The 115,343-nt window shown below is 59.3% G+C and carries 63 protein-coding genes and 2 tRNA genes (1 of these 65 running past the window's edge); 47 read left to right on the forward strand and 18 right to left on the reverse strand.

What is annotated here, in order from left to right; all coding sequences use genetic code 11:
• The first annotated feature begins 22 nt into the window (after positions 1–22).
• The 10 genes from KQI84_15280 (at position 23) to KQI84_15325 (ending at position 27,380) form a co-directional block, all read left to right on the forward strand.
• Positions 23–1,174 carry a hypothetical protein gene (locus KQI84_15280; GenBank protein MCB2156237.1) on the forward strand — a complete coding sequence of 384 codons (1,152 nt, stop codon included), beginning with the start codon at positions 23–25 and terminating at the stop codon, positions 1,172–1,174.
• 190 nt (positions 1,175–1,364) lie between these two features.
• Positions 1,365–6,761, forward strand: a complete 5,397-nt coding sequence (locus KQI84_15285; protein ID MCB2156238.1) for a hypothetical protein — start codon at positions 1,365–1,367, stop codon at positions 6,759–6,761.
• Positions 6,758–7,822: a tetratricopeptide repeat protein gene (locus KQI84_15290; protein MCB2156239.1), complete on the forward strand. Its 1,065-nt coding sequence runs from the start codon at positions 6,758–6,760 to the stop codon at positions 7,820–7,822. The genes KQI84_15285 and KQI84_15290 overlap by 4 nt, the downstream gene beginning before the upstream one ends.
• A 110-nt stretch (positions 7,823–7,932) precedes the next feature.
• Positions 7,933–9,852, forward strand: a complete 1,920-nt coding sequence (locus tag KQI84_15295) for a hypothetical protein (GenBank protein ID MCB2156240.1) — start codon at positions 7,933–7,935, stop codon at positions 9,850–9,852.
• Complete coding sequence (locus KQI84_15300) at positions 9,849–10,808, forward strand: GDP-mannose 4,6-dehydratase (protein ID MCB2156241.1); 960 nt, start codon at positions 9,849–9,851, stop codon at positions 10,806–10,808. The genes KQI84_15295 and KQI84_15300 overlap by 4 nt, the downstream gene beginning before the upstream one ends.
• Positions 10,805–12,751 carry an O-antigen ligase family protein gene (locus KQI84_15305; protein ID MCB2156242.1) on the forward strand — a complete coding sequence of 649 codons (1,947 nt, stop codon included), beginning with the start codon at positions 10,805–10,807 and terminating at the stop codon, positions 12,749–12,751. Before KQI84_15300 ends, KQI84_15305 begins: the two co-directional genes overlap by 4 nt.
• A gap of 56 nt (positions 12,752–12,807) precedes the next feature.
• Positions 12,808–14,202, forward strand: a complete 1,395-nt coding sequence (locus tag KQI84_15310) for a DUF1343 domain-containing protein (protein ID MCB2156243.1) — start codon at positions 12,808–12,810, stop codon at positions 14,200–14,202.
• Positions 14,199–16,169 carry a carboxypeptidase regulatory-like domain-containing protein gene (locus tag KQI84_15315; protein MCB2156244.1) on the forward strand — a complete coding sequence of 657 codons (1,971 nt, stop codon included), beginning with the start codon at positions 14,199–14,201 and terminating at the stop codon, positions 16,167–16,169. Before KQI84_15310 ends, KQI84_15315 begins: the two co-directional genes overlap by 4 nt.
• A gap of 244 nt (positions 16,170–16,413) precedes the next feature.
• Positions 16,414–25,704 (forward strand): tetratricopeptide repeat protein, encoded by a 9,291-nt coding sequence (locus KQI84_15320; protein ID MCB2156245.1) that lies wholly within the window; start codon positions 16,414–16,416, stop codon positions 25,702–25,704.
• A 29-nt stretch (positions 25,705–25,733) separates the two neighbouring features.
• Positions 25,734–27,380: a hypothetical protein gene (locus tag KQI84_15325; protein MCB2156246.1), complete on the forward strand. Its 1,647-nt coding sequence runs from the start codon at positions 25,734–25,736 to the stop codon at positions 27,378–27,380.
• Between the two features lie 37 nt (positions 27,381–27,417).
• On the opposite strand, the gene KQI84_15330 is transcribed toward KQI84_15325, so the two are convergent.
• Positions 27,418–28,515: a PilT/PilU family type 4a pilus ATPase gene (locus KQI84_15330; protein MCB2156247.1), complete on the reverse strand. Its 1,098-nt coding sequence runs from the start codon at positions 28,513–28,515 to the stop codon at positions 27,418–27,420.
• Between the two features lie 152 nt (positions 28,516–28,667).
• Between KQI84_15330 and KQI84_15335 the strand changes: the two genes are divergently transcribed.
• On the forward strand, positions 28,668–29,798 hold the full coding sequence (locus tag KQI84_15335) for a class I SAM-dependent methyltransferase (protein MCB2156248.1): 1,131 nt from the start codon (positions 28,668–28,670) through the stop codon (positions 29,796–29,798).
• Here the strand turns inward: KQI84_15335 and KQI84_15340 are convergent.
• Entirely contained in the window at positions 29,795–30,607 is an 813-nt protein-coding gene (locus tag KQI84_15340; GenBank protein MCB2156249.1) for a hypothetical protein, read from the reverse strand. The genes KQI84_15335 and KQI84_15340 overlap by 4 nt on opposite strands.
• A gap of 367 nt (positions 30,608–30,974) precedes the next feature.
• Between KQI84_15340 and mrdA the strand changes: the two genes are divergently transcribed.
• From mrdA to KQI84_15355, 3 genes are read left to right on the forward strand one after another with little or no spacing between them, the layout of a single operon-like run.
• The gene (mrdA, locus tag KQI84_15345) at positions 30,975–32,771 is read left to right on the forward strand and encodes a penicillin-binding protein 2 (GenBank protein MCB2156250.1); all 1,797 of its coding nucleotides are present in this window, start codon (positions 30,975–30,977) and stop codon (positions 32,769–32,771) included.
• 50 nt (positions 32,772–32,821) lie between these two features.
• Complete coding sequence (locus tag KQI84_15350) at positions 32,822–33,439, forward strand: tetratricopeptide repeat protein (GenBank protein ID MCB2156251.1); 618 nt, start codon at positions 32,822–32,824, stop codon at positions 33,437–33,439.
• Between the two features lie 10 nt (positions 33,440–33,449).
• On the forward strand, positions 33,450–34,718 hold the full coding sequence (locus KQI84_15355; protein ID MCB2156252.1) for a type II and III secretion system protein: 1,269 nt from the start codon (positions 33,450–33,452) through the stop codon (positions 34,716–34,718).
• A gap of 11 nt (positions 34,719–34,729) precedes the next feature.
• On the opposite strand, the gene KQI84_15360 is transcribed toward KQI84_15355, so the two are convergent.
• On the reverse strand, positions 34,730–35,710 hold the full coding sequence (locus tag KQI84_15360) for a hypothetical protein (protein ID MCB2156253.1): 981 nt from the start codon (positions 35,708–35,710) through the stop codon (positions 34,730–34,732).
• Between the two features lie 229 nt (positions 35,711–35,939).
• On the opposite strand from KQI84_15360, the gene typA reads away from it, so the two are divergent.
• Positions 35,940–37,835 (forward strand): translational GTPase TypA, encoded by a 1,896-nt coding sequence (gene typA / locus KQI84_15365; GenBank protein ID MCB2156254.1) that lies wholly within the window; start codon positions 35,940–35,942, stop codon positions 37,833–37,835.
• 111 nt (positions 37,836–37,946) lie between these two features.
• Here the strand turns inward: typA and KQI84_15370 are convergent, their stop codons facing one another.
• Genes KQI84_15370 through KQI84_15385 form a run of 4 tightly spaced genes read right to left on the reverse strand, consistent with a single transcriptional unit; the run spans position 37,947 to position 44,558 of the window.
• Positions 37,947–38,522, reverse strand: a complete 576-nt coding sequence (locus tag KQI84_15370) for a TetR/AcrR family transcriptional regulator (protein ID MCB2156255.1) — start codon at positions 38,520–38,522, stop codon at positions 37,947–37,949.
• 28 nt (positions 38,523–38,550) lie between these two features.
• Positions 38,551–39,993, reverse strand: coding sequence for an efflux transporter outer membrane subunit (locus KQI84_15375; protein MCB2156256.1), 1,443 nt, complete (start codon positions 39,991–39,993; stop codon positions 38,551–38,553).
• Complete coding sequence (locus KQI84_15380) at positions 39,990–43,181, reverse strand: efflux RND transporter permease subunit (GenBank protein MCB2156257.1); 3,192 nt, start codon at positions 43,179–43,181, stop codon at positions 39,990–39,992. The genes KQI84_15375 and KQI84_15380 overlap by 4 nt, the downstream gene beginning before the upstream one ends.
• Before the next feature lie 12 nt (positions 43,182–43,193).
• Entirely contained in the window at positions 43,194–44,558 is a 1,365-nt protein-coding gene (locus KQI84_15385; GenBank protein ID MCB2156258.1) for an efflux RND transporter periplasmic adaptor subunit, read from the reverse strand.
• 290 nt (positions 44,559–44,848) lie between these two features.
• Between KQI84_15385 and KQI84_15390 the strand changes: the two genes are divergently transcribed.
• Positions 44,849–47,569: a formylglycine-generating enzyme family protein gene (locus KQI84_15390; GenBank protein MCB2156259.1), complete on the forward strand. Its 2,721-nt coding sequence runs from the start codon at positions 44,849–44,851 to the stop codon at positions 47,567–47,569.
• Between the two features lie 810 nt (positions 47,570–48,379).
• Here KQI84_15390 and KQI84_15395 read toward each other — a convergent pair.
• Entirely contained in the window at positions 48,380–48,568 is a 189-nt protein-coding gene (locus KQI84_15395) for a hypothetical protein (GenBank protein ID MCB2156260.1), read from the reverse strand.
• Positions 48,569–49,452: 884 nt separating this feature from the next.
• Here KQI84_15395 and KQI84_15400 point away from each other — a divergent pair.
• The 5 genes from KQI84_15400 (at position 49,453) to KQI84_15420 (ending at position 59,868) form a co-directional block, all read left to right on the forward strand.
• A complete protein-coding gene (locus KQI84_15400) occupies positions 49,453–51,519 on the forward strand; it encodes an efflux RND transporter periplasmic adaptor subunit (protein MCB2156261.1) in 2,067 nt (688 codons plus the stop codon).
• 3 nt (positions 51,520–51,522) lie between these two features.
• On the forward strand, positions 51,523–54,999 hold the full coding sequence (locus tag KQI84_15405) for an efflux RND transporter permease subunit (GenBank protein ID MCB2156262.1): 3,477 nt from the start codon (positions 51,523–51,525) through the stop codon (positions 54,997–54,999).
• Positions 54,996–56,393 carry a TolC family protein gene (locus tag KQI84_15410; protein MCB2156263.1) on the forward strand — a complete coding sequence of 466 codons (1,398 nt, stop codon included), beginning with the start codon at positions 54,996–54,998 and terminating at the stop codon, positions 56,391–56,393. Before KQI84_15405 ends, KQI84_15410 begins: the two co-directional genes overlap by 4 nt.
• Complete coding sequence (locus tag KQI84_15415; GenBank protein MCB2156264.1) at positions 56,390–57,961, forward strand: TolC family protein; 1,572 nt, start codon at positions 56,390–56,392, stop codon at positions 57,959–57,961. The genes KQI84_15410 and KQI84_15415 overlap by 4 nt, the downstream gene beginning before the upstream one ends.
• 197 nt (positions 57,962–58,158) lie before the next feature.
• Positions 58,159–59,868 (forward strand): hypothetical protein, encoded by a 1,710-nt coding sequence (locus KQI84_15420; protein MCB2156265.1) that lies wholly within the window; start codon positions 58,159–58,161, stop codon positions 59,866–59,868.
• Between the two features lie 55 nt (positions 59,869–59,923).
• Here the strand turns inward: KQI84_15420 and KQI84_15425 are convergent, their stop codons facing one another.
• Positions 59,924–64,480 carry a hypothetical protein gene (locus KQI84_15425; protein ID MCB2156266.1) on the reverse strand — a complete coding sequence of 1,519 codons (4,557 nt, stop codon included), beginning with the start codon at positions 64,478–64,480 and terminating at the stop codon, positions 59,924–59,926.
• A gap of 597 nt (positions 64,481–65,077) precedes the next feature.
• Between KQI84_15425 and KQI84_15430 the strand changes: the two genes are divergently transcribed.
• The 4 genes from KQI84_15430 (at position 65,078) to KQI84_15445 (ending at position 75,025) form a co-directional block, all read left to right on the forward strand.
• Entirely contained in the window at positions 65,078–66,046 is a 969-nt protein-coding gene (locus KQI84_15430) for an NHL repeat-containing protein (GenBank protein ID MCB2156267.1), read from the forward strand.
• A gap of 81 nt (positions 66,047–66,127) precedes the next feature.
• On the forward strand, positions 66,128–69,637 hold the full coding sequence (locus KQI84_15435; protein ID MCB2156268.1) for a hypothetical protein: 3,510 nt from the start codon (positions 66,128–66,130) through the stop codon (positions 69,635–69,637).
• A gap of 25 nt (positions 69,638–69,662) precedes the next feature.
• Entirely contained in the window at positions 69,663–70,835 is a 1,173-nt protein-coding gene (locus tag KQI84_15440) for an NHL repeat-containing protein (protein ID MCB2156269.1), read from the forward strand.
• Positions 70,832–75,025, forward strand: a complete 4,194-nt coding sequence (locus KQI84_15445; GenBank protein MCB2156270.1) for a hypothetical protein — start codon at positions 70,832–70,834, stop codon at positions 75,023–75,025. The genes KQI84_15440 and KQI84_15445 overlap by 4 nt, the downstream gene beginning before the upstream one ends.
• Positions 75,026–75,160: 135 nt before the next feature.
• Here the strand turns inward: KQI84_15445 and KQI84_15450 are convergent.
• Positions 75,161–75,238: transfer RNA gene (locus tag KQI84_15450), tRNA-Arg, on the reverse strand.
• A gap of 387 nt (positions 75,239–75,625) precedes the next feature.
• Here KQI84_15450 and KQI84_15455 point away from each other — a divergent pair.
• From KQI84_15455 to KQI84_15475, 5 genes are all read left to right on the forward strand, one after another.
• The gene (locus tag KQI84_15455) at positions 75,626–77,023 is read left to right on the forward strand and encodes an ammonium transporter (GenBank protein ID MCB2156271.1); all 1,398 of its coding nucleotides are present in this window, start codon (positions 75,626–75,628) and stop codon (positions 77,021–77,023) included.
• Between the two features lie 172 nt (positions 77,024–77,195).
• Complete coding sequence (locus KQI84_15460) at positions 77,196–77,582, forward strand: VOC family protein (protein MCB2156272.1); 387 nt, start codon at positions 77,196–77,198, stop codon at positions 77,580–77,582.
• 430 nt (positions 77,583–78,012) lie between these two features.
• Positions 78,013–79,398, forward strand: coding sequence for a right-handed parallel beta-helix repeat-containing protein (locus KQI84_15465; GenBank protein MCB2156273.1), 1,386 nt, complete (start codon positions 78,013–78,015; stop codon positions 79,396–79,398).
• 62 nt (positions 79,399–79,460) lie between these two features.
• Positions 79,461–80,837 carry a right-handed parallel beta-helix repeat-containing protein gene (locus KQI84_15470; protein ID MCB2156274.1) on the forward strand — a complete coding sequence of 459 codons (1,377 nt, stop codon included), beginning with the start codon at positions 79,461–79,463 and terminating at the stop codon, positions 80,835–80,837.
• 200 nt (positions 80,838–81,037) lie between these two features.
• Entirely contained in the window at positions 81,038–82,549 is a 1,512-nt protein-coding gene (locus KQI84_15475; protein MCB2156275.1) for a S41 family peptidase, read from the forward strand.
• Positions 82,550–82,605: 56 nt separating this feature from the next.
• Here KQI84_15475 and KQI84_15480 read toward each other — a convergent pair whose 3' ends face one another.
• Positions 82,606–83,646 carry an aminoglycoside phosphotransferase family protein gene (locus tag KQI84_15480; GenBank protein MCB2156276.1) on the reverse strand — a complete coding sequence of 347 codons (1,041 nt, stop codon included), beginning with the start codon at positions 83,644–83,646 and terminating at the stop codon, positions 82,606–82,608.
• 287 nt (positions 83,647–83,933) lie between these two features.
• Here KQI84_15480 and KQI84_15485 point away from each other — a divergent pair, with 287 nt between their 5' ends.
• Together KQI84_15485 and KQI84_15490 are read left to right on the forward strand one after the other, a co-directional pair.
• Positions 83,934–87,089, forward strand: coding sequence for a hypothetical protein (locus KQI84_15485; protein ID MCB2156277.1), 3,156 nt, complete (start codon positions 83,934–83,936; stop codon positions 87,087–87,089).
• The gene (locus KQI84_15490) at positions 87,086–87,370 is read left to right on the forward strand and encodes a DUF503 domain-containing protein (GenBank protein ID MCB2156278.1); all 285 of its coding nucleotides are present in this window, start codon (positions 87,086–87,088) and stop codon (positions 87,368–87,370) included. The genes KQI84_15485 and KQI84_15490 overlap by 4 nt, the downstream gene beginning before the upstream one ends.
• Before the next feature lie 27 nt (positions 87,371–87,397).
• Here KQI84_15490 and KQI84_15495 read toward each other — a convergent pair whose 3' ends face one another.
• The 3 genes from KQI84_15495 to KQI84_15505 all read right to left on the reverse strand — a co-directional run bounded on the left by KQI84_15495 (position 87,398) and on the right by KQI84_15505 (position 93,307).
• Positions 87,398–90,778: an FG-GAP repeat protein gene (locus tag KQI84_15495; protein MCB2156279.1), complete on the reverse strand. Its 3,381-nt coding sequence runs from the start codon at positions 90,776–90,778 to the stop codon at positions 87,398–87,400.
• Positions 90,779–90,943: 165 nt separating this feature from the next.
• The gene (locus KQI84_15500; GenBank protein ID MCB2156280.1) at positions 90,944–92,380 is read right to left on the reverse strand and encodes an ammonium transporter; all 1,437 of its coding nucleotides are present in this window, start codon (positions 92,378–92,380) and stop codon (positions 90,944–90,946) included.
• 207 nt (positions 92,381–92,587) lie between these two features.
• Entirely contained in the window at positions 92,588–93,307 is a 720-nt protein-coding gene (locus tag KQI84_15505; GenBank protein MCB2156281.1) for an ATP-binding protein, read from the reverse strand.
• Positions 93,308–93,494: 187 nt separating this feature from the next.
• Between KQI84_15505 and pta the strand changes: the two genes are divergently transcribed.
• The 5 genes from pta (at position 93,495) to KQI84_15530 (ending at position 102,926) form a co-directional block, all read left to right on the forward strand.
• Positions 93,495–94,520: a phosphate acetyltransferase gene (gene pta, locus KQI84_15510; GenBank protein ID MCB2156282.1), complete on the forward strand. Its 1,026-nt coding sequence runs from the start codon at positions 93,495–93,497 to the stop codon at positions 94,518–94,520.
• Positions 94,521–94,892: 372 nt separating this feature from the next.
• Positions 94,893–97,538: an alpha amylase C-terminal domain-containing protein gene (locus KQI84_15515; protein ID MCB2156283.1), complete on the forward strand. Its 2,646-nt coding sequence runs from the start codon at positions 94,893–94,895 to the stop codon at positions 97,536–97,538.
• A gap of 253 nt (positions 97,539–97,791) precedes the next feature.
• Positions 97,792–98,703: a histone deacetylase gene (locus KQI84_15520; protein MCB2156284.1), complete on the forward strand. Its 912-nt coding sequence runs from the start codon at positions 97,792–97,794 to the stop codon at positions 98,701–98,703.
• Positions 98,704–98,736: 33 nt separating this feature from the next.
• Positions 98,737–101,436 carry a hypothetical protein gene (locus tag KQI84_15525; GenBank protein ID MCB2156285.1) on the forward strand — a complete coding sequence of 900 codons (2,700 nt, stop codon included), beginning with the start codon at positions 98,737–98,739 and terminating at the stop codon, positions 101,434–101,436.
• Positions 101,437–101,531: 95 nt separating this feature from the next.
• Positions 101,532–102,926 (forward strand): sigma-54 dependent transcriptional regulator, encoded by a 1,395-nt coding sequence (locus tag KQI84_15530; protein MCB2156286.1) that lies wholly within the window; start codon positions 101,532–101,534, stop codon positions 102,924–102,926.
• A 9-nt stretch (positions 102,927–102,935) separates the two neighbouring features.
• Here the strand turns inward: KQI84_15530 and KQI84_15535 are convergent, their stop codons facing one another.
• A complete protein-coding gene (locus KQI84_15535; GenBank protein ID MCB2156287.1) occupies positions 102,936–104,429 on the reverse strand; it encodes a DUF512 domain-containing protein in 1,494 nt (497 codons plus the stop codon).
• Positions 104,430–104,570: 141 nt separating this feature from the next.
• Between KQI84_15535 and miaA the strand changes: the two genes are divergently transcribed.
• Entirely contained in the window at positions 104,571–105,506 is a 936-nt protein-coding gene (miaA, locus tag KQI84_15540) for a tRNA (adenosine(37)-N6)-dimethylallyltransferase MiaA (GenBank protein MCB2156288.1), read from the forward strand.
• 21 nt (positions 105,507–105,527) lie between these two features.
• The gene (locus KQI84_15545) at positions 105,528–106,031 is read left to right on the forward strand and encodes a CIA30 family protein (GenBank protein ID MCB2156289.1); all 504 of its coding nucleotides are present in this window, start codon (positions 105,528–105,530) and stop codon (positions 106,029–106,031) included.
• Here KQI84_15545 and KQI84_15550 read toward each other — a convergent pair.
• Both KQI84_15550 and KQI84_15555 read right to left on the reverse strand, forming a co-directional pair.
• Complete coding sequence (locus tag KQI84_15550) at positions 106,015–106,662, reverse strand: HAD-IA family hydrolase (GenBank protein MCB2156290.1); 648 nt, start codon at positions 106,660–106,662, stop codon at positions 106,015–106,017. The genes KQI84_15545 and KQI84_15550 overlap by 17 nt on opposite strands.
• Before the next feature lie 10 nt (positions 106,663–106,672).
• Complete coding sequence (locus KQI84_15555) at positions 106,673–107,638, reverse strand: hypothetical protein (protein MCB2156291.1); 966 nt, start codon at positions 107,636–107,638, stop codon at positions 106,673–106,675.
• Positions 107,639–107,872: 234 nt separating this feature from the next.
• Here KQI84_15555 and KQI84_15560 point away from each other — a divergent pair.
• The 5 genes from KQI84_15560 to mdh all read left to right on the forward strand — a co-directional run bounded on the left by KQI84_15560 (position 107,873) and on the right by mdh (position 112,017).
• Positions 107,873–107,949: transfer RNA gene (locus KQI84_15560), tRNA-Val, on the forward strand.
• A 151-nt stretch (positions 107,950–108,100) separates the two neighbouring features.
• Entirely contained in the window at positions 108,101–108,910 is an 810-nt protein-coding gene (locus tag KQI84_15565) for a metallophosphoesterase (protein MCB2156292.1), read from the forward strand.
• 82 nt (positions 108,911–108,992) lie between these two features.
• Positions 108,993–109,331: a hypothetical protein gene (locus tag KQI84_15570; protein ID MCB2156293.1), complete on the forward strand. Its 339-nt coding sequence runs from the start codon at positions 108,993–108,995 to the stop codon at positions 109,329–109,331.
• Positions 109,332–109,352: 21 nt separating this feature from the next.
• Entirely contained in the window at positions 109,353–110,909 is a 1,557-nt protein-coding gene (locus KQI84_15575) for a HAMP domain-containing protein (protein ID MCB2156294.1), read from the forward strand.
• A 181-nt stretch (positions 110,910–111,090) separates the two neighbouring features.
• On the forward strand, positions 111,091–112,017 hold the full coding sequence (gene mdh / locus KQI84_15580) for a malate dehydrogenase (GenBank protein ID MCB2156295.1): 927 nt from the start codon (positions 111,091–111,093) through the stop codon (positions 112,015–112,017).
• Between the two features lie 61 nt (positions 112,018–112,078).
• On the opposite strand, the gene KQI84_15585 is transcribed toward mdh, so the two are convergent.
• Positions 112,079–112,528: a chalcone isomerase family protein gene (locus KQI84_15585; GenBank protein MCB2156296.1), complete on the reverse strand. Its 450-nt coding sequence runs from the start codon at positions 112,526–112,528 to the stop codon at positions 112,079–112,081.
• Between the two features lie 335 nt (positions 112,529–112,863).
• Between KQI84_15585 and KQI84_15590 the strand changes: the two genes are divergently transcribed.
• The 3 genes in view from KQI84_15590 to KQI84_15600 are tightly spaced (each overlapping or abutting the next) and all read left to right on the forward strand, a layout consistent with a single transcriptional unit that may run on beyond the window.
• Entirely contained in the window at positions 112,864–114,237 is a 1,374-nt protein-coding gene (locus KQI84_15590) for a ribonuclease H-like domain-containing protein (protein ID MCB2156297.1), read from the forward strand.
• Positions 114,234–114,986: a class I SAM-dependent methyltransferase gene (locus KQI84_15595; protein ID MCB2156298.1), complete on the forward strand. Its 753-nt coding sequence runs from the start codon at positions 114,234–114,236 to the stop codon at positions 114,984–114,986. Before KQI84_15590 ends, KQI84_15595 begins: the two co-directional genes overlap by 4 nt.
• On the forward strand, positions 114,986–115,343 hold the beginning of the coding sequence (locus KQI84_15600) for a hypothetical protein (GenBank protein ID MCB2156299.1). The gene runs 689 nt beyond the window's last position; only the first 358 of its 1,047 coding nucleotides appear in the window; its start codon is at positions 114,986–114,988; the stop codon falls past the right edge of the window. Before KQI84_15595 ends, KQI84_15600 begins: the two co-directional genes overlap by 1 nt.

The following is a 115,343-nucleotide window of genomic DNA, read 5'->3' on the forward strand; positions in this document are numbered from 1 at the left end:
TTGAGGAAGGGCAATCGACGACATGACTCGCCGCCGGAAGATCATCCTGGGACTCTCGATCGCCGCATTCGTGGCCGTGGTCGGCGGGCTGGGGGGATGGATCTACGCACGGTACTTCTATGTTCCGTCTGATCTTCGTACGAGATACGGCGCATTCATCGATGAAATGCCCCCTGGCCCCATCGGGGGGACTCCAGGGGGCGAACTGGCTGTCCGAGTCGCGCGCAAAATTGAAGGCACACACTGGGTAGAAGGAGGCCCGATCGAGGGCGCGATTGTGGAAATGCATCGAGACTACGACGAGTACACCCTCTTGATGCTCGAAAGAAACGAGCCATTCCAACCTCCCGTCTTTCGGGGGGTCACGGATGAACACGGACTCCTCTACCTCCCAGCGGCCTATTCAACTTGGGATGCTGCCGTATTGATGGTTACTGCCGATGGATACTCGAGTGCCTTCCCAAGGTACAACTTCGCGACCTTCGCAGTGCCTCCGATTGATGGGGTCCGTACAGAACGAATCCTCCTTCACAGGATCGAAAGCGCAGCATGCAAGGTCGTGGACCAACGGGGCAGGGCGGTCGCAGACGCTCGCGTTGGTGTCTTCGGGTTCTTCGAGCAGGACTACTTCTACGATCCAGATCCATCTGCCCGGATGTCCGCCTTGTGTCGGACAGATGAGAGAGGATGGTTCAAGTTCGGGGTAATCCTCCCGGAGGAGAAGGCCTGTCTTGTGGTGATTGCTCCTGGTTATGCCCGCAGAATGGCTGGGCCATTCCTGCTAAAGCATGCCCCTCGCCGGATCGTGTTGGAACCGGCAGTGGATGGCGAAGTTGCTGGGATCGTGACGAGTCCGGATGGCGAAGCACTAGAGAATGTGAAGATAGAACTGTGGCCCAGAGGATTGGCGAAACTGGAGAGTTGGCCCGAGCCCAGAGACGATGAGCGGGCCTGGCTGTACCGCGTCCACCACTACACACATATGTACGCGGCAGCATCCGATGCAAATGGCCTTGTTGCGTTTATGGACATCCCTCCCGGAACATGGGAATGGCAGGCACTTCACAAGAATGGATGGGCGGAACCGCCTTCGGGAGAGGTCGTGATCGATGCGGAGTCTCCGGGGGTCCTGAAGTTCCAGGTTCCCCCCGCACGTGACCCGCACCATTGGTGAACGGTTGATAATCGTCGTCTGAGGTACCCCCAAACTCTGCTTGAATCCTGCTGGTCGGATGCCTGGGGGACGGTGGCTTGGCTTGACGTCCGGTGCGGTGCCATCCTGTCATGGGCGGCGCTTGGCGCCTCGCTGCTGCGATTTGGCGCGATGTCGGGCAAACACTCTCCGCGAAGGCAACCCGCACACGATGGGCCTTAGAAAAGCACTCCTGTTCACATTCCTGCTCCTGGGGATTCTGCTCCCGCCGGGCCTGCACGCAGAAGATATCGGCGATATCGTCTATGCGAAGGGCTTCAGCATCAAGGTGCTGGATTTCGATGAGTCCTCGCTGCGCGTGGAGTTGACGAACAGCAGCAAGGAGCCTCCCACCAGCGCTCAGCGCCGTGTGACGGCGAATTTCTGGATTGCTGTCCCGCCGGGATCGCTTGCGCGGTACTCGCAGGAATCTGCCGAATACATTGCCTATCCTGAAGAGGGGGAGCCGTCGGATCCGTTCTCGTCGGATGAAGAGTGTCCCCTCGGCACGATCCCCACTGGATTGGCTCGCCCGACGGGCAGCGTAATCGATTCGTTCCGAACGATCGGCCTCACCCAGTTCAGCGTTCCGGTTACGGCCTGGGTCTCGAACGGTGGCGAGAATGGCGAGAGCGGAACCGTCGTTCTGAACAAGGGCGTGTTCAGCATCAAGTTCGAGGGCGGCAAGCTCGATGAGCCGCCCTCTCCAACAAACCTCGAAGAGCGCGACCCCTACCTGCTCGATTTCGGCGGTCGAATCGTCGCAAACCCCGAGCAGATCCCGCTGGTAACGCGCGCGCCGGATCCGATCAAGGACCTCGATAAGATCAAGGAGTGGGCTGATCTTCTGAAGAAGGCTTCGGAGAACGGACCCGTCGTGATGTTCAAGATCGGGCGGTCAGGCGTCTATAAGATCACGCCGTCGGAACTGAGTCGCCTGGGGTTAGATCCTGCGAACTTCAATCCGAATCGCATGCGAATGCTGGTTGGAAACAGAGAGATCCCGATCAACTTCGAGCAGCTCGTCGACGGGCCATTTGTCGGTGACACAAGCATTACGTTCTTTGTTCCGGAGCCCTCCGAGTATCGCACTCCGTACCAGCCTCTCTGGTTGTTTCAGGTTTCGGAAGACGATCCACAGTTTCGCGAGCCGAAGGCAATGGAGAGGCAGCCGGATCGAGGGATTAAGGCTGATGTCATTGAGGGTGAAGGCAGGACGACACTCCACTTGTTCCAGCCGAACGTCTTCGAGTTGCGGCATCCTTTCACCGATGAGACGGGCCGCTGGGCACTCGGGACATGCACACCAGGGACGTATTTCAAGCATGAGTTCGACGTCGAGGGCCTGAAGCCGGAAAGCGAGGCGGTGATCGAGCTTTCATACGGCGGCTATTACTCGCAGCGTTCTCGCCAGTCGCAGCTCTACATCAATGGTGAACGAGTCGGTCCGCAGGAGGAGTTCTTCGGTCAGGGACCGAACGTGAAACAATATACGCTGCCGCCTGGTCTCCTCCAGGAAGGACGCAATACTCTGGCAGTGTTCTTCCCGGACTCCGGCGACAGCACGCAGGATGAAGTCCTCGCTGTGAGTTACGCCAACGTCACGTACTCTGTCGACCTGAAGAACTTCCCCATTAATCAGAAGGTAGAAGTGTCCTCCCCCAAGGCAGGGAAATTCCAGATCGAGATTCCGCGCCCCTCAGAAAGCTACAAAACACAAACCTTCTTCCTCGATGTCACCGATCCCTACACGCCGTTTGCGCTGCCCTTGCGGTCGAGCGCCCCCCTTTCGGCGGGTCATCGTTTCATGGGTTGGATGGAGGCGACTGAAGAGCCCCGCACACTGATCTACTCGGATCAGAATTCTGTCATGTATCCGGGCGCGGCCCGCGTCTTCAAATACGATGAGTTGCTCTTCCCGAGTGAGGCGACCGACTATCTCGTCATCGCCAGTGAAGATACAATCACCGGCGTGGACGATTTGATGAAGATGCGCGAGGACGATGATTTTGCCGTCCGCAAGGTGGACGTCGATTCGATCTACGCGATCTTCTCATACGGATACATGAAGTACGAGCCGATCCATACGTTCCTGCGCCAGGCGTTCAATGACTGGCCGGGAGCTCGCCTGCAGAGAGTTCTGCTGGTCGGCGAGGCGAGCGAATTCTGGTGGCAGTACTCTTTCCCGACCGCTGGGATTTCGCCGAATCAGATTCCTATTTTCGGATGGGGCCAGCGCGGCGTCACAATTCGAGGCGACGATAGTTATGCACTGATCTGCGGAAATGGTCCATTGGCAGATATCGAAATCGGACGAATCCCCTCATCCGATTACGAGGAAACGGTGAAAGCCGGCAAGCGTATCCAGGAGTACGAGGATGCTCCTCCAGCCGGCCCATGGAGCACACGCCATCTCTTCATCACTGATGATGAGCCGGAGTTCGCACGGGTCTCGGAACGTGTTATCCGTTCTGAACTGACTGACGTGAATCGACCGGAACGCATTTACCTGCAGGACTTCCCTTACGAAGACTACTTCCGCATCATCTCTCGGAAGCGCAGTACGGCCATGACTGAGGCTATCATCGATGCGCTTTCGCGAGGCGGCTTGACAGCGACGTACTTCGGGCATGGAGGTCCGAACCTGTGGTCGGCAGAACGTATCTTCCATTACCGCGATATCGAGGATCTACATACAGAGGGCCGCCGTCCGGTGATGGCGGCAGCATCCTGCGATACGGCTTGGGTCGACTATCCGGTCGAGCCTGTCCGCCGCAGCCTGGCGGAACGATTCCTCCTCTCCGAAAACGGCGGTGCAATCGGCATCTTCGCGCCTGTCGCGGGCACGAGTTCCTTCGAGCACGATTACATTATTCGCCCGTTCTACAAAGCATTCGAGGACCCCGCATTCAAGACACTGGGCGAGATCACACTGTACGCAAAACTGGAGTACATGCTTGATCGCAACCAGTCCTATGTGCCGAATCAATTCATCCTGCTGGGCGATCCGGGATTGAAGATCTACCGCCCGTCGCGCCAGATCGGACTGGAGATTTCTCCCGCCGGTGTCTTTGCAAACGAGCAGGCCGAAATCGTGGTAAAGGGACGCGCTCCGCGCATAGCTTGGGGACTTGCAGAGGTCACTCTGCTGGACGAAGAGGGGCGACCCGTCGACGGCGTGGCACGCGCTCGTGTCGTCCAATCCCAGTTTGAAGCGAAGCTCCAACTGCCGCCTTTCGTCAAGCCAGGCAGCTATCGACTGATCGTTCAAGCTTACAACAAGAGCGAGGGCTACTTCGAGACGATCGAGCAGGATTTCCCGGTGCGCGAACCCGATGTCCGCCTGGAGTGGAGTTCCGATGCTCCGACGGACAAGGCCATTCCGTCCGGCGCCGTCGTGAACTTGAAGCTCGAAGCCGAGAATCGTTCCGAGGGTTTCATGCAGAATCTCGTGTTGGAACTGCGCGATGCGACTGCAGATGCCAGCCTGACATCCCATCCGCTCTCTCTCGCGCCCGGCCAGGAACTGGAGTGGGAATTCCCAGTCCCCGCTCCTCCCGGAGTTCGCATCTTCTCCGCGAAGGTGGACTACGAACGCACCGAGCCGGGTCAGGCGCCCTTAGCCGAATCTGCCATCGTTGTTCGCGCAGTTCCCGACAAGGATATCAGTGTCGCCGTTCCGGACAAGATTGTCGAGATCCAGCGCATTGCCGCGCCGCCGCAGACGTCCTTCGAGATTCCAGTTTACAACTTGAAAGACAAGCCGCTTGTCGAGGTGACGGCGGACTTCCTCCTCTTGGACACGGAAAAGGGAACGGCCGTCGGGAAAACGATCCGCGCAGGCAGAATCCCGCCGCTGGGCAAGGGGATTCTGAAGTTCAGTTCAAACTCGCGGTTCCCGGAAGGCACACTGCCCTTCCGCCTGACCATCAATGGTCGGGAAGGCGAGAATGGCAAGGCGATCACCCAGACCGTGGACATGGGGCTTCGAATGCCGGTGGGGTGCGACATCGAGGTCGTGCCCGGATCCGTTCGTCCTGAGCGTGATGCCTATGTTCGTGGCGAGACAGTCTTTATCCGGGCAGATGTTCGGAATCGAGGTGGCGATCCCGCGGAGAATCTGCTGACGACATTGTATGTGGGGGCTCCATGGTGGGAGCAGAACAAGGCACCGTCTGCCACCAATGAAGCGGAGGTGACATTCGAGAAGCCACTACTGCCGGGCGAGACGCGTGAGGTTCGCCTGCGCTGGGATCCGCCTTCGGGCTTTGGTCGCCAGGCCGCGTTGTTTGTAGTGACCAATTCGAGCCGCAAGATCGTCGAGAGCGATTACCGCAATAACGTCGGCGACACGATTGTCTCCATGGCCAGCCTTCCAAATCTTGCGATCGATGGAAAAGACATCATTGCCTCGCAGGACTACGTTGCCGACGGCGAAGTGATCAGCCTCACGATCCCGTACTGGAATACGTCTGCATTCGATTTCTCGCATCCGTTTGTCATCGAAGTTGATGCCGAAGGTCCCGAGACGGAACCGATGCTGGTCTATCGCGGCGTTCTGGATCGACTGGATGCCGGGGAACGGGGAATGATCCAAATTCCGTGGCATGTGACGGGGATGCGAGACCGTGTAACAGTCTCCGTCAATTCAGAGCGCGAGTACGGCGAATCTGTCCTGGCGGACAACACGGCCCTACTGGACTTCGAGTATGTACTGAACCAGAAGTATCTCGGTGGAGATCCGGACTTCTGGACATTCAATAACACCATGCCGTTCGGCTCGATGGACTCGTTGTTTGTTTCTCCCGACAACTCGCTGGAACTCATCGCATTCCCGGAAGCAGGCGAGCGAATCACATTCAAGAACGAGTACGTCGTCGGCGAACCGCTCCCCAAGCCGTCACTCCTTGCCGATTCTGACAACATGATGGCCCTGGACGACCAGGGAGCAATCAGTTGGACGCCGTATGAGACGCCCGCCCCCGTGCAACTTCGGATTCCCATGCCGAAAGACGATGGCACAACGCTCTACGATGTGTATGTCGAGCAGATGGGCGCGAACTCGCCGGACGATAAGCCTTCGAACTTCTACCGCTACCGCAGCGAGGACCAGGACGTCTGGAAAGATATCAAGGACCGCTTCTCCGCCATGGTCTATCTCGATCGAGTCGAGACGAAGGACGACTTCCTGGATATTTCTTTCACGTCGCACTCGATCGTGTCTTGGAACAAACTGCGTGCCCTGCAGATTCGACCGGTCAAGGGCCGCTACACTTCGCCTCTCTTCGAGGTCGATGGCCTGCGCGCGTTCACCTTCGAGCCCGATTACCGAGCCGGTGGAGAGGCCAAGGTGCTTTTCGACTTCCGTGTGGGGACGGGAAATCGGTACGATCCCCAATTTGGGGATTGGCAGCCGCTCCAGAGTGGTGAGAGGGTTGCTGCAAATCCGGATGCGACAGCCCTTCAGTGGCGTTGTACCATCTTCGGCGATCGAAAGACATTGCCGAAACTCAGAAACGTAATCTTCCGGTTCGCCGGAGAAAGCGAAATCGCGGAGGCGAATCCTTGAGCGAGCCCGCAGCACCCGCCGGCAAGTCGCTGGCAACTGATATCAAACGTATGGCCCCCGTGTGGGCAGTCGTCTTTCTGGCCGCGGCCGGATCGCTTCTGGCGATTCGCTACCAGGGAACATCCTATCTTCAGAAGGGACTCTACGAGTCCTCAGATTCCTGCCAGGTGGCCGAGATCCACTACGAGGCGGGTATGAAACTCTGGAGCCAATTGAACCGTCAGGCTGCGGAGAATCAACTTGAACGCATGGGTGGCAGCTCGCTCGGCTATCTTGCGGATAGCCAGATCGTCTCAGATGCCCAGGAACGCTTCTGGAAGGCCCTGGAATTGTGCCCGACGATCCATGGGGCGAATGACGCCCTGGCGGATCTGGCCTGGTGGTCGGGTGACGAGGCTCTCGCCCACTATCGGCTCGGCCTTGCGCACGCAGAGCGCAATGAACTCGATCAGGCGCAGGTGGAACTGCGGACGGCGCTTGAGATCGCTGACGACAAGTCCCGGCCCGCCGTGGCTCTCGCGGAGATTTCTGCCCTCCTGTCCGATTGGGATGCCGTCAAGGATGCAATGGCTGCGGCCGGCGATGCAGTGCGCAAGACGCCGAGTGGTCTGCTCGCGATCGCGCAGATGGCCTTCAACGATGGAGACAGCGAGGCGGGCGTCGAGGCGCTGAAGTCCGCTCTGGATCTCGATCCTGGCAATCCCGAAGCGATTCGACTTGTGATCAGCCACTTCGAGAGCATTGAGCAGCCCGAAGCAGGTGCCGACCTGGCAGCGAGCTATCTGGCGAAGGCCAAGGCCCCCACTGCGACCAGCTATCACCTCGTAGGCCTCGATTACATGTATGTCCAGCAGTGGGACAAAGCGTTAGCAGCGCTGGATAAGGCGCTGGAGATCGCCCCGGGTGCCGTCGTCCTGCACTATGATCGTGCCGTCATTCTGTTCAATCTGGGAAGGTACGATGCTGCCCGTGCCGCTGCGGAAACCGCGATGAATCAGGACTATCGCCAGTATCAGGCATTGGTCAGCCAGAATCGGCTGGATCCAACGAAGGGACCCTGATCGATCAGTGGCGACTCGTATCGCCGCCGGATTTCAAACCCATGGCCGAAACCCCCTCGCCAAGATCGCCGAGCAGTACCGCGCTCGCCGTCGCGGGGGATCGTTCGGAAATGAGCTTCCGAACGAAGCTCCTGCCATACATTCCGCTCCTGCCCATTCTGCTGCTGGCTTTCCTGATCGCCTCGCCCGGCCTGCGGGCGGGCTTCTATGCAGATGACTGGTTCCAGGTTCTCCCGCGCAGTCCATTGGAGATTCTGCGCACATTCACCGGCGATTGGAGCACCGGCACCCACACGCCGGGCGGGCTGTATCGTCCGCTGATTCGCGTGACGTTCGGAATCGATGAGTGGATATGGGGATCGAATCCCTTTGGGTATCATCTGACCAACATGGTCATGTGGCTGCTGTTGATTGCCGGTGTCTACACGGCTGGTATTGTGTTGACCGACGGAAAGAAGTCTCACGCTTCCTTCGCGGCGGTCTTTGTGACTCTGTTCCCCACGAATGCGGAAGCCGTTACCTGGTTGAGCGGCCGAACAGATCTGCAGGCAGGGTGCGCGCTGATCTGGGCATTTGTGGGACTACTGTGGTTCCTTCGGACTGAGAAGATACGGCATCTGCTCCTGTGCCTGGGGCTATTTATGGCGGCTCTCCTCACAAAGGAGATAGCCATTGCTGCCTCGGCGGTTCTTCCGCTGGCCATTCTGCTCCTCTCGCCCAAGACATTCAGCCGATGGTTGTGGCGTGTTGGCATTGTGGCTCCGATTATGATCGGCATCATCTACCTGATCGTTCGATTCGCATCTATCGGCGGCCTGGGAGGTTATCATGCGGAACGCGGTCGGGCGCTCACAATTTCCGAGCTTTGGCATGCCGCTGCTTCGCAGATTGCGGCGCTGGGATTTCCTCGCTGGGGCTTGTCCGAGGGCTTCTATTCGACAACTGCCGCTTGGGGCGCCTTGCTGTTTTTGGGACTGATTCTCGTGATGGGACGATTTCGCCGCCCGGTCGTGTTCTGCTTTGTGGCCGCTCTTCTCTTCCTTGCACCGATGGCCGGACTCGGAGTCGGAGGTGGAATGGGCGGACGAATGCTGCTGGTGCCGGAGATGTTCGTCGCGCTGGGGCTGGCCAGTTTCGCGGGGCTCAGCCTGGTCGGTCGAGTTGTCAAATGGCCGCTTCTGCTCGTATATCTTTACGTGTTTCTGGCTTGGGCAGCAGATTCTTTGGACGCGCACTTGGCCTGGAAACGAGCCTGGCCGGCAAACAGGGATCTTATGAATCAGATCGTTACCCAGATCGAATCGACGTCTGTCCCTCGCCAGTTCGCCTACGAGGAGCCCCCATTCGGCGAGGGCAATCGCCTTCTGGTGCCGGGTATGACAGGGGCACTCGCGGTCCGCACGATGTGGCAATGGAAGGGCCTGCAGGCGTATTTCGAGGATCCGAAGCCGGATGAGCCGTATGGAATCTTGATTTTGGAGTTGCCCGACGGCGGCTCACACCGTCTGATTCCGGCCTTGGCGCCTCCCGCGGGTGAAGGCACGTTAATCTTCAGGGGTTCACCAACTGGCGAGTTGGAGGTCTTTGAGGTTGCCGTGGAGAACGAAATCCGCTTGGTTGGACCAGAAGTGGAGAGTGCTGCCATCGAAGTCGATGGTTCGACCTCGTTCCAAGTGGGAGAAGGGGGCGAGTTGTCGGGATACAAACTGGGTCCGAGTGGGGGGATCCTGTTTGGGCTGGACACGACACTGTCGGATTTGGTTCTGACGGGGCGCGCTCGGGTGGACGCCGGCACAGGCGCTGTGCGGATTCAGCAGGCCCAGGGGGAATCGTTCACGATTCCATTCAGCTATCCTCCGGACTTCTGGGGGACGGACGTGTTTGCCGTGCGAATCCCGGGGATTTCAAGCGGCCCGGTGGGACTGACATGGATTCCAGCGCCTGAGTCTGTCCGCTTCGAGCTCGATGAGCTGACATTGCATGAGTATGAATTGACGAGACTATCCGATCAGGAGCACGCCCAGCAGTGAGAATCCTAGTAACAGGGATGGGGGGATTCGTTGCCTCGCACTTGGTGCGAGAGTTGGCATCGCATGGCCATGAGGTTTGGGGCACGGGCCTGGCACCTGAGAGTCATGATCTTCTGGCCGGCGGCGAAATCATGGCCGCCGATCTGCGCCATCCGGACGCCGTTCGCCGGGTGATGGAGAAGGCCCATCCCGAAGCGGTGATTCACCTGGCAGGGCAGAGCAGCCCTGCAAAGAGCTGGAAGATTCCGCAGACAACGTTCGAAGTAAACGTTCTGGCAACGATGGAAGTGGTCCGTTGGGCGACCGAGTTCAGTGACAATCCGCTCATCACCTACATCAGTTCCGCCGAGGTCTATGGGATTCCCGATCCGGAGGAACTTCCGCTGCGCGAGACGAGTCCGCTTCGTCCTGAAACCCCCTACGCAGTCAGCAAGATCGCTGCGGAAGAAATCACGAAGCTGTATGCCCGCCGTTATGGCGCGCGCTGGTTGATCCTGCGTTCCTTCAGCCACACTGGCCCGCATCAATCGACGGACTTTGTGGTGCCCGCGTTTGCCCGCCAGGTGGCGCTCTACGAAGAGGGCAAGGCCGACAGTCTGCAGCACGGCGACTTGCGCGCTTTCCGCGATTTCTCCGATGTTCGCGATGTGGCGCGCGCTTATCGGCTGGCGGTCGAGAACCAGTTGTGCGAGCAGACATTCAATGTGTGTTCCGGCGAGAGCGTTCGAATTCAGCGTCTGTTGGACATTCTGCTCAGCCTGAGTGAACGCGAAGTTCCATGCCGACGGGATGCCGCCCGCGTTCGCGCGGAAAAAGTCACGGAAGTTCGAGGCGACAGCACCGCACTCCGCGACGCAGTTGGGTGGGAACCTCGAATCTCGCTCGAGCAGATGGTCAAAGACGTTCTGGAGGAACAGAGGGAGTTGGTCGGACACCTTGCCGACAAGATCGGATGAGTTCGGCGTTTTTCAGTGCATTCCGCGATGAGCCTCGCTCTTCGGCACTGCCATTCTGGTGGTTGGCAGTGCTGGTTGCGGGGCTTCCTCTTTTTGTGTGGCCGTCGGCACAGGATGCCTTCGTGCTCCCGAAGGTCGGGGCCTTCGGCGCGGGCACGTGGATTCTCTTCGGGCTAATTCTGCTGGCGGCCTGCCTCGGTCGTTCGCTGCGAATCCTCCTGCATCCTGTCAATGGACTGCTGGTTCTCTTCCTGGGATGGCAGTTGCTGAGCGTTCTGTGGGCCGAAGCTCCGGCGATGGCTTGGGATCAGGTGCGATCGACGGGATTACTCGTTCTATTCGCGCTGCTGGCCCAAAGCACGCTCGCAGATGATCGGCGGAAGATCATCGCGCTCGGGTGGTTGTTGATCGTGTCCTCCACGGCCATAGCGATCTGGGCTCTGATCCTGGATTTCTCGTCTGTCTTTGCTCCGAACCTGATTCCTGTTCGCCAAACGCTGAACGATTGGCGCGACTTCGTTTCTGCAGCAAGTTTGGGGAACAGCGGTCACGTGGCGGACTTCATCGTCGCCGGCTTTCTGGTCACGTTGGGTTTCGCACTGATTGCCCGCAGCAAGAAGGCGCTTTGGCTGTTGGCGCCGTGCCTTTGGATTCAATCTGCTGCACTCATTGTGGCGTGGTCGGTGCATTCTAACCTGAGCCTTATCATCGCAGCTGGCTTGCTGGTTTTCCTGATGCGCGACCGCTGGGATCTGGCGTGGTGGCGGAGGCGCGTGCCGCGCCTCGGCGTACTGATGGCCGGCTGGATTGTGGTCACGCTCTTCTTTGTGGTTGGGAATCCGGCGAATCCGCATCGTTCGAGTGAAGGCGGCGGCATTGTCGCCCAGGCCTTCGACTCCTCGCGCTGGCACGAAGGCGGTTCGACACGATTAGCGATCTGGGCAACCACGCTGGCAATCATCCAGGACAACGCGTGGCTGGGGACCGGCGCGGGCACCTTCACGTGGGTCTACCCCGCCACCGAGGCGCCTCTACTTGAAGGCCACCCGGAATTGGAAATCTACGCCGGCACGTGGACAAACGCCGCGCACAATACGCTGCTGCAGACGTGGAGCGAAACCGGCTGCATTGGAGCGTTCCTGCTGATTTCTCTGATCGGAACGGCTTTCTACGCGATGAATCGTCGCCGCCAATCGGAAGCCCACGGAAATGCCGCCCTGCTCTCGATCGCGATGGCGATGCTGGCCGCGTGGTGCGTGCAGTCCATGATGAATTTCCCGCTGGAACTGCCACTCTCTTCGATGCTGCTGGTGCTGCTGATTTCGATTCCAGCCATTCTTCCGCAGCGTGGGGAGGATGCCGACTTGTTGCTGCCGGTCTCTCGCCAGTACCCAGGCATTCGTCTCGGAATCATCCTGAAGAACATGCAGATCCCGACGGAACTGCAGTTGGCACCGACCCCGCCTCGAGCGGCTGCGCCGATCGTTGGCCTTGTCCTGGCGGTCGCGATGCTCTTCCCCGCCTGGAAGTCCACTGCCGAGCTTCGCGCCAGCGTCCGCTATCGACCGGTCTACGAACAGAATCGGCAGCTCCGCGGGGGCTCGCTGACGGCCCCCGAGGCGGCCGGACTGGTCTCCGGCTGTCGCGCAGCTCTGGCCATCGATCCAACGTACACGGATTGCCGCTCGGCGCTGTCCGATTTGCTGGTGCGCAGCCAGCAGTACAGCGCGGCCCTGGCCGAACTGGAGCTGGTGCAGAAACGCCTGAACGCCATCGAGGTCCATTTGCGAGAGGCAATTTGCCTCGATGCACTCGGGCGGCCGGACGAGGCACTCCCGGCATGGAACCAGGTCTTCACCCGCCAGCCCCAACTCTCGGCGAGCTTCCCGGGTCCATTTAGACGGTGGGCATCGTGGATCGAGGCACAGCAAGGCACTCCCTGAAGCCTCGCACGAGGCTTTTCCTTGCCCTACCCCCCCCTCGGGGCCGTTGAATCGGAGTGCAAAATCTGACTGCGGAAGGAACTCTGCCGCTGAACATGCGAAACGACTGGTCGAAGCTGAGAAACGGATTCCTCGCCATTGCGGTCGGTTTGCTGCTGATCGCGGGATCGGCGCGCGCCGAGGATGAGGCGAGCGACGGCCCCTCACGCATGGCGCAGCAGGTTACGAAGCCGGAAGCACAGGCTCTGATTCCGCTGACCGAACCGATTTTGGACGAGTTGGATCCCGATCGCCGGTTCTCACTGGGAGTCGATCGCCTGATTCGCGATGAGTTTGTCCAACTCGATCACAAGCACATTCTGGTGGCGACAAGCCGTCTGGCACTGGACAGCGAAGGCAAGAACCTGCTGGAGACGCTGCTGGAGGCCAGGAAGCCGATCGTACAGCGCGTACTGATTTTCGATGATGAACTTCCTCAGCCCGCCCGCAGCCGGAAGCTGGATCGCGTGCTCGCCCGGCACCCGGATGTGCGGATTTTTCAACGCACCGCGCGCAATTTCCGTCCAACCAAGGGTATGCTGGAAGGCATCGATCGGATTGTGATCGACATTCCGATGCGCGGCGCCCGGTTCTATCCCGAAGTCGCTTTCATGGGCGCCGTGCTCGAAGAAGCCGGCCTGGAAGATATCCCCGTCCTTTTCCTCGATCGCCCTCTGCCAATGAGTGGACTTCTGATGGAAGGTCCCGTTGGCGATCCGAAACTGTACGATACGGCGAACTGCTTCCTGCCGGCCGTTCCGCTGCCTGGGCTAACCGGCGGTGAACTAGCAGACCTATTCAACACCTACTACGGGCTTGAAGCCGAGCTGGAAATCGTCGAGATGAAGAACTGGCGCCGGACCGCGGGCTACGGACCGCTGCTCGAAGCCTACGCCCGGTTGGACATTCATCCCGAAGAGGAACTGAGCGAGTGGCCGGTCTACGCACCCGCATCGACGGAAGTTGCGGCGTGGCAGGCCGGAGCCGCCCTGGGTCCCGAGAAATATGTAGCAGGAGTCCGGGAAGAAAACCCCGCACTGCTGGTTTCGCCCATCGGTTACGAGGCAGAGGATTTTGCCCGACAGTTCAATTCGTTTGGCATAACGAAGCACCATGCGGAAGCCACGACGACAACTCTCTCGAACGGCAGAGTCGGCGATGTGGTGGCCATTTCCAGCGACGACCTACCCGAGCCGGTAATGACCAGTGTCGTCATCTGGCACCTGGCCGCCCAGAAAGATGCGAAGATTCTGCCCCCGGAAGGTGAAGCTGGCCTTTACGGGACGACGTTTGTGTTCGATTCTCTGCGACAGGGCCGTGATCCGCGCGAGATTCAGCGGCTTTGGAAGATTCACCAACCTTATCGGGAGTTCGAAGCTCGACGCAACGACCTGCTTCGATACACACGATGAACCGTTTCTTCTGTCTTCTCTCCGTTCTGTGCCTGGCCCTGGTGGGTTCGGCCTGTAAGCAGGAGGCGCCTCCGACGCCACCGCCAGAGCGCATTATTGAATATCACCTGCAGCCCACAGCGGCCGTCGAAGGTACTATTGATGTGCCGGACGGCGTGGAGCCTTTCGGCATCATGGTATTTGCCGAAGGAACCTCGAACATGAGTTTCACGGACGCCAAGGGTGAGTTCCTGATCACGGATCTCGATCCGGGTGACTATGTGCTTCGTGCAATGCGCCACGACCTGCAGTCGCTGATGGTTGCTGAAATATCGATTCGAGATGCAGATCTGGAAAAGGATCAGCCGTTCCTGACTCTCAAGGGCGTCGAAATGAAGCCCCGCGAACTCGAGGGCAAGAGCGGCGCGGCGCCGGAGTTCGCGGCGCTTGGGAATCTGCGCGGGCTCGTACTCACAACGAACCCCACGGATTCAAAGGGGGTTCTGGTGGAAATCACCGGGACCGATATGCGGACGGTGACCGACGCCAGTGGATCGTTTGTTTTCTACAATCTTCCGAGCGGCGATTATGGTCTTAACGTATCGCGCAGCGGCTACGAGACGAAGACGGCGCGCGTTCATGTGTTCCCAGGATTGGATAATCCAGCCGGCGAGATTCGCCTGGATGTGGTGGATATTGCTGCCGGCCAGGGGCGAACGATCTTCGGGCGCGTCGAGATGTTCGATGCGCAGGAGAATCCGGTCGCCGAGTTCGACGCCGTGACGGTTTACCTGGAAGGAACCGAGTTCCAGGCGCGCCCCGACGCCGCTGGCCAGTACCAGTTCGGTGGAATTCCCGCAGGACGATACGTTGTCACAGCCTCAGCCCCCGGCTATGCGATCGCCCAGCGCTACGAGGTCGATCTGACCGAGATCGAAGCCGTAGAAGTGAACCCGATCCTGCGCCCGACGGAGGACCAGGTCACGGATATCGGCTCGGTCGTCGGACGCGTCATCCTCGAGGAATCCCCCACCGGCGGTAACGGTGGCGTTGCCGTATCGCTGGCGGGAACCAGTTCGATCGCGATCACGGATCAGCAGGGCACGTTCCGGCTGCTCGATATTCCGGAAGGGATGTACGATCTCGTGGCTACAATGACCGGCTATGAGACCGCCTACATCGAAGGGATCGAGGTGGTGGCGGCTCAGGAAACGCAGGTCGGCACGATCGAGATGAAGCTGGAGCGCCTCGCGCCGGAAGTCGTCGGCACGTTGCCGGAGCCGGGAGCGTTGGATGTCCCGATCGAGCAGCCGACAGAAGTCATTATCCAATTCAACATGAAGATGAATCAACGGTCGCTGGTGGACGCCATCAACGTCTCGCCGGATGTGGATTATCGCGTCGCGACGGCGGGACGCCACGCGCGCGCAAGCGAAGATCGCGTCGTCGTGCTGCTGTCCGGCTATTCGAGGGAAGGCAAAGTGCTGCGCTTCGATACGAAGTACACTGTCGAGGTTGGGACTGCAGTGACGAGCATCGACGGCGTTCCCATGAAGGAGCCGTACAGTTTTTCGTTCACCACGGGATCCGCCCGAGTGATCGCAACCCGGCCCGACGACGGTGCGGAAGGCGCCTACGTCTCCCCCACCGAGCCGATTCTGATTCACTTCAACGCGCCGATCAGTGTTTCAAAGTTCAACGCAGATGACATCCGCATCCGTCCAGATATTGGAACGGTTCCGAGCTTTGAGGTGCAACATGACTCGCGGACGGGCTGGGGCACGCTGCAAATCGTGGGGCGATTCGAATGGGAAACCGAGTATACGGTGCGAATCGGCAAGGGCATCGAGACCATCACCGGCGATCGGATCGAGAATCTTCCGTACACATTCAAGTTCACCACGCGTGAGGTGACCGAGAATTTCCCGTACAACTCGGATGACGTCGACACGATCGAGCGCCAGCGCAAAGAACGCGATCGGCATTAGCCTGCCAGTGCAGACATTTCTGCCAAGAGATTATCGGCCTGTCCTCATTCTGGACGGGCCGACTTCTTTTTACGCCTGTCCTTGGCAACGCAATCGTGATGGCATGTGAAGTGACTTCGCAACCTTTCGGGCTTGCGGTACGTTCCCCTGAATTCTAGAGTGCAGCGCGGTCAATCGCTCCGGCCTCGCGAGAGGCGGGCGGAGCTTGTATGTGCCGCAGTCTCCAGGGAGCCTGCCGCCGAACATGTCGAACGGCGAAAGTGATGCCATTCAAGCGCTTTGCGAGCGTGTGGACGCGCGTAAACTCCTGGAAGCCATCGGCTTTCATGTTGAGAAGCTGCGCGTGCTCGGCAACACGCTAAAGACGCCCTGTCCCATTCACAAAGACGAACGCTTGGCGACCCTGATCGTCTATCCGGATCGCGGAACCTACAAGTGCATGGTCTCGTCCTGCGATGCTTTCAAGGGCGGGACACTGCTGGACCTCTACTGCCTGTGGTCGGGCGAGAAGGGCCCCGCGGCGGCTCTCGGGATGGCGCGCTTGGCAGGAGTGGAGATCGATAAGGAGATTCTCCAAAGCGTCAGCCAAGCCTATCTGCGCGAAGCGGAGCAGGCAATCGAGGGCGGCGATCTGGCGGATGCGCATGAGTCTCTTGAGGAAGCACGCAAGATCGATTCGACATCGTTGCTGGTTCCGCTCGTCGGGGCGCGATTGGCAGAACACGAGGGCCGTCCGGAAGACGCTTGCGAGGACTACGCAATCGCTTCGCGACTGGCTCGCCGCCAGGGAGATCTGGAAGAGGCCGAACGCATCGTTCGCGAGAACCTTATTCGGCTGCGCCCGGATGATGAGCGCACTCTTCTTGAACTGGCCGATGTTCTTCACGCGCTCCAGCGCTTCGACGATCGCAACGAGTACCTTGTGCGGGTGTGCGATCTGAACGAGCGGGAAGGGCGGTTGGCGGAGTGCCTGCCGCACTACGAGCGCATGAAGGATCACGTGCAGGGCGATGCGCATCTGCGTTTGCGATATGGAAAGGCTCTGGCCGCTGCACACGAGACGCAACGTGCCGCTGAAGAATTGAGAGCTGCCGCGGATGTGTTGGCGAGCGGCGAAGACCAAGAAGCGCTGATCGAGGCACTGGCTGGTATTCGTGACTGCGAACCGGGAAACACAGAAGTCCGCGAGCGACTGGCTGAAGCCTACGACCGTGCCGGCCAGCACGTAGAGTACATCTCTGAGCTTTCTTCGTTGGGGACCGAAGCACTCGGGACCGGCGATATCGATCGTGCCGAAGGGCTCTTCCGCAGAATTCTGGAACGTGATGCCGAGTCCATCTCGGCGCGTGAAGGACTGGTCGAAGTCTACGCTACCCGTGGCGATAAGCAGGCCGAAGCGGGAGAACATCGTCACATCGCCAGGCTCTACGGAGATATGGGCTTGGAGGATCAAGTAGCGGATCACTTGATCGCCGCGCGCGACGCGGATCCAGACGATCCTGAGCTTCGCGTGCTGCTCGCTGAGCGCATGGTGAGCGACTCGAATCCGACAGCCGCGATGAAGGAGTTCTTCGACGCCGGCCGGCTCTTCTTCGAACGGGAGAATCCGGATGAAGGCGAGAAGATCTTCGCGCGATTGATCGAAGCCAATCCGACGGATCGAAACACGATCGATCGCATCGCCGGCTGCTATACAGAACACGATCGCCAGAATGCTGCACGGGATCTTTATCGCGATCTTGCCCGTCGTCAGTTGGATGCGGGGAACGCCGATCACGCCGAAGAGGCCTGCAACAAGGCGCTGGAATTCGATCCCGGCAGTCCGGAACTGATGCAGTTGCGCTTTGAGAGCCTGATGCAGTTGGAGGCCTATGTGCCTGCCTGCGATCTGGCGCTGGAGTTGCACGAGAAGCTGGCCGAGAATGAACAGATCGACCAGTCCCTGGAGAACCTGGAAAGCATGCATCAGACCGGGGAGGCGAGCCCGGCGTTGCTGATGGTTCTGGGGCGTATCCTGCGCGATGCCGGACGGCGCGACGAAGCGCTCGAAGTCTTCCACGGACTGCTTGAAGGCGCCACGGATGCATGTGCAGAAGAGCGGGCCGAAATCGCCGGTGAAGTCCTGGAACTGAAGCCGGCGGATGCCCCCGCTCGGCGCGGACTGGCACAGGCGCAGGAAGAACTGGGGCAAACCGAGGAGGCGACGAAGTCATTCCTCTGGGCGGCCTCGGACTTCCGACTGGATGATCAGTTGAAGTACGCCCTCGAGTGCTTCGAAGCGGCTGCGGCGCTGGCTCCGGAGCACGCCGAGGCACTTCGAGGAATCGCCGACCTGCAGTACGAGAACGGAAACGATGAGGAAGCGCTCGCAACGTTCCATAAGTTGCTCGATGCGCTGAAATCGCAGAATGATGAAGAAGCGATCCGCAAACTCTACGACCACATGCTCGAGCTCTTCGAGCCGGGAACGGAAATTCGGGTCGAGTTCGCAGAGTGGCTCGCGTCGATTGAAAAGAACGACGAGGCAATTACGCAGTTTGAGGCGATCGAAAAGGATCTTCTGAAGAACGAAGAGGAACTCGATCGAGTCGTCGATGTTCTTTTGCGAATTCTCGCAATCGATTCTTCGCGACGTGAAGTGCGTCTGCGCCTGGCCGACACCTGCGAGAAGATCGGCGATACGGAAGCTGCTGCGAAGCAATACGCCAAGGCAGCCGAGGAAGCAGCCGAGGCTGGCGAAGCGGCCAAGGCTATCGAGTTGTTCCGCACGGTGCTGCGCATCGACCCGCAGGATGAGAATGCATGCCTTCGCCTGGCTGAAATCTATGCCGAAGATGGCGAGACGGACCTCGCGGTCGGGGCCTTCCAACGAGTTTCACACATTCGTCGTGAAGAAGATCGAGAAGCAGAGAATATCGACATCTTCAGGCGCATTCTGGCTCTCGATCCGGCAACCCCCGGCGCACGAAAGCGCCTGGCAGAGGCGTATGAAGCTGCGGAAGATGTGGCGAGCGCGATCAAGGAATGGGAAAGGGTTGCGTCGGATCTGCTAGGCCAGTCGCCCCCCGGCGATCCTGTTCCAATTTACGCGCACCTGAAAGGTCTCGATCCAAAACGCCGCGAACCGCGGATGGCCCTGATCGAGTGGTTCGACGAAAACGATCAGCAGGCAGAGTTCCTGCGTGAGACAGTCGATTTCGTCCGTCTTTGCGAGGAGGACGACGACCTCGACACCGCCGCCGAGTACCTTGATCGCGTTCGCAAGGTCTTCCCGAACGACCTGACCGTGGCTGAGCGATTGGCCGAGTTGCAGATACGACGTGGCGAGAACAAGGCAGCCTGCACCGTCCTCGCCGACACGGCGCATGCATGGGAGCAGAAGGGCGATTCGGAGAATGCCACGCGCTTGCTGCGTCGCGTGCTGGAAATCGATCCCGACGACTTCGGTGCACGCCGCGAACTCGCCGAAATCTATGAGCACGCCGGCAATACCACCGAAGCGCTGAAGGCGCACTCCGAACTGATCCAGTGGCACCTGGATAAAGGAAATCGCGACAAGGCGTTGGAGGTTGCAAACAAGTACGAAGACTCAGCGGGGCTGGATTGGGAAGCGCGTCAGGCGTTGTATGCGCTGCTGTCTAGTCATGACGACATGTCGGATGAAATTGTCTCTCGCGTAACAATTCTCGCTGAAGAAGCAGAGAACGAGGGCGAGACGGAAGTTGCCCTGAATGCTGCGCTCTACGGAATCGGGCATGACGAGGGCATTCGTCGCCTGCGTGAAATCGCTGCGCATGCGTATAGAACTAAGGGGAATAATGACGAAGCGGCCCAGCAGTTCGAGCGACTAACGCAATTGGCAATGGAGGCAGGAAGTCGCGATCACGCGATTGAGTATTGCCGCGAGCATCTGGAACTCGAGCCGAAAGACGCGAGCATCCACCGGCGGCTGGTCGATCTTTATCGCGATACCGGCCAGACTGGGCCATATCTTTCCGCGCTGGAGACGCTCTCCCAACTGCAGTGGGAGCATGGGGCACACGACGCCGCAGTCGAAGCCTCCTTCGAGATTCTCACCAAGGATGAAAAGAGGGACGGAGTTCGCGAGCGGCTGGTCGAACAGCTTCTGGAAATGGGCGATCGCGAGCGCGCCATCGCGCAGCTCGACGTTCTGGCAACGCAAGCAGAGAAGGCCAAGGACTGGGCGGAGGAAGAGAAGTACCTGGCGCGGATCCACGAGATGGGTCTGGAAACACTGGCCATTCTGCGAAGGATCTCGACGGCACAGTGGAAGCAGGAAAAGAAGGAAGAGGCGCGCGCGACCGATGCGACGGTCCTGAAGATCGCAAGCGAATCGGCATCTCCCAAGGAAGTCATCGACGAATACAGCCGCATCATCGAAGCTGATGCCGACAACACTGCACTGGAACTGGAATTCGCCCGCTATCTGAAGGAACATGGTGACGAAGAGGAAGCCGTCGAGCGTTACAGGAGTGTCGCGGCGAAACATGTCGATGATGAATCGATGGAAGATGCAATTCTCATTCTGAGCGAGCTGGTGGAATGGCAGGATCAACGGTTCGACCTGCTGGAGCAGCTTGCCGAATGGTATGTCAAGGTCGGCGACGAATTCAGTGCGGCCGAGCTGTATCTGAATGCGGCGCGCGGATACGAGCACGCAGAAGATCTAGAAGCGTCTGCGCGTTGTGCCGAGCGTTCTCACGAGTTAGATGCCAGCAATGCCGTGACTCTGAGACTGCTGGCGCATGTGCAGGAAGGGCAGTCGAACTTCGACGAGGCGCTGAAGGCATGGCGCACCATCGCGGATCTGAATCGCGAAGCCGGCAAAGAAGAGCAGAACACGGAAGTCTTGCTCAAAATGCTGACGCTTGCGCCGGAAGACATCGAGACGCGCGAGCAATTGCTTGACTTGTACGAGAAGCTGGGACGCACGGAAGAGGCTGCGAATCAAGGTCTTGAACTCGCAACGATGTGTCAGTCTGCCGGAGACATGGATCGCGCGACTGAGATTCTGCGCCGCCTGAAGACCGCGGCGCCGGACAATCGCGAACCGCGCGAACGTCTCGTCGCACTCCTCGAGGAACTCGAAGATACTGCAGGTGCTAAGGACGAGCTGATCGAACTGGCGGACATGGCAGAAGTCGCCGGCGAGCTTGAAAAAGCGCTCGAATATTGGCAGAAGGCCTTCGAACTGGCGCCGGAAGACACAGCGGTTGGTCTATCCTACGCTGAAGGTCTCCGCCAGGCGAATCGCACGGAAGAGGCCGTTGAGCAGTTCCGCAAGATCGCCGCAGTCATTCTGGAAAGCGATGGGCCAGAAGCCGCAGATACCGTTTACCGCGAAGCATTGGAACTGGCGCCGGATGACCTGGATCTTCGCAAGGAGCAGTTCGAGTGCACGAAGCGCGGAGGCGATGATCTGCAGATCGCCGAGGATGCTCTTGAACTGGCGCGGCGCTGCTTCGGTGCAGACAAAGGCGACGAAGCCCTCTCATTCTGCCAGGAAGCCTCGACTCGCCAGCCACGGAATGCGGACTTGCGCAAGCGCGTTGCTTCCCTGCAGTCAGATAATGGAAAGACGGATGAGGCGTCGCGCGAATTGCTTGAAACGGCTTCCGAACAGCTGGAGCAGGCCGAGCCGGAGACTGCTATCCAGATTCTACTCGAAGCGCGCGAAGGGACCGAAGACGCCATCCCGATTCTCCAGTTGTTGGTGCGTGCCGAGCTCTCGCGCGAGAACACAGAAGTCGCTTTCGACTACATGGAAGAGCTGGCTTCTGCCCATGCCGCAAAGGACGACTTCGAGAGCGTCGAAGGCACATGGCAGGAAGCGCTGGAGCTCGATCCGGAGAGCATCCGTGCACACCGTGGCCTGGTCGATGCCCTGAAATCGCAGGGCGATGACCGCCTCGCCGAGGCATTGGACGCGCTGCATGACTTGAGTCAGTTGTACGTGAACGCCGAGTTGGATGAAGATGCCGCAGCCTGCTACCGCGAGATGCTCGAGATGGACGACGGGCAGTTTGAAGTTCGGGGCGCGCTCGCGGAGCTCTACGTCCGAATCGACGACAAGCCGGCGGCGACGGAAGAATTCCTCAAGCTGGCACGCGCCCACCGCGAGAAGGACGATGCGGAGGCCGCGATTGAGTTCTTCCAGAAGGCGCGCGAGCAGGATGGGGAGAACCTCGAGGCAGTAGAATCGCTGATCGAAGTCACACGCGAATGCGGCGACAAGATGGGCTTCACGCGCTACAGCCTGGAACTGGCAGAGATTCACGAAGGCCATTCGGACATCGACGCTGCAATCGAAGTCGTGAAGGGTCTGGTCGAATCGGAACCGGAGAATACGGAAGCCGGTCTGCGGCTGGCGGCTTATTACGAGAAAGCGAATCGGCTGGACGACGCGATTCAGGTGTACCTGAGCGTTGCGCATACCTGCCTGTCGCTTGGCGAGTACACGGAAGGCATCTATGCGCTGCATCACATCGAGCGCCATCAGCCCACTTCGGTCGAAGTCCTGATCCCGCTGGGAGAGGCCTTCCTCGATGCCGGCGAGACGAACAACGCACATCTCCACCTCGTTCAGTCGGCCCGGCTTCTACAGCGGCATGATGAGGTCGATCGCGCGATCGAGGTCACGGAGCGCATCGTCAAGCACGTACCCGATTCGTCTGAATTGCGCACTCTGCGCGCGGAGCTCTTCGAAGCGGCCGACAACAAAGAGAGCGCTTCGGATGAACTCTCGAAACTTGCCGACATGTCGTCCGGCGATCGGTCGCGACATGTTCAGATTCTCGAGCACTTGTTACAACTGACACCGGATCGAAGCGATGAGCGGCAGAAATACGCCGATTGTCTGGCGGATCTCGGGCGTGAAGAGGATGCGGTCGAGCAGTTCCTGCAGTTGGCTGCGGAGATGCAGAAAGACGGAAAGCTGGAGTCCGCTCTGGCGCATGCCGAGTCGGCCCTTGTCGTTGCGGAAGGACGCATCGATGTTCACCTGTGCCTGGCGAATCTTCATCGCGAAATGGGGAACGCTGACGGCGCGGTGAAGGAGTATCTCTGGCTGGCCGAGGCTGCCACGGCGAGAGAAGACTCCGAAACAGCTCTATCGTACTTCTACGAAGGTCTGGAACTCGCACCCGCCGATGTCGATCTGCACAAACGGCTGGCCGAGTTCCATCGCTCTCAGAACGAGCCCGAGGAAGCCGCCAGTTGCTATCTGAAGGTGGCGGAATTCGCCATCGGCGACGCGGATTTCTCGCGCGCGGTGGACGCGATGTGCGCAGCGCGCGATCTGCTGCCCGAAGATGCGACTATTCGTAAGAACCTGTCCGGGTTGCTTTTGAAGCTCGGTCGTTCTCAAGAAGCCCTGGAAGAGCAGGTCGAAATATTCCGCATTCATCTGTCGCAAGGCCTTGTCGATGAGGCGCGCGAACAACTGGATCGCATCTACGATACGGAAAGCGGAAACTTCGATCTTCGCGAACGGGCCGCTGCGATCTTCCAGGAGAACAGCATTCCGGAGCTCGCGGCGAACGAGTACACAGAGATCGCGCGGCTTTCAAAGCTGAAAGGCGATTTCCAGGGCGTACGAGATTTCTGTCTGCGTGCGCTCGAGTTGAAGAGCAGAGACATCGATGCGCGGGAACTCCTCGTCGCGGCGTACAAGCAGTTGGAGCAGATCCCCGAGGCCGTCGAGGTCCTCTCCGAACTGGCGCAGATCTATCGCGAGAACGACTCGATCGAGAAGTCGGCCGAAGCGCTGCAGGCGATGGCTCTCTTCCAGCCTCATGCGACGGAACCGCGCGAGCGGCTTGCCGAGTTGTTCGAGTACCTCGGGCGTCGCGATGAGTTGACGCTGGAACTGCGCGAGCTGGCGCAACTCTATCACGAGCGTAATGACATCGACAACGCGATCCGGACATGGCGGCGTCTGCTGGAGGTCAAGCCGGACGACACGCGTGCGCTGCACAAGGTAATCGAGGTCTATGCACAAGCGGGCGATGGGGGCGATGTTCTCGACGACTACCTGCGACTCGCGGACATCTACTTCGAGGCGGGCGAATACAAGCCGGCAATCGATACACTCGAAGAGGCGCTGAAGGCGGATGAATCGAACATCCCGCTGCGGACTCGGCTGGTGGATTGCCTGCTGAAGAGCGGCTCCACCGATCGCGCCCTGGAAGTCTCGCGCGAGATTGCAACGTTGATGATCAACGAAGGCGATGGCCGCGGTGCACTCGATGTGCTGCAGAAGGTGCGGAGTGAAAGCTCCGGCGATCCGGAGTTCCACCAACTGATGGCTCGCGCACACAGCGCACAGAATGCCCGAGGCATGGCCCTGCAGGAACTTCGCCGCGCGGCGAAGCTGTTTGAGGAGACCGACAACCTGGGCGGCAAGGCCAGCGCGCTGGAGGAAATCCTCGAACTCGACAATCAGGATATTCACGTCCACGAAGAGCTTGTCGCCCTGCTGCGCAAAATGGGCCGCCCGAACGAGGCCGCACGACAGCAACTCGCTCTGGCGGATGTGTATGTCGGACGCGGCCTTCTCGATCTGGCCGAGGCGGAGTATCGCTCGATCGTGTCGACGTCTCCGGACAATCGAAAGGCCTGGACGCTGCTGTTCTCGACGCACCTGCAGTTCGGCGAAGAGAAGGACCTTTTGCTGGACTACATGGCACTCGCGGATTACCTGCTGGAGCAGCAGAATGTTCACGAAGCGCTGCAGTACTACAGCAAGATTATCCAGATCTCACCGCGCAGCATCGAGGCTCGCCGCAAGTATATCGATGCCTACTTGCGCGTCGGCGGCGAAAGCGATCTGTGCGAGGAGTTCCTTGCGCTGGCCGATCTGCTGGTGGCCAGTGATCGTGTGGATGAAGGGATCGAGTTGTACGGCAAGGTGATGGCACTGGACCCGTCAAATCGCGAGGCGCGCGATCGACTCTCGGCTACGGAGGCGCGCGTGCGTGCCGGCCAATCGGTGACTCCCCCGCCGCAACCATCGGATGACTCGCCACGGCACAAGCCCTATCAAAGCCCAGAGGGTTCGGAAGCCGAAGAGGAGCCGCTTGAGTCGGAGGAATCCACGAAGAGTGCAGCCGACTTCCTGGCCGGCGCGGTGAACGAAATTGAGGACGATGAGCGCGCGGGGCTGGAACAGGTCGTCAGGAGTTACGAGGATATCCTGGCCATTAATCCGCAGAACGCAAACGTGCGCGTGAAGATTGCTAATCTGCTCGAACAACTGGAACGCCCGAAGCAGGCATTCGAGCATCTGCTGCTGGCAAGCGAGACGCTTTTCCAGAAGGGCGAAGTGAACCTCTGTATCGAGGTCTGTGAGCGGATTCTGAAGATCGATCCAACAAATCAGAAGATCCGAGTTCGCCTGAAGCAGGCCTACAACAAGCGCGATGCCTTCAAGGCGCTGGAGTCTGCGATTCTGTTCACGGACCAGGTTTCCGGCGAGACCGAAACGGGCGGTCCCAGACCCCGGCGTAACGACTGAGCCGATCGCCTCTTCCCGGGTTTCCGATCATGGCTGAAGCCAGTACCCGCGTGTTGCTCGACCGCACGACCATCCGGCTGGATGGCAGACCCTTCTTCGCGTTCGCTGCCCGGATCTTCCTGACTCCTCCAGAGAAGATAGACGAAGCCGTTTGCGATCTGGCGGAAGCCGGTTTCACCGCGGTGATGTCTCCCCCGGCCAGCCCCGGCAACCGCAAGACGGTAGAGACGCTGTTCGATGCTGCAGGAAACTATGGGCTGCTGGTAATTCTGGCGGCGGAACCGCGCATGCCCGAGCCGGCCGTCTTCCTGGCGGCTCAGTACAAGCATCGCCCCGAGCTTCATTCCTACTACCTGCCATTGCGCGAGGATTCCGAGAAGGCCTTTGCGGAATTCTGTTCCGAACGAGATCACCTGCGCGCGCAGGATCTGTTTCATCCAATCTGGACGCCGCGTCCTGCTTCGGTTCCGCTCAGCCGATGGCTCGATGCGGTCGAGGTTCACTCAGTGGCGCAGACACTTGGCGGTCCATTTCCGCGACGGGTGGAATCGGAAGGCCAGTTTCTTCTCACTCAAATCGTTGAAGAATGTGCGCGCCAGACGATCGGGCGGCCGCTGTTCTGTCACTCAATTCCAGTCGGAGTGCCGGACGCTGCCCGTGAGGCAGGCGTGTATGACTTTGATCCGTGGATCGAGCGACTGCCCTCCCGATCCAAGGACTGGCACCCGTATCTGACCGATCTGGGCAATCTTCCGCGCCGGGATTTCATGCCACCGGAACCGGATCTCCTGCGCCTGAGAACTTATGAGATCCTCGCGAACCGAGTGCGGGGAATTGTCGCAGACTTCTATGAGTTCATGCAGGGGCGCCCGCCGCTGACCGGTCGCGACCGCTTCTGCGAACTGGCGTGCATCGCCCAGGAAGTCGGCGCGTTGCATGATTTCTTCGCCGAAGGCCAACTGGTCCGCGCAGAGATTGAGACGGGACATCCCCGGTTGCGTGCCGCAATGCTGCATCATGGGGACGACATACTGATCATGCTGTGGCGAACAACCCAGGGCGATGAATACTGGGTCGACCCCAATGCCATGTCGCGCGTGGAGATCACGATTCGCCTGGAGTCGCACGTAGAGATGATGGCATGGCGGATGGATTTCCCTGCGGCACAGCCGATCGAGGTCGCGCGCGATCTAAAGGGGGCTGTTCGGCTTTATCTGCCGGAGGTCGACCTGACGGCTCTGATTCTGCTGACGCGGTCGAATCGCCGGCCGCGTGAACTGGCAGACGGCCTGCGAGATCGTCTGCCGCATGCCGCCTCGTACCGTGTGCAAGGTGCTGAGCTTCGTCTGCAGAAACACGAACTCATCGGGCAGGAGATGGCGTCCCAGGGTCGCGAGCTGCGGCAACCTCGCCTGCTTGAAGATGCTCGGGAGGCCGTCGCCCAGGCCCGAGAATTCCTTGACGAGGAAGACTACGTCCATGCCTGGGAATGTGCGAGTGCCGCGAATCGTCTGCTGCGTTTGATGGTCAATCGGGAGATGACGGAAACGCTCGGCATCAGGAAAGTGGAGCGCGACTCGCGTCTGGACTTGCTGCGCCGAAGTTTCTTCACGCTGCCCAGATTCTATCAGGAAGCTCAGCTACCCATAAAGAAAGAGCCGCTCGACTACACTTAGGTGCGAGCGGCTCGAAGAAGTCTCGTGCGATTGGGGATCAGCCCAGGTAGCCTTGGCCTTCCTTGCGTGTACCGGTCGTGATACCTTCAACCATCAGTCGAAGTTCTTCGGGGCTGGTCGCGTAGGCCAGTGCGTCCTCGTAGGAGACGAGATTCGCTTCGATGAGCTTATGAAGCGACTGGTTGAAGCTCTGCATCCCCCAGTGCGCGCCTTCCTCGATCGCGGGTAAGAGTTCAAGCGTCTTGCCCTCGTTGAGGAGTTTCTTGACGAGTGGCGTCGTGACGAGAAGTTCGACCGCCGGGACACGGCCCTGGCCCCGCTTCAGCGGAAGCAGACGCTGGCTGATGACGCCCTGCATGCCGAGGGCAAGCTCCATGCGAATCTGCTGGTGCAGGTACGCAGGGAAGAAGTTGATGATACGCTCGATCGTCTGCACCGCATCGATCGTGTGTAGCGTCGAAAGAACAAGGTGGCCGGTTTCCGCGGCCGCCACGGCGGTGTTCACGGTTTCCAGGTCGCGCATTTCGCCGATCAGGATCACATCTGGTGCCTGGCGCAAGACGTGGCGCAAGGCATCGCCGAATGTCTTCGTGTCGAAACCGACTTCGCGCTGGCTGATGATGGCGTGCTTGTCGCTGTGCAGGAATTCGATCGGATCCTCGATCGTCACGACGTGGCACTTCCGAACGTCGTTGATGTGGTTGATCATTGCGGCCAGGGTCGTTGACTTGCCAGAGCCGGTGGTTCCGGTGACCAGCACAAGGCCACGGTGTTTCTCCGAAAGCACGCGAACGGTATCGGGTAGGTGGAGGTCGGAGAACTTGAAGTTCGGCCGGGTGATGTGGCGGAAGACCATCGCCACGGAACCGCGCTGGCGGAACAGGTTAACGCGGAAACGCCCAACGCCGGTCACGCCGATGGCAAGATCCATCTCGGGAATCTTCTCAAAAGCAGTAATCTGCTCCTCGGTCATCATGCCGTAGGCGAGGTCCTGAACGTCCTCGATGGTCATCTCGGAATAGTCCATAGCGCGAATGATCCCGTCGACGCGCAGGTGAGGGGGAACGCCGGCTTTCAGGAAGAGGTCGGACGCGCCACGATCCACCATTTCTTGCAACAGATCTTCGAGACGAATGGCAGGCATGCACAGATCTCCTTAGTGCCCCGCGGGGCTGTTTCATTCCCTTCGATTCTGGCCTTCGCCCTCAGCGATGTCAGCAGAAAAAAGGCGGTTGTGCCTGGCAACGGGACAGGATTATCAAGACCTCCTGCCCAGGGAGAGAACACATGCCAATCATCGCGGATGCTCTGAAGGCCATCAAGGAAACTCGCTTCGACCGTGCAGAGGAGCTCTTCACGGAACTTGAGAAGGATCAGGCTAAGCGGTCTGAAGTTCTGGCACACAGGGCCTGGATGTACCGAGCTCTAGGGCGATATGAGGAAGCTCGACGGGACTACGAGGCGCTGGTTTCGATCCCATCCGATGACCTTTTGGTCCACGCTCTGCATGCGGATGCCGTGCGCCTGTGTGGCGAAGTGGACGAGGCTGCCAGGCTGGCTGTCGGGATTCTGGCGAAGGACCCTTTTCAAGCGCTCGCATGCACGGTCGTTCGCTCCTGCCAGGATGCAAAGGGCGTGACGACGCCCCTCCCGCCTATTGAACCGGGTCCGGAAAATGTCCCGCCTCATATTCCCTGGAACAAGGGCATCGCTGCCATCGAGTCCTCCCCTGACAGCTATCCGACATCGTCCTATCCGGAGGTCGGACGCTTTCTGTATGGGTTTGTGCGTGCCCTGCGGCCTTCGATTATCGTCGAGACGGGGACGTTCATTGCACTCTCCTCGCTCTGTATGGCACAGGGATTAGAGGAAAACGGCTTCGGCCACCTGCACTCCTTTGACCTCTTCATGAACCGCCCCGGCTGGGTCTCGCCGGTGATCGGAAGGTGCGATGATGCTCTCCAGGTCGCCAGGGCGCACATCGAACATGGGGGGCTTTCTCACCGAGTGACGTTCCACAAAGGCGATTCTTCCTCAACCATTCGTGAGGCATTTGCGGGGAAGACGGATTGCGTGGACCTGGCCTTCATCGATGGGGACCACACGATCAAAGGAGCCTTACGCGACTGGGAAGCCATCCATCCGCTGATCAAGGAAGGCGGATTCATTCTGCTGCACGACACGGTCCCGGAGAAGTGCAACTGGATGGGACCGGAGTACCTGATGGTTGAGCTCGGGAAGCGCTGGCCCAAGGCCTATCGTTGGGTCAATGTTCCGACGCCCGAGGGATTTGGTATCGGGATTATTCAGAAGATCGCCCATGTCGATGCCAAGGCATGGCGCCCGCCGCTCATGGAGCTGTTCTTCGAAGAACTCCATCGAAAACGTATGGATCGCAAGATGCAAAAAGAGACCTAGTCAGATCGGTCGGCCCCGGTTGTCGCGGTCTCACTGTACCGGTCGTGCTTCGCGGCCTCTCTTCGCCATAAGTAGACAAAGCCGCGAATTGGATAACCACGCGGATCCAAAGCCTCGGACTGGTAGGTGTGACGCTTCACAAGTCCCTGATAGAGGGCATTAATCTGGGCATCGTGGCCGTGAAGGATCTGCTTCGCGAACAGCTTCGGAAAGACATACTCATGATAGCGGCGCGCCACGGTCGCGACGAAGTCGGCCACCTGAAGGCCGCAGGCATCCTGCGGGCGCTGGATCAAGGGATAGCCAACCAGGCCACATCGGCCTGCATCGGGATTCCCGAGAAGCTCCGTCTGAATGTCACACAGAATGTCCAGTTCCTCTGGCCGCCCGGGCGGGATCACGATGGTACCAGTAGTCTCTCGTTCGGCCAGGAGTTGAGTGATTGGCGCGAGAAGGTACTGATAGGAGAGCGGCAGGAGCCAGCGGCTGTGCGCAGGGCGATCGGTCGTGGCCTTGTCGACCACGACGAGGAAGAACCGCGCATCGAGCCCCGATACGATCCGCAGGAATCCTTTGCAGAGTCCCAGCGTCCAGCCCTTCTCTGCATTGCGAGGATGGAGCAGTGTATTCGCATCGAGCATGGGCGCGTGCGTTGTGGCGTCTCGATTGAAGGACCTGAGAAGGCCATTCAATCGGATCTGGAGCGATCTCCACTTGATGTCCGGGATTGCGACACCTGCAAGCGTCCAAAACCTCCCGGCCGCCCCATCAACGGGCTTGCCGGATTGCTGCATATAGATGAAGTCCATCAGTTCTCACTTCCGCCCAGAGCTTGTTCGGTCCCAGTCCCAAGGGCCTCCAAAGGCAAGAGCTCCACTCGCCTCGTTCACCAAAGATCAAATGCGACTTTGTGATTCTTCACATGTTCAAATACACACCTAATAAGATAGTCTGTCAGAAGTCCACCCTGATTTTGCGAACATGCGAAAAAATCGTATCTTCACCGACAACCCAGTAATCATTGCGCACTGAGAGTATATTTGACGCACACCGACCGCCAATTCTTCCCACTTTGGCGTTTCCAATTGAACCTGTGCATCGGACTTGCCCATGTTCCGGGTATCGGGAAATGGAGCCACCTGTTCCCCGCAGAATCCTTTCATGTTGAAGGCTCCCGTGGAGTTTCGTTCTCAACCTCTTCGCCAGTCGCCACGATTCGCGTTTCGCAAGCGCGCCAGCGCCGTCGTGCTGATTGCAATCGCCGTTGTCTTCGTCGGTCGTGTGGCGTGGCTGACCACGGTCCAGGGCGATCGCTATGCCGAGGCTGCCGAAGACAATCTTCAGTCTCTTCGCCGACTGGAGGCTCCACGCGGGAATATCCTCGATCGCAACGGCGAACCACTTGCACTCAACCGCAAAGCCTATTCCATAACATTCTCTCGATATCGCCTTTCGCGCGCGGAGGTCGCTCAGTCGCTCCGTGATCTGGGTGAATTGCTCGATGAAGATCTGAGCGGCCGTGTGGACGAAATCATGGAGACGCGGCCCTCGTGGACGCGCCATCGACTCGCGCGACATCTGACGCAGAGCCAGGTCGTTCCGATTCTCGAGCGCCCGGAGGATTTCCTGGGCATGCGCGTAGCGGCCGATTTCCAGCGCGAGTATCCGCACGGCTCCGCAATGGCGCCGGTGCTGGGATTCCTTGGCAAGATTCAACCGGCTGAGGTCGAGATCTACACAAGGCCCTTGTACTTGCCGGACGCCTACGTCGGACGAATGGGGCTCGAGGCGCAGTATGAAGATCGGCTTGTGGGCAAGCCGGGGCGCGAGCGATTGCGACGCGATGCCCGCGGGCGGCTCTTGGCCGATCCAAATGTCGAGCAGCCGGCGCGGCCGGGCGATGATCTCGTCCTGACCATCGATCAGCAATTGCAGGAGTTTGCCTTCGAGAAACTCGGGCCTGATAAGGGTTCCGTTGTCGTTATGGATGTCGGTTCCGGCGAAGTGTTGGCGTTGGTGTCGTCGCCGAGCTTCGATCCAGAGCGCCCCTGGCTGAGTGAGATCGCCGACCAGCCTGTCTCGTATCTGAACCGTTCGGTGCAGGGCGGCTACCCGCCGGCGTCGACGTTTAAATTGGTTTCAGCCTCGGCCGCCCTGAAGGCCAATCTCTCCCCCACCGAGACGCGTGTCTGCCGCGGACATTATGAATTGCCCGGCTGGGGTCGTCCGTACTGGTGCGATGCGAGATCGGGACATGGTCCGACGAATCTGCACCACGCGATTCAGTGGTCGTGCAACGCGTACTTCTACGAGGTTGCTCACGAGATCGGCGGCGATCGCATTCTTGCCGCGGCGAGGGATTTCGGATTCGGTGATGTGACGGGGATCGATCTTCCGGGCGAACGCGCGGGAGCATTGATGAAAGATGGAAAGCATCCTAACGATGGGGAGACACTAAATATCGCAATCGGACAGGGCGCGTTGATCGCGACGCCACTGCAGGTTGCGGTCGCGTATGCGGCGCTGGCAAACGGCGGCGAACTCGTGCGTCCCCGAGTCGTGCGAGAGATTCATCCCGGCGATGGCCGCGCAGCGGAGATGCTACCGACTCGAACAAACGGGCGGATTTCGCTGAGCACACTGGAGCGCCAACGTCTGATCGCGGCATTCTACGATGTCGTCAATGCACCGGGCGGAACGGCTTATCGCGTCGGCTTCGAGCCGCATTGGGAAGTCTGCGGGAAGACGGGAACCGCCGAGAACGGCCGCGGCGGACTGGATGCGTGGTTTGCAGCGTTCTACCCCCGCAGCGCACCCCGATACGTGGTCATCACGCACTTGGAAGAGGCCGACGCCCACGGCGGCGAAGTGGCCGCGCCTCTGGCCCGCGATATCATTGCTTTCCAACATGGCGAGTATGTCGAACCGACAGAGTCGGACGAGATGATGCTCAGCGACATGCTCGACGAGTAGTCCCGTTTGCACTTGCCGGATTCAAAACCTGACAGATAGGCTAGCTCCCGATGCGAACTTCGACCCGAACCAGATTCGCCGTGCAGCTTCTCTTCGCCGTGCTCCTCGCGGGATGCGCGCACGGGCCCGACTTCGATCCGCAGGCTCCTTTCGAAGAGACCTACGCACAGGCTGTCGCCGCCCTGAACGCCAATGACTTCGGTGCGGCGGAAGAAGGATTCCGCATGGCGCTGAAGAAGAATCCGCGCCACGCGAATTGCCACTACTATCTCGGGACTCTTCTGGCGAGGCGGGGTGAGGAGGAGATGGCGATCGTCGGACTGGAGCGCGCGATCGAACTGGAGCCGGCTTTCCCGGAGGCCTACTATAATCTGGGAACTCTGCGGATGAATCGCGGCGATCTGGATCTTGCGATCAAGCTGCTCGAAGAATCCATCCGGCTGAATCCGGACTACCCGCCGACCTATGTGAATTTGGGGAAGGCCTATTTCCTGGCCGGCTCACTCGAGTTGGCGGGTGCAGCCTACGAAGAAGCGCTGAGCCGCGATCCGGACAGCATTCCCGCGTTGGCAAACCTCGAGATGTTGGCGCGAGGGGCCGGCGAGGAGGAGCAGGCGCGCGAGTACGAACGTCGCCTCGAGGAAGCACGTTCCAAATCCAACCACTGAAGGATTACCAATGACCTTCCGTTTTGTCCTTGTTCTGACATTGCTCATTTCGCTGGCGAGCACCGCCTTGGCCCAGGATGCCATCGATCTGCGCCAGGAGCGCTTGAATCGCTTGCTGGCCGATTATCCAACCGTGCAAACGGAACGGCGCGGCGATGACCTGGTACTGCTGGGATGGGCGAAGGATGCGTCCGAACGCGCGAAGATTGATGCGATCCTGGCAGCCGAGGAAGGCGTGATCGATCTGACGACAGAGGACATCGCCGCATCGGACCGGATGATCGAAATCGATGTGATCATCGTCGTCGTGGGCGATACGATCACGGAAAGCACGGGATTCGATTTCCTGCAATTGATCAACATCCAGTCGCAATTCTTTGCCGCGCGCCACAAGCGTGACGGCACCGGTTTTCAGGGTCCGTCGGCGTTTGGCGCGGTCCTTGAAGATACGCAGTGGGGCGGCCTGTTTGCGGCGGCGGTGGATTACAATGTCACGATCGCGAATGCGAGCGATGAATCCGTGCGCGTGCTGGCTCGCCCGCACCTGACAACGCTGAATGGTCAGGAAGCCCACTTCCTCTCCGGCGGCGAAATCGTGTTCAAGGTCACCGGCATCGAGAGCGGCGATATCAAGCCGTATCCGTTCGGTATTCGCCTGGATGTCACGCCGACGATCCTGAAGTCACGCACCAGCGAAGGTGAAGAGCAAGTGCTGCTGAAAGTTTCGGCCGAACGCACCAGCGTACTGGGAAGATTGCTGGCGTCTGAGACGAACGACGATGTGAACTTCGACAAGACCACGGTCTCCAGCCAGGCCGTGCTGCGCATGAACGAAACGCTGATTCTCAGCGGCCTGTACCTGCGGGAATACCGCGAGCGAAAGTCCGGCTTCCCCTACCTGCGCGATGTCCCTGTTCTGAAGTATCTCTTCTCCAACGAGACCGACGTAGATGATGTACAGAGTGCGGTGATCTTCCTGACACCACGAGAGCCTGGCAAGATCAACGAGGAACTTCAGAAGAACACACAGGCATTCCTCGATCGCCGGGAAGAGTACGTGGAGGCTCGCAATAGGGGCCCTGAGGCCATTGCCGAATTCAAGCAGCGTCACCCGGACTGGTACAAGCCTCAGCCGAACAAGTACGCGACGCACATCTATCTGTCGAACAACAGCGATGTGTACCGCGCCATTCGCGGCGAGGATTTGAGTACGGAAGGCTTGCGTCGGGATATTCTGTCGGTGCCAACGGCCGAAGAGGCTCGCAAGAAGCGAGACTGAAAGCCTTCGACCTAGAAATACCCGGAAAACCTGTACATCAAGCCAAGCAGGAACTCGACGACCACAAGTACACGAAGAAGTGACTTCCCTTTCCCCTCGTACTGCGAAAAGGCGTACCAGACTTTTGTCAAGCTGCAGCAGCAACAACAGATAAGAACAAGGATGCGAACCCACCTGCTTTCCGACTCATCCGTAATCGCATGGATGAGACACCAGATCCATGTCCCGAGAAACAGGATGAAAATGCCCCCTGACAGAATCATGCCGGCGATCGAGATTTCCTCGGAACCGCCGTCATTGAGAATGCTGTCCAGGATCCGAGAAAGCTCATCTGGCATCTCGGACGATCCCGTATCCGAGGCATCCCCATCCTCGGAAATAGTATCGTACCCCGCCACCCCCTCGTTCCAATCGCCCGAGGGGTTCATTTCTGCGCCTGGGAGGTTGTTGCGATCGTAGCCGAGATTGCTTTCCTGATAGTTCTTGTATGTATCGGGGAGCGGAGCGGCATCGAAGGCGGGGTGATTGCCTTTGCTCTCCCCCGGCTGCATTGTGATCACGGCCGTCCCTTTGAGGGGAAATGCCTGTGTCCTGTTCTCGGGGATCAGTTGAAATTCGCCATCCTTGTATCCCAGGATGGTCACGTTCTCATAGACTCGCCGGCCACCGACTTGAGTAGGTGTCGCGAGGTGATAAGTGCGCCCCTCGCCATTGTCGCCGATCTCCAAACTGATCACGCGGCTCAGTTCCACCGGATAGGTGGCGGCGTCGGGGCTGGGTTTGACGTTCAGGACGAGATGATTGTCCGCGTCCAACTCCGCACTGTGGATGATGACATTGTCGAAGGTATTGCTGGTGCCGTCCTTCATGTCCACGACGAGGCGATCCGCCCCCGCAATCATGGGGATCAGCATGCAGACAAGAAGAAGTGCGCCCTTGATCAGGGCTAGGCGCGCCAATCCTGGAAATCGTCTCGTAGTGATCTGAGACACCAGTCTCTGCCCCTCCGGCAGCACATGATTTGACCTACTGTTCATGCAAAATGCTGGCATGCGCATGGAGGGGTCCAGGGAAAATCGCAGTGATGACCACAAAACTCCGGATCACCCCGGTCTAATTCCTGCTCCGGGGGACGATTGCCCTTTGACGTGGAGTGGCAGTCTGTGCACCCTTGCGCGCCCCTGGCCGAGAGCCGGGGAGTTTTTGTGAAGATCGAGAGTTATGACCGCTGTAGAGAACATCCGAAATCTGGCCATCATTGCCCACATCGATCATGGGAAAACGACCCTGATCGACTCCATTTTCCGCGCTGCCCAGGTGTTCCGCGAGAACGCCCGCCTGGAAGAGCGCCTGATGGACAACAACGAACTGGAGCGCGAGCGCGGCATTACCATTCGCTCGAAGCACTGTACGGTCGAGTGGGATGGGCACTTGATCAACATCGTTGATACGCCCGGTCACGCGGATTTCAGCGGCGAAGTCGAACGCGTGCTCTCGATGGTGGACTCGGTCCTTCTGCTGGTTGACGCCAACGAAGGCCCGATGCCCCAGACGCGCTACGTTCTGATGCGCGCCCTGCGCCTGGGCCTGCGCCCGATCGTGATCGTCAACAAGGTCGATCGGCCGAATGCCATGCCGGACGAAGCGCTGAACAAGACGTTCGATCTCTTCATCGAACTCGGCGCAACGGACGAGCAGGCCGACTTTCCGGTCCTTTACGGGTCGGGACTGGATGGATGGCTGGTGCGTGAGTTGGAAGACGATAGCTCGACCAAGGGAATGAAGGAACTCTTCGAGACGATCATCGAAAAGGTCCCCGCTCCGGAGGCCGACCTGGATGCACCATTCCGGATGCAGATCAGCACACTCGCCTGGAGCGAATTCATCGGCCAGATCGGCTGCGGCCGTGTCCTGAGTGGACGTCATCGCCTCGGCCAGCACTTCGCCCGCACCGCAACTCGCTGGCGGGATTATGTCCGCCAGGAAGGCGAGTGGGACGTGGTCGACACGTTTAACGAACGCTCTGCGCATGTGTGGGTGACGCGCGGCTTAGAACGCCTCGCTGTCGAAGAAGTCTCAGCGGGCGACATCGTATGGATCGCAGGTCCCGAAGAGATCAACATCGGAGACACGTTTTCGTCTCCCGACTTCCACGAGCCGGCATTGCCGCCCTTGGAAATCGAGGAGCCTACGCTGAGCATGTTGTTCTGCGTCAACAGCGGTCCGTTCGCTGGCGATGAAGGCAAAGCCGCCACGATGCGCATGATTCGCGAACGTCTTGAGCGCGAACTGCACGTCAATGTTGCCCTTCGCATGGAGGACGTTGGCCGCGCCGATGCCGTGAAGGTCTCCGGCCGTGGTGAGTTGCACCTGGCGATCCTGATCGAAGAAATGCGCCGCGAAGGATTCGAGTTCTGCGTCTCCCGCCCCGAAGTGATTACGACACACGATGACGAGCACAACTTGCTGGAGCCGATTGAGCAGTTGATTATCGACGTTCCGGAAGACTACCAGGGCATCGTGATTGAGAAGTTGTCCAACCGTAAGGCCGAGTTGTCCAACATGGAAAACACGGGCACGGGTATTATGCGAATTGAGTTCACGATTCCGACGCGCGGGTTGATCGGGTATCGCAGCGACTTCCTGACCGATACGCGCGGGCTTGGAATCATGTCGTCCCGCTTCCTTGGTTATGGCCCGTGGCGCGGCGACTTCTCATCCCGCAACCGTGGCAGCATGGTCAGCATGGATATCGGCGCCGCAACGACGTACTCGCTGGAGAATCTCCAGACGCGCGGCACGCTGTTCGTGAAGCCGATGGATCGCGTTTATGCCGGGATGATCGTGGGCGAAAACTCGCGTCCAGGTGATATGCCCTGCAATCCGACGAAGCGCAAACACGTCACGAATCACCGCTCCTCGACAAAGGAAATCGATGTCGGACTGAAGGTGCCACGCGAGATGACGCTCGACCAGGCACTTGAGTGGATCGCCGAGGATGAGCTTGTGGAAGTGACTCCCGAGAGTGTCCGCGTGCGAAAGGCGATCCTCGATGCGGAAGAGCGCAAGAAAGATGAGAAGCGCCGCAAGATGATGTCGGAAGCAGCGACTGCGTAAGTTCCTGCAGACTTCTCCCACTAAAGTCCAAGCCCGCGACCACTAAGGATCGCGGGCTGGCCACCTGGCACTGAGCAGTTCGTCCTGCGGTGGACAGGACGAATTCTTGATTTACTGCTTCTTCTCGCGCAATGGAGACGGATCGCTGGCGAGTTCGATCAGGCGGCGGACGACCTGCTCTCGCTGGCCGTCCAGGAAAGGCGAATGGTCCATCAGGTCGAGAAACTTAAGACCGTGGCCCGCCAACCATAAGATTGCCGCATCAGCCTTGAACTCGCTCCTCTTCCCCCACAGTTGCTCTTCGAATTCCTCGAATCGATCATTGACTTCATGCAGGATCCCGGGCTCGTTTGCAACGGCGGCGAGCAGTGCGATTCCCATTTCCCGATTCTTCATCGGGCTGTGTTCCGATTCCAAAGTGGCCCGGAGGTGGAGTTCCAATTCCGTCTGGTATTGCCCGGCGAGCCGATCGCGTTCCTTATCACATGCCGCAACGATGGCATCGATGTGCGCGGCAAGAATCTCTGCGATGAGTTCCCGTTTCGATTTGAAGTGATAGAGTAAGCCACCCTTGCTGACTCCGGCTTCCTGAGCCACGGCGTCCAGCGTCAGGTGCCCTGCGCCATCGCGAGAGGCAATTGTCTCCGCGGCCTTCAGGATACGCTCTCTTGAACTTGGTCGACCCATCGTTCTTCCATCTCCTTCCTGCCCGAGTCTACTTCTGCGCAACCACTGCGGTGTCGGCGATATCGGCGCCGCCGCCAAGCACGGAGAAAAGACTCACCTGGTTTGCGACCTTGGCGTATCGAAGCGCCAAGAGTCCCTGTTCCGCTGCATAGAGCGAACGCTGTGCATCGAGGACGCCGAGGTAATTGTCCAACCCCTTCTCGTAGCGCAATGTGGCCAGTCGATGTGTGTGCTCTACCGACTCGACGACGTTCTCCTGTGCGGCGATTTGTTCGTCGATGGTTCCGCGCACGGCCAGTGCGTCGGCCACTTCGCGGAACGCGTTCTGGATGGCTCGTTCGTACTGAACAACGGCGATCTTCTGCTGAGATTTGCTGACCTTAAGCGCAGACCAGGTGCGAGCATCGAAAATCGGCATCACAATGTTCGGGACGAAGCTCCAGGTCTCGGTCCCCTGCTCGAACAGGCGATTGAGATCATTACTGGCAGTGCCGAGCGTGGTTGTGAGTGAGATCCGCGGGAAGAACGCTGCCCGCGCCGCGCCGATGTTGGCGTAGGAACCCTTCAGGGAAGCCTCGGCCTGCAAGACATCCGGACGGCGAAGCAGGACTTCCGAATTGAGGCCCGGTTCCAATGCCTTCGGCGCGGCCACGCCTTCGAGACTGTCCGGAAGCAGACTGTCAGGAACCGGCGCCCCGACGAGGAACTCGAGCGCATTCCTGTCCTGCGCGATCATTTGTGCGTAACTCGCGAGGTCCTTGCGGGCGGAGTCCACCGGCGTCTTTGCGCGATAAAGGTCAAGCTCTGTCGCCACGCCGGCGTCGAACTGCCGCTGCACGATTCGCAGTGCGTGCTCCTGGGTTTCCAGAGTCTCGCGTGCGAGTTGAAGGTTCTCAAGGTCGGTCGCCATCGCCAGGTAGGTCTGCGCGACGGACGACGTCAGAAGGATCTCGGTGCTCTTCCGCGCGTGCTCGCTGGCAAGGAACTCTTGCAGCCCTTCGTCTTTCAAGCTGCGCAGGCGGCCGAAGAAGTCCAGTTCCCACGAAAGGATGCCGAGGTCTACGCTGTACTGATTGACATTTCGAGGAGCGCCGACACCGACCAGGTCGCCCGAGAGGCGCTGCTTCGACATCGTGCCGGCTGCAGAGACGGTCGGAAGCAACTCGCGCTGCTTGATTCCGTAGAGCCCTCGCATCTGTTCGACATTCAGAGCGGCGATCTGGAGGTCCCGGTTGTTCTCCAGAGCCATCTCAATGACTTGGCACATGTTGTCATCGACGAAGTACTCTCGCCATGAGATGTCCGGGGCTTCGATCGTCGGCGTGGTGTATTCGTCGTACGCTGCTCCCGCGGGCCACTGATCCGGAACGGGCGCATCTGGGCGCTCGTACTTCGGAGCGAGACTGCATGCCGTCAGGGCGACTGTCGCCAGCGCGGTCAGGAAGAGGGAAGTGATGCGTGCGCTTTTCATGTCAACTCACCTTCGGGCAAACTCGGAGTATCGGAGGGTTCATCTTCTTCTGATTCGCTCTTCTTCTTCCTTCGCTCGAAGAGTTGCACGATGAGTACGAAGAACAACGGGATGAAGATGAGGTCGATGAATGTGGCGGAGACCATGCCGCCGGTAACAGCCGTGCCGATGGCTTTCATCGCGCCGGCACCCGCGCCGACCGCGATGGCCAGCGGCAAGGTACCGAAGAAAAATGCCAGCGACGTCATGATAACCGGGCGGAAACGAATGCGAACGGCGGCCAGTGTAGCTTCGCGCAATGGCATGCCTTCGCGCCGCTGTTCCTTGATGAACTGGATGATCAGAATGGCGTTCTTGGTGGACAGACCGAGCGTCGTGAGGAACCCGATCTGGAAGTACACGTCGTTGGACAAGCCACGCAGCGTTGTTGCAGCCAGGGCACCAAGCACGCCGAGTGGCAGCATCAGAAGGTTCACGAATGGAATTGTCCAACTCTCGTAGAGCGCAGCCACGCAAAGGAAGATCACGAGCAGCGAGAACGCGTACAGGATCGGCCCCTGAGCCGTGGTGATGCGTTCCTGGTAAGAGAGTCCCGTCCAGTCGTACCCGACGCCCTGGGGCAGCTTGTCGACGATTTCTTCCATCGCCTGCATCGCCTCGCCGGAGCTGCGTCCTGGCGCGGCCTGGCCCCAGATGTTGAGCGATGGGAATCCATTGAAGCGTTCGAGGCGCGGCGAGCCGGATGCCCAGCGCGTCGTTGCGAACGAACTGAACGGCACCATCTTGCCTTCATTGTTGCGCACGTACAGGTTCTCCAGATCCTTTGGCGCCATGCGGTATTCCGCGTCCGCCTGCGCATAGACACGCTTCACACGTCCGCTCTGGATGAAGTCATTGACGTACGAGCTTCCGAATGCCGTGGAGATCGTCTGGTGAATCGAAGAGATCGGGATGCCCAAGGCACCGGCTTTCTCCCAATCCACGTCGACTCGGAATTCAGGAACGTCCTCGAGACCATTCGGGCGAACGCTGGCCAGACGCGGGTCCTGCATCGCCATGCCGAGGAACATATTCCTGGCCTGCATCAGCTCATCGTGGCCGATGCCGCCACGATCCAGGAGTTCGAAGTCCTGTCCTTGAGCGGTGCCAAGCTCGACAATCGACGGCGGCAGGAATGTGAAGACAATCGCGTTGCGGATTGACGACAAGCCCGCCATCGCGCGGCCCGCGATTGCCGGCGCACGGAGGTCCGGGCGCTTCCGCAGTTCCCAGTCCTTCAGCTTGATGAAGACCATCGCGTTGTTCTGGGCGCGTCCGGAAAAGCCCATGCCGGCAATCGTCAGAACCGATTCAACTCCTTCTTTTTCGTTCTGCTCGAAGTACGTGCGGACCTGGTCGGCAACTTCTTGAGTCTGCTCGAGCGTGCTGCCGGTCGGAAGCATCATCTGCGTCAGCAGAATGCCCTGATCTTCCTGCGGCACGTAGCTCGTCGGCAGGCGATGGAACAGGTAACCGACACCTGCGACGAGGATCAGATAGAGAGCGATGTAGCGAAACATCTTGCGCAGCGAGTGTCCGACAAGCCCGACGTAGCGATCGCGGATCCAGAAGAAGACGCGATCGAATCCCATCAGGAACGGTCGGATCAGGAACCATGCGCTCTCTGCAGGCTCGTGGCCTTTGGGAATAGGCTTTAGCAGCGTCGCGCAAAGCACTGGCGTCAGGATCAACGCAACAATCACTGACAAGAGCATCGACGCAACGATGGTGACGGAGAACTGGCGATAGATGACGCCAGTGGAGCCGCCAAAGAATGCCATGGGTCCGAACACAGCCGACAGGACAAGGCCAATGCCGATCAGCGCACTCGTGATCTGATCCATCGACTTTGCAGTCGCTTCACGCGGCCCGAGGCCCTCTTCGCTCATGATGCGTTCGACGTTTTCCACCACGACGATCGCATCGTCGACGAGAAGTCCGATGGCTAGTACCATCGCAAACATCGTCAGCATGTTAATCGAGAATCCGAACAGGCCGAGACATGCGAATGTTCCGAGCAACACGACCGGCACGGCGATCGTTGGAATCAACGTCGCGCGCAGGTTGCCCATGAATAGCCACATCACAAGGAAAACAAGAACGATGGCCTCGATGAGCGTCTTGATGACTTCGTAGATCGAGACCTTCACAAACGGTGTCGTGTCGTACGGATAGGTAACCTTCATGCCCGATGGGAAGTAGTTGCTCATTTCCGCCATCTTGGCCTTCACGGAATTGGCCGTATCGACCGCGTTTGCGCCGGGGGCCTGACGGACCGCTAGGGCCGCCGCAGGCTTTCCATTATCGAAGACTTGAACGTCGTAGAACTCCGTCCCCAGTTCCGTGCGACCAATGTCACTGACTCTGACGATCGAGCCATCGGGGTTCACGCGAATCGGAATCGACGCGAATTCCTCCGGCGTTTGAAGGAGGTTCTGCACGACAATCGATGCGTTCAGGCGCTGGCCCTCAACGGCGGGCAAAGCACCAAACTGACCAGCGGAGATCTCGACATTGTAAGCTCTCAAGGCCGTCACGACGTCGCCGACGGTCAACGCGTAGCTGGTCAACTTCTCCGGGTTCAGCCAGATGCGCATGGCGTATTGCGAACCGAATGTTTCGACTTCGCCGACGCCAGGGACACGCGCGAGCACCTTCTCGATGTTCGAGGCGGCGTAATCGCGAAGATCCTCGCCCTTCATGTTCGGATCTTCGGAAACCAAACCGATAATCATCAGGTAATTGCGCGTCGACTTGCTGACCTTAACACCCGAGCGCTGCACCGCTTCCGGCAAGCTCGGCATGGCCAACTGCAGCTTGTTCTGCACCTTCGCCCAGGCCAGATCGGGATCGGTTCCTGCGCGGAAGGTCAATTCGATACGCGAGGCACCGGCGGAATCGCTCGTCGCGGACATGTAGAGCATGTCCTCGAAACCAGTCATCTTCTGCTCGATGATCTGGGTCACGCTGTCCTCGACCGTTTGCGCCGAACCGCCTGGATAGAAGGCATCGATCGCAATCGATGGTGGCGCGATGGGGGGATACTGAGAGATTGGCAGCTTGTAGATCGCGAGGCCGCCCAGCACCATGATGCCGATGGCGATTACCCACGCAAAGACGGGCCGATCAAGGAAGAATCTCGATAACATGACGTCTCTCCCCTACCCCTTCGTCTCGGTCGCTGGTGCAGTGCTGCTCTCGAACGGAACGGCGTTTACTGGAGTACCTGGGCGAGCGCGAAGCGCACCTTCGACGATCACGCGATCGCCCACGGACAGTCCCGAATCGACGAGCCAACGATTGCCGACTGCGCGATCAATCACGATCGGGCGCTGCACGACAGTGCCATCCTCGCCCACCAGCAACACGTACGGGTCGCCACGACGGTCACGGGAAACGCCCTGCTGCGGCACCAGGATCGCCTTGTCCATCATTCCTTCTTCGACCACGGCGCGCACATACATGCCCGGCAGAAGGAGATTGTCGGGATTCGGAAACGTCATGCGGAAAATGAAAGAGCCTGTGCTGGGCTCCACGGTGACATCGGAGAACTTCAGCGTGCCGGCCGTGTTGTAGGGAGTCCCGTCCTCGAAGAGCAGTTCAACATCGGTCGCATCGGCCTCGCTGCTCTTGATGCGACCTGCCTGCATATTGCGAAGCAGTTGCAGCCGGCTGGCGTTCGATTGCGGAGCGTCGACGTATACCGGGTCGAGTTGCTGAATCGTCGCGAAAGCAATTCCTTGGTAGGCGGTGGCCATTGCACCCACCGTGACGTTGGACTTCCCGATCCAACCGAAAATCGGGGCCTTGATCTTCGTGTAGTTCAACTCGATTCGCGCGGCCTTCAGCGAGGCCTCTGCCTGCTTGATCGACGCCTCGGCCACTGCCAGTGCGCTGCGATCGCTTTCGATCTGCGCGCGCGCTGCTTCCAGCGCGGCCCTGGCCACATCGGAGTTCGTCACGGCTGCGTCGCGATCACTCGCTGAAACGGCTCCGTCGACAACAAGGTCCTCGGCGCGCTCTCGGTTCAGTTCTGCAAGTTCACTCGTCGCTTCCTGCTGCTTGACGTTCGCCTCGCTGGCTTCAAGCGCTGCGCGAGCCCGCTCGGCGGTCCGCTTGGCGACTTCCAGATTCGCTTCCGCGATATCGACGGATGCCTGAAACGGTGCCGGATCGATTTCGTAGAGCACCTCGCCGGCTTTGACCTGCGATCCTTCATTGAAGAGCCTCTTCTGCACAATTCCACTCACTTGAGGACGGACCTCGGCCACGAGGAAGGCCGAGGTCCGTGCCGGCAGTTCGGTGGTCAGCGTCAACGGCTCCGTCCCAATGACCACATAAGCGACCTGCGGCTTCGGCGCCGCCTGTGCAGCCGCCGGCGCCGCCTTCCCATCTTTGCCTTCCTCGGCCATCGCTCGGCCTGAGCCCACTTCGAGGATGACCATTCCCAGGGTCGCCACGATTGCTGCTGCCAGAAGTCGCTTTGCGATCGACCATCTCGATCCCGTCTTGCGTTCACGCGTCATTTGACCTGAACCGCCTTTCTGAAGTCCTTCTCCTGTTTGCGAAGCCTCGATTCCACTTCGCCCGCCCCGCATTAGCATACCGACCAGTCGGCACACTTTGACCGTCTGGATGGTACAGTAATGGCCCGCCCGTCAACGACTTTTTTTGCCCCGCGGTCCAAGTTGGCGCTGTGGGGGGCATCCGCCTGGCAAGGCGGCGGTGAGGGGCCTCTGCATCGAGAAACAGATTGCCCTGACTGAACATCTCATCGCATTATGGACTGTTGTCGCCAGGATCGGAGGGATTCGGGATGAGAAAGCGGCTGGGTCTTCTGCTTCTATTGTGTCTGATCTGTGTGAAGGGGGTCTGCGGCGATACTGTGCCTGCGGACAAGACGCCCCTGCTACCCGGAGGAATCGAGCTGCCCTTGATCTTTGTCCGTGCGCCGCGGGGTTCGGATGAAGGTACGGGCATCACACGTGACTTTTACATGGGCCAGTTCGAAATCACAAACGGCCAATGGCAAGCTCTCACTGGCTCCACACCGACCGGCGAATCTGGCGATCCGGAGTCACCGGACTTTCTGAAACCGGCCACCAACATGACGCAGGACGAGGCCGTGAACTTCGCGAAGACTCTCGGCGATTATCTGTGCGCTGAATACCCCGAGGACTTCGCCGGGGCGGCTCTACCGACGTCAGATCAGTGGAAGTATGCCTGCGCTGCCGGGACGAGAACCGAGTACTACTGGGGGGACGACCCGGACTACACCGCAATCGACGATTATGCCTGGTACAATGCGAATGCGAATGGCATGAAGCAGCCTGTTGGAGGCAAGCTCCCGAACGCCTGGGGTCTCTACGACACGAGTGGCAATGTCGCCGAATGGATAGATAATCGAGACTCCGGGTGTTGGTGGCCGGATCCTCCCTACAGACCCTACGGCTTGTGGGAGACTGCAATCTGGGTGCACGGCGGGAGCTGCGACAGCGGCCCCTGGGATTGTGCCAGCGATTCATTGGAGGTTCTCCAATGGACTGAGATTATCGAAGACTGCCCATATGCGGGCGATCAATCCGCGTGGTTTCTCATTCGTTCCGATTTTGTCGGATTGCGCGTCGTTGTCTTCCCTGCAGCCGAAGCACCAACTTCCAATCCCTATCCTATCCCTGTCGAATTCGAGTTCGCCAGGAACGGGGAAGGATGGAGAGCTTTCGGTTGGCCACCTTTTGATTCGCCGATCTTCGCCACTACGATTGGTTCACCTGGGACATTGGACATGACCGCAATACCCAGCACGGAACTGGTCGGTATCTGGCGATCGCCATCGCTGGAAGTCACCGAGGCTGGCGCATCGCTGAATATTGCAACCAACATCCCGTTGAGTATCGAGAAGGCTGAAGGACAGACTGTGTTCAGGGCCTCCTGTCGAATCACTTGCGATGAAGAAGATCCGGGTATCGTGCCGACGATCCGCATTCGCACCACGGCTGAGAATAGCCAGCAGTCCGATGTCCTTGTTATCGAATCGAATGCAGGCGGCGCATACTCGCCTGGGCCAAATGGAAGGCAATACGACTTGTACTTCTCTCCACCCGCCACGAGTTCTATCTTCTCCTTGCATTTTGACATGTTGAATTTCACGCCACGGGATTCCCAGACGGCAACGTTGCGGCTGGATCAAGTCTCGATCTCTCCGGTTCCGGATTATGCCTTCCTCCAATCAAGAGAGGAGAAGATATACGATTTTTCGGAAGGGACCAATGACTGGCAGTACTTCGGGATTCCAGAGGCCTTTGCTTCACCTGTCTTCTCATACGATCAAGCCGGCCAGCGGCTGGTAGCTTCTCCATCCGACGCGGATGAGTTTCAGTTTGGTTTTTGGGGATCGTCGCTTGAGTCTTCCAACAACGTAACAATCGAACCCCATCGAATGTACTACGGGATATTCACGGTAGGAAGCGACTTGGTGGACCCACAACTGGCACCCACGTTTAGACTGCGAATGAACGAGTCCCTGTTCCGAGCGTGCGCCTATACCGTGATCGCGCCAACCGGTCAGGCATTGAACACTCCGACTCTGGGAGTACCCCGAGATTACACTGTCTATTTCCCTCCAGACTTCGGCGTTGAGACAAGCTTGCTCTCATCATTTGACTTCCTGGCAGATCCCGAACATGCGCTCTTGGACCGGAACGGCTCTCTATTCCTGGAACGCGTCCAGATCCGCTCCGTTCCGACAGAAATCACGATGATGCTGCCCGGAAATGTGCCTCTCACATTCCTCCCCGTTCCGCCTGGCTTGTTCTTGATGGGATGTTATCCAGGAGAAGAAGCAGCCACCGCCTATGAGGTGCCTCAGCACTGGGTCGAGATTGGATACTCTTTCTACATGGCCAAGTTTGAGCTGACCAAAGGGCAGTGGGAAGCTGTCATGGGGACACAGCCCTGGGCTGAGGAAGCGACAAATGTACCCCACTACTCCGACCAACCTGCGAACTACATTTCATGGGATGATGCCCAGATGTATATTTCGACGCTAAACAGCTATCTCTATGCGTCAGGGCAGGGAGAATTCCAGGTGCGACTTCCCTCTGAAGCCGAGTGGGAATATGTCTGCAGGGCGGGGACAACGACACGCTACTATTGGGGGGATGATCCCAACTATGAGGACATCGATGAATATGCCTGGTACAACCTGAACAGTGGGGAGGACTACTCACATGCGGTCGGGCAAAAGCCCCCAAATCGATGGGGCTTCCATGATATGAGTGGCAGTATCCGCGAATGGTGTCAGGATGAAGGACATTTCAACTACAATGGAGCACCACCCACCGATGGCTCTGCTTGGGAGGATGGTTCGGGATATCCCGAAGGGCAAAGAGTTTTCCGTGGGGGAAGTTACAGCACAATGCGAAGTCAGTGCCGCTCTGCCTTCCGATATCCCTACTGCTGTCCGCCGGAAGCCAAACACAGAGAGTATGGATTCAGGTTAGTTGGATATTGGGATGTCGGGGGCGGAGGGCAATGATCCGACATGATGGATGCCGATTCGATTCTGGCCCGTTCGTTTTCTTCGCCCAAACCAAGGCCCAACGGGCCGGTAATTCCTCAGCCCAGGCCGTCAGGCCTGGGTCCCCGGACGGACCCACGTCCGCGGCCTGAAGGGTCGCGACGAAGCATCATGTGTCGCCCCTTCAGGGCTCGGAAAAACGGACGCGCCTCGAACCCAGCCCGATGGGCTCGGCTATGGGATGACGCGCCGTTGGCGCTCAGGCGTTCGACAGGAAATGCGGCAATCAATTTCAACAACACGCCGGGGCTACCCGCCTGGATTTCCGCTGGGGTAAGCCTCACAACGTGAATGCCATTTCCACCCATCCCCAGGCCCAAAGGGCCGGTAATTCCTTAGCCCAGGCCGCAGGCCTGGGTTCCCGGGACGGACCCAAGTCCGCGGCCTGAAGGGTCGCGACGAAGCATCATGTGTCGCCCCTTCAGGGCTCGGAAAAACGGACGCGCCTCGAACCCAGCCCGATGGGCTCGGCTATGGGATGACGCGCCGTTGGCGCTCAGGCGTTCGACAGGAAATGCGGCAATCAATTTCAACAACACGCCGGGGCTACCCGCCTGGATTTCCGCTGGGGTAAGCCTCACAACGTGAATGCCATTTCCACCCATCCCCAGGCCCAAAGGGCCGGTAATTCCTTAGCCCAGGCCGCAGGCCTGGGTTCCCGGGACGGACCCAAGTCCGCGGCCTGAAGGGTCGCGATGCAGGATCCTGTGTCGCCCTTTCAGGGCTCAAAAAAACGGACGCGCCTTAGCCCCAGCCCGATGGGCTGGGCTAAGGGATGACGCGCCGTTGGCGCTCAAGAATGTTCCGCCCATTCGTTTGAATCCAATTCCACCAACACCCCGTGCCCAACGAGGCAATGATTCCGTTGTCGCTCAGGCGTTCGATGCGCAATGCGGCAATCAATTTCAACAACACGCCGGGGCTACCCGCCAGGATTTCCGCTGGGGTAAGCCTCACGACGTGAATGCCATCTCCACCCATCCCCAGGCCCAAAGGGCCGGTAATTCCTTAGCCCAGGCCGCAGGCCTGGGTTCCCGGGACGGACCCAAGTCCGCGGCCTGAAGGGTCGCGATGCAGGATCCTGTGTCGCCCTTTCAGGGCTCAAAAAAACGGACGCGCCTTAGCCCCAGCCCGATGGGCTGGGCTAAGGGATGACGCGCCGTTGGCGCTCAAGAATGTTCCGCCCATTCGTTTGAATCCAATTCCACCAATACGCCGTGCCCAACGAGGCAATGAATCCGTTGGCATTCGTTGGCTGCAATCCAACTGCGCCAGCCGCCCCATACCTCCCACCTGGATTTCAAACTGTGGTGAGGCTTACAAGATGATTGCCATTTCCACCCGCGTGCAGGCCCAACGGGCCGGCAATTCCTCAGCCCAAGCCGCAGGCCTGGGTCCCCGGACGGACCCGCGTCCGCGGCCTGAAGGGCCGCGACCGCGCATCACCAGGGATATGATGGAAATGCACGAGGGTGCTTGCTGCAAATGCGACGCACTTCGGGCTGGGCAACCGTGACAATGGGGAGCACGACGACGTAACCCGCCTACTTTCAACCACATGCATTCAGGCGCTCCTTCTGCGAAGTCGCGGAATGCGCATTGCCTTCTATAACGTGCGGTTGGAGGCAAACGCGCTGCATGAAGCCGGGTCGACAAATTCAGCGGAATCCCAAGCGATGAGCCTGGTGCGCGTTTCTTGCGTTCGTTCTAGTCCGGCTTGATTTGGGTGGTTACGGGGTAGGATCTCCATCACATCGCTGAGGATCGTGATCGGTGATCTGCCCCGATGCATACCAGAGCACAAGAGGATGAGATTCGACAAAATGGGGACACACGATAGAATGAACGAACGGGCTTTCATGTGCCATGCAAGGGGCGCCGTCCTGCTTCTTCCATTCCTGGTCGTTCTTGCCTTCCTGAGTTCCCCCGTGCGGGCTCAGGAGATGAAGACGTTGTATACTTGCGGGATGCACCCGGAGGTCATCTCGGATGAACCGGGCATGTGTCCGAAGTGCGATATGAAGCTGACGCCGATGGATAAGGACCGGGCGCGGATGATTCTAGCGGCTCGCGGGGAGATTGTCCCGGAGGATGACGGCGGCGGCAGAGAGCGCGAGATTCTCTATTGGCGCGCGCCGATGGATCCCACCTACATCCGGAACGAGCCGGGCAAGAGCCCGATGGGCATGGACCTGGTCCCGGTCTATGCAGACGACGTGGCAGGCGGCCCCACCATCCGCATCGATCCGGTAACGGAGCAGAACATGGGCGTGCGCTACGATGTCGTTCGGCGCGGGCCTTTGGACAAGAGCGTGCGCACGGTTGGCACCATCGCCTACGATGAGCAGAGCATCGGCACCGTCACGACGAAGATCGACGGGTGGGCCGAGAAGGTGTATGTGGACTCGACCGGCACCCAGGTTCACGAGGGCGAGAAGCTGTTCGATTTGTATTCGCCGGAGCTCTACAGCGCCCAGGAGGAGTACCTGGTGGCGCTGCGAAATCTGGAAACGGCCGAGGCGAACGATTCGGAGCGCACCGCCGAACTGGCGCGCTCTCGTTCGCGCTCGGCGCGCGAGCGGCTGCTCTTCTTCGACATCGGAGAGGATCAGATCGATGCCCTGCGCAAAGAGAAGCGGCTTCAGAAGACGCTGCCTATCAACGCGCGCCTGACGGGGATTGTGACGAAGAAGAACGTCCAGGAGGGCGACCACCTGAAAGCCGGCCAGCCGGCCTATACGATCGCGGACCTGTCGACGGTCTGGGTCATGGGCAAGGTTTACGAGTCGGATCTGCCGTACGTGAAGCTGGGCCAGGAGGCGGAGATGCGCCTCGATTACTTACCCGGCCGCACGTACCACGGCCGCGTGACGTACATTTACCCTTACCTCGAGGAAGGCACGCGCGAAATCCCCGTGCGCATGGAGTTCCACAACCCCGGCTATGTGTTGAAGCCCGGAATGTACGCGACGATTGAACTGAAGGCCGATCTGGGCGAGGCCGTCCTCGTGCCATCCATGGCCGTTATCAAGACCGGCGAGCGCGAAGTTGCCTTTGTCTCGCGCGAGGCCGGCAAGTTCGAGCCGCGCGAAGTGCAAACGGGATTACGCAATGCCACCGATGAGTTGCAGGTTCTGAGCGGCCTGGCCCCCGGAGAGAAAGTGGTCGTCAGCGGCCAGTTCCTGCTCGATTCGGAGAGCCGGCTGCGAGAGGCGACGCTGAAGATGCTGAGCCCGGGCATGAAGAACACTTCCGAGATCATGGAGCATGATCCGGATGCTCACGAAGAAATGGACATGGGGGACGGAGCCGCCGGGGGCGAGACAAAGTGGGTCTGCCCGATGCCGAGTCACGCGGGAATTTACTACGACGAGTCGGGGGATTGCCCGCTTTGCGGGATGATGCTGGTCCCGGTTGATCATGACCAGGATATCGGTTCTGCGATCGACCACTACACTTGCCCGATGCCGCAGCACTACCACATCAACGAAGACAGCCCGGGGAAGTGTCCCGAGTGCGGCATGACGCTGATCCCTGTCACCAAAGCGGAACTGGAGCGATTCGCCGTCGCGAAGGACGATGCGCCGCCGAATCTCTATACGTGCCCGATGCCAAGCCATGCTCACGTCGTGAGCGAAGAAGCAGGCAAATGCCCTGAGTGCGGAATGAAGTTGGTGCCGACGGAAAGCGTTCCCCACGGCCGCGATGCGGAGTTGAAGTGGGAGCAAGATCAGGCTGAAGCCCGAGGCGAAACGGTGCTCTACGTCTGCCCGATGGAATCGCACAAACACATCGTCTCCGATGAACCCGGCCGTTGCCCGGACTGCAATATGAAGCTCGTTCCGACGAGCGAGGTCGACTTTGGTGCGGAATCCGAACGTATCTGGCATGAGGAGCACGGGGGCTAAGTCATGATTCGGAGAATCATTGAGTTCTCGCTCGACAACAAGTTTGTCATCTTTCTGGTGATGGCGGCCATTCTGGCGGGAGGGATTTACTCGACGAAGAATATCCGCCTGGATGCGATTCCCGATCTGTCCGACGTGCAGGTGATTATCTATACGGAATACCCGGGGCAGGCGCCCCGGATCGTCGAGGATCAGATTACTTACCCGATCACGACGAAGATGCTCTCGGTCCCTTATGCGAAGGTCGTCCGCGGGTACTCGTTCTACAATTCTTCGTTCGTGTACGTGATCTTCGAAGATGGGACTGACATGTACTGGGCGCGCAGTCGCGTGCTGGAGTACCTGTCGCAGTTGCAGAGCCAGATGCCCGAGGGCGTAACGCCACAGTTGGGCCCGGATGCCACGGGCGTCGGATGGGCATATCAGTATACGCTAACGAGCAATAAGCGCGACTTGGCGCAGCTTCGTTCAATCCAGGATTGGTTCCTCAAGTACGAACTCACCGGCGTGCAAGGAGTGAGCGAAGTCGCCAGCGTCGGCGGATTTGTGCGCCAGTACCAGGTGACCGTCGACCCCGAGAAGATGCGCGGCTACGGCATACCGATTACAAAGATCCGGAGCGCCATTCAGCGAAGCAACAACGAGGTGGGCGGTCGCACAATCGAGATGGCCGAGACCGAGTACATGCTGCGCGGGCTGGGTTATCTCGGGCACATGACCGAGAAGGAGCGACGCGAGGCTTCAGAGGCCGGTATCTCAATCGATATTGCTCGCAGCCAGAAGACAATCGACGAGTTGAACGAGATCGCCGTGGGGGTACGGGACGACGGGACGCCGATTCTGCTCCGTGATGTTGCACGCGTGACGACTGGTCCTGAGATGCGCCGCGGCATTATGGAGTGGAACGGCGAAGGCGAAGCCGTCGGCGGGATCGTAGTCGTGCGCTACGGCGCGGATACGCTCGATACCATCGCGCGCGTGAAAGACAAACTGGCGGAGTTGGAGAAGTCCCTGCCGGATGACGTGGAAGTGCACGTCGGCTATGACCGCACAACACTCATCGAGCACTCCATAGACACGCTGCGCCATACATTATTTGAAGAATCGCTGATCGTCTCTCTCATCATCGCCCTCTTCCTGCTGCATTTCCGAAGTGCCCTTGTGCCGATTCTGACCTTGCCGCTCGCGGTACTGGTCAGTTTCATCATCATGTACTTCCAGGGCCTCGGCGCGAACATCATGAGCCTTGGCGGAATCGCGATCGCCATCGGCGCCATGGTCGATGCGTCGATCATCATTGTCGAAAACGTTCACAAGCACTACGAGGCTGAGCGGGGCAAGCGGCCCCACTGGGAGATTGTGAAGGAAGCGTGCGTGGAGGTGGGGCCAACGCTCTTCTACGCGCTGCTGATCATCACGGTCAGTTTCCTGCCCATCTTCGCGCTCGAAGCTCAAGAAGGCCGGCTATTCAAACCGTTGGCCTTTACGAAGACGTATGCGATGGGAGCGTCGGCCCTGCTGGCGATCACCGTATCGCCCGTCCTCGCGGGCTTCTTCATCCGTCGTGCGTTGCTGCCTGAGACATGGTCGAGGCTGCGCAAGAGGATGACGATTATTCTGTCCCCCATCTTGTCGGCTCTGCTGATCTTCTTTGTCACACGGCGCTTCGGCGGTGAACATGAAGCCTTCATGTGGGGGCTGGATCTTTGGACGTGGATGTCGATTCTGGTTGGGGTGATTGTTCTGCTGGCGCTAATTCCGCAGGCACTTCAGCCGGAAGAGAAGAACCCCATCAGCCGCGGCCTGATTGCCGTCTATCGCCCGATCCTGGTCGGAATGCTGAGGCACCGGAAGACTTGCTGGATTGTGATTTTCGTGGCGATCGGAATCATGTCCTCGGCAATCTATCCGTACAAGAAACTCGGCAGCGAATTCATGCCTCCGCTCTACGAGGGCAATCTGCTCTATATGCCCACGACGTTGCCAGGGATCAGTGTCACAAAGGCTCGTGAGCTCCTGCAGCAAACCGACAAGATCATCCAATCCTTTCCCGAGGTCGAATCCACCTACGGCAAGATCGGTCGCGCGGAAACGGCCACCGATCCTGCGCCCATGACGATGATCGAAACGACGATTCGCCTGAAGCCGGAGAAAGAATGGCCGGACGTCGACGTCCGAGACGATCAGGGTGAGATGATTGCACACCGCAAACGCACGCCGGACGAGTTGATCAGTGCGCTCAACCGCGAAATCAAGTTCCCCGGCCTAACCAATGCCTGGACGATGCCGATCAAGACGCGCATCGATATGCTCTCGACAGGGATCAAGACGCCCGTCGGGATCAAGATCGGCGGACCGGATCTGCGCACGTTGGAGCGCATCGGCGAGCAGGTCGAGGCTGTCGTGCGCAAAGTGCCGAACACGATGAGCGTCTACAGCGAACGCGTCATGGGCGGGCGTTACGTCAACTTTCTGCCTGATCGCCAAGCGATTCAGCGCTATGGCCTGACGGTTGGCGACGTGCAGGATGTCTTCATGTCGGCCATCGGAGGAATGAATATCAGCACGACGGTGGAGGGACTTGAGCGCTACCCCATCAACCTCCGCTATCCCCGAGAGTTACGCGACAACGTCGATAGTCTGCGTTCTGTTCTCGTTCCCACGCCCCAGGGGTACCAGGTGCCCCTCGGCGATCTGGGAACGTTCTCCATCGAAGACGGTGCGCCTGGTATCAAGAGTGAACAGAGTCGTCCCAACGCGTGGGTCTATGTCGACATCCAGAACATCGACGTGGGGACCTATGTCCAGCACGCGCAAGCGGCCGTCGATGAAGCGGTGGCCAGCGGGCAAATCGACCTGCCGCAGGGATACTCCATCGGATGGTCTGGACAGTACGAGTATATGCTGCGTGCGAAGGCGAAACTGATGATTGTTGTGCCGGTGACGTTGATCGTCATCATCTTGATCATCTTCCTCAGCACTCGCAGCTTGATCAAGACAGCTATCGTCATGCTGGCCGTTCCCTTCAGTCTGGTCGGCGCGTTCTGGTTACTGTATTGGCTCGACTACAACATGTCTGTCGCTGTCTGGGTTGGTATGATCGCTTTAGCGGGGCTGGATGCAGAGACGGGCCAGGTTATGCTCTTGTATCTGGAAGTTGCCTTCGAGAAAGCGAAGAAGGCCGGCAAGCTGATCGATCTGGCCGCGCTTCGGGAAGCCGTTTACGAAGGCGCGGCCGCGCGTGTGCGCCCAAAAGCAATGACGGTGGGGTCGACATTACTGGGCCTGATGCCAATCATGTGGGCAACTGGCAGCGGAGCGGACACAATGAAGCGCATTGCTGTTCCGATGATCGGCGGCGTGTTGACCAGTTTCGCGATGGAACTGCTCATCTACCCGGTCATCTACTACCTGTGGAAGGGGCGCGAAGTGAAGCGCCTGGAAGGACAGGGGGCGGAACCGGAAGGAGGCACAGCATGAGGATGAGGAAGGCACGACGCGCTCGCTACACACTGTTGGGCACTCTTGTGCTCGGAGCAGTCCTGCTCACAGCATGTGCACCGACGGATATTGGCAAGTGGGACGATCCGGCGACGCTGCGAGCAGAATACCAGCCGGCACTGGAGTCCGAAACGGCCGAGATTTTGGAAGATGGGCCAGCGCTGGCAGAGGCAATCCGCCTTTGCGCTGAGCGCAATCCTCGAGTTGAAGCGGCTCGACAGCGCTGGCTGGCGGCGATCTACAAGGCACCCCAGGCGCGATCTCTTCCCGACCCACGACTGCAATACGGCTATCAGTTCAAGAGTGTCGAGACTCGCGTCGGCCCGCAGCAGTGGAACGCGGGCTTGACCCAGACGATTCCCTGGTGGCGAAAGCTGTGGGCCAGTGGGGAGAAGGCAGAACTGCAGGCCGCCATTGCGCGACTGCAGTATGAGGCGACCCAGCGCGATCTGATCGTTGAAGTGAAGGACGCGTACTACGAGCTCTACTACCTCGACAATGCGACGCAGATCACAGAGAAGATCGAGGAGACTCTTCGCACGCAGGGACTTGTGGCGTACACGGAACTCGATTCCGGGCGTACACAGTTGGGCGAAGCCTTTCGTGCGGAAAGCCAGGCGGCACAGTTGGCGTATGATCTGATCCTTCTCCGCGAGCAACGGGCGGCTCAGGCCGAACGTTTGCGATCGCTTCTGAACCTGCCTCCAGGGACGGAGATTGGCACGATCAAGAGCGCCCCAGTCTATGAGGTGACGGATGACCTGGAGGAGCTCCAGGAACGGGCCGAGGCCTATCGCGAAGTTCTTGCTATTCGAGGTCTCGAGGTTCAGCAGGCTCAGTACACCACGTACCTTGCAAAGCTCTCGCGCATCCCAGACGTGGGGCTCGGATTCAATCTGATCAATACAGAACCCGCGCGAATGGCCGGCGTCGCAGACAGTGGAAAGGACCCCTTCATCGGACTTCTGAACATGAATCTCCCAATCTGGGAAAACCGCACGCGCTCCCTGATCAAAGAGAAGGAGGCAATGGAGGAGGCGATGCGCCTGGATGCGATGGATGAACTGAATGAGGCGCGCCGAGCCGTGGCGAAGACTTTCTTTGCCGTGCAACTGACCGATCGCCTCGCGACGTTGTATCGCGATACCCTTCTGCCCCAAGCGGAATCCGTGATGGGCCAAGCCGAACTGGACTTCCGTGTGGATGCTGCCTCCTACTCATCGGTCCTCGAAACCACTCTCGCGTACCACAACTTCCTGCTCGCCTATCACCGCGCAATTGCCGATCACGGACAGGCCATCGGACGCCTGGAGAAGGCTGTTGGTTCCACCGCCGAAGCGCGAATGGAATCCAGCGAGGAGGTGGCCGAGTGAAACGCGCAAAGGAGAAATGGCCGCAGGTCAGATTGTTCGCCACGGCTATCCTGATCCTGGTCGTCCTGGCCGGGTGTGCTTCGGGAACAAGAAAAGCGCTGGACGATTACTTTAAAGCCGAACCGCTGCCGTACTACGAGAAGTCGATTGGGCTGGCAGAAGAGTCGCCCGGCGAGGATATGGGGACGGAGTCTCCTGCCATGGCAGAGATTCGAGCAGAGGTTGCCCCTGACGACAAGTTCCTGGAGATCGCTGCCAGTTTCTTCGACACTTCCAGCGAGGAGTTGCAGGGCGCGTTCGATGACCTCAAGAGCGACGAACAGCTTGATGAAACACTGGGCGCACAGTTGGAACTGAACGAATTCCTCTATGCCTTAGCCATTCACAACCCCTCCGTGAAATCCGCGCGACATCGTTGGAAAGCAACGCTGAAGCAATACTCTCAAGCGGAGTTTCTGGAGACGCTTGTCTCCGAATACCGCACATTCACGCGCTATTTGGATGTCCAGACCGGAAAGCCGATGAACAAGGCCATGGCGCAGCAACAGTACCCGTTCCCCAGCACCATCAGTCTAAAGGGTGAACTGGTGCGAGAGCAAGTTCGCCTCGCCGAGATCGAATGGCAGAAGTCCCTTCGCGATGCAGTTGTCGAGGCAGGCAAGGATTACTTCGATTACCAGTACCTTGTCCGCGCCGAAGCCTCGACCCGTGAGAACCTCATGTTGGTGCAGGGACTTGTCGACGTCGTCGAGCGTCGTTACGGCGCAGGAGAATCTTCGCAGCCCGATCTGCTGAGAGTTCAAACGGAACTGGAGCGCCAGCGCACCATGCTTGAAGACTTGCGATCGAAACAGAAAGCCGTGCGCGCCCGAATCAACGCAGCGCTCGATCGCGCTCCAGACGCGAATCTGGGCGGGCCTGCCGGGACAGACCTGCCGGAAGTCACCGATGATGTGAAGGCGCTGATGGAAGAGGCCTTGGCCCATCGGCAGGAGGTGCGCATGCAGCGGGCGAAGGTCAATCGGATTGGGATCGCTATCCGGCTCGGTGAAGTCATGAACCGTCCACTGTTCAGTCAGGGCTATAGCACGTTTGAACGCGGCATGAAGCCGGAAGCCTCCGAAGACGAATCACGCGTGTCCTACGGCCTGATGAGTAAATCTGGCGATCGACCCGACTATGCCCGCGCCGAAGCCTATCTCGCGGAAATGCGAGAGCGCCACGCCGCGACGAAAGCCGACCTGGATCAGGTCCGCGCACGAACAAAGGCCCTGGCCCAGACCGTGTTCGAACAAGCCATGATCGCGCAACGCCAGGTGGATCTCATCGATCAGGTCGTTTTGCCGCAGAGCCAATCTGCCTACGAAACAACGCTGAGTGCATACACATCGGACCGAATGTCGTTCATCGATCTTCTGGACGCCGAACGAGCGCTCATCCGTGCGCGACTGGAAGAACACGCGAGCCGACGAGATCTCAATCAGGCATTGCTCGAACTGGCGAGAACTCGTGGCCTCTTCTCTCTTCCGCCCCAGTCCGCACAGGAAGATGGCCCTCCAGAGCATTAGTGTGCGTCAAGGCAGACATCTGCCGGGGAATTCCGCAGTTCCAATGTGAAGAAAGAATGGATGGACGCTGCTTGCGATCCGAAGGGAGCCTCAGGAGTATTCGCGGGAGGGATTTCAGAAAATGCGATGATCGAAATCTTGTGATTCGCTCAGAACCCACTTTCGAATCTGGCTTGGGGTCCCTGGGAGCAGCTTGAATGGCCGGACAACACCTGGAAAAACAGCGACGCTACTGTCTAGACTTTCTGGCATTGGCACTGGCTCCATGGACGATCCTGCTCCAAGGGCATCAATTTGGACTGGGAAATCACTATCCGACACTCGTCTTCATGCGTCGATACTTGAACGCGGAATACCTGTCGGGCGATTGGATGCTTTCAACACCAGCCATCCACCCACTGTGGACCCATCTCCTGGCGAATCTGTCTCAGTTCACAGGAGAAAGCGGTGCTCTCCTGATCGCTCATCTGGTGACCCGGGTTCTGCTTCTGATGGGAATCTGGAGGCTCGTGTTTGCCCTGGTTCTCCGTGCCGGCATTATTGCGGGCGGTGTCGCAATGGCTCTCGCGATCTTTGAACCGAGATTGCATGTCGGTTCGCACTACCTGCAGGGAGGCCATTGGGAGGCAGCGTTCCTTGGCATGGCGTTTGGCGTTTGGATTCTTGCCCAGGGAATCCACTTCTGGGCTGATGGAAAGCACGCCGTGCCACTGGCAATTGCCGGGGGACTCGGAGTGCTCTCGCATCTCTTCATCAATCTCCCTCTGATCATCCTCGTGTGCATTGGGGCCATCCTGGTTCGGAAGGACTGGAGAAGCCCTTCATTGGTCCTGGCTGCCGCGCTCTTGATCAGCATTCCGTCATGGGGACCTGCAGCTATGGCATTCCTGTTCCCCGCCGCTTCTCCTCTGAGTTCGCAGGAAGTCATTCAGATTCTGCAGTTCCGGCATCCCCATCACCATCAACCGTGGACCTGGCCCGTTCTCGACTTCGTATCTGCTCTATTCCTGATCGGGGGTGGTCTCTTTGTCGCCTGGCGATACACAACCCGAGATTCCGCAGCCAATCGGATGTTTCTTCCGATGGTGTTCCTGGGTTGTTACGTGATTGCCTGTGCTGCATTCTGGATTGCCGGTCGATTCCAAGTACTTGCCGTCATCGCCTATTTCCAGCCCTTTCGTCTGACCTCTCTGTTCTTCGCATTCGTTGTCGCCGGTGCAGGCCTTGCCGTGGAAAGCGCGCTGCGTCGGTATCCACTGCCACTCGTGATTCTCACTTCGGTTGTCGCTGCCGGGGTCTGCCGCTTCGCTGGTCCAATCGGGCCGATATTATCAGTCCTCATCCTTGTCTATTTCGCCATTCAATTGACGCGGCAACAACCTGGCGAGCAGCCTGGAATCTTGCACACGAATCGTCTGCTCGCGATTTCGGCGATCGTCTTGGTGCTGGGATTTGCCGGTGTCCTTACCCTCGAGTGGATCCCCGCGGCGAGAGCGATTCCAAATCGCTTCAGATCAACTCATTGGCTGACGGAGACCAAACCGCTTTCGGCAGGTCGTCAGGATCTCGCAAACTGGATCCGGGAGAATACAGAACCGGGGTCTTTGTTTGCGATTCCCCCTGACATGGGCTATTTCCGTCTGTGGGAAGAACGGCCCGTGATAGTCGACATGAAAGTCGTTCCGTATGAAAACAGCGATCTGGCAGAGTGGGCAGAGAGACTTCGGGAGGTGGGTGCTGGGGATCCGTTCAGCAGCCTGATCCCCCCCTCTGAAGACCCGTCATTGGAGGAACTGATGTCGGCGGCTCGTACCTATGAGGCAGATTTTGTTGTTCTCCGATCGGGAAACCACAACGGAGATCATGCCTTCACGAATTCGCAATACACAATTCTCAGAGTCCCGTAGATGAAGAAGTCGGGGGACCTCCGCATTTGCTGTGCAGAATTCGGAGTCACACGGGCTATGGGACGATTTCACGTTCCGCGAGGAGTGCCCGCAGGTCGCTTGCATCGACCATCCCGTCGGTGTTGCGATCCAGGCTGATGGCGCTGGCCGATGGGTCCGATCTCCCGAGAAGGCAATCCAGGAAGAGTGCCACTCCTCCGTCCCCTCCCGGCTGAGGATTCACCTGAACCCAGGTCTCGGCGGATTCCCCGAAGACACCAGTGCCTTCGCGCCAGAGTTGCCACGCGGTTCGGTAGGAACCGGGAGTATCCGGCATTCGGGCGGAGAGGCGAATCATTCCATCCCGTCCACGCTCAACCATGTCCATTCCCCCCCACTCGCCAGCGGTAAAGCGTGTGAGCGGATCGACGGGATCCACAGGTCGAAAGGCAAACCCGTCATCCTTCGTCCACGGCAGGTTCGAGTCGTTGCGGACGTGCACCAGAATTTCCTGGTCGCTACCGGCATACACGAGGCCCGGGACTTCGATCCCGATGACGGCTCCGCCAAACCGGGGGACCTCAAACAAGTAGCATGAAGGAGAAGTCTCCGGCGTCCCTGTATTGTCGATGAGCGTGAGCTGCAGCTCGAATGCGACGGTCCCGTCGTCGGGCCAATTCCACGAGAAATCCGACACCCAGAGACCGTATGTAGGATCGATCCGGTTGAAGGAGAAATCGCCATAGCGCGTCCAGGTCTCCGTCCCTTGCGGGCGATAGTCGACCTCCAGCCGTTGCGGCTTCTCGGATGTAGAGCCGGCCAAGGCGGTGAGAGGCAAAGGGTTCTGGTCGAGCTCGATATCTTCATATCCCACCAGACTCGAGTAGGGCCAGGGCGGGAAAAAGACCGCGGGGAATTCGAGAGTGAGTGAGTCGGCTGCTCCCCAGGAATCCGTTGCGCCGAGAGACACAAACTGCGGTTCGGAGGCGTAGCCGCCAATGTACTGAATGCGCAAGATTCCGGATGCCTCGTCGAGAGTCACGTCGAGGAGAGGGGAGTGCTCAACCGTCCAGCGGACCGGGTCTCCTTCGAGATCGACTGCGGCAAAGGGGACCTCAAGAGGCTGGGTCGCCCAGAGGGTCTCGTTGAAGTCGGCGGGTTCGGTAATTTGCGGGGCCGTGTTACGATCCAGCAGGGTGAACTGCAGATCGGCGGCAAGCGGGTCGCTCCCTCCGGAACTCTGCATTCCGGAGTCGGCGTCTCGGAGAGTGGCCTCAGCCCCGAGGCCAATGCGGAGAGCTTCGGGAGGAACATTCCAGGCTGCCCGGTACTCTCCCGCAGCCTCGCCGGGTGCCAGGTCAACGCGGGCGATTTCGACTCCATCCTCGAGCCGTGAGACGAGGATTTCGCCCGAAAGCCCATTTCGCCCAGTGGCTTCTTGAACGGTGAACCGCATGACGCCCTGGGGAGCAACGAATCCTCCGCGCGACACCACAGGATCGGAAGCGAGGGCCAAGACAACGGGAGCGACCGGATCTGCGGTAGCCTCGACGGCGAGCACAAACGCCAGTTCGGGCTGGAGCGGGTCGTTTGCCTGAAAGATCGGCGAAGCGACGAGAAGCCCCGGCGCGCCGGCCAGGATGTCGAAATAGAGATCTCGAGATCGGCCTGCCGCGACCTGGATCGGGCCGGGACGACGTGGAACAAGCCACGAGGGGAGGGAGGTGGGATCGAGTGTTGCCTTCAGGACTCCCCCGCCGGCATTGGCCAGACGGAGCACGACCATGGAGCGTTGCCCCAGGGCGACCGGAAGAGGCAACTCCCACGCGGTGATCAATCTTGCGGCGGGTGCGGTGTTGTAGCCTGCCACAGCGACTGGTCCCATCTCGTCACGGGCAGAGCGTGTCCCATCAGAAACCAGCACCTTGAGGCGCCCGCTTTCGGTTGCAGGCAATTGGGAACAGTCGAGTGTGTACGTGTTCGCCCCGTACTCGATTGGGAACGGTGGAGCCACTGGCATCCACGAGGCTCCCCCATCGGGGCTGAATTTGACCCAGGCGTAGAGTGCTTCTCCGCCGTCGGGGTCCCCTGCCTCGAACTGAATTGGGACGGAGCCGCTTAGGGCCTGCCCGGCAAGCGGAGCATTGAGGGCAACCATCGGAGCGGACGGGGAAAATGCGATCGTATCGATCGTATCGTCCAAGGTCCCGTCAGCGAGCCGGATCTCGAAACTCGCGGAAGTGACGGCGGGGTCCCATGGGAATCGGAACTGGGGAGAACCGGCCAGCCCCCAGTCGTCATCGCGATCGGGGTAGCCGGTCCAACCCGTAGGGACACGCGCTGTGCTTCCATTGGAAAGGGACACGCCGATGGACCGCGATCCAAGATCAACCTCGTCCGGAACCCACGGTTCATCGATGTCGACGAAGAAGGGCCAGACTTTGTCCATGTCGAAGTGCATGGTGGACCACTGCTGACGTTGGAGAAAAACCCCTCCGACATACAGAACTTCCTGGGGGCTGCTGGCTTGGGAAAGCCGCCGACCGGTGCCAACGGTGGCTTCGTTCAGAATGCGTTCGTAAGTCTCCTCCGTAAGCCATGGTGAGGAGGCGCGGTCATACATGATCGTCTGGAAGTCCGGGTGGAGGGCTCCAGGGGTGTTGTAGACCCGCGTGCCCTTGTCAGGATCGTACCCGTTGGCACTGGCTCCGTGATCGCCGTCGCCTTCCTCGTAGTGGTAGTTATCCAGGAACCCAAGGGTGTGGAAGTACTCGTGAAGGAGGTAGTGGGAGCGGGCAGTAACGCCATCGATCAGGACCACGTGCTCGTAGCGTGGTTCGGAGAGACCATCGGCACCGAAGATACCGGGGGCGGTTACGCCAACCACAAGGTCCGGCCGGGGGCTCATGGTCTCGCGAAGGCGCTCGAGGTCGGTGAAGTAAGAAAGAGTCTTCCACTTCCAGACAGCGCTCCATGGTTCGCTGGCCACGAGATCGGGACCGGAAGTGAATTCCACGGGAGCAGGGAAGAACTTCTGGAAGAAGTCGTTCATCGAACCCAGGGAAGCCGTGGAGGTCCATGATCCCAGCATCGTCTTGCTGCCGATGGTCGATGCGCCGGACGTCTGGAGACCCACGTAGTGGATGTGGAAGGGGCGATCGCGCATCGGGATGCGCTGCTCCTGGATCGTCGTACCGCCTATCCCGATGGAAAGTGGAATCTCGTCCCCGAGGTCATCGATCCAGTAGGCCTGGTGGGAATAGAGCTTAGGAACAGATTCGGGGAGGACGCCATAGAAGAACTCGTTCACGTTCCCCTTCAGGTGCTCGGCGTCTGTGAAATCATCCTGACACAATGCCTTGAGGCCAGTCAGGTCTGCGGCCTCTTCTCCGTTTTCGAGAATCCGCAGAGTGAAGTCCTCGAACCCCTCGTCCGCGTCGTCATAGGTGGTGGCGCTGTCGAGGATGCGGAACGTCGCGTGGTAATAGGCTGGGGCCTGAGAGTGCACCTGACTTTGGTGGACGCCATCGACGACTTGGGTGATTTCGGCTCCCATGGCGAGGCGGGGTGGCAACTTAAGGGTGACCTCTTCAGTAGCGGGGCCGCCGCCGTTAACATCAACTTCCACGAAGCCAGAAGCATCGGTCGTCACCGTCTGATCAACGGCCCCATCGATTTCGACGAAGGCGCCACCGACAGGACGGTCCTTCAGATCAACCGTGTGGATCTGGAGCTTGCCCTTGAAAGATCGCATATCCGGAACTCGAGCTCGGTTGTGCCCGTACCCCCCTTCGCCCGTGGAGCGATGCGCTGTAATGGCGGCGTAGGGTGGCGGGGCTGAGATCGGGTTGGCGGTCTCGATGACTTCGCCGCCTCCGCCGATATCCACGTAGGCTTCGCCTAACTCGTCGGTCGCAACCCAGGGGGAGATATAGTAAGTGGGACAATCATAGCTGGGGAGACAGGAAGCGTAAACGACCCGGACTTCGAGTCCCTCGTTGGGAATAGGAGCGTTGGCGTTGAACGGATCCGGAGCCACGGCCGTGATCTTGAATGTCAGGTTCAAAATGTCGGTGGATGTCGCGATGTTGCTGATTTCGCTGTCTGTCTCATAAGGAAATGCAAGACTGAACGGGTTGGGATCGTCCCAGTCAGCCAAACGGTACTGCACGTAAACGTGTGAGACGCCGACATCAAAGCGGTGTGAGAAATACACTGAGCCGCTCTCCGGTCCGGAAGCGGAGTAGTAAGATGCAAAGCTGTCATCGAGTTCCCCGATACGCGCGTCGGATTCGGCGGCATAGGAGATGAAGGTCCCATTGTTCGACCTCACCTCATGGGTGATGACCTCAACATCAGAAGGGAGAAGATCCGGCGTGTCGTGGATCACGTTGACCATCATCTGCTTATGGCCAACAAAGAAATTCCCCTGCCGAATCAACGGTGAAGGAGCCTCGACCGCAAGAGTGACGGTGACCGGTTCGCCAGAGGTGGAGAAGTAGTCCGTCCCTGATTGTTCGATCCGCGTCACCGACTCCCAGCCGGGCTGAAGCCCGACAACGGGGTCCTCGGCAAACAGAGAAATGGTCGCGCAGCTAAGGATAGCAACGAGTAACAAGCCTGTTCTATTCATCCGGGACTCCCCTCCCATTAGATCGAGAGGATTCTGACGACAGAAGGTTTATCCCGTCAACTGCAAGCAATACCGGCAATCCTGGTGGAATTCTTAAATGTCGCCCGACTGATCTTCATACAGCTCGGATACTTCCGAGGTGATCGGGAGGGATGCGCCCTCCCGAACTCGAGGTGCTCTGGCATCCCTTTCAGGACACATGAGACCTGCAAAATCATTGCAGAGATACGAAGGACGCCAAAAGGACGGCTGTGGCTCGTTCGCCCTTTCTCTCCCATGCTGGTTACTCACAACGCCTCCCAGGGCGAATTGGGCTGCGTGGACGTCTGAGATTGCTATGCCGGATAGGACTTCGTTGGGAGGGTGCACATGCCCTCTTTGGACTTCATTACAAGATGGCCATTTGGCGAGTTTCACCACGCTGCGAATGTGGCCCTGATCCCACTGTGCCAACATAGTCACGGTTGAATTCATTATTGACTTCACCCCCAACGAACCTCCAGAACCTCTAGAAATGCCATCCTCGGTGATGGACTAAACCCTCTAGATATCAGCCAGCGAGAGGACGTTGGCGGAGGGATACGAGGTGAGAGAACAATGAGACGATCAAAGGTCTTGTCTGGTTGGACAGTTGCATTAAGTCTACTTGTCTTGATTGCAGGTACCCAGGCGGTGAGTGGTGTAACAATCGAGTACCCGATGCGAACGATTCTGACTGACACGAGTTCGCCCGCAAGGCTGGCGCTCGATAGTTCGCAGAATCTCTACATCACAGATCCTTGGGGAACACGAGTCCTTGTCTATGATTCGACGGGGTCTGCAGTCACCCAGTTCACACCATCTCAGACCGCGGCTCCGCTCGGAATCGCCATTTGGGCGGACGGGAGTTTTGCGCTCTCGGACGCTATGACGGGTTCGGTCGACTTGTACGATGCCGGGCAGAACTACGTCGGCTCGCTCGGAGCGGGCGATGGGGAGTTTGGCCTTCCGTGCGACCTGGAGATCGATCGCTCAACTGGCCATCTCTACGTGGTTGATTCGGCGAGCGCTCAGATCAGCGAGTACGATTCCACCGGAAGCTTCATTGGTTCGTTCGGAGCCTCTGGGACAGGTCCCAGCGAATTCATCAAACCGACCGGCATCTCCATCAGCGAAGACGGAACTCGGCTGTATGTAGCCGATCAGGCGAACGGACGCGTTCAGGTCTTCGATTCCAACAAGACGTATCTTCGCGAGTTCGGTTCGATGGGTTCGCTGCCGGGGCAATTCGTCAGAGTTCAAGGAATCGCTGCAAGCACGAGCGGGTTCGTTTGCGCATCCGATTCATTCTTGAATTCTGTGCAACTCGTCGATTCCTCCGACGGGGCTTGGCAAACCGACTTCGGAGAGATGGGGCTGCTGCCAGGAGACGGGTTCCTGCAAGCCGTCGATGCCGAACTGGACGAGACCAACGGCCTCCTGTACGTCGCTTCGCACAATACGCTCGCCGTCGAGGTCTTTCAGTCCGCCGGCGTGATTCCGACAGAAAGCGCTGTGCCTGACTGGTACATTCTGGAACAACCATAGTCCATCGAGAAACCTCAGGGGTGGGGATCGCGCAAGATCGATGGATGATGAAACTCACTATTCGCGCCAGGGAGTAATACAATGATTCGCCATTTCCGGATCACGCTTCTCATTTCTGCACTTTCCATTCTCTGCGGTCTCGCTCTTGGGGCCGACGCCCCACACGATCAAACACAGGGCATCGATTGCGACTCCTGCCATACGATCCCATTGAATGCTTTGGCATTGATAACGACACCGACAGGCGGTCCCAGTCTTTGCCTGAGTTGCCACACGGTAGGCAGTGTTCCGTACGACATGGCACTGCAGTCCGAGAGCCAGGCGATCCCTGGTATCTCGGGTTACTCCCATCGCTGGGACTCGAATCTGCTGCAGTATGTTCACGTTCTGACTCCGGCCGGTGAAACCGGTTCGGTCGCACTCACCGGAGACTATGCGGAAGCGACGAGCTACACGCTGAGTGCCATGATCACATCAGGCGGCGCGGTTGGAGTCGCCCAGTTCGCCTGGGCTGACAACTGGGGGAATTCCGGAACCGATACCGTTCAGTCCAGCGTTGCCGTTGGTCAGGGGCTTTCGCTGCTGTTCGAAGATCATCCCAGTACGACATCGTTTCCTCTGGACATGCGCTTTGAGGCCTTCGCCCTCCCGCTCGAAGTCGATACGCCGGCGATCGCAGATGCTTTGTCTCACGATATCGTTGTGTGCAACACTTGTCACGATCAGCACGCAAACACGTTCCCTCCATTCCTTCGCGTAGACAACTCGAGCGACGTTTTATGCGCGTCCTGTCACCCCGATCGTTCAATGGGAACCTGGGCGGACGATCCGATCAATAACGTTGGAAACCACCCGACCGGGGTTCTGATGCCCTCGGTGTCCTGGTATGCAACGTCGATCGCTCCGCTCGAGCTCGAGGACCACGGCACAACTGCCGATGCGTCCGATGATACGGTACAATGTCTCTCCTGCCACTCCGCCCATCATGGCGACAGTAACACGAATGCAGATCCGTCGATGCTCGGCGAAGGCGATGGGAATCTGCTCCGAATGGCGAACGATGCGACCCTCTGCAAGACGTGCCATCTGTACGAGGATCACAGCGGACTTACGTGCTCGAATTGCCACGAACCGCACGGAGCGAGCAACAAGCGCCTCGTCCGCGACTGGCTGAATGGCCAGCCGGCTACCTACCAGTCGGCGGATGACTTCCTGAGTGGATCGCCGGACTACGATGGCGTGTGCGAGCGCTGCCACACGGCAACTGCTTATCATCAGGACAACGCGGGCGGCGATCATTCGCACTACGCGACGACCGATTGCATGCAGTGCCATTCTCACGTCACTGGGTTCGTGCCTCAGATGGTCGATTGCCTGTCATGTCACCGCAATGAGCTCAATGTGACAGCCGATGGGATCGCGACGCGGTCCATCAGTGAAGATTTCGAGAATGAAGGTGGGCATCATCCCTTCACGTATGATCGCTCGGGAGATCTTTCCGATCCACAGAACAACAACTGCCTGATCTGCCACCTGGAGGATTCCTACGATAATCCGCTGCATGGCGATGAGACTGTCGATCTGGATCTGGATCCGGATGGTTCTGGAGATCAGGAATGGCAAACGTATCCTGGCTCGCGTCACTCCTGGTGCGTCGATTGTCATGACGGTGACAATCCCAACCCGGCTTACCGTTTGTCCGGTCTCATTGCTTCCGACAAGTCCGACATGGCTACTGTCTCCAGTCACCGTGACGACTACCCGAATTCGGGTGCGGTGTTTGGCGGGCTTTGCGATTCCTGCCACGATGATGGGCATCGCGTCCGCGTTCGCTTCTATTCGCCGATGTACGGTGGCGGGCACGAAGAAGAAACCTGCTATGGATGCCACGGTGGGTTTGCCAATGTGAGCGTGAACGAAGGCACGACACGCTACATGGAGAATATGAAGGTCGCCTTTGTCGGCACCGGTGCGGTCCATCCGCGTTCACAACACATGGATCCTTACAAGGAGATTGGCGATGGCGCTGTCGTCTGCAGAAACTGCCACGATCCCCATCGATTGGATCACGACACGAACCTTCTCTGCGATCCGGACGACCGGTCAACGTCATGGGGAGGAGATGTCGACAACGCATGGTGTCTGACTTGCCATGATGGCACGCAAGCGGACGCACCGCTTCACCTCGACATCGATGTCACCGGAGTGGACTGCGCGTCGTGCCACCTGGCTCACGCCTCGACGAATAAGAATCTCCTGCTGATCGACGAACTCTCGACGTACACGTTGTCACTGACACCGGATCCGGCTTCTGTGCCGGTGAACTCATTCCAACAGTTCCAGCCGGTCATCTCGCCGTCGGCCTACTTCCTATCGCCAGGTGGTTTGCAGCGCCAGGCGGATTGGGGACTCGAAGGCCTGACTGGCGGAAGCGCGGGCCAGCGTTTCGACTTCGATGCCAACATCCCGTTCGACCGAACGGAGGGCTACGATCCATCCGGCTGGGGACTAATCAACGTCACCGATGACGGGACCGTCTCGGGCGGGCCAAGCCTCGTGACTGACCTGAATGTCTTCGTCGATGTTCCGCATCACTACCGCGGAGACCTTGAGGTCTGGCTGAGAAATCTGACGACTGGCGAGGAAGCTCAGATCGTCCAGTCCAATTGGAATGATGGAACCGATAACCTGTACAAGATCTACGATAGCGAATCGCCGAATGCCCCGAACACCGATGTGACAGAGCTTCCCGGAAAGACCGGCACTGGCATCTTGCTCGGTTACATCAACCGCGATGGGTACACCGGCCCGAACAATCTGGAATACACGATTACGATCACTGCCGAAGGCGACATGGGAACAGCGCTCTTCGACTGGTCCGACAACCAGGGCGGTTCCGCAACGGACGTGGTGACATCTCTCACCACCCCATTGCAATACGGCGCCATGGCGGGATTCTATCACCTGCACGCCTATTACGGTGGTGTGTCGCCGCAGTTCAAGGTCGGCGACTCGTGGACCTACAAGCCGATGGCGTTCTGGAATACGGCGCCGGATTCACTGACGGTCTTCAACGATCGCAACTCGAACGGCGATTGGCAGATCGAGGTCCATGACACGTGGCCGTCCGACAATCCGACCGATCCTGCGTCGCCGTCGTTCTGCTACTTCCGATCCTGGGCACTTCTCTTCAATTCGGGCCTGATCGGTACGATCGATGAACAGGGTCTCTTCAAGGGACTGTTCGCCGGCACCGGACGCGTCCAGGCCACGCTCCATCATGGTCGAATCTGGCCGATCCAGAGTGGACTCTCGGACTTCGTCTTTGAAGATCCGCTGCCGATCTCGGCAACCTCCGACGTCACAGTGACAAGCACTCGAGCCGCGACTTCCGACAACGCATCGGTTTCACAATCGGTGTCGGAGACTCACAGGCAAATCACCCGCCCATTCGACAGGGGCGAAGTAGAGATGGAACGCCGAGCAACATGGGCAGAAGAGACAAAACGAAACCTTGCTGCAACCGGACTGACGCCACACGCACCTGAGCTTCTGCAAACGGTCAGTTGCGCCAGTTGCCACAAGCACTGATGCAAGCGAATCGAGGGAACAGAGGATGAGAATCACTGCACTCGTGGTGGGATGCCTCTTGGCTGGCGCCGGGACTTGTTCCGCCGCCAACCAACCACCGAAGATCGAGGGATTTGTTGTCACGCCTGCCGTCTGGAGTGCCGGCGACGAGGTTCAAGTTCGTTGCCGCGCGACCGATCCGGAAGGGACGGACTTGACCTTCAGTTGGACAGCAGCCGACGGGACGATTCTCGAGGCCGAGCCTGGGGCCGACCGCATTCGTTGGGCTCTACCGGGCGAATCCGGGAACTTCATGGTGAAGGTCCAGATCGCGGATCGCTCGGGGAAGATGACGAACGCCGAGTTCCTTCTTCCAGTCGGACCGATTGCCGCACACGCGGCACTCGGCGGCATCGGCTTTGCCCCGGCGCGCATTGCGGTCACCGCGGACGAGACGCTCTGGGTAACCGATCCGATCGGAAACCGGGTCGCCCAATTCTCCAAGGGCAGCCTCAAGCTGGCCGAATTTCCGACGGGTCCTCAGCCCGTGGGACTGGCAGTGCTGGATAATGGAACGGTTGTTGTCGGTGAAGACGGCCTCGATCGAATCGCTCTCTATTCGCCCGATGGAACCTTCATCGACACACTCGGCAGCGGCATCGGAGAGATCGGACGCCCCACGGCGATCGCGGTGGATAACCAGTCGGGACGAATCTACGCCATCGACTCGGAATCCGCTCGGGTACGCGTCTTCACAACAAATGGAGATCCCGCAACGTCTTGGGGCGGGCACAGCCTCTTCGAGTATCCGGTCGACGTTGCCGTCAATCCGAATGCCGGCGAGGTTTATGTCGCCGATCAGCAGAAGCTTGAGATCTTCGCCTTCAGCCCGAGCGGAACGCTCTTGCGCCGATTCGGAACCGCCGGATATGCGCCGGGACAATTCGGACGCATCCAGGCACTGGAAGTTGATGGCCAGGGGCAGATCCTTGTTCTGGATTCCTACCAGAACCACATCCAGTTGCTGACTCCGACCGGAGATCACATCACAACGTTCGGCTACTTCGGGAACTGGCGTGGCAGCCTGGCAAACCCAATCGACCTGGGCGTCATTCCATCGGAACGCGTCTATGTGACATCCCCCGGAACCCAGACAATCCAGAGCTATCGATATTGGACATCAAGTCGCCTGTCCGGCGACGCGTGGACATTTGAATGATGCGAAAACTTGTTATCGTCTTCTCAGCCCTTTTGGTTCTCACCCTCCCGCAATGTCTCTATGCGCAGGCGGCACCGCATAACGTCGGATGCGCGGCCTGTCACCGCCAGACGTTGCAACCGTCCGCCGCCGGGACCCTAGCAACGGGGAACGCAGGGCTCTGCATCTCCTGTCACAATCCGACAGCAGTCGGTGGCGCGGTTTCTGTGCAAGCATCGCAGGCAGCCGAACCGGGCCAGTCGGGATCTTCTCACGCGTGGAATGTCGCGCCGATCAACGAGGAACTCGACACGCTCGCTCCGCAGATTGGAGCTGTCAGCGGTGCATTGCTTGATGGAATGATCGTCTGCAGCACTTGCCACGATCAACATTCGCATGACTCCGGCGAGCCATTTCTGCGCGCTTCGAATGATAATGACGAGCTGTGCCTCGACTGCCATCGTGCGCGAGACCTGGGCCGGTGGGTTGACGATCCCGCCGCCAACATCGGCAGCCATCCCGTGCGCGTCTCTATCGATCCCACCAATCAAGACATGCACCCGCCAGCCGATGGCGGCTACTACTTGCCATTGAAGGAAGAGGGGATTGTCTGCAGCACATGCCACTCGGTTCACAGAGGCTACTCGGATGAGACGCTGTGGTTCCACGCGACGGGCGGAGATGCAGAGAGAACTTCCGCCGTCGTCGATGGAGCCGGATGGACAACGGATACTCTTGTCGGTCGGGAGGCCACGTTTATCTCCAGTGGTGAGAACGACCGGGAGATTCGATCCATCATCGCGAACGATTCCGACACGCTCTGGTGGAATCTCCCGCTTCCGGTTGCGGTCGCCCCAGGCGATGGCATTGCTCTGGCTCAGCCAGGCGAGGGCGACGGGTATCTTCTGCGCGCCCCTAACGATGAAACTCTCTGTCAGGCCTGCCATTTGTATGAAGGACACCCGACGGGCGAACGGTTCAGTTGTCGAGACTGCCACGAACCACACGATACGACGAATATCCTTCTCGTTGCCGACGTGATCAACGGGCACGCAGTCGACTATTCCAGCAAGACTCCGCCCGACTTCATTCATGGCGCGCCCGATTACGACGGCGTTTGCGAGACTTGCCACACAAACACCCGCTACCATCGCAACAACTCCACGGGCAGCCACGATCACAACAATGGAACGGCCTGTACCGACTGCCATCTGCACTCTGAAGGATTCAAGGCAGAGTGCGGCACTTGCCACGCGGCAACGCCGGAAACACTCACGACCGGTTCGCATCCGATGCACTTCGCGGATAGCACTGGACCGGGGATCGCGACCTGTTCCGCGTGCCATGGCGAAGGAGCCGACACAGCGTCTCATGCAGGCCACAACAACGGCGTGGTGAACTTCAATGGCGTTGCCACCGAGTCGCTTGCCCAGACTTCCGCCTGTAATACCTGCCACAGTCCATCAGGGTTCTTCGACGGCGTAAACGATTCGAACGTCGGCGCGAAGGCCCTGTGGGCAACCGGCGCCTACTCCTCCCCCGGCGTGCTTTCCGCATCCGCAACCATGTGGTGCGAAGGATGTCACGATGACAACCCGCAAACGGTCGAGAATGAATCGTCGCTTGTGGATGGCGTATCTGCGCCGTCGCGGCTTGGCGACAACACAACGTTCGGATTCCTGGTCACCGGGCACGGTCGTTCCGGCTCGTCATATCCGGCCGAATCCTGGCAAGCCGAGAGCGATGCTGGGAATCCGCCTGGCGCATTGGACTGCACCGCGTGTCACGATGCATCGGCACCGCACTTCGACGGACAGCCCGGGAGCGTTGATCGACTTCGCAATGGGTTTGCGCCGGATCAGAACAACGATTCCTGCACGCAATGTCACAAGGAAGGCGAAGCCGCTTGGGGGCCGCCGGAGTACTTCGTCGATTCCGTCGGGTACGAGGCGTCCGAGCACGGTCGATTCCTTTGCACCGCCTGCCACGATGTCCACGGCGACTCCGGAACGGGAGCGGCCATGACAACCAGCGTGGAAGAGGAACTCTGCGCACGATGCCACAACGATGTCGTTCAGGCATTCGGTGGCCTAAGCCATCATGATATCGATGATGCCGAGCAGGCGGTGAACGGCTCGCGCATCGAATGCACGATGTGCCACAACCCGCACATCGCCAGTGAAACCAACCCACTGATTTCCTTGGATGACCCCACGAGCGGCTGGACTGCCGACACGCGCGGTTTCTGCCTGGTTTGTCACGATGGCGATCCGCCATCCGGCGTGGTTTACCCCGCCCAGGCCCCGGGGGCCAGTTGGGATCAGAGCGGCTACGAAGATCATCCGCACGACAACCCACAGTATTCCTGCGACGATTGCCATGGTCCGCATGGATCGACGAATCTCCTGCTCGTCAGGCCCGTGGTGAACGGCCGATCGGTTGTATTCACGAGCCGCGAGGCCGGCGGATTCACGAGTGGCGATCCTGACTACAACGGCATCTGCGAAGTCTGTCACACGCAGACGGCCTATCATCAGAACAACCCAGCAGGCGATCACACACACAACACCCAGGCTCCTTGCACAGCCTGTCACGCACACGAGCAGGAATTCACGGCGTCCTGCGGAAGCTGTCACGACGCCACGCCGGAGACGCTGAACACCGGCTCGCATGCGACTCACTTCGGGACTGAAATCGGCCCAGGCATTCAGTCCTGCGACGAGTGCCATGGCAATGGCGCGCAGTTCGGAATGCACGCCGGACACAACAATGGAACCGTGAACTTCCTTGAAGGTGCTCAGGCGGGCCTGACGAGTACGGCCGCTTGCGATTCCTGCCACAGTCCGGACGGAATCAGCGATGGCGTCAGTGAAGCCAAGGGCGCATGGGCAACCGGCGTGTACCTGGCTCCTGGAACGCTTCATCCGGCCCACGCCCGTTGGTGTCAGAGCTGCCACGACGACGATCCGGCAACAGCCGCGACGAATGAATCCGCAGTCATCGGAGGAGTCTACGCTCCTCCGGTCTACGGCGATTCCCAGACGTACGGTTATTATGTGACGGGACACGGCCGAAAGGATACGCGATTCCCCACGATGTCCTGGCAGTCCGAAGGAGCTAACGGAAATCCGGCGGCAAACATGGCCTGCAGTTGGTGCCACGATCTGACCGCCAAGCACATCGACGGTTCGGCCGGCACAGAGTTGCGCTTCAAGCCCGGGTTTGCTCCCGACCAGGACAACACGGGCTGCAACCAGTGCCATCGCGAAGGAGGCGCGGGCAACAGCCTGCCCACCTACTACACGCACTCGGCCGCTTACGAAGACTCTGCCCACGGCGGACTTCTTTGCACCGCCTGCCACGATCCTCACGGTCAGGGCGGTCCCGGTACCGCGATGTCACCGGAGATTGAGGAAGCTCTGTGCGCCGAATGTCACCAGAATGAGATGAACGAATTCGGCATGACCAACCATCACGACATTGATGATGCGGAACAAGCTACCAACGGTTCGCGCGTCGAATGCACGATGTGCCACAATCCCCACAACGGAACAAAGGGCGCCAGCCTGGCGAACCCGGACAATCCGACGCTGCCTTGGGGCGACGCCGGCATGCGCGAGTTCTGTCTCGCCTGTCACGATGCCCAGGCGCCGGATGCCGTGGAATTCCCGGCGACATCGCCCGGAACCGGATGGGATCAGACAGCCTTCATTGGAACACGCCACGACGTGACCTTGGGCGGCGACTGCACTCTCTGTCACAACGCTCATGGTTCAGATTCGCTGGCGACGCTGCGGGCCAACTACGCGGTGGCCGACTACACGAGTTCGTCCACTTCGGCCTACGCCCTGTGCTTCACGTGCCACGACTCTCAACAGATCCTGAATGGTGATGATGCGTTCCGCGAATACCACAAGAAGCACATCATTGAAGAGCGATCGCCGTGCATCGCGTGTCACAATGCGCATGCCCCGTATGATGCGAACGAGAGTGGACTGATTTACTTCGAATACGGCCTGAATCATGGGTTCAATATCTCGCTCACGACCGGCGGAACCACCTATACCCCATCAAGCGCCTTCCTCGATACAGGAGACGATCGCGGGCGCTGCTACCTGCGCTGCCACGGCGAAGGCCACAATGGAGAAAGCTACACGGGCTATCGAGTCACGACGGTAGATTGCCTGCAATGCCACCAGACGCAGCCGTAGTGGCGGACTGCCATGACAAGAGGCGCCCCCGAGTGCACGACCGATCGGACGATCGATAGCTCTCGGAAACGTCACCAGAAACACCGAAGCCGCCGAGTAACCCTCGGCGGCTTCGTATCAGTGCTTTGTCTTGAATGGCACGCCCGGAGGGATTCGAACCCCCGACCTCCTGATCCGTAGTCAGGCGCTCTAATCCAGCTGAGCTACGGGCGCGCAAAGTCTGTGGCGGCATCGCCGCAACAACGGTGGGGATAGTCTTCACATCGGCGGGTGCTGTCAAGGGCGAACCGCGGAGTTTTTTTGCTCCACGGATCCCTCTGATGCGCACAGATCAAAAAAGAACCAGTCTGGCTACATGGCGATGGCTGAATGTTTGCCATCTGAGCAATTCGGAGCACCAGCACGGTGGCTCGATTCCATCAGATCGCTTGAGCATGTTGCCTCTAACTCCATTCATCACAGCGCACAAGAAGCCGCTTGGACCGAGCTGTGGCATAATACTCAGTCTGGATGTCAGCTTGCAGAAAGGCTCGGGTGAACCAGGTCCCGACCTCACGACTCGGGGCTGCGATTTCACGACGCGAGGAGTCCTCACGAGCCATGAGACGTTTCTTTTCCCCGAAGTTCCTCACTCCCCTGCTGTTACTGGCGGCCCCGGTCGCGGCGTTTGCCCAGGAAGCTGTTCAGACGATCTCTGTCGAGCAATTCAACGAGCTGAACGCGAAAATCGCAGAGGCCCAGGTAGCTGGCGACAACGCCTGGATGCTTGTCTGCTGCGCGCTGGTGCTGATGATGACCGCGCCGGGCCTGATGATGTTCTACGGCGGACTGGTACGGTCGAAGAATGTCCTGTCGATCTGCATGCAGTGCGTGATGATGATGGGCATGGTGTCGATCCTGTGGGCCGTGTACGGCTACAGCATCGCGTTTGGCGAGGGAAACGCCTTCTTCGGCGGAACCCAGTACCTGTTCCTGAAGGGCGTTGGGATGGAGGTGCTGGATGGACTGACGATTCCGCACGCCACGTTTATGATGTTCCAGTTGATGTTTGCGATCATCACGCCGGCGCTGATCGTCGGCGCGTTTGCAGAGCGCTTCCGCTTCCGCGCGCTGGTCGCGTTCATGTTCCTGTGGGTGACGTTTATCTACTTCCCCCTGGCGCACATGGTGTGGGGGCCGGGTGGCTTCCTGAATGCCTTTGCGGTTGGGACTGGCCCGAACGTTCCGGCGCTGGACTTCGCCGGCGGCACGGTGGTGCACATCAGCTCGGGCATCTCGGCGCTCGTTTGCGCGATCTATCTCGGCAAGCGCGCCGGCTGGCCCAGCCAGCAGTTCATCCCCCACAGCCTGGTGCTGACGACAATCGGCACGGGACTGCTCTGGGTGGGCTGGTTCGGCTTCAACGCCGGCAGTGCACTGGCCAGCAACGGTTTGGCTTCAACCACGTTTGCAGCCACGCACTTCTCGGCAGCCGCCGCGGCGCTTTCCTGGTGTGCCGTGGAATGGCTGACGCGAGGCAAGCCGAGTCTCCTCGGCGCGCTCTCCGGCGCCGTCGCAGGGCTTGTCGCTGTCACTCCGGCGTCCGGTTTCGTGACGCCGATGGGTGGACTTCTGATCGGTCTGATTGCCGGCGTCGTGTGCTGGTTCTTCGTGACGAAGGTGAAGGAGAAACTTGGCTACGATGATTCGCTGGACGTCTTTGGTGTGCATGGAATCGGCGGAACCCTCGGCGCGATTCTGACCGGCATCTTCGCGACGAAGGCGATCAACCCGGCATTTGGTGAAGGCCCTGTCGGCGCAATCGATGGCAACTGGGGTCAAGTGTTGAACCAGATCATCGCCGTGGGAGTCACCTACGCGATCGCGATCGCCGGAACGTTCATCATTCTGCTGGTCGTGGACAAGACGCTCGGTGTTCGGGCGTCGGTGGATCAGCAGGAGGTCGGCATGGACATCGCCGATCACGGCGAGTCCGGCTACCACGGAATTGCTGCGTAGCTCGCGGCTTAGCACAGCGCACTTTCGGGCCGGTCGGTTTACTCCGACCGGCCCGTTGTTTTTGGGCGACAACCAAAAAGCCAGCGCATCTCTGAAAGGTGCCAATTGACGAATTGGCTGCCGGCGGGAATCACAAACTGGACGAACATCCAATCAACAAGGAGAATGCATCATGGCGCCTCCCCCCGGTCCTGGACGTATCGGATGGCTGGATCTTACCGTTCCCAATGCAGTGGAGGTCAGGGACTTCTACCAGAAGGTCGTCGGATGGACGGTGGACGAAGTTCCCATGGGAGATTACAGCGACTTCAGCATGACCGCCGCGGACGGCGAATGCGTCGCCGGGATCTGTCACGCACAAGGATCCAACGCATCAATGCCGCCGGCCTGGATAGTCTACCTGATGGTGGAGGACCTGGATGCGAGCCTGGCGAGTGTTGCAGCCGGCGGCGGAAAGGTCCGTGTTCCCGAAAGGAGCGCGGGCGGTATGGGTCGCTTCGCAGTCGTCGAAGACCCCGCGGGGGCTGTCGTTGCCTTGTTCGAGGCTGCCAAGACCTGACTCAGTTGGGCTTTAGGTATGGATGAAGGCCCGGTGTGAACAACACTTGACACCAATGGATACACGAGTAAATTTTGTTCTCGGAAATGTAGGAGAAGGAGGGCCAAGTGAAGAAGGAGAGACTCCTGCGTGGCCCAATCTGGGCGGGGATGCTTGTCGTCCTCTGCTGGCTCGCAGCACCAGGGTCCTCAGGGCCAAGATCCGTTCTCAGCATTCCCACCAGCATCATCTCATATGGAGGGGGCACGGCCGTCTCTTCCGATTACTCGGCAACCTCATCCATCACATTAGTGGAATCGGCAGCGGGGTCCTCCTCGATGAGCTATTCCATCGGCGAGGATCCGGAAGTCGCGCCGTCATCGGTTCCTCATTGGTGGGTTTACTGATGCATTTCGTGTGATAACACCAGAGGAAAGGGAGAGAGATTCGGATGAAGCGTCTTTCGATTGCCTTGTGGGCACTTATTATCGTGCTTGGGCTTGGCGATGTCGCCAATGCGTCCGGCGTATTCAACTATCAGGGCCATCTAAACAGAGATGGGCACTCCTTCACCGGCACGGCGGACTTCTATTTCGCGATCTACCGCAAAGATGGATCCACAGACACATTCCTGTGGGTGAACGATGATGGCGATCTCTCAGTCCTTCCGCCCTCCTCCGGCGTCCCCGTGGATGTCGATGAGGGGCGCTTCTCGCTGGAGATCGGCGATACGTCCCTCCCGAATATGTCAGCCCTTCCTGCTGCCATCTTTGAAGATGACGCCCAACTCTTCATGCGTGTGTGGGTCGATGCCGGCGATGGAGTCCAACAGCTCTCGCCGGATAAGCGAGTTCATTTGGGTCCTGGATTCGGCTATGGAGATGAAGACGTCCTGACGATCTACGTCGATGGGATTTCGGGAGATGACTTGAACTCGGGTCTACGGCCAAACCGCGCCAAAAAGACCATCCAGGGTGGCATCGATGCATTGCCGCCGGTGATACACGGCGAAGCAATCGTGCAAATCGCCGATGGGATTTATGAGGAGGGAGTTGCAATTCACAGCGTGACGCTGACTGGGAATCTCGCCTCGCTGACCATTCAGAAGAATCCCGGAACGCCGGGAGATGTCGTCTTGCAGCCGGGAAGTTCGGGAGAAACAACGGGACTCGACATCGCGGGGACCGATCGACCCATCACTATCACCGGCTTGACAGTCCAGGGCTTCAGTTTCGCCGGCGTTCAGATTTCCAGATCCTCTGTCGATCTGGAAGACTGCACCATCAAGGACAACCTGGGAGCTACTGGATGGGGAATCTACGCGCTGCGAGGTGCTTCGGCTTCCTTGAAGAACTGTACTCTGGACAACAATCACATGGGCATTTACGCCGATCACTTCTGCGATATCGGGCTCTACGACACCACCATCTCCAACTCCGAAGACACCGGTGTTTATGCCCGATTCTCGACCGTGTTGCACACGAATACGGCGACGATTCAGAACTCCGGGGGTGATGGAATCTATCTTTGGATGAATTCCAATGCGGACCTTCGGTACACGACCCTCCAGGGCAATGCGGGAGCTGGGCTGCGTGGTACGAAGCAGTCCTGTGCGATGTTGATCGAAGTTGATTCCATTCAAAACGGAATTGGCATCTGGTCCGATCGGGGCAGTTATCTCTTTCTCGGAAATGACTCCCATTCGATCTCGAACAACACACTGGGCCTGCGAGCCATTCACCGCAGCACGATTGAATATTATGGAGGATCGGTCACCATCAGCGGAAACGGAACCAACTCTGAAGAAGATTCAACCAGCGTGATTCTGGTAAACTGACTCTGCCTCATGTTACCAGACGATCAATCCTGTAGGGAGACTTTGACATGAGAAGAGTGCGGATGAAACTCATACTCTTGCTGGCCATCGTTGTATTCATGGCGGATTTTGCTGCAGCGGCAAGTGTTTTCAACTACCAGGGCCACCTGAAAAAGGATGGGGCGAACTTCACCGGGACAGCGGACTTCTACTTCGCAATTTACCGAAAGGATGGTGCAACCGAGACCTTCCTTTGGGTCAATGACGATGGTGATCTGTCGGCCTTGCCTCCGGCCAGTGGCGTGCCTGTGACAGTGGAGGACGGCCACTTCTCGCTGGAGATCGGCGATACGTCCCTCCCGAATATGTCAGCCCTTCCTGCTGCCATCTTTGAAGATGACGCCCAACTCTTCATGCGTGTGTGGGTCGATGCCGGCGATGGAGTCCAACAGCTCTCGCCGGATAAGCGAGTTCATTTGGGTCCTGGATTCGGCTATGGAGATGAAGACGTCCTGACGATCTACGTCGATGGGATTTCGGGAGATGACTTGAACTCGGGTCTACGGCCAAACCGCGCCAAGAAGACCATCCAGGGTGGCATCGATGCATTGCCGCCGGTCATCAATGGCGAGTCGATTGTTCAGATTGCCGACGGGATTTACGAGGAGGGCGTATCTGTTTTCAACATTGCATTGGCAGGCAAGAACGCCTCGCTCCTGGTTCGGAAGGATCCTGATACACCGGGCGATGTGATCCTGCAGCCGGGCTCTACTGGCGCTGTTTATGGCTTTAGAATCGCTGGAGTTCCACAGACAATCTCCTTCAAAGGTCTAACGATTCAGGGCTATACATCCGCCGGGATGATGGTGGACGCCTCGCGGGTTGCCGTAGAAGATTGCACGTTCCAGGACAACGTTGGTGCCTACGGACGATGCGGCATCTATGCTCTGAAGGCGTCTTCAATCGACCTGTTGGATTGCACATTGGACAATAACCAGGAGGGCATTCGTGGACTCCACAATTCCTATGTCCGGGTACGCAATTCAACGGTCACCAACTCGCAGGACACAGGCGTCCGCGTTGGCTATTCCACCTACTTCTACATGGAGAATTGCACGATTGATGGAGCCACCAATCATGGCATCTACCTGAATGACAACGCCTCCGCGGACATTCGGGATACAACTGTGAGAGGCTGCGGGCTGGCGGGTCTTAACTGCATCACAAACTCCTATGCCATGCTGATCCGAATCACCAGCGATGGTAATAAGTATGGCATCTGGAGCGATCGTGGCGGATACGTGATGATGGGAAGCAACAACCACCAGATTCTGAACAACGACATCGGCCTCTACGCAATCCACCGGAGTACGATCGAGTACTACCTGGGTACAGTGACGCTTGGCGGCAACAGCGCCGACGAGTCCGTTGCTTCGAGCGGGCTGATTATCAAGAACTGAAATCGGGGCAAAAGGTACTCAGGTAAGGCATAACCTGCACGGCTCTTGACAGTGCTCCTGCACGGCGGTCTAATTCTGGCACGACCCATGCAGAGTTGGGCCGTGCCAAGTGTTTTTGCCCTGACGCCTGCCAAACTCCGAAGTGGCCGGCGAGGTCTGATCGGGTGACAATGCGAGTCTTTTGCGGAAGGTAAACAAGTATGAATCTCTGGAAACGCGCCCCGAAGTCGGATCGCTTCTTCTTCGTTTCAGCGGTCGGATTGCTGGTGCTCTCTCTCCTGCTCGTCGGATTGCGGGACTCTCAGATCCGCGCCGCCAGCGAAGACGAGGAGTTCTACCGCTTCGTCGATCTGGCCGCCGAGGTCTACACCGAGATCCAGACCAAGTACGTGGATGACGTGGAACCCCGGAAGGTGCTGGAAGGCGCCGTTGCGGGCATGTTCACGGCCCTTGATGAGCACAGCCAGTACCTGAATCCGGATATGCTAAAGTCACTCGAGAAAGACACGTCCGGCGAATTCAGCGGAATCGGCATCCACATCACGACTCGCCAGGGCCTGCTGACGGTCATCGCGCCGATCCCGGGTACGCCTGCGGCCGAGGCTGGTATTCAGCCTTGGGACCGCATTATCGAGATCGAAGGCGAGAGCACCGAGGGCCTGGCTTTGAACGATGCCGTCAAGAAGTTGACCGGCCCGGCCGGTACGTCGGTGACCTTCAAAGTCTATCGCCAGGGCGAGATGGAGCCGCTCGAGTTCACGCTGACCCGCGCGAACGTCGAAGTCGACAGCGTTTATCACAAGATGATGGAAGACAACATCGGCTACGTCCGCCTGACCCGATTCAGTGAGAAGACGTCGCGCGAACTGCGCCGCGCCTTGCTGGACATGAAGGGCCAGGGCATGGAAGGCCTCGTCCTGGATCTCCGCTTCAACTCCGGCGGCCTGCTGCGCGAAGCCATCGACGTTTCCGACTTCTTCGTCGACAAGGGCGAGATGATCGTCTCAACGAAAGGTCGCCTGAAGAGCCAGAACCGCGAGTACCGCGCGGTCGCTGACCCGATCGTCAATGTTCCCATGTTCGTACTGGTCAATGAAGGCAGCGCCTCGGCAAGTGAGATCGTCGCCGGCGCCATCCAGGATCATAAGATCGGCGTCATCATCGGGCCGTCTGGAAAGAACACGTTCGGCAAGGGCTCCGTCCAGACAATCGGCGGACTGACACACTCGATGGTCGATGACGAGAACGGCAACCCAATGGAGAGCGCGCTGCGCCTGACGACGGCGAAGTACTACACGCCCTCCGGCCGCACGATCCACCACATCGGAATCACTCCGGATATCGGCGTTCCCCTGCCAAAGAATCATGAGATCGAGCTGGCCCGCCACGGTCTGCTCGGCGACGTTTCCACCGGCGAAGACTACCGCGTTCCGGATCCGGAAGAGACCGAAGAGACTCAGGATGAGACGGCGCCGAGCGTCGACCTGCAGATCGAGGAGAAGGAAGAGATCGACGAGTCCGATCCCAATCACAAGTTCTACCAGGTCGAGAAGCCCGAGCTTATGGAAGAAGACGATTTCGTCGACATCCAGTTGCAGGAAGCCCTGAAGCAGATGAAGATCTACATGATCCTTCGCAACACGGGCACCGGCGGAGCCGTCCCGACCATCGCCAGCAGCACCGAGAACGATGAGTTCAGCATGGCCCACTGACGGCCGCAGACAAGAATCCGCAATTCAATCCGCCCCCGGTTCGCCGGGGGCGGACTCTATTCGATGTCCCAGTTGAAGAGCTCGGCAAGGCGCCGTTCGTAGGCTTCCTGCTCGCCGAGGAGGCGATCGCGTTTCTTACCCTGGATATGGGAGCGACGGGTGGTTTTGACGATCCGCGAGCTCAGCTTCTCGAACGCCATCAGCCGCTGCATCAAGTCGAAGCCCGGCTGCCAATGGTCGCGTGGGGATCCGCCGGCGCCCCGGTACTCCTGCGCAAACTCGTCGAAGAGCCCAAGGGGCGCCAGCCACTTCGAGACACCGACCAGGTCCTCGGCCGGAAGGCCGTAATGGACGGTCCCGAAGTCGATCCAGGTGATCCCACCGGATTCGTCGATGAACAGGTTGTCGGGATTGATGTCGCCATGCACGAGGGTCGGTGTCTCAAAGCGATGGCTGCGCAGGAGATGCTCCGTCCCCTTGAGCCCTTCGACGACCTGAGAATCGCTCAGCAGATTCGTGTTCCCGGGGATGCGTCGGCGGAATTTGGCAAGTCTCCCCTGCCAGAATTCTTTGGGATCCTCGCCCTCGTTCTCTGGACACCAGGGCTTCCCCCAGCGCGCTCCCGTCCGGCTGTGGAGTTGCGCCAGTTCCCCCGCCCAACGTTTCAGCAGATCGAGGCCGATCGCATCGAGGTCCTCGGCTGGCTGGCCGGGCGCCGCGCGCTCGACAACCAGCGCGAGCCGGTACCGCCGCAGCGTCCGCCAGGATTCGTCCGTCAGGAGCAGTTCGGGAACTCGCAGGCACGCCTCTCTGAAGAGCTCCGAGGCATGGCGATGCTCCCCCGCCGGGCGCACCCGAAGGTCATAAGGCCAGGCTCGGGCGTAGAGGACCCCAAGCTCCGGATGCTCCCAGCGGCGAACAATAGCATTGCGTCCTGTCCCCACCTTGGCGATGACGCCGGGCGTTCGCGGCGAGACCCGATGACCGGCCACGGGCTCGTGGAGCAGGTACTCCTGAAGCCGCGCGCCGAGTTGACGGGCGGAAACGGGCCGGAAGGCGGCCTTTGTCAGGGTCTCTTTCAGGCGCAGCAAGGACATTGGAGGAGCTTGAGAGAAGGCGGGGCCGGGGTCAAGAGCGCCGAAGATCGGGCTCTATCGATGAGATCAGACGCCAGGCGCGCCGCGATAGCCGTCAATCCGCTGGCAGGAATCTTGTTTCCTGGTCTTCCGAGCGCAATGGTGTGTGGTCAGAGTCGCGGGGGGGCAGTTGGTGAGGAATCCCGTCCATCTGCAAGATTCCCTCGTTATCCCTGGTTTCACAGACCAGTCGTGGAAGCTCGACGGTCGCTTTGCCCTCGAAAATCATCTAAGGACATATAACGGCTTTGGGAAAGAAATCGGCACCAGAATCGGCGGATGTTCAGAAGCTATTTCGAATCGGCGTACTCGTCAGCGCCCGCGAGGCCCTCTCGCCTGAGCTCTGGCGTATCTCCGATATCAAGGGACGCATCGCCGAGCTTTCCCCCGTTTCACTCGGAACGACTCATCGTCAGGCGCCCCTGAACGATTTGCGCCGCTACCGCATCAAGACGACCGACCAGGTCTTCCGCGACGAAGACCTCGTCGAGGTGGTCGGGATTCGGAATCCACGCTCGAACGACCTTTACGAATACGAAGTGATGCACGATGGCCAGAAGGTCGTGGTGCGCGAGCACGAGCTGATGGTCCATGTGGGTTCGCGCGCCGTCGATCCGCTGGACCTGATGCGGAATCTGGATGCGGCCCCGGCCGCGATGGCGGATGCGCGCGTCGAGATGCTGGCCTCGTACTTCCGGGCAACGGCCCGCAGCCTCGGCATCGGCGGCTACACCGGTGCGCGAATGCTGCCCATCCCCCACCAGATCAGCGCAGCGCGCTACGCGCTCCTCTTCGGTCGCCCGCGGTTCCTGCTGGCCGACGAAGTAGGTCTCGGCAAGACGGTCGAAGCCGGTCTGATTATCCACACGCTGCAGAAATACTTCCCCAACTGGTACACGGCGATCTTCGTCCCCGAATCGCTGACGGTTCAGTGGGCCTTTGAGATGTACGGCAAATTCGGCAAGACGATCTATCGCCTGAGCGAAGACGATCAGTTCGACGACGGCTGGGAAGACGAGTTCGACGATCCGGGTATGATCCTGTCGCACGCCGAAGCCTCGCGTTACGGCAAACGACGGAAGCCGGAATTGCTGGTCGTCGACGAAGCTCATCAAGTTCTGCGCGACGAGAAGCAATACAAGGCGCTTCTCGAGATGAGTCGCCACGCCCACGCAGTGCTGCTGTTGACGGCGACGCCAACTTCCGACGACGGGCAGAATCTCGTCAAACTCCTTCGCCTCGTCGATCCCCAACACTTCGAGAAGTTCGATCCGAAGAGCCTGATGGCGTTGTTCGAAAAGCAGGGCTCGATCGAGTCTCTGCTGCGTCAGTTACGCGATCCGGCATCCGAGGGCAACGAGTTGGTCGAGAGTTGGAAGTCGCTCGGGATTCCGGATGAAGATCTGGATCGCATGTTCGGAACGCTGCTGGAAGAAAATGAAGAGCACCAGCACGAGCGCTACGAATTGGCATCCGCGCTGACCGATCGATTCTACCCCGGCTCGCGCATTCTGCGCTACCAGCGCAAGTTCCTCGCGATCGACAACGAGATGGCGGAACGCGTTGAGGAGCCGCTCGAGTACAAGGCGACGATGGAAGAGAAAGCGGTGCGCAAGGCAGTGCGGCACTTCCTCGATCTCGTTCGCGACGCAAAGAAGTCCGGAACGTCTGAGTGGCAAGACATCGCCGCGGTTCTTGTGCAGGCCAGCCACAGTTCGCCCCTTGCCGTCGATCAGTGGATTCAGGCCCGACGCGGAGAACTCGAGCCGCAGTCGGGTGTCAGCGCCGACCCGATTCGTCGAAACCTGGCGAAGTTGCAGGACACGGAGCCGTTGGAAGGCGAAGAGGACGCAGTTGCGACGCTCGACAAGGCCAATCAGCGCTGGCAACGCGCATCACGCTCTGTCGACATGAAGGGCAGGGCGTTGGCGCGCATGCCGCGCTACATGGAACTCGTGCAACAGGTGCAAGGATTTGTTGGCGGCGGCGAGCCATCGCGAGTTTTGATCTTTACGAGCTTCGAGTGCAATGTGCGGCCCCTCTACCTGCTGCTCAAAAAGGCACTCGGCGATGATGTTGAAGTCTTCTATCTGAGTGCGGAACTTGAATGGCGCGATCGCGAGAAGAGCGCGTTCGCCTTCCAGGAGCACGACGGACCGTGCGTGTTGGTCTCCGACGATCTGGGTGGCGAGGGACGCAACTTCCAGTTCGCCGATGCGCTGTTCCATTTCGACCTTCCGCTGGCGGCGTGGATCCTGGAACAACGAATCGGTCGCCTCGATCGCGTCGGCCGCGACGAGACGCTCGATGTGGATTCGCAGATCCTGTACGCGATCGATGAGCTCGACCAGGCGATCTACGAGTTCCAGCGCGATGGCGTCAGCGTCTTCAACGATTCGCTCGCGCCGATCGAAGACCTGATCGACAACATCACGCGGCGCATGATCACTGCAATGATTGACGAAGGAACCGACGGGATAGCCGACCTAGTCGATGAAGTGGCCGAGCAAGTCGATGAACGCCGTGAACGCGAAGCCTCCGAACTGATTACGCGTCGCGATCGTGGCGTGGAAGATGTTCGCAAGTTGGTTCCGTTGCTCGACGACACTACCGAGCTCACGGGTCTTCGCCGTGCCTCGGTGAAGTACGCCCGCCTGCTCGGATCGATGGTCGACGAGAGCGGCGATTGCACGACGATCACCGTCGGTGCGCATCACCCGTTGCATGCGATGCCGGGTGTTCTTTCCGAAATGCAGGGACACTTCCAGCGGCACGATGCCGTTCGTCATGAGCGGCGCGAGTTCTTCTCTGCCGGTCACCCATTCGTGCGGGCTCTGGCGCGGGGTGCTCTGGAAGACAGCGGCGATCGCGCAGCATTTATTCTGCGCGGCGGAATCGATCAGTCGATCTTCCACTTCTGGTTCCGCATGCACTTGCCGCCGGAGTTCCTCGAAAGTGTCCGTGCGCTGCCCGAAGACGTTCAACCTTCGCTGCTTTGCGCAGCCGCCGGCAGTTTCGGTACACGCATGTTGCGATTCTCGATGGACATGGAAGGCAATCTTGTCGAGCCGACGGAAGACAACGCAGAGCTCTTCCGCCCGTTCGGCAAAGACGATCTCTCCCTCGACGAAGGCCAGCAAATCTACGAGTACCTTCCGAAAGACTGGGCCGATTGCTGCACCTCGTGCTATGCGAAGGCAGAGGAACTGGCCGCGAAGGCCGCGGAAGACCTGCGGCTCGACCACATCGATGCATTCGAAGACGTGTTGTGCGAGGTGCTCACGCGTCACTTCGGCGTCGACCATCCGCTCGAAGCGCAAATCGACTCCGTGCTGTTTGTGCTCGAGGATCTGGTCGTCGAACTCGACTCCGTGCTGGCGGTCTTCCCGTCAGAAACGACATGACAAACGTTCTACTGATTCACTACGAAGTCCACATCCCCGCCGCCCAATCGTTGAAGGACAAGCGATCGGTCATCAAGAGCCTGACGCATCGACTGCGCACGACATACAACGTGTCGGTTGCCGAAGTCGACTACCAGGACAAGTGGCAACGCGCGACGCTCGCTGTCAGCGCCGTTTCCGCCCAACGCGATCACCTCGAAGAACTCAGCCGTCGCCTCGTCACCGAAATCGAATCGCGCCTCGATCTGGTGATCACCGGAATCGACGAAGAATGGCTGTGAGTTGTCCTGAATTGGCAAGACAGTTCTTCAGGGATCAAATGTCTCCCACTCATCGATGCCGGTCGCGGGGATGATATCGAAGATGTACGCCACACTCTCATATCCCTCGGGACCGTATGCGTAGGGCGCCCCAATTATCGCTCTGTTGCCAGATACGGAAAGGGCTTGGGCGGAGTCGTACGAGCGTCCGCCACCGGAGGGGAGGAGAATTGCCTGTTCCCGCCAGATCCCGCCCGAGCGTTTGAAGATCGAAGCGGAGCCCCCCCATCCATCCCCAACTGCAATAATTTCACCGGAGATCGAAATCGCGGTGCTGTCCGTACACCCGTATTGAATGCCCAGCACGGCCTCCTCGGTCCAGATTCCGGCTGATCGCACCATGACTGAGGCAAGTCCAAGTCCATCGCAGGAGAATGGGCCTTTTCCGACCACCGCCGTATTGCCGGAAACAGAAACGCCGGGAGCGAGTTCCAAAAACTCCTCTTCGTATATGATGGATTTGGCCTCCTGCGCCCAAACACCATTGTCGCGCGCAAAGATGTACGCGCCGACAAATGGTCCACCGGTCCCAACGATAGCAATGTCTTCGGAGATTGAAGTGGAGGCTCCGAAGCGACTCTCAGGGGTCGCTCCCTCGACCATCAGCTTTGCTTCCTCCTTCCAAGTGCCATCCGAGAGTACGAAGATGTACGCAGCACCGGATTGATCCTCGTCATGACTTGGTATGGGCGCCCCAACGATGGCTGTGTTTCCAGAAATCGAAACTGAAAGCCCAAATTCGCTCTCCTGATCGATGTCGGAGGGAACAAGCTTCGCCTGTTCGGTCCAGACATCGCCTGATCGCGAGAAGACATACGCGGCATCGAGGCTCTCCGATCCTATCAGAGCTGTGTCGCCCGAAAGTGAAACGGAGTAGCCAAAACCTCCTCGTTCATCGAGACCCTCCAGCAAAGCCTGCTGCGTCCAGATACCGTTCGGGCCTCGCCCGTAGATGTGAGCGGAACCTGCGAACAGGTACTCCCCGGCGGTGAAGTAGGGGGCTCCGACGATGGCCGTATCGCCGGAGATGGATACAGAATAACCAAATAAGCCACCGGCGGCTAACGTCGCGCCAAGGAACTTGACCTGCTGCGACCATTCGTCGCCGGAACGTCCAAAGACATAGACTGCGCTGTCGTCGGCGCGGGGATCATCTATTCCACTGGCGCCTGCCACAATGGCATCGCCCGATATAGAAACCGCTGTGACAAACCCCTCGGTGCCGTCAGAGGAGGACCTGAGCTTTGCCTGCTCCATCCAATCTCCCTCCGTCTTGCTGAAGACGTAGGCGGATCCGGGTCTAACGTCTCCATCTCGCTCTCCATGTGCTCCCACAACGATCGTTTGATTCGAGATTGACACCGACGTGCCGAATAAGTCGTTCGGCTCGGCATCAGAGGCTGACAGCTTGGCGTACTCTTTCCAATCCGTGCCGGTGCGCACAAATACGTAGGCGGACCCGCAATCCTCGCAATTGTCGCTATCAAGGTTGGCACCGACGACTGCGGTGTCGCCTGAGACTGAGACAGACCATCCGAAGTTGTCATCTGCCTCCTCGTCGGAAGCGGTGAGCTTGGCCTGTTCCGTCCACTCGCCGTCGGATCGGACGAAAACGTATGCGGAATTGGAGCCGCTCCCCCAAACCAGATCCCCGGGTGCTCCGACGATCATCGTATCGCCCGAAATCGAAATCGAGTGACCGAACCGCTCATACCAGAATCCATCTGAAGCACTCAGTCTCGCCGCTTCCGTCCACTCCTCTCCCGAGCGAGTGAACACGCGGACCGAGCCCGAGTTCATGCCATAGTCATCATCGTAGGGAATTCCGACCGCGATTGTATCTCCAGATATGGCAACCGAAGTAGCGAACAAATCATCTGGTCTTAATTCGGGTGCTTCCAAACGTCCTTGCTCTGTCCACTTCCCTTCCTTGCGCACGAAGACACTGGCCTGTCCAGGATTCGCTATCACCGCGGTATCTCCCGAAATCGAAACGGAAGAGCCAAAACCACCTCGGGTGGAAGCGCGAGGCATCTCCAGGTCTGCTTCGAGTTCCCAGACTCCTTGGTCGTCTCTCCGATATACTTTTGCCGATGCACTAAGGGGTGCCCCGGCAATGAAGGTGTCGCCATCGAGCGATACCGAGGCCCCCAATTCTCGAACGGCCGCTCCGAAACCCGGATTCTCAATCTTGGTTTCCGGTGGTTGCGCCAGACGCGAGAACACCTCCACTCGTTCCACATAGATCGAACGTCCAACATCCAGCCATTGACGCGATGGATTCGCGAGCAGGTCGAACGAGCAGAGCAGGTTTTCACCCACGCCAATGTTGGGTGGGAAGAATACTGTGTACTGCTTCGAGTCCCAAAACGTCGGGACAATTGCGGCCGTACCTGTCGCGGCAATGTTCGTGTATTGACTGGCTCGGAATAGCGATTCGTTCAGGCGTAGGCGAAATTCCGGAACCAGCGGCGGATCTTCGATGTCCGTCCCCACGGTGAACACGGCCCAGTACAGGCGGTTGGGTTCGATTGTCGGATTGTTCTCCGGATCGAGCGATGAACCCCAGAAACCGAACTGGAAATCCTCCGCTTCCGAAATACCAATGCCCAACCGTCCATTCGCCGAATCGTATGCGAACGTCGGTTCTGCAAATGCGCCGGGCATCGTAAACGATTCCCAGCCATCTTGACCGTCAATAAAGTCGTAAACGCGTTCGCTGCGCGCTCCGTCCATCAGCGTTTCGGCGAGGGGCTTCACTTCCACGCGATCCAGCATTACCTTCGCGGTGGCCGAGTCCTGCGGATAAAAATTGAGGAGATCGAAGTAGCACTGGAAGACTGAGTCGTTTGCCGAGGGCTGGAAGACCAGCGTGTAATCGCGAGCGTTCGGCGTCGGCGAGTACTTGCCGTCGTAGTGCGATTCGATTGAGAGCACTTCGGATTTGCCGCCAGTGCCGGAGGTCGTCCGCAATCGAATCTGCGGCACGCGCGTCGGCTCCTCCTCATCGGTCATCACGCGGAACGTCGCGGCGAAGACGGTGCTTCCCAACTCCCCAATCAGTTGTTGGGTATCCGTTCGTGTTGCGACAGATCCCGGTGCGACAACTTCGAAACCGGGCGACTGCCAAATGCCGACCTGATTCGTGTTGTCCGTCGCCGTCATGTCCAGCGTGCCCCGACCGGTGAACGTGTTGTCGAATACCGGCGAGGAAAACCCGGGATACCCGAACGGCTCCCAGCCTTCGCGGTTAGCGTAGAAATTAAACTCTGCTGTTTCCTGGGCGTTGGAGTGGTTTGGGGTGGCCAGAACTAGGAAAAGCGCAAGAGCAGCGGCCAAAGGCCGCACCAAGTGATACGTGATTCTCATTGCCAGTGTCTCCCTCAGTGATTCCCCGGCCAAGAAGAATCATGGCAATGGTATTTTACACGGGTCGGGAATTCAAGTGTAGACACGTCTGGCGTGACTAAAAAAGCGAACCGCCCGAGGACGAGGCCTTCGGGCGGTTCGCTTTCACGACGAGCGGGAGAGAATTCAGCTTTCGAGCGCCAGCGATCCAGTTGCGGGCTGTGCCGCGGGGGAAGGTGCCGGAGCGGTGCTCGTGGTCGGCACGAAAGCCGGGGCGCCAGTGCCCCAAGCGGGAGCCGGATAGGCTTCGTTGCCATGCTCGACGATGTCGAGACCGATGAGTTCTTCTTCTTCAGAGACTCGCAGCAGACCAAGCTTGCGGAGGGCGAAGAAGATCGTGAACGCCAGCGGGAACGTCCAGAGGAACGCCGCGCCAACGCCAATAGCCTGCACGCCCAGGCTGACGCCCGGATCGAAGACGCCAACGGCCAGGGTGCCCCAAGCGCCACAGACGCCGTGGACGCTGATCGCGCCGACGGGATCGTCGATCTTGAAGACCTTTTCGATTGTCAGGACGGAAACGACAACGATGACACCGGCAACGGCGCCGATGGCGATGGCTGCCAACGGTGAGACGTTCGCGCAGCCGGCGGTGATGCCGACGAGGCCGGCGAGTGCGCCGTTCAGCGTCATGCCCGTGTCGGGCTTCTTGAACTTGATCCAGCCGGTGATCATGGCGGCGATTGCGCCCGCGCCGGCGGCCAGAGTCGTAGTGGCGCAGATCCAGCCGATCGTGCGGTCGGCGCCGCTGGTGGTGGAGCCTGCGTTGAAGCCATACCAGCCGAACCAAAGGATGAACGTACCGGCTGCTGCGAGCGGCATTGAGTGACCAAGGATCGCCTGCGGCTTGCCCTTGATGAACTTGCCGATGCGCGGGCCAAGCACAATGGCGCCGGCCAGGGCAGCCCAGCCACCGACGCTATGCACGACGGTCGAGCCGGCGAAGTCGGTGAAGCCAAGGCCTTCGAGCCAACCCGCGCCGGCGTCGCCCAGGAGCAGACTGCCCCAGGCCCACTTGCCAAAGATCGGGTAGATGAACAGCGAAATCAGGAAGGAGTAGCACAAGTAGCCAACGAACTTCGTGCGCTCTGCCATTGCACCTGAGACGATCGTACAAGCGGTGCCGGCAAAGACGACCTGGAAGAACCAGAAGGCAACTCCCCAGTCGGCGTCGACACCTTCCGGGAACTTGAGAGCGAACAGCGATGAGCCGACCCATCCGCCCGCAGTGGATGCACCGAACATCAGGCCGAAGCCGACGGCGAAGTACGCGATCGAACCCATGGAGAAGTCCATGATGTTCTTCATCAGGATGTTGCAGGCATTCTTCGCGCGGGTGAATCCAGCTTCGACAAGTGCGAAGCCGGCCTGCATGAAGAACACGAGTGTGGCGGCGAGAAGCATCCACACAAAGGCCAGCGAGAGATTAACATCTTCGAACTGGCTGGTGATTTCGGGAGAGATTGTTGAGGTGGCGCCAACGTCCTGCGCCTGGGCCAGGGACCCCGCGAGGAGGACAAGGGCGGCGAGAATCAGTGGTCGAGCAGGTCCAGGTTTACGCATGGAAGAACCTCTGCTTGAAGGAATGAGTGGTGAATCGCTCATCCCTAGGGCAGGGGACGTGCCCATGGTCAAATCATGACACAAGGTTGCTAAGTTTCGATAACTCAGCTATTCAGATTGAGCTTTAGGAGAGAGGGGATAATCAGCCTGTCGCCGGATTCCCCAACGTGAGCAATTCGGACCAGCCGTGTCCGCGAAGAGCCACTCTCACTGCATCATCTTAAAGCGATAGTCCTCGCCGGGGAATTCCGGGAACGCTGTCTCGCACATTTCCTGCAGTCGCGAGTATATCCGGGCACCGAAACGCTCCTTCAACTCGAACTCGTCCAGGTTGGTTGTAATGATGGTCGCGCGACCGATTTCGTAGCGGCGATTAATGATGAGGTAGAGACGGTCGAGTACCTTCGGATCGATGTGCTCGGCGCCCAGGTCGTCCAGCACGAGGAGATCGACGCCTTCAACCTGTTCGAGAAGTTCACTCTCGCTGAACTCGGCGCTTTGGCTGAAAGAGCCGCGGATGCTGCGCAGCAGATCGCTGACATTCCAGTAGAGGCCGGAGAATCCGCGACGCATCACTTCGATCAGGATTCCGACGGCAACGTGCGTCTTGCCGGCGCCGGTGCTCCCCCGCAGCAAAAGGCCGCGGTCTTCGCCCCTGGTGAATGCCTGGGCATAGCTGCTGGCCGCATTCAGAATCTCGCGGCGATGCTTGTCACCGCGCGGCACCTGAAAGGCCTTGAGCGTCTTGCGCGCGAACCGCTGGGGGATCTGGGCCTGCTCGTAACGAAGTCGGAACGTCTGGGTCCCGAGGATGCCGCAATCGCACCGCTCCGTGCTGCCGTCATCGCCGATGATAATGCCGTAGCCTCCACACTTCGGACATTCGGCATTTTGTGTGGCAGCACTGGGATTGGCTTTCTTCGGCATTGGGGCGGCCTCCGGGAGCATTCGAACGAGGGGCAGGCGACCATAGGGCCGGGCCGATCTCAAGGCCAACTCGGCAACAAACTCCGCTTGTTCCGTTCGGCCGCATGCCTCTTGATGGGGAGCAAGCGCCGAGTTCGCACGAACAGGCATGCGGCGCACTCCATCAACTCTCACACCATCTAAGAATATGTTCAAAGACACTCCCCCGATTCTGGAAGACCTGTACGTCCGCGCAAAAGCCAACCCCAAACGAGTCGTAATGCCCGAGGCCGCCGAAGACGATCGCACCCTGCGCGCCGCGGCTCGCGTGATGGAACGCGGTTGGGCAATTCCCGTTCTGCTCGGCGATCCGAAGCAATTGGACGAGCGCGCCCGCGACTTGAACATCAACCTGCAGCGCGCCATCATCATCCATCCCCAAACCGACGATCGCATCACGGGCCTGGTCGAGCTCTATCAGACCCGCCGCGCCAAGGAGGGCCGGAAGGACGCCGAAGTGCGCGAGCTGATTCTCAGCGATCCGTTGATGTACGGTGCGGGGCTCGTGGCGCGTGGCGAGGCGGACGGCATGACCGCCGGCGCCATCTCCCCCACGGCTTCCGTGATTCGCGCCGGCTTGAAGATGATCGGAACGGCTCCGGGGATCTCCACGGTCTCTTCCATCTTCCTGATGATGCTGCCGGAAGGGTCCGCCTTCGGGCACCAGGGCACGCTGATCTATGCCGATTGCGGCGTGGTTCCCAAGCCCGACTCCGCGCAGTTGGCCGACATTGCCATTTCATCCGCGCGGCTGGGCAAAGCGCTGATCCCGGCGCTCGAGCCGAACGTGGCGATGCTTTCGTTCTCCACAAAGGGCAGCGCTCAGCACGAAGACATCGACAAGGTGGTCGAGGCCACACGCCTAATCAAGGAACGCGAGCCGGATCTGTGCGTGGACGGTGAGTTGCAAGTGGATGCGGCGATCGTTGCATCCGTGGGAACGCGGAAGGCCCCCGATTCGCCTGTGGCCGGCAAGGCCAACATCCTGGTCTTCCCCGACTTGGGCGCCGGAAACATCGCCTACAAGCTGACCCAGCGACTGGCCGGGGCCATCGCCCTTGGACCGCTTCTGCAGGGGTTTGCGAAGCCGATTAACGACCTTTCCCGCGGCGCGACGGCCAACGACGTGGCCGCCGTCACGGCCATCACCGGCGTCGAGGCGCAGACGATGTAAGCCCTTCTGCACAAAGCCCGAAAATCTGGATGCGAGCCCCGATTCCTGCCTGCTGGAATCGGGGCCTTTTTGTGCCCAAAGGGGTCCGGAGGCACTAAAGGCTTTTATTTGGGCTGCAGTCAAAATCCGGAAAACAGCCCCGAAAATCCGTTGACTCGTTGGACCGCTCCGCCGATTCTCTCTGCATTGCAACTCCCTTCTGTAACGCACCGCCCAAGAGAAGAACCTTCAACAAACGCACCACCTGTTGAACCGCTTCAAACGGGCTGAAACAGCGGGAAATCACCTCGAATCGAGTCCCCGATACGCACCATGCACTCGCAGCATAATACTCATGGGAATATCTCGATTCTCGATAAGGAGTTCGTTCCGATGCATCACCGATTCTCTTTCCCCCGAATGATCGCGCTTTGCTGGGCGATGGTTTTGTTGGTTGCGGGATCTGTCCAAGCCGGCGGCTGGATCGATCCGGGCAGCCCGACAGCAGGCGGCACTGCAACGATTCTGTACGATCCGGCGGGTGGACCGCTCCAGGGATCGGGCAATATCAATGTCCACTGGGGCGTCAACGGCTGGAGTAACGTCAGCGACGATGCCATGTCGATTGGGTCGAGCGGGTTCTGGGAATTCCAGATCTCCGTCCCTTCGAACGCGACGGTCATAGACGTTGTCTACAACAACGGCAGCACCTGGGATAACAACAACAACCAGGACTGGCACTTCGCAGTGACCCCGGCGCCGACGCCGACCCCAATTCCGGGTCAGGTAGCGCTCGATCCATCCCCTCCGGTCAGCGGCAGCAACGTCACGGTGACATTCGACCCCGCCAGCGGACCGTTGGCGAATGCTTCGGCGGTCTACATCCACCAGGGCATCAACACCTGGCAGAACGTTGTCACGCCGAACCCGGTGATGAGCTTGAACAACGATGGGTTCTGGGAGATCACGATCGCGGTTCCAGCCGCGGCGACACAGCTTGATATGGTCTTCAATGACGGCGCTTCGATCTGGGATAACAACAGCGGCGCAGACTGGCACTTCAGCGTGGACCCGGGCGTGACTCCGACTCCGAGTCCCTCCCCCACGCCATCGCCTTCGCCTTCTCCGTCCCCCTCGCCCTCGCCGAGCCCGTCTCCGTCCCCGAGTCCGTCTCCGTCGCCTTCGCCGACGCCGACTCCTACTCCTTCGCCCTCTCCGTCCCCCAGCCCCACGCCTTCGCCGAGCCCGACTCCTGGGCCGGGACCGAGCGCGCGCAGCGGCATGGGCGCCAACGTCTATGAGACCGGCACGATGTTCCGCGTCTGGGCGCCGAACGCCAGTTCGGTCAGTGTGGCCGGCGACTTCAACGGCTGGAGCAGTACTGCGAATGCGCTCTACTCCGAAGGCAACGGCAACTGGAGCGTCGATGTGGAAGGCGCCGTGGACGGCGATCACTACAAGTACGTGATCACGAACGGCGAAGACGTTCTGTGGAAAGCCGATCCGTACGCCGAGAAGATGACGAACTCCATCGGCGAATCGATCGTCCAGGACGGATCCTACAATTGGCAGGCCAGCGGCTACGGCACGCCGGCTTTCAACGAGATGGTGATTTATGAAATGCACGTCGGTACGCTGAATGACGAAGTGGGAGGCGCCCCCGGCACCTGGCTGGACTGCGTCGATCGCCTCGACTACCTGGCGGACCTTGGCGTGAACATGCTGGAAGTGATGCCGATCGCGGAATTCGCCGGCGACTTCTCGTGGGGCTACAACCCGGCGCACCTCTTCTCGCCGGAAAGCGCCTACGGCACGCCACAGGACATGAAGTACTTCATCGATGAAGCCCACGATCGCGGCATGGGCGTTGTGATCGACGTGGTCTACAACCACATGGGCCCGAGCGATCTGGCGATCTGGCAGTTCGACGGCTGGAATTCCTGGGGCATGGGCGGCATCTACTTCTACCAGGATTGGCGCGCATCAACGCCGTGGGGCGACACGCGTCCCGACTACGGCCGCGGCGAAGTTCGCTCCTGGCTGCGCAACAACGCGATGTACTGGCTGCAGGACTTCAACGCCGATGGTCTGCGTTGGGATTCGACGGTCAATATCCGCACCCAGAACAATGGCGGCGGCGGCGACATCGGCGACGGCTGGAGTCTGATGCAATGGATCAATGATGACATCAACGCCAACCAGGGCTGGAAGATCTCGATCGCCGAGGACCTTCAGAACAACGAGTACCTCGTCAAGAGCACGGGCGCCGGCGGCGCCGGCTTCGACTCCCAGTGGGATGCCGGCTTCGTTCACCCGATCCGCCACAACATCATCACGGGCAGCGACTATGATCGCGACATGTGGGCTGTGAAGGATGCGATCTGGCACTACTACGATGGAGACGCCTTCAAGCGCGTGATCTACACGGAAAGCCACGACGAAGTGAACAACGGCCGCAGCCGCGTTCCGGAAGAAATCTGGCCGGGCAACGCAGGTAGCTGGTACTCCAAGAAGCGCTCCACTCTCGGCGCCGCGCTGGTCATGACCTCCCCGGGCATCCCGATGATCTTCATGGGCCAGGAAATCCTGGAGGACGGCTACTGGCACGACCAGGATCCGATCGACTGGACCAAGGAAACCACCTACGGCGGCATCCATGACATGTACCGCGACCTGATCCGCCTGCGTCGCAACTGGTACAACACGACGAAGGGTCTGACGGGTAACGGAACGAACGTCTACCACGTCAATAACAGCGGCAAGGTTGTGGCCTTCCACCGTTACTACAACGGCGGTCCTGGCGACGATGTGGTCGTGGTCGCGAACTTCAGCGAAAACAGCTACAGCAACTACACGATCGGAATGCCCGCCGGTGGCGAGTGGCAGGTTCGCTTCAACAGCGATTGGAGCGGTTACTCGGCCGACTTCGGCGACTTCCTCTATCCGAGCACGACGGCCTGGTCCGGCAGTGCGGATGGCCTCGGCTACCATGCCAACGTCGGCATCCCGCCGTACTCGGTTGTGATCCTCTCGCAGTAATCCCTGCGAAAGACTTCATGGGGGCAATACCGACGGAGCCGGCTCGCAAGGGCCGGCTCCGCTGGTTTTAGGGAACTTGGCTGAGAAGAACCGGCAGGGCCGGCGCCGATTTTTGCGATTCGCTGTTGCCTACGCCCGGCCTTTTCGTCCAAGGTCGGGCATTCAGTATGACCGTGGAGGTCGGGCTGCCGGCGCCCTGTGGCGCTGGAGGGCCGTGAAACGCAGCTAATATCGTCTCAGGAGCTGCCAGTTTATGTCGCGCCCAGCCATCGTGTACCATCCCGATTACGAGATGGACATCGGCGAGCACGTGTTCCCGACGGAGAAGTTCCGTCTGGTTCGTGATGCCCTCGTGGCTCGGGGGCTGGTCCGCGAAGACGAGATCGTCACCAGCCGCCCGGCCACCGAAGACGAGCTCCTGCTCGCCGTCACGCGACCTTTTCTGGACGAGATGACGACATTCCGTCACACGCTTCGGACGCTTCGGAGCGAGGTGCCAATCTCGCGCGAGATCATCGAAGGATTCATCCTGACTGCCGGCGGTTCCGTGGAGTGTGCACGGCTGGCCGCAGAGCGCGGCGGAGCGTGCCACATCGGCGGCGGTTTCCATCACGCGTTCGCTGACCACGCAGAGGGATTCTGCTACATAAACGACGTCGCCGTCGCCGCCATGTCGGCGCGCAAGGCAGGCGTTTGCAGCCGGGTAGCGATCATCGACACGGACCTGCACCAGGGGAACGGCACTGCACACATCTTCCGCGAAGAGCCGGATGTGTTCACGTGTTCCGTTCACCAGGAACTGCTCTATCCGATCCCCAAGCAGACCAGCGACATCGATATCGGCCTACCGAACGGAACGGATGACGACGGCTACTGCGAACCGCTGCAGCGCGCCATGGATCACATCATGGCAGAGTTCAAGCCGGAATTCCTGATGTACGTCGCCGGGGTCGATCCGTACTTCGACGATCAGTTGGGCGCCCTGGAACTGACCAAGGAGGGGCTGGCCCGGCGCGATCGGATTGTTCTCAGCGCCGCATCAAAGGTGGGGATCCCCTTTGTCACCTTCACTGCCGGGGGGTATGCCTACAACGTGCAGGACACAGTAGACCTGCATGTGCAGACAATCCAGATTGCCATGGAGTTATTGGCCGGCAGAGCATGACGGCTGAAATGAGGTTGAAAGGATCTGGACGGGATGAGCGAGTTCGTGCAATCTCTGGAGAGCCATTGGGAGTTTCGGGAAGTCCTTCCTGCCGAGAAGACGAGTTTTGCGTCGCGCGAGCATCCTCCTTCACTGGCCGAGGAGAATTGGATACCGGCGCGCGTTCCTGGTTGTGTACATCTGGATTTGATGCGCGCGAATCAGATTCAGGACCCCTTCGTCGGACTGAATGAGAAAGACTGCCAATGGGTAGAGAACGAAGATTGGGTGTATCGCACATCCTTCGTTCCCGATCCGCAATGGCTGGAGGCCACGCGCTCTGCCGGGCGCCGCGTGGAACTCAATTTCGAGAGCCTTGAAACGTTCGCATCTGTCTATCTGAACGGGGAGTTGCTGGGCGAATCCCAGGATCAATTCCTGCCCGTCTCATTCGACATTACCAAGAAGCTGCGCACAGGCGATAACTACCTCGTCGTTCACTTCGAATCCGCCGTCCAGCACTGCCGCCATCAGGAAAAGACTCACGGACGCCTGCGGGTCGACTTCGACCACACGCGCGTCTATGCGCGACGGATGCAGATGCTAACGGGCTGGGATGTTGCTCCTCGTCTCTCCGGCTGCGGGATTATGGGACCGGTCACGATCGAGCACGTCAACCAGGCGCGACTGCGCTTTGCATCGGTGCAGATCAACCGCCTGAGTAACGAAATCGCACACTTCTCCATCGAGACGGACCTGGAAGGCCTCGGCGAGCGCGAAGTGGAGTTACGCTGGCGCGTCGATCACCTCGATCCAACCGGCTCGGGCGAGAACTACGCCATGCGGGTCGTCTGGGAGTCGGAGAGAACGTTCCCGATGCGGGAAGGCACGTTTCGCTGCTCTGAGCCGATTACGATCGAACGTCCCGTCCTTTGGTGGCCCGCAGGCTTCGGCGCCGGCCGCCGCCCGCTCTATCGCGCCACGGTTCGTGCGTTCGTCGATGGCGTTCAGATCGATGAACTCGAGACGACCTTTGGCCTACGCACGGTCGAACTGGCGAACGATGTCGACCAGGCCGGCGAATCCTTCGGGCTGAAGATTAACGGACTGCCGATCTTCGTGCGAGGGGCGAACTGGATTCCCCCGGATGTCTTCCCGCCACGGCAAACCAGTTTCGATATGGAAGAATGGGTAGAGATGGCTGCCGTCGCCAACATCAATCTGCTGCGCGTATGGGCAGGCGGCAATTACGAGTCCGACGACTTCTATCGCTTGTGCGATGAGCACGGCATTATGGTGTGGCAGGACTTCATGTTCGCACATGGCGAGTATCCCGACCACAAGGACTTCTGGCGCATCTTGCAACGCGAGGCGACGCACCAGATCCGTCGCTTGCGCAATCATCCGTCGCTCGTCCTTTGGTGCGGAAGCGACGAGATCGAGAAGATGATGGGCGGAAGCGATTCCGCGTGGCGCCGTCAGCAGGGAACGCGCATCCTGACAAAGCTCCTCCCCCACTTGCTTAGCCAGTATGATCCCTCCCGTCCTTATTGGATTTCCACGCCGCATGGTGGCGAAGATCCCAACAGCCCGGAAGAGGGCGATTACCATGAGTGGGATGTCTGGACGGGCTGGGAGTCTCCGGATCGATATCGCCAGGTGCGTCCCCGTTTTGTGACGGAGTTCGGCTTTCAGTCGCTGCCGAGCGAGGCTTGCGTTTCCGAGTTCACTACGGAAGAGGACAAGACGCTCAATCATCCCGAACTGGAAGCGCATCAGAAGCAAAAGGACGGGAATATCCGGCTGTTCCGCTACGTAATTGGTTCGTGCCGCCCGCCCGAGTCGTTCGAGGAGATGATCTACCTGAGCCAGTGGGTCCAGGCGGATGCGCTGTCGCTGGCCATCGATGCCTGGCGCGCCAACAAGCCCCATACGATGGGCGCAATCGTCTGGCACATGAACGATTGCTGGCCCGCGATTTCGTGGTCGCTGGTCGATTACCGTCGGCGTCCGAAGCTGGCCTACTGGGCTGTCCGGCAGGCGTTCATGCCGACGGCGTTGATGCTGTTGCCGTCGGAAGAAGGCCTGCGGGCGGTGGCACTACACGACGGTGCACCATGGGAAGCGAAGCAGGAATTACTTTGCCGTCTAAAGGCCTACGATCTCGAGGGCCGTCTGCTCGACTGGCGCGACCAGACGATTGTCCTGGAGCCCAATGCGAAGCTCGAGATTGGCCATTACACGTTGCGGTCGCTTGGCATTCAGAATCCAGCCGCCTCGGTTGTTGTCGGCGAATTGATTCGCGGCAAGGCGATCATCGCCTCGAAGCTCTTCTCGCCCGTGGAGCCGCGCAAGGCGCCGTACCACGAGCCGGAGCTGACGTGCTACCTCGACTGCATCCTCGCGAACCGGCGAGCCGTGTTCCTGATTCACTCGACGAACGTCGTCCGCGGTGTCGAGTTGCAGGTCGTTGGCCTCAAGAACGGCGAGATCAAACACGAGAACGCTTTCGATATCTGGCCGAAACGCGAGGTCTGGGTGCAGGCGGACATTCCGCCTGGGACATCTCGTGACGAATTGCGCGATGTCCTGCGATTCCGGTGCCTCAACGATTCAGTCGAGGGCCGGAACGTCCACTGGCGGCCGCTGCCGGTACAGCCCGGAGAGGGTCGCGCGAAGAACGCTTCGATCGAGGCGCCGATCGTGCAGATCAACATGAAGACGAGCGACCTGGTGCCGAAACTGAACGATTAGCCGCGCGCCCTTCTCGGAACCAAACACTCTCGCTTGCGCCAGGGTCGGATAGCAAACAAGCTGGCTTTGCTACTCCACCGCCCCGGAAGGCGCCCATGTCCAAGCTCCTGATTATCGAAGACGATCCCGCATTCGCGAATCGGCTATCCCGCAATCTGGGGCTCGATGGGTTCGAGGCGGAAGCCGCGGAAGGCCCCGAGGCGGGCCTGCGGATGCTGGTCGCCAATCGATACGATGCGGTCCTGTGCGACATCAAAATGCCCGGCATGAGTGGCCTGGAACTCCTGACTCGCGTTCGCGAAGGCCAGGACACCGGGGTGGACCCGGACATTCCGGTCGTGATGCTGACGTCGGTGAACAGCGTCGATACGGCCGTCGATGCGATGCGGCGCGGGGCGAGCGATTACCTGACGAAAGAAGCGGGCCGAGCGGAGATTGCAATTCGACTGCGGCGCGCGATTGAACTGCACCAGATCGCGAAGGAAAATCGTCGGCTACGCGAAACCGTCGAACGCGTCGATGAGTTCGGCGAGTTGGTCGGGACATCGCCGGGCATGCAGCAGATCAAAGAAGAGATCAAGCAGGTCGCAGAAACAAACGCGACGGTTATGCTGCTGGGCGAAACCGGCGTTGGCAAGGAACTCGTTGCACGCGCCATTCATCGCACGTCCGGTCGCGCAGGCGATTTCGTCGATGTGAACTGCGCGCTGTTGCCCGACGACACGATGCTGCAGAGTGAGCTCTTCGGGCACGAAAAAGGGGCCTTTACCGATGCAAAGGCCGCCAAGAAGGGGAAGCTCGAACTGGCCGATGGCGGGACGTTGTTCCTTGACGAAGTCGGCGAACTCGGGCGCGAGGTGCAGGCGAAATTGCTGCGCGGCCTGGAGACAATGACGTTCACGCGCGTCGGCGGAACTCGCGCGATCAGCGTAGACGTGCGGTTGGTGGTTGCGACGAATCGCGACCTGAAGAAAGAGGTCGAATCCGGTAATTTCCGAGACGATCTGTACTATCGTCTGAATGTGTTTCCGATCAACATTCCGCCTCTGCGCCAGCGCCGCGACGACATCGAGACCCTGACTCGCTTCTTCCTGAATCGCGCGGCGATGCGTTATTCGCGCCCCGTGCCGGAGGTGAACACAGAGGCGTTCACGTTGCTGAATCAATATCAATGGCCCGGCAACATTCGCGAGCTACGCAATGTATGCGAACGCCTTCTGATTCGCGCCCGCGGCGGCACGACAATTACTCCGGAGGACATCCACGGCTGCGGCATCGGCGCCGGACCGGCCCTGGGTGGCATCGTCGAGCTTCCCGATGAAGGCGTGCATCTCGACGAGTTGGAAAAGAACCTGGTCCTCGAAGCCCTTCGACGTTGCGATTGGAATCAAACTGAAGCCGCGCGAATGCTCGGCATCTCCGTCGATCGCATGAATAATCGCGTGAAGAAATTCGGCTTCACGCATCCCAAGTGGCGCAGGAATAAGTAAGGCGAGTATTCACGTATTCGCCCAGTGTTTCGCCTGGAAGACGTGGTCCGGGATAGCCGCTCGCTGATAGTCTGAGGCGTGTTCGAGGATCGTCTCGACGAAATCGCGGGCGCCACCCATGACGGGGCTGATGGGTGCGGCCGTGAGTTCTTGCAGTTGTTCCAACGTCATGTCGTCCAAGAACACATTGTCGCCGCGGCGCATGCAGTTACCAGGCAGCAGGTACTGATCAAAGCCAGGATTCTCTCGGATGGTACGGGAGAGGTCGACGCCAGCCAGTAATCCGGTCACGTGGATCGTCTCGCCAAAGAGAGTGTTTACCGTCGGCAGCGGAACGATCTCGATATTGTGCGCGGCGCAAGCGGTGGTAATGCGCTCAAGCGCCGGCGGGCTGAGCGTACTGGTCACGGCACCGACTCGCCACGGGCGCGCGATGGGATGGCGCGCGAGAAGGCGTTTTGCGGCGGGCAGATCCTTGTAGAAATGATAGATCATGCCGACGCCGTTTTCGAGCTGCGGCAAGTCGGGCCAGCGCGTGTAGCTCGGCGCCCGGCGGCCGGCGATCAGGTGCCACTCGTCGGCAAGAAGCACGATCGGCTCGCCAAACTTCTCTGCAATGTCGCGCAGGCGCGGCGTCAGTTCGCGAATGAAGCGACGCGCATACTCGGGCGTGACGGGGTCCATGTCGGGCAGGCCCTGGCGCCACTTTGTCATGCCGATCGGGACGATCGCAACGGACTGCACTGTCGGATGCAGTTCTAGCAGCGCATCCAGTGTGCGCTGCAATTGCTCGCCGTCGTTGTGTCCCGGGCAGAGGACGATCTGCGTGTGGACCTGGATCCGGTGCTCGCGGAAGAACCGCAGTACGTCCAGAATCGGACGCGCTTTGCGAATGCCGAGCAACCAACGCCGCAGCGTTTCGTCGACTGCGTGGACGCTGATGTAAAGCGGTGAGAGGCCTTGCTCGGCAATGCGCTGCAGATCGGAATCCTTCAGCGTGATGCCGGTGATGTACGAGCCCTGCAGAAAGGAGAGGCGGTAATCTTCGTCCTTGATGTAGAGCGATTTCCGCAGGTTATCGGGCAACTGGTGGACGAAACAGAAGACGCAATTGCACCCGCAATTCTGTGTTGTGAACTGTTCGACTTCGATCCCGAGGTGTTCTTCGGGATACTCTTTGTCGACCTCGACGATGCGGCTCTCTCCGCTGGCATCCTCGATCTCCAGGTCGAGCTCAAAGTCCGATCCGTGGAAGTAGAAGTCGATCGTATCGCGAATCGGCTCGCCGTTGATGGAGACGAGTTTCTCCCCCACCGTGATGCCGGCCAGGTGCGCCAAGGAGGCCGGCGCGACAGCGCTGATACGCACGCCCGGGGCGGCGTCGGCGACGCTGATCGACGGAGAGATCGTATCCGACGGGTCGGCCCGCTTGACGCGGCGGCGAATCTCCGGCGTGATTGGCGCCAGCAGTTCGTAGTCGATGGAGGGATGCGTTTTCTTCATCGGTTCCCATGGGGCAAGTGCGCCCGGCCAAGAGGCATGTAGAAAGACGCGTGCCGACTGGCTTGCAAGGGGAAATCGGAACTGCCGGCGGTAAGAGAAACTGAGTCGATCGATCCCAATGCGTATTTGGCCTATCCCGTCATGTCCGATCCGTCCTCCAAACCGCTCCTGATCATCGCCGGGCCAACGGGTGTGGGCAAGAGCGCCGTGGCGTTGGAATTGGCGCGGGCGACGGGCGCAGGAATCCTGTCGGCCGATTCCATGCAGGTCTATCGCGGAATGGCGATCGGAACGGCGCAGCCGACGGCCGCAGAGCAGGCGGAGGTGCCGCACTTCCTGGTCGGGCACGTCGAACCTGGCGAGGAGTATCACGTCGCGCGGTTCGTCGAGGAAGCGAACATCATCCTCGAACACGAATCCGCCGCCGGACGATCGGTCATCGTGGCCGGCGGGACAGGGCTCTTCTTGCGCCATCTGGTCCATGGGATTTTCCAGGGTGCGCCGCGTAACATGGAAATCCGCGAACGCCTGAAGCGTGAGTTGGAAGACGAGGGATACGAGGCCTTGCGTGCGCGCCTGCACGCCGTCGATCCCGAACGCGAAGCCGAGATTAATCCGAACGATGCGGTGCGTGTGATGCGCGCGCTGGAAGTCTACGAGATCACCGGCGTCCCAATGTCGGAGCATCATCGGCGCGATCAGGAGCAACGCCAGTCGCGCAATGTGCGATACGTCGTGCTGCGTCGCCCGCGCCCGGCGATGATGGAACGCATCGAGCGGCGTGTGGATGTCATGATTGCAGAGGGCTGGGTGGACGAGGCGGCGCGACTGATGCAGCGCGACTTGCCGGACGACAGCCAGGCGTGCAAGGCGCTCGGCTATCGCGAGCTCTTCCGGCACCTGCGCGGCGAGTGGTCGCTGGAGGAAGCGATCGCGGAGATCAAAAAGCAGACACGACGTTTCGCGAAGCGACAACTGACATGGTTCCGTGGTGTGCCGGAAGCGGAATGGATCGATATCGAGGAACGTTCGGCCAGCGATGTGGCGCGGATTCTGCAACAGTCGGATAGGAGTTGATCCGGGAAAGGACCGCAACCGATGGCGAATGATCAGATTCTGACGCAGTTTCAAGAAGATTCCGAGGCAGACAACTGGAAGCCCGTCAACGATGGCGTGATGGGCGGGTGTTCGAACAGCGAGTTCATCCGCTCGGAGAATGGCACCGGAGTCTTTCGCGGCGAAGTGTCGCTGGAGAACAATGGCGGGTTTGCGTCGGTGCGTCGTCCGATCGAGGCGAGCACTCTTGCAGATTACACGGGTTTGCAAATGCGCCTGAGAGGCGATGGCAAACTCTACGGCATCAATATTCGCATGGGCGGAGAGTTTGTGGACACGTACTACCAGGTTCAGGTGGAAACAAAGATTGGCGAGTGGATGGACGTGCGGGCGGACTTCGCAGATTTCGAGGCAAAGAAACACGGCCAACCCGTTGCCGAAGCACCGCCGCTGGATCCCGCCTCCATCGAAGGCATCGGCTTGATCATCAGCAAGCAACCCGGCGAGTTCGCGTTGGAGATCGACTCAATCAAGGCGTTTCGTTGATGGAGAATTCTGGTACCTTGCCGTCAAAGAGAATCGTCTGAATGCCCAATGTCTGGGCCGGCGCCAGGTTCTCTTCCAAGTCATCCACGAAGAGCAATTCGCTTGGCGCGAGGCCGCTCTGCTCGACAATCTTCTCGAAGAAGCCGGGCTGAGTCTTTGTCACGCCGAGTTCGTACGACAAGAAACGCTCTTCCTCGAAGTCTCGCAGGTCCGGATACTCGCGGAGCAGGAATTCCCAATGCGAGCGCGTCGTGTTTGAGCAGATCGCGACGGTTACGCCCTGCTTGCGAACATTGCGCATGGCTTCGAACATCTCTGGAATGGCGGTGGTGAAAATGCTGTTCCAGATTCGCTCGAACTCCTCGACTTTGAACTCGATGCCCATTTCGCGATGCAGTTCTTCCGTCAACCAATCGGTGTCTTTCTCGCCGATTTCGAGCAGGATATTGCGGCTCAGTCCTTCGGGCCGCGGCGTGAAGACAAACTGGAAGAGGACCTGCGGATTCGGAATCCCGTTGTGCAGTCGGCCCGGGTGCGTCAGCAGGAACTTGAGTGCCGCCCCGGCAGCGCGCTGATGGTCGAAGCGAATCAGCGTGTTGCCGAGATCGCACAGGATCATTCGCAAACTCATGCTCTATCCCTTACCAGGTAAATGAAACGCCGGCGCCCGACATGATCATCCAGATCACCAATCCAAACAACGCGATCGCGATGTTGACCATGTTCGAATAGGTCGTGGAACCGAGAGCTGTGTTGAGATCGGGACGTTTCAGCTTCTCATAGTTGTGGATCGCGATCGTGATCTCCGGCAGCGATGTAATGAAAGATCCCACAAACCAGTGCAGCCACGTGAAAATCATCACGCCGAATAGTGCTTCGAGGTGTGTTCGGTAGAGTTCGCTCCAGCCGAGGAAGAGCATGTTCATGGCCCAGCATGAGGCCACTACGGCCGCCGTCCCAAGCAGAAAGCGCCCCCAACTCTCGTTGTGCTCTTCCTCGTCGATGTCCTCGAAAAGCTCGGGGCGCTTCCTCTTCAAGCGCCCTTCCACGAAATGAAACACAATAAGTGCAATAACGAGCAGCACGACCGTAATCGCGAGCGCCATGTTAAACTGCGGTGGCTCGCCATCGCCGAGCAACACGCGCAGTGCGGCGTAGCCCATCGCGAAGAGGAAGAACGACATCGCAACATGAAACGCAACGAGGCGCTTCTCGGAACCGATCAGCCGAAAGAGTTCGCGGACCTTGTCCGGGCGCCCTTTGATCAGGAATTTGACGGAAACCCAGATCAACGCGACAATGTACATCAGGTAGATATTGGCGAACAACGATCCCAGCGGATTCGCCCACCCGCCCATGCGTCGCATTCCGAATGAAACCAGCATCGAGGCGGCTTCCGGGTTGTTCGTGCTTGCGTTGATGGTCAGGGTTCGCCACTTGCGCCCAAGGTGCCGGCCCGCAAGTCCTGCGGCCGAATTGACCATCACGTGAGTGGACTGCGGGATGGCCCACAGGCTGAGGATCACGCTGATCACCAGGGACCCGGCGATGAACAACTTGTCGCCGAGCACTCCGTGGATTTCGAGGATCAGGCCTGTCGAATTCACCGATGAACACCTATCTGCGCGGGTCGGAAACCATCCCGTGGGCACAGAGGTTCTCATTGGCAGGCGGGTTGAAGTCAATGAAGACCGGCGCAGGCCTGTGCTCGCCGTGAGATTCAGAGGATTTCCCTCGAAACTGAGCAGGGACAGAGTTCCTCGGCGGACGGCCGTGGAACCGAAAAAAACTCTTGCGCGACAGGGCGCTCTGGCGAAAGGGTTTCGCCCCGTTGCGGGAATGGGCGGTTAGCTCAGTTGGTTAGAGCGCTGCGTTGACATCGCAGAGGTCACAAGTTCAACTCTTGTACCGCCCACCACGGAATTCGGCCCTGGCGCACTTGCGCCGGGGCTTTTTCTTTCGGCCGGGATCTTGCGCCACCCACGGCCAAGTCCGCCTTGCTCTGCGCCGGTATTTGGGGTTCAGTGAATGTCTTGGCCAATCGGAACGAAAATCGAGGGAGTTGTCTCATGAGGATCGTCGTCGCCGCTGATTTGCACCTTGAAATCACCGGGAAGGAGCCCATCCGGCACCTGGTTGCTTCGATCGAGCACGAAGGCCCGGACTTACTCGTTCTGGCCGGCGATCTTGGCAATCCGTCGATGCTGTTCAGCGAGTCGCTCGCTGAGTTCCTGAAGCTGGACTGCCCCGTCTTGGTGCTGACGGGGAATCACGATCTGTGGAACAGCCCGACGGAGAAGAGCCGCGAGCTGTTCGACGAGACGCTTCCGAAAATCACGGCGCGGGCAGGCTTTTTCTGGCTGGATGGCGACAAGCCGTTTATCGCTGGAAACATTGGAGTTGCCGGCTCACTCGGTTGGTATGACTACTCTGCGAAGGATCCGAGTCGGGAGCTCAGCGACGAGGAAATCCTGGGCATGAAGTCGCGATTCGCGATGGATGCCGATCGGATCGACTGGGAGGAGACCGACCAGGAGTTCGCCGCCGAATGCCGCGACCGGCTGGAGCGACAGCTCGAGGCCCTGGAGGGCGATGATCGCGTCGAGAAGGTCCTCGTCGTGACCCACGTCCCAATCTTCGAGAATCAGATCGACCGCCGGCCAAACGATGAACACTGGTCGCTTGGAAACCCCTTCTTCGCCCATCTGACCATGGGCGAGCAGGTCAGAAAGTTCCCCAAGGTCCGCTGGACCGTCAGCGGCCACACACACGTCGGCATGAACGGTGTCGTGGAACGCGACGGCATGGCCCCCATCGCGACGGCCGTGATCGGTTCCGACTACTACAAGCCTGCCCACGTGATCGTGGATACGGAGTGACATCGCCCGCCTTCCGCTTGACGGAGACACCCCCTCCGAGAGCAGCCTGAATCAACTTGTGTGATTGGAAGAAGAGTCGCCGGTGAAATCAACGCGACAGTCTGTTCTGCCATGGTATGGCTATCTCGCTCTGAACGCCGTTGTTTGGGTGTTGTTGCTGGCCATCTATCTCATTCCTCGGTGGGACAAGGTGTCTTTCACGTCGGGCATTCCCCGGTCCGGCGTCCCGCCGCTGCTGCTGTACATCGCCGGAGCATTCATGCTGGCTTCGATCTACGATGCCGTGTTCGACCGAGTCGTTCGCCGCCGGCAATTGCAGCGCGAGGCGGAAGAAAGGCCCGAAGAAGAATCCGACCCTGATAGCAAACGTGCGACACCGCCGTCGACGACAGTGCGCCGCACGGGCGAGTCCTCCAACTAAGTACGATAGCCGCCAACGTCCATGCTCAAACTCAACACCGATCCTGCAGAAACGACACCCGAAGCAAATCTCGGTCAACTCGATCGTGTCGAGACGCGACAGGTTCGCCTTGTCGTCTCAATTCCCGCGCTGATGTTCCTTCTGACGCTGGCATCAACGGTGGTCTTCCACCTTTACCTGTCAAACATCGCGGACAAGCTACCTACGGAGCAGTTGCAGTCGGATGCCCGCCGCGAAGCAGGCATTGTCCTCCTGATCGGCCTTGGTGTGTCGATTCTGGCGGGAGGGGCGGGAATCGCGCTCGCCTACTCGATTGTAGTTCCGCTGAAGGACCTGGTCGGTTCCATGCGACAGGTTGCGCTGGGCGACCTGACCAGCAAAGCTGATGTCCCTCGGCTGGGAGAGTTGCACGTTCTCGGTTCGACGTTTAACCGAATGGTCGAGCAATTGCAGGAGCTGTTCGAGCAGCGCGATCAGCAGATGCGCAGTTCCGCCAGGGGGACAGTGCTGACATTAGACGAAGGCGGTCGTGTCCTCGCCGCCGATGGTTCAGTGCGCCGGATCCTGGGCATCGATGGTGGAGATCTGCTGGGGAAGGAACTCCTCCCTCGCCTGAGGGAGCGGCTGAGCGATTCACGGAATCGCCCCTTCCTGAAGGCGCTGGAATTGACGTACAAGGAAGCTCAATCCGGGCGTCTCGGAGTCCAGACCGTCGACTTGCAGCGTGAGGAGGGCGAGGACCCGATCCTGTGCTCGATCAGCCTGACGCCAATGGAGTCGCCCGAGCAGGGCGGGCCAAGCCTCCTGCTCGACCTGCGCGACCTTTCCGCCATGCGTGGGTTTTATGAGCAGATTCAGCGCGCGGATCGATTGGCGGCGATTGGAACGCTGGCGACCGGCATCGCACACGAAATCCGGAATCCACTGGCTTCGATCCGGGCCATGGCGCAGTTGCTGCAGGAAAGCGCCACCGAGAGCCCCGGAGAGGGAGCACGAAACTACCTCGAGCGCGTGCTGCGCGAGGTCGATCGCCTGGAGCGCCTGGTTGCCAGTATCATGGACTTTGCCAGCCAGGAAGAAGTGCCGGCCCGTGCAACCGACCTGAACTCTGTCGCGCATGACGCTCACGAGGCCGCCCGTCACCGCGTGTGCAGCCGAGCAATGGACGGCGGGTGGGATACAGAATGGGATCTGGCGGAGGACCTGCCGACGGTCCTGATCGAAGAAGCGCGCGTCAGCCAGGCGCTCCTGAATCTGATGGTGAACGCGATGGAGGCGGTCTGCGAACGAACGGGCGGGTTGGTTCGCATCGAATCGCGGCACGAACCCGGGTCATCGCGCCCCGTGGTCCTCCGGATCAGCAACACCAGCAATCCGATTCCGAAGGAAGCGTCCGAGCGAATCTTTGAGCCATTCTACACGACGAAGGCCGAAGGAACAGGTCTCGGGCTGCCGATTGCCTACCAGATTGTCGTTGCGAATAACGGTGTCCTGGAACTGGATAGCAGTGGTGGAATGGTGCACTTCACGGTGCGTTTCCCGCTCGAAGGCCGGCGTGCAAAGCTGCCGAGAAGCTGACGTTCAGGCCCGCCCGGCATATTCCCATATTGCATCTATCGGAACAGGTTGACTTCCGGTCCCGCCGCGGATTTAGCTCAATGACTGATGGAGGAGCCGGGGCGTGACGAGCAATAAGACCGCCTCCGGCCAACTGGGCGTTCAACAGGATAAATTCCACTCTTCGAAGGAGCTATTCACTATGCCCCGTCGTTTTAAGATTTCTGTGGTTGGTGCCGGCCACGTCGGCGCCACGGCAGCTCACTGGGCTGCCAGCCGGGAGCTCGGCGATGTCGTGCTTCTCGACATTGCCGATGGAATCCCCCAGGGCAAAGGCCTGGATCTGTACGAATCCAGCCCCGTATACGGATTCGACTCGAAGGTCGTCGGCACGAATGACTACGCCGACACGAAGGATTCGGACATCGTGATCATCACGGCCGGCCTGCCGCGCAAGCCGGGCATGAGCCGCGACGATCTGCTGGCCGCAAACGCGAAGATCATGAAGGACTGCGCCGATCGCGCCGCGAAGGCTTCGCCGAACTCGATCCTGATCATCGTGGCGAACCCGCTGGATGCCATGTGCCACGTTGCAAAGGAAGTCTCCGGCTTCCCGAAGAACCGCGTCGTCGGCATGGCGGGTATCCTCGACACCGCGCGCTATCGCACATTCCTGGCCGAAGCGATCAACGTCTCCGTGAAGGACATCCAGGCCCTCGTGCTAGGCGGACACGGTGATACGATGGTTCCGCTGATCTCCTACACGACCGTCAGCGGCATTCCAATCACGCACTTCTTGTCCGAAGATCAGTTGGCCCCGATCGTCGAGCGCGCCCGCAAGGGCGGCGGCGAGATCGTCGCCTACCTGAAGACCGGCAGCGCGTTCTATGCTCCGTCGGCCGCGGCGATCCAGATGGCAGAGGCGATCCTGAAGGATCAGAAGCGTATCCTACCGTGTGCTGCGCTGTGCGAAGGCGAATTCGGCATCGATGGCCTGTACGTCGGCGTGCCCGTGATGCTGGGCGCAAACGGCGTGGAGAAGATCCTCGAAGTCGAGCTGACCGAAGATGAGAAGGCTGCCCTGGCGAAGAGCGCGGGCGCCGTGAAGGAACTCGTGGATAAGCTGTAGCATCACACAGCCATAGTTACAGAATGAAAAGGCGGCAGCTCGAGAGGGCTGCCGCTTTCCTTTACTGTTTCATTCCGGTGAGAGATTCGCTCATCTCTGAATCCAGCGCATACGTTGAAGTCCAGATTGCAAAGAAGGCTGCAGCGAAGTCCTCGCCCTCGATCGTGCAGCTCAATTCACCATTGAAGTAGATCGAAGTTTCACGCGCTTCCGGATCGTAATCGATTCGGTACTCATCGCCCTCTTCGACATCGGCGTAGCAGGCGTAGAGCTTCTTCAGACGTTCCTCCAGAGCGCGACGGTCAACATTGGAATTCTTCTTAATCCCCTTGCGGGTCGCCTTCTCGATATCCTCAGCATCGATTGAACGATGATAGCGCAAGACAATGCGCCTTGGTGTCTTCGCATCAAGAAGCTCGTCGTAGGTCTTCGTGTCCATCGGAGCATAGAAGGCGGCGGTGTAGACATCGAGCGACCACCACTCGAGCAGATGCCCCCCGCGAAACGGCACGGACTTGCCGTTGATCTCCGCCTTCGCTGGGAATACCTCCCCGCCCTCACGAACAGTTGGTTGTCCAGCCGCGAGTGGCAAAGCTATCATTATCAGGCAAAAGACTGTTAGAGTGAAGCGCACGATGAAGTCTCCTTTCCAAGCGGTATTTTGACTAGCAAACGGCGGTCCAGGCAGGCAATATCTGGACACTTCTGTTGCCCGGTGGATTCGGAAACCGGACAGGCGATTCGCCTAATCTTTGCCTTGTCTTCCCGTCGGCATGGGCTTCACAGTGCGTTTATCGAGCGGCCCGCGGTGGCCGATTATCTGGTTTGTACTCGAGCAGAACCGTCATGGACTTCCGTTCCCGCATGGATGACATCAATCGACGCAAGCGCCAGCAGGAGGACATCCTGAAGGCGTTTCGCGAGGGGAAGTTCGATCATATCTATCGTGCGAGCGAACTGTTCGAACGGCGCGAGGCAGAGCCTCCGCGGGAGCAACGTCTGCTCGAAGCTCTCCCCCACGGGCGATTCGAAGAAGACGGTGATTCGCGGTTTGTACTGCTGGAATCCCGCCTCAAACCAGACGGGGCGGAGCAAGCGTACAAATTGCCGATTGATTCTGCAGAGGCGTTCGATCGGCACGATCTGTTCCGACACCTTGCGCCGGACGTGGAAGACCTGGACGAGCCGCTGCGGGTTTCGGACATCGCATTTGTCGATACGGAAACGACCGGCCTCTCCGGGGGCACAGGGATGGTGGCCTTCCTGATCGGCGTCGGCTGGTTCGAGATCGATGAACAAGGGCGGCCTTCGGAATTTGTGATCGAGCAGTATTTCATCGAAGATTTCTGCCACGAACCATTGATGCTGGACCGATTGGTGGAGCGACTGCGTCCCTTCCGCGCGTTCTGCACGTACAATGGGAAGACATTCGATCTGCCGCTGCTGCGAACGCGCGGAGTGATGAATCGACTGCGTCCGACCATCTGGCGAAAACCCAATCTGGACTTGCTGCACTTCTCACGCCGCCTGTGGCGCGGGGCATTCGAAAGCGTGTCTCTCTCCGCCGTGGAAGCGAACGTCTTCGAACTGACACGCGAGAAAGATGTCGGCGGTGCGGAGATTCCAGCGATCTGGTTGGACTTTGTGCGAACGGGGCGCTGTGAAAGACTTCTGCCCGTGCTGCATCACAATGCGCAGGACATTGCGTCGCTCGGCAGTTTGCTGTCGCGATTGCTGTTGTGTCTCGCCGAGCCGGAGACGCCTGGAGTCTTAACGCGCGCGAGTGAATTCTGCGGCATGTCGCGTTGGTATGAGCAGCAAGGCGATCGCCAAACGGCGGCTCGATTGCTCGAGCGTGGTCTCGAAGTCATGCGGGAAGCAGCGGAAGAGGATGCCGCGCTGGCGAAGCTCGCTCTGCTGCACCGGCGAGAGAAAGCATGGGATCGCGCCGTGGAAATCTGGGAAAACATGCTCCAGCGACCGCTTTCCGTGAGTCATGCCGCGTACGTTGAATTGGCGAAGTACTACGAACATCAAACGAAGGATTTCGGTCGCGCCGCCGAGTTGGTTCAACAATGTCTGAGGCAGATGGAGTTGGAGGAGGAGCTTTCGCGCCTGACCGGCCGAGGAATGGGGCCAGCGGTTCCCCCGGGGACCGTGGAAGCACTCGCGCACCGATTGGAAAGACTGGAGCGCCGTCGAGCGCGCACGAAATCATGACGAAACCCTGGTACGAAGCCGCCTTTGGGGCGGACTATATGAAGCGCTACGCCCATCGCGATGATCGCGAGGCGAAGAGCGCCGTTCGCACGTTCATTGATCGCGCCGATCTGCCGGAGGGATCCCGCGTGCTCGACTTCTGCTGTGGAGCAGGACGCCACATGGCGATTCTGGCAGAAGAAGCCATGGACGTTTACGGAATGGATCTCTCGCGCGATTTGTTGCGCGAAGCGGCCGACCTCTTCGTCGAGCCCCCGCTCGCCCGCGCCGATATGCGCCGCGTCCCATTTGCCGATCACGCGTTCGATGCGGTCACGCACTTCTTCACCGCGTTCGGCTACTTCGAGACGGACGAGGAGAATCTGTCGGTCTTCGACGAAATCGCGCGTGTGCTGTGCCGCGGCGGTGTGTACCTGTTCGATTTTCTCTCTGCGCCCGCCGTTATCCGGCAGTTCGAGGCTACCGCCGAATTGCACAACGTGGAGCAATTGGGCGGCAACATGCACCTGGAATCCACGCGGCGTCTGACCGCTGGTGCGGTTCGTGTGGAAAAGGAAATGCGATTCGAGGAAGACGGTCGCATCGAGCGAACAATCACGGAGTCTGTCCGTCTGTTTCGGCCGGAGACGCTTCGGGAAGCGCTCAACAAGAGCGGCTTCGACTTGCAGGAAGAGTGGGGAGACTACAAGGGCACGCCGTACGAAGAATCCGAGGCAACGCGCTGGGTCGCCCTCGCGCGCCGGAGGTAATGTTGCTCGGGAAGAAGCAGTCGACTGGAACGGCTCTGCAGATGTGGCGTGCGCGAGTGCGCGCTCTGCCATGGCCGCAGATTCTCCTGATGCTCCTTGCTGGGATTGCGCTCGCCTACCTGCAACGATTTCGCACGTGGCATGAGTTGTACGATCGCACGGTCTTCATACCTTATGTGCTGGCCGAATCGGACGTCATCTTCAACTCGCGCGTCCTGATGCGCCTGTACTTGCGGTTCTTCTGGGACAATACTCCCTTTGATATCTACACTGTGAACTTCATCACCCAGTGCATCGCAGCATCCGTGGCGCTGCTGGCGACATGGGCCTTTGCGGGTCATTGGCTGAAGCGAACGC

The sequence above is a fragment of the bacterium genome, assembly GCA_020444065.1.
Classification (GTDB): Bacteria; Sumerlaeota; Sumerlaeia; order SLMS01; family JAHLLQ01; genus JAHLLQ01.

Coding starts and splice junctions, on each gene's coding strand:
- KQI84_15280 (MCB2156237.1), top strand. CDS start 23: ATGACTCGCCGCCGGAAGATCATCCTGGGACTCTCGATCGCCGCATTC.
- KQI84_15285 (MCB2156238.1), top strand. CDS start 1,365: ATGGGCCTTAGAAAAGCACTCCTGTTCACATTCCTGCTCCTGGGGATT.
- KQI84_15295 (MCB2156240.1), top strand. CDS start 7,933: ATGAGCTTCCGAACGAAGCTCCTGCCATACATTCCGCTCCTGCCCATT.
- KQI84_15305 (MCB2156242.1), top strand. CDS start 10,805: ATGAGTTCGGCGTTTTTCAGTGCATTCCGCGATGAGCCTCGCTCTTCG.
- KQI84_15315 (MCB2156244.1), top strand. CDS start 14,199: ATGAACCGTTTCTTCTGTCTTCTCTCCGTTCTGTGCCTGGCCCTGGTG.
- KQI84_15320 (MCB2156245.1), top strand. CDS start 16,414: ATGTCGAACGGCGAAAGTGATGCCATTCAAGCGCTTTGCGAGCGTGTG.
- KQI84_15325 (MCB2156246.1), top strand. CDS start 25,734: ATGGCTGAAGCCAGTACCCGCGTGTTGCTCGACCGCACGACCATCCGG.
- KQI84_15335 (MCB2156248.1), top strand. CDS start 28,668: ATGCCAATCATCGCGGATGCTCTGAAGGCCATCAAGGAAACTCGCTTC.
- KQI84_15340 (MCB2156249.1), bottom strand. CDS start 30,607: ATGGACTTCATCTATATGCAGCAATCCGGCAAGCCCGTTGATGGGGCG.
- KQI84_15350 (MCB2156251.1), top strand. CDS start 32,822: ATGCGAACTTCGACCCGAACCAGATTCGCCGTGCAGCTTCTCTTCGCC.
- KQI84_15355 (MCB2156252.1), top strand. CDS start 33,450: ATGACCTTCCGTTTTGTCCTTGTTCTGACATTGCTCATTTCGCTGGCG.
- typA (MCB2156254.1), top strand. CDS start 35,940: ATGACCGCTGTAGAGAACATCCGAAATCTGGCCATCATTGCCCACATC.
- KQI84_15370 (MCB2156255.1), bottom strand. CDS start 38,522: ATGGGTCGACCAAGTTCAAGAGAGCGTATCCTGAAGGCCGCGGAGACA.
- KQI84_15375 (MCB2156256.1), bottom strand. CDS start 39,993: ATGAAAAGCGCACGCATCACTTCCCTCTTCCTGACCGCGCTGGCGACA.
- KQI84_15380 (MCB2156257.1), bottom strand. CDS start 43,181: ATGTTATCGAGATTCTTCCTTGATCGGCCCGTCTTTGCGTGGGTAATC.
- KQI84_15385 (MCB2156258.1), bottom strand. CDS start 44,558: ATGACGCGTGAACGCAAGACGGGATCGAGATGGTCGATCGCAAAGCGA.
- KQI84_15390 (MCB2156259.1), top strand. CDS start 44,849: ATGAGAAAGCGGCTGGGTCTTCTGCTTCTATTGTGTCTGATCTGTGTG.
- KQI84_15400 (MCB2156261.1), top strand. CDS start 49,453: ATGAACGAACGGGCTTTCATGTGCCATGCAAGGGGCGCCGTCCTGCTT.
- KQI84_15405 (MCB2156262.1), top strand. CDS start 51,523: ATGATTCGGAGAATCATTGAGTTCTCGCTCGACAACAAGTTTGTCATC.
- KQI84_15410 (MCB2156263.1), top strand. CDS start 54,996: ATGAGGATGAGGAAGGCACGACGCGCTCGCTACACACTGTTGGGCACT.
- KQI84_15420 (MCB2156265.1), top strand. CDS start 58,159: ATGGCCGGACAACACCTGGAAAAACAGCGACGCTACTGTCTAGACTTT.
- KQI84_15425 (MCB2156266.1), bottom strand. CDS start 64,480: ATGAATAGAACAGGCTTGTTACTCGTTGCTATCCTTAGCTGCGCGACC.
- KQI84_15430 (MCB2156267.1), top strand. CDS start 65,078: ATGAGACGATCAAAGGTCTTGTCTGGTTGGACAGTTGCATTAAGTCTA.
- KQI84_15435 (MCB2156268.1), top strand. CDS start 66,128: ATGATTCGCCATTTCCGGATCACGCTTCTCATTTCTGCACTTTCCATT.
- KQI84_15440 (MCB2156269.1), top strand. CDS start 69,663: ATGAGAATCACTGCACTCGTGGTGGGATGCCTCTTGGCTGGCGCCGGG.
- KQI84_15445 (MCB2156270.1), top strand. CDS start 70,832: ATGATGCGAAAACTTGTTATCGTCTTCTCAGCCCTTTTGGTTCTCACC.
- KQI84_15455 (MCB2156271.1), top strand. CDS start 75,626: ATGAGACGTTTCTTTTCCCCGAAGTTCCTCACTCCCCTGCTGTTACTG.
- KQI84_15460 (MCB2156272.1), top strand. CDS start 77,196: ATGGCGCCTCCCCCCGGTCCTGGACGTATCGGATGGCTGGATCTTACC.
- KQI84_15465 (MCB2156273.1), top strand. CDS start 78,013: ATGAAGCGTCTTTCGATTGCCTTGTGGGCACTTATTATCGTGCTTGGG.
- KQI84_15470 (MCB2156274.1), top strand. CDS start 79,461: ATGAAACTCATACTCTTGCTGGCCATCGTTGTATTCATGGCGGATTTT.
- KQI84_15475 (MCB2156275.1), top strand. CDS start 81,038: ATGAATCTCTGGAAACGCGCCCCGAAGTCGGATCGCTTCTTCTTCGTT.
- KQI84_15480 (MCB2156276.1), bottom strand. CDS start 83,646: ATGTCCTTGCTGCGCCTGAAAGAGACCCTGACAAAGGCCGCCTTCCGG.
- KQI84_15490 (MCB2156278.1), top strand. CDS start 87,086: ATGACAAACGTTCTACTGATTCACTACGAAGTCCACATCCCCGCCGCC.
- KQI84_15495 (MCB2156279.1), bottom strand. CDS start 90,778: ATGAGAATCACGTATCACTTGGTGCGGCCTTTGGCCGCTGCTCTTGCG.
- KQI84_15500 (MCB2156280.1), bottom strand. CDS start 92,380: ATGCGTAAACCTGGACCTGCTCGACCACTGATTCTCGCCGCCCTTGTC.
- KQI84_15505 (MCB2156281.1), bottom strand. CDS start 93,307: ATGCCGAAGAAAGCCAATCCCAGTGCTGCCACACAAAATGCCGAATGT.
- pta (MCB2156282.1), top strand. CDS start 93,495: ATGTTCAAAGACACTCCCCCGATTCTGGAAGACCTGTACGTCCGCGCA.
- KQI84_15515 (MCB2156283.1), top strand. CDS start 94,893: ATGCATCACCGATTCTCTTTCCCCCGAATGATCGCGCTTTGCTGGGCG.
- KQI84_15520 (MCB2156284.1), top strand. CDS start 97,792: ATGTCGCGCCCAGCCATCGTGTACCATCCCGATTACGAGATGGACATC.
- KQI84_15525 (MCB2156285.1), top strand. CDS start 98,737: ATGAGCGAGTTCGTGCAATCTCTGGAGAGCCATTGGGAGTTTCGGGAA.
- KQI84_15530 (MCB2156286.1), top strand. CDS start 101,532: ATGTCCAAGCTCCTGATTATCGAAGACGATCCCGCATTCGCGAATCGG.
- KQI84_15535 (MCB2156287.1), bottom strand. CDS start 104,429: ATGAAGAAAACGCATCCCTCCATCGACTACGAACTGCTGGCGCCAATC.
- miaA (MCB2156288.1), top strand. CDS start 104,571: ATGTCCGATCCGTCCTCCAAACCGCTCCTGATCATCGCCGGGCCAACG.
- KQI84_15545 (MCB2156289.1), top strand. CDS start 105,528: ATGGCGAATGATCAGATTCTGACGCAGTTTCAAGAAGATTCCGAGGCA.
- KQI84_15550 (MCB2156290.1), bottom strand. CDS start 106,662: ATGAGTTTGCGAATGATCCTGTGCGATCTCGGCAACACGCTGATTCGC.
- KQI84_15565 (MCB2156292.1), top strand. CDS start 108,101: ATGAGGATCGTCGTCGCCGCTGATTTGCACCTTGAAATCACCGGGAAG.
- KQI84_15575 (MCB2156294.1), top strand. CDS start 109,353: ATGCTCAAACTCAACACCGATCCTGCAGAAACGACACCCGAAGCAAAT.
- mdh (MCB2156295.1), top strand. CDS start 111,091: ATGCCCCGTCGTTTTAAGATTTCTGTGGTTGGTGCCGGCCACGTCGGC.
- KQI84_15590 (MCB2156297.1), top strand. CDS start 112,864: ATGGACTTCCGTTCCCGCATGGATGACATCAATCGACGCAAGCGCCAG.
- KQI84_15595 (MCB2156298.1), top strand. CDS start 114,234: ATGACGAAACCCTGGTACGAAGCCGCCTTTGGGGCGGACTATATGAAG.